This is a genomic window from Grimontia sedimenti, from assembly GCF_011045095.1.
Lineage (GTDB): Bacteria > Pseudomonadota > Gammaproteobacteria > Enterobacterales > Vibrionaceae > Enterovibrio > Enterovibrio sedimenti.
Map to the genome: position 1 here is coordinate 1 of NZ_JAALDL010000006.1, position 115,343 is coordinate 115,343.

At 49.4% G+C, this 115,343-nt stretch carries 98 protein-coding genes, 1 tRNA gene, 2 other RNA genes, 3 pseudogenes and 1 other annotated feature (1 of these 105 running past the window's edge); of the genes and pseudogenes, 46 read left to right on the forward strand and 58 right to left on the reverse strand.

Annotation, left to right across the window (positions count from 1 at the left end; all coding sequences use genetic code 11):
* Positions 1-127: 127 nt before the first annotated feature.
* Both G5S52_RS09730 and G5S52_RS09735 read left to right on the forward strand, forming a co-directional pair.
* Complete coding sequence (locus tag G5S52_RS09730; protein ID WP_165013121.1) at positions 128-604, forward strand: hypothetical protein; 477 nt, start codon at positions 128-130, stop codon at positions 602-604.
* Positions 605-781: 177 nt separating this feature from the next.
* Positions 782-1,042, forward strand: coding sequence for a hypothetical protein (locus G5S52_RS09735; protein ID WP_165013123.1), 261 nt, complete (start codon positions 782-784; stop codon positions 1,040-1,042).
* A gap of 258 nt (positions 1,043-1,300) precedes the next feature.
* Here G5S52_RS09735 and G5S52_RS09740 read toward each other — a convergent pair whose 3' ends face one another.
* The 4 genes from G5S52_RS09740 to G5S52_RS09755 all read right to left on the reverse strand — a co-directional run bounded on the left by G5S52_RS09740 (position 1,301) and on the right by G5S52_RS09755 (position 5,725).
* Complete coding sequence (locus G5S52_RS09740; protein WP_205743847.1) at positions 1,301-1,471, reverse strand: recombinase family protein; 171 nt, start codon at positions 1,469-1,471, stop codon at positions 1,301-1,303.
* Positions 1,472-1,754: 283 nt separating this feature from the next.
* Entirely contained in the window at positions 1,755-2,717 is a 963-nt protein-coding gene (locus tag G5S52_RS09745) for an alpha/beta fold hydrolase (RefSeq protein WP_165013125.1), read from the reverse strand.
* Between the two features lie 225 nt (positions 2,718-2,942).
* Positions 2,943-5,423 carry a phosphoenolpyruvate--protein phosphotransferase gene (ptsP, locus tag G5S52_RS09750; protein ID WP_165013127.1) on the reverse strand — a complete coding sequence of 827 codons (2,481 nt, stop codon included), beginning with the start codon at positions 5,421-5,423 and terminating at the stop codon, positions 2,943-2,945.
* A 5-nt stretch (positions 5,424-5,428) separates the two neighbouring features.
* Entirely contained in the window at positions 5,429-5,725 is a 297-nt protein-coding gene (locus G5S52_RS09755; protein ID WP_165013129.1) for a PTS fructose transporter subunit IIB, read from the reverse strand.
* A 335-nt stretch (positions 5,726-6,060) separates the two neighbouring features.
* On the opposite strand from G5S52_RS09755, the gene G5S52_RS09760 reads away from it, so the two are divergent.
* Positions 6,061-6,753 (forward strand): peptidoglycan recognition protein family protein, encoded by a 693-nt coding sequence (locus G5S52_RS09760; RefSeq protein WP_368737465.1) that lies wholly within the window; start codon positions 6,061-6,063, stop codon positions 6,751-6,753.
* A 39-nt stretch (positions 6,754-6,792) separates the two neighbouring features.
* On the opposite strand, the gene G5S52_RS09765 is transcribed toward G5S52_RS09760, so the two are convergent.
* The 8 genes and pseudogenes from G5S52_RS09765 to G5S52_RS09800 all read right to left on the reverse strand — a co-directional run bounded on the left by G5S52_RS09765 (position 6,793) and on the right by G5S52_RS09800 (position 15,498).
* Positions 6,793-7,410: a CDP-alcohol phosphatidyltransferase family protein gene (locus G5S52_RS09765; RefSeq protein WP_165013131.1), complete on the reverse strand. Its 618-nt coding sequence runs from the start codon at positions 7,408-7,410 to the stop codon at positions 6,793-6,795.
* Positions 7,403-8,065 carry an ATP-binding cassette domain-containing protein gene (locus G5S52_RS09770; RefSeq protein ID WP_165013133.1) on the reverse strand — a complete coding sequence of 221 codons (663 nt, stop codon included), beginning with the start codon at positions 8,063-8,065 and terminating at the stop codon, positions 7,403-7,405. Before G5S52_RS09770 ends, G5S52_RS09765 begins: the two co-directional genes overlap by 8 nt.
* Positions 8,031-9,734, reverse strand: a complete 1,704-nt coding sequence (locus G5S52_RS09775) for an ABC transporter permease (RefSeq protein ID WP_165013439.1) — start codon at positions 9,732-9,734, stop codon at positions 8,031-8,033. The genes G5S52_RS09770 and G5S52_RS09775 overlap by 35 nt, the downstream gene beginning before the upstream one ends.
* 5 nt (positions 9,735-9,739) lie before the next feature.
* Positions 9,740-10,840, reverse strand: a complete 1,101-nt coding sequence (locus tag G5S52_RS09780; protein ID WP_165013135.1) for an ABC transporter substrate-binding protein — start codon at positions 10,838-10,840, stop codon at positions 9,740-9,742.
* 150 nt (positions 10,841-10,990) lie between these two features.
* On the reverse strand, positions 10,991-11,668 hold the full coding sequence (locus tag G5S52_RS09785; protein ID WP_002538533.1) for a TVP38/TMEM64 family protein: 678 nt from the start codon (positions 11,666-11,668) through the stop codon (positions 10,991-10,993).
* A 193-nt stretch (positions 11,669-11,861) separates the two neighbouring features.
* A complete protein-coding gene (locus G5S52_RS09790) occupies positions 11,862-12,632 on the reverse strand; it encodes a heterodisulfide reductase-related iron-sulfur binding cluster (RefSeq protein WP_165013137.1) in 771 nt (256 codons plus the stop codon).
* A pseudogene (locus G5S52_RS09795) lies at positions 12,629-14,424 on the reverse strand (FAD-dependent oxidoreductase). The gene G5S52_RS09790 and the pseudogene G5S52_RS09795 overlap by 4 nt, the downstream one beginning before the upstream one ends.
* Before the next feature lie 84 nt (positions 14,425-14,508).
* Positions 14,509-15,498, reverse strand: a complete 990-nt coding sequence (locus G5S52_RS09800) for a sulfurtransferase (RefSeq protein WP_165013139.1) — start codon at positions 15,496-15,498, stop codon at positions 14,509-14,511.
* 272 nt (positions 15,499-15,770) lie between these two features.
* Here G5S52_RS09800 and G5S52_RS09805 point away from each other — a divergent pair, with 272 nt between their 5' ends.
* On the forward strand, positions 15,771-17,615 hold the full coding sequence (locus G5S52_RS09805) for a sensor histidine kinase (protein WP_368737466.1): 1,845 nt from the start codon (positions 15,771-15,773) through the stop codon (positions 17,613-17,615).
* A complete protein-coding gene (locus G5S52_RS09810; protein WP_165013141.1) occupies positions 17,616-18,221 on the forward strand; it encodes a response regulator transcription factor in 606 nt (201 codons plus the stop codon). It abuts the gene before it with no gap.
* A 93-nt stretch (positions 18,222-18,314) separates the two neighbouring features.
* Here G5S52_RS09810 and nagE read toward each other — a convergent pair whose 3' ends face one another.
* Positions 18,315-19,772: an N-acetylglucosamine-specific PTS transporter subunit IIBC gene (gene nagE, locus G5S52_RS09815; protein ID WP_165013144.1), complete on the reverse strand. Its 1,458-nt coding sequence runs from the start codon at positions 19,770-19,772 to the stop codon at positions 18,315-18,317.
* Between the two features lie 195 nt (positions 19,773-19,967).
* Between nagE and G5S52_RS09820 the strand changes: the two genes are divergently transcribed.
* Both G5S52_RS09820 and G5S52_RS09825 read left to right on the forward strand, forming a co-directional pair.
* On the forward strand, positions 19,968-20,858 hold the full coding sequence (locus tag G5S52_RS09820) for a LysR substrate-binding domain-containing protein (RefSeq protein WP_165013146.1): 891 nt from the start codon (positions 19,968-19,970) through the stop codon (positions 20,856-20,858).
* Positions 20,859-20,979: 121 nt separating this feature from the next.
* Positions 20,980-21,993 (forward strand): alpha/beta hydrolase family protein, encoded by a 1,014-nt coding sequence (locus G5S52_RS09825; protein ID WP_165013148.1) that lies wholly within the window; start codon positions 20,980-20,982, stop codon positions 21,991-21,993.
* 15 nt (positions 21,994-22,008) lie between these two features.
* Here the strand turns inward: G5S52_RS09825 and G5S52_RS09830 are convergent, their stop codons facing one another.
* From G5S52_RS09830 to ppsR, 3 genes are all read right to left on the reverse strand, one after another.
* Complete coding sequence (locus tag G5S52_RS09830) at positions 22,009-23,073, reverse strand: helix-turn-helix domain-containing protein (RefSeq protein WP_165013150.1); 1,065 nt, start codon at positions 23,071-23,073, stop codon at positions 22,009-22,011.
* 50 nt (positions 23,074-23,123) lie between these two features.
* Complete coding sequence (locus tag G5S52_RS09835; protein ID WP_165013152.1) at positions 23,124-24,023, reverse strand: LysR family transcriptional regulator; 900 nt, start codon at positions 24,021-24,023, stop codon at positions 23,124-23,126.
* Between the two features lie 77 nt (positions 24,024-24,100).
* On the reverse strand, positions 24,101-24,934 hold the full coding sequence (gene ppsR / locus G5S52_RS09840; protein ID WP_165013154.1) for a posphoenolpyruvate synthetase regulatory kinase/phosphorylase PpsR: 834 nt from the start codon (positions 24,932-24,934) through the stop codon (positions 24,101-24,103).
* 164 nt (positions 24,935-25,098) lie between these two features.
* On the opposite strand from ppsR, the gene ppsA reads away from it, so the two are divergent.
* The 3 genes from ppsA to G5S52_RS09855 all read left to right on the forward strand — a co-directional run bounded on the left by ppsA (position 25,099) and on the right by G5S52_RS09855 (position 31,188).
* A complete protein-coding gene (ppsA, locus tag G5S52_RS09845; protein WP_165013156.1) occupies positions 25,099-27,474 on the forward strand; it encodes a phosphoenolpyruvate synthase in 2,376 nt (791 codons plus the stop codon).
* A 298-nt stretch (positions 27,475-27,772) separates the two neighbouring features.
* Positions 27,773-29,227: a DUF3360 family protein gene (locus tag G5S52_RS09850; RefSeq protein ID WP_165013158.1), complete on the forward strand. Its 1,455-nt coding sequence runs from the start codon at positions 27,773-27,775 to the stop codon at positions 29,225-29,227.
* A gap of 716 nt (positions 29,228-29,943) precedes the next feature.
* Positions 29,944-31,188 carry an L-lactate MFS transporter gene (locus tag G5S52_RS09855; RefSeq protein ID WP_165013160.1) on the forward strand — a complete coding sequence of 415 codons (1,245 nt, stop codon included), beginning with the start codon at positions 29,944-29,946 and terminating at the stop codon, positions 31,186-31,188.
* A gap of 106 nt (positions 31,189-31,294) precedes the next feature.
* Here G5S52_RS09855 and G5S52_RS09860 read toward each other — a convergent pair whose 3' ends face one another.
* The 3 genes from G5S52_RS09860 to G5S52_RS09870 all read right to left on the reverse strand — a co-directional run bounded on the left by G5S52_RS09860 (position 31,295) and on the right by G5S52_RS09870 (position 37,123).
* Positions 31,295-32,971 carry a methyl-accepting chemotaxis protein gene (locus tag G5S52_RS09860; RefSeq protein ID WP_165013162.1) on the reverse strand — a complete coding sequence of 559 codons (1,677 nt, stop codon included), beginning with the start codon at positions 32,969-32,971 and terminating at the stop codon, positions 31,295-31,297.
* A gap of 936 nt (positions 32,972-33,907) precedes the next feature.
* Positions 33,908-34,915 (reverse strand): UDP-glucose 4-epimerase GalE, encoded by a 1,008-nt coding sequence (gene galE / locus G5S52_RS09865; RefSeq protein WP_165013164.1) that lies wholly within the window; start codon positions 34,913-34,915, stop codon positions 33,908-33,910.
* Between the two features lie 264 nt (positions 34,916-35,179).
* Positions 35,180-37,123 carry an amidohydrolase gene (locus G5S52_RS09870; protein ID WP_165013166.1) on the reverse strand — a complete coding sequence of 648 codons (1,944 nt, stop codon included), beginning with the start codon at positions 37,121-37,123 and terminating at the stop codon, positions 35,180-35,182.
* Positions 37,124-37,257: 134 nt separating this feature from the next.
* Here G5S52_RS09870 and G5S52_RS09875 point away from each other — a divergent pair, with 134 nt between their 5' ends.
* A complete protein-coding gene (locus tag G5S52_RS09875) occupies positions 37,258-38,148 on the forward strand; it encodes a LysR family transcriptional regulator (protein WP_165013168.1) in 891 nt (296 codons plus the stop codon).
* A gap of 54 nt (positions 38,149-38,202) precedes the next feature.
* Here the strand turns inward: G5S52_RS09875 and G5S52_RS09880 are convergent, their stop codons facing one another.
* The 8 genes and pseudogenes from G5S52_RS09880 to G5S52_RS09915 all read right to left on the reverse strand — a co-directional run bounded on the left by G5S52_RS09880 (position 38,203) and on the right by G5S52_RS09915 (position 44,174).
* Complete coding sequence (locus G5S52_RS09880) at positions 38,203-38,673, reverse strand: phosphatase PAP2 family protein (protein WP_165013170.1); 471 nt, start codon at positions 38,671-38,673, stop codon at positions 38,203-38,205.
* A 156-nt stretch (positions 38,674-38,829) separates the two neighbouring features.
* Positions 38,830-38,976, reverse strand: a non-coding RNA gene (locus tag G5S52_RS09885) — RtT sRNA.
* A gap of 44 nt (positions 38,977-39,020) precedes the next feature.
* Positions 39,021-39,167, reverse strand: a non-coding RNA gene (locus G5S52_RS09890) — RtT sRNA.
* Between the two features lie 44 nt (positions 39,168-39,211).
* Positions 39,212-39,301: transfer RNA gene (locus tag G5S52_RS09895), tRNA-OTHER, on the reverse strand.
* Positions 39,302-39,471: 170 nt separating this feature from the next.
* On the reverse strand, positions 39,472-40,224 hold the full coding sequence (gene pstB, locus G5S52_RS09900) for a phosphate ABC transporter ATP-binding protein PstB (protein WP_268895520.1): 753 nt from the start codon (positions 40,222-40,224) through the stop codon (positions 39,472-39,474).
* A 127-nt stretch (positions 40,225-40,351) separates the two neighbouring features.
* Complete coding sequence (gene pstA, locus G5S52_RS09905) at positions 40,352-41,653, reverse strand: phosphate ABC transporter permease PstA (RefSeq protein ID WP_165013174.1); 1,302 nt, start codon at positions 41,651-41,653, stop codon at positions 40,352-40,354.
* Positions 41,646-43,027: pseudogene (gene pstC, locus G5S52_RS09910) on the reverse strand (phosphate ABC transporter permease subunit PstC). Before pstC ends, pstA begins: the two are co-directional and overlap by 8 nt.
* A 106-nt stretch (positions 43,028-43,133) precedes the next feature.
* Positions 43,134-44,174 (reverse strand): PstS family phosphate ABC transporter substrate-binding protein, encoded by a 1,041-nt coding sequence (locus G5S52_RS09915; RefSeq protein WP_062662516.1) that lies wholly within the window; start codon positions 44,172-44,174, stop codon positions 43,134-43,136.
* 371 nt (positions 44,175-44,545) lie between these two features.
* Here G5S52_RS09915 and G5S52_RS09920 point away from each other — a divergent pair, with 371 nt between their 5' ends.
* Positions 44,546-45,028: a hypothetical protein gene (locus G5S52_RS09920; protein WP_165013176.1), complete on the forward strand. Its 483-nt coding sequence runs from the start codon at positions 44,546-44,548 to the stop codon at positions 45,026-45,028.
* 13 nt (positions 45,029-45,041) lie between these two features.
* Here the strand turns inward: G5S52_RS09920 and G5S52_RS09925 are convergent, their stop codons facing one another.
* The 3 genes from G5S52_RS09925 to G5S52_RS09935 all read right to left on the reverse strand — a co-directional run bounded on the left by G5S52_RS09925 (position 45,042) and on the right by G5S52_RS09935 (position 48,894).
* Positions 45,042-46,088, reverse strand: a complete 1,047-nt coding sequence (locus G5S52_RS09925; RefSeq protein ID WP_165013178.1) for a sensor domain-containing diguanylate cyclase — start codon at positions 46,086-46,088, stop codon at positions 45,042-45,044.
* A 120-nt stretch (positions 46,089-46,208) separates the two neighbouring features.
* Positions 46,209-47,315, reverse strand: a complete 1,107-nt coding sequence (locus G5S52_RS09930) for a GGDEF domain-containing protein (RefSeq protein ID WP_165013180.1) — start codon at positions 47,313-47,315, stop codon at positions 46,209-46,211.
* Positions 47,316-47,403: 88 nt separating this feature from the next.
* Positions 47,404-48,894, reverse strand: coding sequence for an FAD-binding domain-containing protein (locus tag G5S52_RS09935; protein ID WP_165013182.1), 1,491 nt, complete (start codon positions 48,892-48,894; stop codon positions 47,404-47,406).
* Positions 48,895-49,076: 182 nt separating this feature from the next.
* On the opposite strand from G5S52_RS09935, the gene G5S52_RS09940 reads away from it, so the two are divergent.
* Both G5S52_RS09940 and G5S52_RS09945 read left to right on the forward strand, forming a co-directional pair.
* Complete coding sequence (locus G5S52_RS09940; RefSeq protein WP_002542658.1) at positions 49,077-49,361, forward strand: 2Fe-2S iron-sulfur cluster-binding protein; 285 nt, start codon at positions 49,077-49,079, stop codon at positions 49,359-49,361.
* Between the two features lie 133 nt (positions 49,362-49,494).
* Entirely contained in the window at positions 49,495-50,196 is a 702-nt protein-coding gene (locus G5S52_RS09945; RefSeq protein WP_165013184.1) for a YoaK family protein, read from the forward strand.
* Here G5S52_RS09945 and G5S52_RS09950 read toward each other — a convergent pair.
* Positions 50,178-51,029 (reverse strand): GGDEF domain-containing protein, encoded by an 852-nt coding sequence (locus G5S52_RS09950; protein ID WP_235956164.1) that lies wholly within the window; start codon positions 51,027-51,029, stop codon positions 50,178-50,180. The two genes, G5S52_RS09945 and G5S52_RS09950, sit on opposite strands and share 19 nt — an antisense overlap.
* Positions 51,030-51,256: 227 nt before the next feature.
* On the opposite strand from G5S52_RS09950, the gene G5S52_RS09955 reads away from it, so the two are divergent.
* Complete coding sequence (locus G5S52_RS09955) at positions 51,257-52,525, forward strand: O-acetylhomoserine aminocarboxypropyltransferase/cysteine synthase family protein (protein WP_165013186.1); 1,269 nt, start codon at positions 51,257-51,259, stop codon at positions 52,523-52,525.
* 71 nt (positions 52,526-52,596) lie between these two features.
* Here G5S52_RS09955 and G5S52_RS09960 read toward each other — a convergent pair whose 3' ends face one another.
* The 3 genes from G5S52_RS09960 to G5S52_RS09970 form a co-directional block, all read right to left on the reverse strand.
* Positions 52,597-53,139, reverse strand: a complete 543-nt coding sequence (locus G5S52_RS09960; RefSeq protein ID WP_165013188.1) for a regulatory protein ToxS — start codon at positions 53,137-53,139, stop codon at positions 52,597-52,599.
* The gene (locus G5S52_RS09965; RefSeq protein ID WP_165013190.1) at positions 53,127-53,885 is read right to left on the reverse strand and encodes a winged helix-turn-helix domain-containing protein; all 759 of its coding nucleotides are present in this window, start codon (positions 53,883-53,885) and stop codon (positions 53,127-53,129) included. The genes G5S52_RS09960 and G5S52_RS09965 overlap by 13 nt, the downstream gene beginning before the upstream one ends.
* A gap of 159 nt (positions 53,886-54,044) precedes the next feature.
* Positions 54,045-55,004 carry an OmpA family protein gene (locus G5S52_RS09970; RefSeq protein ID WP_165013192.1) on the reverse strand — a complete coding sequence of 320 codons (960 nt, stop codon included), beginning with the start codon at positions 55,002-55,004 and terminating at the stop codon, positions 54,045-54,047.
* A 503-nt stretch (positions 55,005-55,507) separates the two neighbouring features.
* Here G5S52_RS09970 and G5S52_RS09975 point away from each other — a divergent pair.
* Positions 55,508-56,017, forward strand: a complete 510-nt coding sequence (locus G5S52_RS09975; RefSeq protein WP_165013194.1) for a VC2046/SO_2500 family protein — start codon at positions 55,508-55,510, stop codon at positions 56,015-56,017.
* A 267-nt stretch (positions 56,018-56,284) separates the two neighbouring features.
* A complete protein-coding gene (locus tag G5S52_RS09980; protein ID WP_002542671.1) occupies positions 56,285-56,971 on the forward strand; it encodes an SDR family NAD(P)-dependent oxidoreductase in 687 nt (228 codons plus the stop codon).
* 173 nt (positions 56,972-57,144) lie between these two features.
* On the opposite strand, the gene adhE is transcribed toward G5S52_RS09980, so the two are convergent.
* A complete protein-coding gene (gene adhE, locus G5S52_RS09985) occupies positions 57,145-59,853 on the reverse strand; it encodes a bifunctional acetaldehyde-CoA/alcohol dehydrogenase (RefSeq protein ID WP_165013196.1) in 2,709 nt (902 codons plus the stop codon).
* Between the two features lie 605 nt (positions 59,854-60,458).
* On the opposite strand from adhE, the gene G5S52_RS09990 reads away from it, so the two are divergent.
* Positions 60,459-61,097 (forward strand): YchE family NAAT transporter, encoded by a 639-nt coding sequence (locus G5S52_RS09990; RefSeq protein ID WP_002542673.1) that lies wholly within the window; start codon positions 60,459-60,461, stop codon positions 61,095-61,097.
* Positions 61,098-61,185: 88 nt separating this feature from the next.
* A complete protein-coding gene (locus tag G5S52_RS09995; protein WP_165013198.1) occupies positions 61,186-62,013 on the forward strand; it encodes an ion transporter in 828 nt (275 codons plus the stop codon).
* Between the two features lie 279 nt (positions 62,014-62,292).
* Here the strand turns inward: G5S52_RS09995 and G5S52_RS10000 are convergent, their stop codons facing one another.
* Positions 62,293-63,246 carry a porin gene (locus tag G5S52_RS10000; RefSeq protein WP_165013200.1) on the reverse strand — a complete coding sequence of 318 codons (954 nt, stop codon included), beginning with the start codon at positions 63,244-63,246 and terminating at the stop codon, positions 62,293-62,295.
* A gap of 382 nt (positions 63,247-63,628) precedes the next feature.
* A complete protein-coding gene (cysS, locus tag G5S52_RS10005; protein WP_165013202.1) occupies positions 63,629-65,011 on the reverse strand; it encodes a cysteine--tRNA ligase in 1,383 nt (460 codons plus the stop codon).
* A gap of 226 nt (positions 65,012-65,237) precedes the next feature.
* On the opposite strand from cysS, the gene G5S52_RS10010 reads away from it, so the two are divergent.
* The 3 genes from G5S52_RS10010 to G5S52_RS10020 all read left to right on the forward strand — a co-directional run bounded on the left by G5S52_RS10010 (position 65,238) and on the right by G5S52_RS10020 (position 67,276).
* Positions 65,238-65,735, forward strand: a complete 498-nt coding sequence (locus G5S52_RS10010; RefSeq protein WP_002542184.1) for a peptidylprolyl isomerase — start codon at positions 65,238-65,240, stop codon at positions 65,733-65,735.
* A gap of 42 nt (positions 65,736-65,777) precedes the next feature.
* Positions 65,778-66,500 carry a UDP-2,3-diacylglucosamine diphosphatase gene (gene lpxH / locus G5S52_RS10015; protein WP_165013204.1) on the forward strand — a complete coding sequence of 241 codons (723 nt, stop codon included), beginning with the start codon at positions 65,778-65,780 and terminating at the stop codon, positions 66,498-66,500.
* Between the two features lie 167 nt (positions 66,501-66,667).
* Positions 66,668-67,276 (forward strand): EAL and HDOD domain-containing protein, encoded by a 609-nt coding sequence (locus tag G5S52_RS10020; protein ID WP_165013206.1) that lies wholly within the window; start codon positions 66,668-66,670, stop codon positions 67,274-67,276.
* A gap of 231 nt (positions 67,277-67,507) precedes the next feature.
* On the opposite strand, the gene G5S52_RS10025 is transcribed toward G5S52_RS10020, so the two are convergent.
* Both G5S52_RS10025 and aptA read right to left on the reverse strand, forming a co-directional pair.
* Positions 67,508-68,992 (reverse strand): CoA-acylating methylmalonate-semialdehyde dehydrogenase, encoded by a 1,485-nt coding sequence (locus G5S52_RS10025; protein ID WP_165013208.1) that lies wholly within the window; start codon positions 68,990-68,992, stop codon positions 67,508-67,510.
* Between the two features lie 20 nt (positions 68,993-69,012).
* Positions 69,013-70,350 (reverse strand): omega-aminotransferase AptA, encoded by a 1,338-nt coding sequence (aptA, locus tag G5S52_RS10030; RefSeq protein WP_165013211.1) that lies wholly within the window; start codon positions 70,348-70,350, stop codon positions 69,013-69,015.
* A 197-nt stretch (positions 70,351-70,547) separates the two neighbouring features.
* Between aptA and G5S52_RS10035 the strand changes: the two genes are divergently transcribed.
* Positions 70,548-72,044 carry an aldehyde dehydrogenase gene (locus G5S52_RS10035; RefSeq protein ID WP_165013213.1) on the forward strand — a complete coding sequence of 499 codons (1,497 nt, stop codon included), beginning with the start codon at positions 70,548-70,550 and terminating at the stop codon, positions 72,042-72,044.
* 73 nt (positions 72,045-72,117) lie between these two features.
* Here G5S52_RS10035 and G5S52_RS10040 read toward each other — a convergent pair whose 3' ends face one another.
* Both G5S52_RS10040 and G5S52_RS10045 read right to left on the reverse strand, forming a co-directional pair.
* A complete protein-coding gene (locus tag G5S52_RS10040; RefSeq protein ID WP_165013215.1) occupies positions 72,118-73,338 on the reverse strand; it encodes a bifunctional alpha/beta hydrolase/OsmC family protein in 1,221 nt (406 codons plus the stop codon).
* Positions 73,339-73,481: 143 nt separating this feature from the next.
* The gene (locus G5S52_RS10045) at positions 73,482-74,786 is read right to left on the reverse strand and encodes an NAD(P)/FAD-dependent oxidoreductase (protein ID WP_165013217.1); all 1,305 of its coding nucleotides are present in this window, start codon (positions 74,784-74,786) and stop codon (positions 73,482-73,484) included.
* 348 nt (positions 74,787-75,134) lie between these two features.
* On the opposite strand from G5S52_RS10045, the gene G5S52_RS10050 reads away from it, so the two are divergent.
* Positions 75,135-75,683 (forward strand): cupin domain-containing protein, encoded by a 549-nt coding sequence (locus tag G5S52_RS10050; RefSeq protein ID WP_062662571.1) that lies wholly within the window; start codon positions 75,135-75,137, stop codon positions 75,681-75,683.
* Positions 75,684-75,727: 44 nt separating this feature from the next.
* Here G5S52_RS10050 and G5S52_RS10055 read toward each other — a convergent pair.
* From G5S52_RS10055 to G5S52_RS10090, 8 genes and pseudogenes are all read right to left on the reverse strand, one after another.
* Positions 75,728-77,067, reverse strand: a pseudogene (locus G5S52_RS10055) (NAD(P)/FAD-dependent oxidoreductase).
* 10 nt (positions 77,068-77,077) lie between these two features.
* Positions 77,078-77,917, reverse strand: a complete 840-nt coding sequence (locus G5S52_RS10060; protein WP_002542171.1) for an ABC transporter permease subunit — start codon at positions 77,915-77,917, stop codon at positions 77,078-77,080.
* A complete protein-coding gene (locus G5S52_RS10065; RefSeq protein WP_002542170.1) occupies positions 77,914-78,771 on the reverse strand; it encodes an ABC transporter permease subunit in 858 nt (285 codons plus the stop codon). Before G5S52_RS10065 ends, G5S52_RS10060 begins: the two co-directional genes overlap by 4 nt.
* 92 nt (positions 78,772-78,863) lie before the next feature.
* The gene (locus G5S52_RS10070) at positions 78,864-79,991 is read right to left on the reverse strand and encodes an ABC transporter ATP-binding protein (RefSeq protein WP_165013219.1); all 1,128 of its coding nucleotides are present in this window, start codon (positions 79,989-79,991) and stop codon (positions 78,864-78,866) included.
* A gap of 73 nt (positions 79,992-80,064) precedes the next feature.
* A complete protein-coding gene (locus G5S52_RS10075; RefSeq protein WP_165013221.1) occupies positions 80,065-81,165 on the reverse strand; it encodes a polyamine ABC transporter substrate-binding protein in 1,101 nt (366 codons plus the stop codon).
* A gap of 155 nt (positions 81,166-81,320) precedes the next feature.
* Positions 81,321-82,709 (reverse strand): aspartate aminotransferase family protein, encoded by a 1,389-nt coding sequence (locus G5S52_RS10080; protein ID WP_165013223.1) that lies wholly within the window; start codon positions 82,707-82,709, stop codon positions 81,321-81,323.
* Between the two features lie 95 nt (positions 82,710-82,804).
* The gene (locus tag G5S52_RS10085) at positions 82,805-84,151 is read right to left on the reverse strand and encodes a glutamine synthetase family protein (RefSeq protein ID WP_062662583.1); all 1,347 of its coding nucleotides are present in this window, start codon (positions 84,149-84,151) and stop codon (positions 82,805-82,807) included.
* Positions 84,138-84,917, reverse strand: a complete 780-nt coding sequence (locus tag G5S52_RS10090; protein ID WP_062662585.1) for a gamma-glutamyl-gamma-aminobutyrate hydrolase family protein — start codon at positions 84,915-84,917, stop codon at positions 84,138-84,140. Before G5S52_RS10090 ends, G5S52_RS10085 begins: the two co-directional genes overlap by 14 nt.
* Positions 84,918-85,230: 313 nt before the next feature.
* Between G5S52_RS10090 and G5S52_RS10095 the strand changes: the two genes are divergently transcribed.
* The 20 genes from G5S52_RS10095 to arsJ all read left to right on the forward strand — a co-directional run bounded on the left by G5S52_RS10095 (position 85,231) and on the right by arsJ (position 104,863).
* Positions 85,231-86,640 (forward strand): glutamine synthetase family protein, encoded by a 1,410-nt coding sequence (locus tag G5S52_RS10095; protein WP_235956166.1) that lies wholly within the window; start codon positions 85,231-85,233, stop codon positions 86,638-86,640.
* A 115-nt stretch (positions 86,641-86,755) separates the two neighbouring features.
* Positions 86,756-87,232 (forward strand): YchJ family metal-binding protein, encoded by a 477-nt coding sequence (locus G5S52_RS10100; RefSeq protein ID WP_165013225.1) that lies wholly within the window; start codon positions 86,756-86,758, stop codon positions 87,230-87,232.
* A gap of 62 nt (positions 87,233-87,294) precedes the next feature.
* Positions 87,295-87,477 (forward strand): hypothetical protein, encoded by a 183-nt coding sequence (locus G5S52_RS10105; protein ID WP_165013227.1) that lies wholly within the window; start codon positions 87,295-87,297, stop codon positions 87,475-87,477.
* A gap of 200 nt (positions 87,478-87,677) precedes the next feature.
* A complete protein-coding gene (locus tag G5S52_RS10110) occupies positions 87,678-88,931 on the forward strand; it encodes a beta-propeller fold lactonase family protein (RefSeq protein ID WP_165013229.1) in 1,254 nt (417 codons plus the stop codon).
* Positions 88,932-89,157: 226 nt separating this feature from the next.
* Positions 89,158-89,297, forward strand: a sequence feature (His leader region).
* A gap of 77 nt (positions 89,298-89,374) precedes the next feature.
* The gene (gene hisG, locus G5S52_RS10115) at positions 89,375-90,271 is read left to right on the forward strand and encodes an ATP phosphoribosyltransferase (RefSeq protein ID WP_002542155.1); all 897 of its coding nucleotides are present in this window, start codon (positions 89,375-89,377) and stop codon (positions 90,269-90,271) included.
* A 3-nt stretch (positions 90,272-90,274) separates the two neighbouring features.
* On the forward strand, positions 90,275-91,570 hold the full coding sequence (gene hisD, locus G5S52_RS10120) for a histidinol dehydrogenase (protein ID WP_165013231.1): 1,296 nt from the start codon (positions 90,275-90,277) through the stop codon (positions 91,568-91,570).
* A 19-nt stretch (positions 91,571-91,589) separates the two neighbouring features.
* Entirely contained in the window at positions 91,590-92,630 is a 1,041-nt protein-coding gene (hisC, locus tag G5S52_RS10125) for a histidinol-phosphate transaminase (protein WP_368737468.1), read from the forward strand.
* A gap of 24 nt (positions 92,631-92,654) precedes the next feature.
* Positions 92,655-93,722 (forward strand): bifunctional histidinol-phosphatase/imidazoleglycerol-phosphate dehydratase HisB, encoded by a 1,068-nt coding sequence (hisB, locus tag G5S52_RS10130; RefSeq protein WP_046305804.1) that lies wholly within the window; start codon positions 92,655-92,657, stop codon positions 93,720-93,722.
* A complete protein-coding gene (hisH, locus tag G5S52_RS10135; protein ID WP_062662602.1) occupies positions 93,722-94,324 on the forward strand; it encodes an imidazole glycerol phosphate synthase subunit HisH in 603 nt (200 codons plus the stop codon). The genes hisB and hisH overlap by 1 nt, the downstream gene beginning before the upstream one ends.
* Positions 94,325-94,330: 6 nt before the next feature.
* Positions 94,331-95,068, forward strand: a complete 738-nt coding sequence (gene hisA, locus G5S52_RS10140; RefSeq protein ID WP_165013235.1) for a 1-(5-phosphoribosyl)-5-[(5-phosphoribosylamino)methylideneamino]imidazole-4-carboxamide isomerase — start codon at positions 94,331-94,333, stop codon at positions 95,066-95,068.
* Positions 95,050-95,823, forward strand: a complete 774-nt coding sequence (gene hisF / locus G5S52_RS10145) for an imidazole glycerol phosphate synthase subunit HisF (protein ID WP_165013237.1) — start codon at positions 95,050-95,052, stop codon at positions 95,821-95,823. The genes hisA and hisF overlap by 19 nt, the downstream gene beginning before the upstream one ends.
* Positions 95,820-96,452, forward strand: coding sequence for a bifunctional phosphoribosyl-AMP cyclohydrolase/phosphoribosyl-ATP diphosphatase HisIE (gene hisIE / locus G5S52_RS10150; protein WP_165013239.1), 633 nt, complete (start codon positions 95,820-95,822; stop codon positions 96,450-96,452). The genes hisF and hisIE overlap by 4 nt, the downstream gene beginning before the upstream one ends.
* A gap of 152 nt (positions 96,453-96,604) precedes the next feature.
* Complete coding sequence (pseB, locus tag G5S52_RS10155; protein ID WP_165013251.1) at positions 96,605-97,600, forward strand: UDP-N-acetylglucosamine 4,6-dehydratase (inverting); 996 nt, start codon at positions 96,605-96,607, stop codon at positions 97,598-97,600.
* Positions 97,597-98,745 carry a UDP-4-amino-4,6-dideoxy-N-acetyl-beta-L-altrosamine transaminase gene (gene pseC, locus G5S52_RS10160; protein WP_165013261.1) on the forward strand — a complete coding sequence of 383 codons (1,149 nt, stop codon included), beginning with the start codon at positions 97,597-97,599 and terminating at the stop codon, positions 98,743-98,745. The genes pseB and pseC overlap by 4 nt, the downstream gene beginning before the upstream one ends.
* A 7-nt stretch (positions 98,746-98,752) precedes the next feature.
* Positions 98,753-99,454, forward strand: a complete 702-nt coding sequence (pseF, locus tag G5S52_RS10165) for a pseudaminic acid cytidylyltransferase (RefSeq protein WP_165013263.1) — start codon at positions 98,753-98,755, stop codon at positions 99,452-99,454.
* Entirely contained in the window at positions 99,451-101,037 is a 1,587-nt protein-coding gene (pseG, locus tag G5S52_RS10170) for a UDP-2,4-diacetamido-2,4,6-trideoxy-beta-L-altropyranose hydrolase (protein ID WP_165013265.1), read from the forward strand. The genes pseF and pseG overlap by 4 nt, the downstream gene beginning before the upstream one ends.
* On the forward strand, positions 101,034-102,086 hold the full coding sequence (gene pseI / locus G5S52_RS10175) for a pseudaminic acid synthase (RefSeq protein WP_165013267.1): 1,053 nt from the start codon (positions 101,034-101,036) through the stop codon (positions 102,084-102,086). The genes pseG and pseI overlap by 4 nt, the downstream gene beginning before the upstream one ends.
* Before the next feature lie 147 nt (positions 102,087-102,233).
* Positions 102,234-102,575: a metalloregulator ArsR/SmtB family transcription factor gene (locus tag G5S52_RS10180; protein ID WP_165013269.1), complete on the forward strand. Its 342-nt coding sequence runs from the start codon at positions 102,234-102,236 to the stop codon at positions 102,573-102,575.
* 12 nt (positions 102,576-102,587) lie between these two features.
* On the forward strand, positions 102,588-103,589 hold the full coding sequence (locus tag G5S52_RS10185) for an ArsJ-associated glyceraldehyde-3-phosphate dehydrogenase (protein ID WP_165013271.1): 1,002 nt from the start codon (positions 102,588-102,590) through the stop codon (positions 103,587-103,589).
* A gap of 53 nt (positions 103,590-103,642) precedes the next feature.
* Positions 103,643-104,863, forward strand: coding sequence for an organoarsenical effux MFS transporter ArsJ (gene arsJ / locus G5S52_RS10190; protein WP_165013273.1), 1,221 nt, complete (start codon positions 103,643-103,645; stop codon positions 104,861-104,863).
* Positions 104,864-104,932: 69 nt separating this feature from the next.
* On the opposite strand, the gene G5S52_RS10195 is transcribed toward arsJ, so the two are convergent.
* The 8 genes from G5S52_RS10195 to G5S52_RS10230 form a co-directional block, all read right to left on the reverse strand.
* On the reverse strand, positions 104,933-105,931 hold the full coding sequence (locus tag G5S52_RS10195; protein ID WP_165013275.1) for a formate dehydrogenase subunit gamma: 999 nt from the start codon (positions 105,929-105,931) through the stop codon (positions 104,933-104,935).
* A gap of 51 nt (positions 105,932-105,982) precedes the next feature.
* Positions 105,983-106,588 (reverse strand): formate dehydrogenase FDH3 subunit beta, encoded by a 606-nt coding sequence (fdh3B, locus tag G5S52_RS10200; RefSeq protein WP_165013277.1) that lies wholly within the window; start codon positions 106,586-106,588, stop codon positions 105,983-105,985.
* A 14-nt stretch (positions 106,589-106,602) separates the two neighbouring features.
* Positions 106,603-109,458, reverse strand: coding sequence for a formate dehydrogenase subunit alpha (locus G5S52_RS10205; protein ID WP_165013279.1), 2,856 nt, complete (start codon positions 109,456-109,458; stop codon positions 106,603-106,605).
* 21 nt (positions 109,459-109,479) lie between these two features.
* Positions 109,480-109,689, reverse strand: coding sequence for a twin-arginine translocation signal domain-containing protein (locus G5S52_RS10210; protein ID WP_062662623.1), 210 nt, complete (start codon positions 109,687-109,689; stop codon positions 109,480-109,482).
* Positions 109,690-109,747: 58 nt separating this feature from the next.
* On the reverse strand, positions 109,748-110,362 hold the full coding sequence (locus G5S52_RS10215; RefSeq protein WP_165013281.1) for a TorD/DmsD family molecular chaperone: 615 nt from the start codon (positions 110,360-110,362) through the stop codon (positions 109,748-109,750).
* Positions 110,363-110,372: 10 nt separating this feature from the next.
* Positions 110,373-112,085 (reverse strand): 4Fe-4S binding protein, encoded by a 1,713-nt coding sequence (locus G5S52_RS10220; protein ID WP_438590718.1) that lies wholly within the window; start codon positions 112,083-112,085, stop codon positions 110,373-110,375.
* Between the two features lie 181 nt (positions 112,086-112,266).
* Complete coding sequence (locus G5S52_RS10225; protein ID WP_165013283.1) at positions 112,267-112,857, reverse strand: DUF3306 domain-containing protein; 591 nt, start codon at positions 112,855-112,857, stop codon at positions 112,267-112,269.
* Positions 112,847-113,299, reverse strand: a complete 453-nt coding sequence (locus G5S52_RS10230) for a DUF3305 domain-containing protein (protein WP_062662628.1) — start codon at positions 113,297-113,299, stop codon at positions 112,847-112,849. The genes G5S52_RS10225 and G5S52_RS10230 overlap by 11 nt, the downstream gene beginning before the upstream one ends.
* 190 nt (positions 113,300-113,489) lie before the next feature.
* On the opposite strand from G5S52_RS10230, the gene G5S52_RS10235 reads away from it, so the two are divergent.
* Positions 113,490-114,320 carry a formate dehydrogenase accessory sulfurtransferase FdhD gene (locus G5S52_RS10235; RefSeq protein ID WP_165013285.1) on the forward strand — a complete coding sequence of 277 codons (831 nt, stop codon included), beginning with the start codon at positions 113,490-113,492 and terminating at the stop codon, positions 114,318-114,320.
* Positions 114,313-115,212 (forward strand): substrate-binding domain-containing protein, encoded by a 900-nt coding sequence (locus G5S52_RS10240; RefSeq protein WP_165013287.1) that lies wholly within the window; start codon positions 114,313-114,315, stop codon positions 115,210-115,212. Before G5S52_RS10235 ends, G5S52_RS10240 begins: the two co-directional genes overlap by 8 nt.
* A gap of 18 nt (positions 115,213-115,230) precedes the next feature.
* On the opposite strand, the gene G5S52_RS10245 is transcribed toward G5S52_RS10240, so the two are convergent.
* Positions 115,231-115,343, reverse strand: partial view of a sensor histidine kinase gene (locus G5S52_RS10245; protein WP_165013289.1) — the end only. It continues 1,924 nt past the right edge of the window; the window shows 113 of its 2,037 coding nt (coding positions 1,925-2,037); its start codon lies beyond the right edge, outside the window; its stop codon occupies positions 115,231-115,233.

Sequence of the window (115,343 nt, forward strand, 5' to 3'; positions counted from 1 at the left end):
TCGCAACGCGTGGCATTTTTGCTATGCGTTGCGTTTAGTGTTTAAGGTGGTATGCGGCGGCATTAGTATTGCGTTTGCTCACACCTTAACAGGGCGTTATATTCAGAACATCGACTAGTAGTGATTAATGAAAGCAAACAGAGAAGTTTACAGAACAGCCCTGGGGTATTTGAAACTTGCTGAATTGGCAGAGGAAATGGCAGTTGAAGTTAATAGCTTTAGGTTTGCTTACAATTCAAACTTGGCTTTTTCAATTGAGTTATTTATCAAATCAATAATGTCATTATCAGAAGATAGGATTGTATTTGAAATCGGAAGTGCTCAGATCACGAAGAAGTTCGCGAGTAGTAGCCTAAGAGGACATGGACTTGGAAGCCTATTCAAACAACTTCCCAAAGATAGGCAATATGAGCTGAGTACATTGTTTTTTAACCATCAATGCAATGTTGCATGTGAGTCCCTTGAGTTGATTTTATCTGGTATCGAGAGCTCTTTTGTTGATAACCGCTATGTGTACGAGAAGGGTGGGATGGTATCTGCTAATGAATCAGATTTACTGCTATGGACAGCGAGGTTTTTCAGGGAGGTTTTGAGTGTAGATTGAATATAACAAGAGCATGAACGAGGGACGTTTACTCGTGGCGCTTTTTTCATAGAAATGCCGTGATTTAGGTGTTTAAATCGGTTTGGGCTAGTAAACGCCCGTTATGCTAACGTTATGAAACAAAGAATCGTCTCTTTTGGACTCTTTTACTAACCCGTTTAACCAAAGGAGTGACGAATGAAAACTTATCAATTCTTGTCAAAAGACGCAGTAGTTATACACCTGGAAGTAGGAACAGAGACCTTCCAAACTGAGCAAGCTCAACTCCTAGAGCAAGGTTTCGAGTTATCAGGGCAAGCACTTGAAGCTGAGTCTTTGCAAGTCGCGTATCGACTGCATCAGGAGACCCATGGTGCAGGTGAAAGTGAGTATCCATTACTCGGCACATTATCAGATGTGCCTCAAGCCATCGCATTGAGAGCAATCCTTGGTGGTTAGCAAGCTTTTGTCATAACAAGGCTATGAACGGGACGCTTTGCCAATGCGGCAGCTTTTCAAAGTGTCCTGAATACGAAGGATTAAAGCAGTTTGGGTGGTTTGGTAAGCGCCCGTTATTGCGACGTTATAAATAGGGGTAGATAAGGCAGATGATAATGAAGAAATGTCCAAAAATCAGCTAACCAATATCCTACACATCTACAATCGGCTAAAGTCGGTCGCTTATGCAACGTCTCATAGGATGAGGCCTTTCTCTCTTTAGCTTTTTACCTTCTGATGCCGTTCGGTGTCGGGTTGCTTGCCTTTGTATTTACCCTTGGCTTTAACAGCTTCTATTCCCTGGCGTTGGTGCTCTCTTCTTGTTTCGTAGTCCTTTCTGACAATGGCAGCCATCAACTCAATCGGCATATTGTCGATAGCATCGAGCACAGATTTGATGATGGGGTCATTGTGGGTGAGGACGTTGTTGACGAGCGCCTGCTAGCTGGTTGGTTGGTACGTCCATGCTGACAATGCGTACGCCTTTTCCCCAATCATGAGCTTGAACTGCAGAACTTGCCAGCTTGGTAATTTGCTTCGGAGTTAAAGTTTGGCTGAGTGCTGCAGGCTATTAGGGCAAGACTGGTTAACATCAACAAGCCAAACTTCATGGTTTTCCGTATCAGAAAGACTGGCACTTATTACGCCAGAACAACGGGCTAATTGAAGAAACTCAAGCAGAGATATCAATCTGTTTGTGTTCATTAACAACCCAGCTCTCAATCATTGAGGCGAACATTTGCGGTTGATCTGCCCATGAAAAGTGACCTGCTTCGGGGAGAATATGTAGTTTACTATTCGGTAGTGCTGCATGGATACGTTCTGCATTACTGACATCAAATAGCACATCTAATTCGCCCCAAAATACTAATGTTGGGATCTGAATTTCACTTAGACGTGCCGCAATGGCTTCTGACTTTGCGTAAAAATCTTTAAACCAATGTATGACTTCAGGCGCCCTACCCGCATAGGCTCTCTTATAATCGTCAATTTCAACGGCGCTGGCTTGATGCCGCACAGCCCCAATCTTGGCGGAATACGCGATCAGTGGACCAGCACCTAGCAGCGCGCTAGTGGCTCGCATGAAACCAAACTTAGCCAGCATACCGATCATAAAACCAAGCTCTACTGGGTTGGGATTACCGATACTGTGGCCTATCACCATACTGGCTAATCTGTGTTCGTGGTCGAGCACATAACTAAGGGCAGAGGCCATTCCTACATCAGGAGCGACAAGATGAATGTCGTTCAGTTCAAGAGCGTCAAAGATTGCAGCAAGGTGATTTCCTTGTGCGCTTGGCGTCATATCATGACGATCACCTTCAGAGCCACCAAAACCCGGTAAATCTATTGCGATGACTCTGAAATTGGCAGTGAGCGATTCCCAAGAACCGGCAAAATTGAGGATACTAGCCGGAAATGGGCTGAGCAGAACAACTGTTGGTGCATCAACGGGGCCTGCTTCTGCCAAGCGAATTTTTCGCCCGGCGATAGTTCGTATTTCCAGCGGTATATTGACAACAGGGTTTTCAAACGATTGCGCTCTCTTTTGAGCTGCTTTCACTTTAGGCCATTCCGGAGAGACCAGCAGCAGTGAGGCAGCATTGAGCTTATCAAACAGATTTAGTTTCTTCATTTCTCATCCTTGAGTAATTTGGTCTGCACCATGAGCCTTGAACGCAGTGTTAGGCACCCATTCTTTATCTCAGTATATTCATCAGACGCTAAAAGTTTACTTGCCGAAACTTCTGATCGTCACATTCTATCTCCTACACTACCCCACCCTATCAACACAAAAAAGCCGCTCGTAGGGAGCGGCGAATAGATACCCGTTTGATTGGGTGTTTGAGTTACTTTGTTTTTATAATGCTAGCTCTGACGTCAGGAAGGCGATCATTTCGTCTTCCGTATTCATCGTTTTCAAGGTGTTTCTGAAATTCTCGTGGATCAGTTTGCGGGCAAGGCCGGAGAAGATGCGCATATGCTGGTCGCCCTGGTTTTTATTCAGGGTCAGCATGATCACGAACTCTACTTCGCCGTCTTCTTCATCGCTCCAACGCACCGGTTTGTTCAGGCGGGCAATGGAAATCGACGAATGAACAATGTTGTCTGACTTGGTATGCGGAATCGCAAAGCCATTACCCAGACCGGTCGTGAAGACTTCTTCACGCGCCCAGATATCAGCTTCCAACTCTCCCACCAAATTGGTGCGGCCTTGAATACCAAGGTTGCCCACTAGCGTTTGAATGGCTTCTTCCTTAGAGTTGAAATCGCAATCCAACAGCACACATTCGGTGGCTAGTAGCGGCTTGTCTTCCTGTGAGCGGCTGAACGCTTCCAGCAAATGCTCCACTTCTTCGATAGTCGCGCAGTTGCAAGCCTGAATGAAAAGCTCACGGCAAAGCTGGGCATCCAGTTGGCTCAATTGCGCCTTGGTGGTCGCAATGCTTGGCGCTGCCATGCTGAGCTCGTCCAATCCAGCACCAACGAGCAGTGGCAACACTTTCTTGTTAGCGCCTAATTCGCCACACAGGCCAACCCATTTGTTGTGCGCGTGTGCACCACTGACGACAGCTTCCAGCAGACGCAGGAACGACGGTGCCAGACTGTTGTAGAGCTTCGCGACGTTGTCGTTGTCACGGTCAACCGCAAGCAGGTATTGGGTCATGTCATTGGAACCAATGCTGAAGAAATCTACTTCCTTACAGAACTGATCCATGATGAAGGCGACAGACGGAATTTCGACCATGATGCCAAGTTCGAACTCACCATAAGCCACACCGTCTTGTTCCATTTGCGCTTTGACTGTGTTGATCTGCGCTTTCACCCAACGGATCTCTTCGATGCTTTGGATCATCGGGATCATCACCTTGGTTTTACCAAAAGGTGCGGCGCGCAAAATGGCACGGATTTGGGTGTGGAACAGGCTGATAAATTGCGGATAGATACGCACGGCGCGATACCCAAGGAACGGATTATGCTCGTGTGGCAGGTTCAGGTATTCGATAGGCTTGTCGCCGCCGATGTCCATAGTGCGGATAATCACTGGCTTGCCTTCTGCCGCTTCCAGTACTGTTTTGTAAGCGTTGAATTGCTCGTCTTCGTCTGGCGCCGTCGCGCGGTCCATAAACAGCATTTCAGTGCGGAACAGGCCGATGCCTTCAGCACCTTTTGCGAAAGCCGGCTCAGCTTCAACGGTACAAGCAATGTTCGCAGCGATTTCAATCTCTTTGCCGTCACGGGTTTTACCGGAGAGATGAGTAAATGCGCCCTCTTTCGCTGCCATTTGCTCGGCGAGCCAGATGGCGCGTTCAAAGTAGGTCGCTACATGCTCAGACGGTGCCAGAGCTACCACACCCAAGCTGCCATCCAGATAAATCAATTCACCTTCCTGCGCAGCACATTCCGCCACTGCCACGCCGGAAACCGCCGGAATATTAAACGCGCGGGCAAGAATAATAGTGTGAGAAGTAGAACCTGCCTGTGTCAGGATAAGACCTTTCAAGTGCTCGCGATCCAGACCCAGGAACTGGCTTGGCGTCAGGTCATTTGCGATAACAATCGAAGGCTCAGTCAGCGTAAATTCCGTCGAGATATTCATCTCAGGATGGGCAGCGACCAGCAATTGAAGTGCGATGTCTTTGATATCCAACACACGCTCTTTGAGGTAGTCAGAGCATGATTGCAACAGGCTTTCGCAAATCACATCTACCGCAAGAATAATCGCCTTAGACAGCGTTTCGCCTTGCTCAACGAACGTCATCACAGAATGGTTCAGCGCTTCGTCTTTCAGAATGCTCAGGTGCGCTTCGATGATCGCTTTTTCCTGACCGGATGCGCTTTCAGCCTGATCCAGAAGTTTCTCTGTCACCAGAGTTTTCGCATGATCAAACGTCATTGCTGATACCGCACTGTCGAACAGTGACAGTTCCACTTCGCTATAACGAATCAGTTTACCCTTGCCAATACCTGCCGACAGACGTTTCGCATTCACCAGTGTCGGGTTATGACGCATCAGCGATTGTGGCAGCGTCACCTCGCCTTCATCCATCACCACCAGCTCTTCGTCGCAGTGCGGGAACTCGTTGTGAAGGTATTTCGCCAGCACGTCGAACGCGGCTTCTGCGTCTTCGCCTTCAATCAGCATGGAGCATGGGTCATTGAGTAGCGTGTCAGTGCCTACTAACGACAGGACGCTTTTTGCTGAACCTTCGTTGTTATTACGCAGGTTTTTCAGGGTAATGGAGCTTTTGAATTGGGCACACACTGCTTCAAGATGATTTGCAGGGCGGGCATGAATGCCGTTTGGCAGCTCACAGGTAAATGCGACTTCTTTTTTCATTTTGTTCACTTAAATTTTTTCAAAAGGGCAATAGGGTGATTGATGGCTTCTTGCACCGAAGTGATGGTGAGCGTTTTTCCCGCATAGCGGTCGCTTTCAGAGGGGGTAATTTCAGTAGCCAACAAGATGTGATCCGCGGAATCAAACTCGCGTTCGGAGATTTTGTTTTCGATGCCCATTGCGCCCTGGGTTTCGACTTTTATTTGAATATTCAGGGTGCGTGCCGCTTCAACCAGTCGGTCGGCAGCCATGTAGCAATGGGCGATACCTGTGTGGCAGGCAGTGATGGCAACAATTTTCATAGCATGGCTTTTTGTTTGATTCGGATGCCCTCATGCTATGCCTTTCACACCCATTCAAATAGATGAAATAACTAACATTTACTGGACAAAAGTCGCATGCGAATCGATGTGTGAAATGCATCACCAAGCCGAAAAGTGCGGCAGCTTCTTGGCCGGTTCTGGAAAAAAGCGACATTGATTCCGTTCTTCTACACTCAGCAATTTTTCGGCTTCAGCTTTAGCAATCGCTCATCAAGTCGCATCTGTGATATTCCTTCCATTGCTAATCGTTACGATACTTGGTGTATAGCGGCGTTACGACGGCCGCATCAGGAAGAAAATAATTCAACAAGGACGTGGCGATAATCAACGACATAGGTATCACCATGGACTTTTCCAAACCCAAGCGCCCTGTCGATAGGGTGTTTTTGCATTGCAGTGCCAGCGATTCAGAGGCACACGACAACATTGAAACCATGCGGAGATGGCATCTTGAAAGAGGATGGCGGGATGTGGGCTATCACTATTTCATCCGAAAGAGTGGCGAGTTGGAGGCTGGCCGCTCATTGGAAGAGGTACCTGCCGCGCAGCAAGGCCACAATACGGGTTCGATAGCGATTTGCCTGCATGGTTTGAAGCAGGAAAAATTCACCAAAGCCCAGTTCGACACCCTTATCGCGCTCTGTCGCGAAATCGACAAAGCCTATGAAAACCAACTCACCTTCCACGGACACTGTGAAGTTTCCGCCAAAACCTGTCCGGCGTTTGACTATAAAACCGTGTTGGGATTAACCGAATCAGGTGACAGAAAAAACGCGCCCGCCAGTGAGCCGCAGCGGGTTGAGCAGCCCATTCTTGAACTCACCGCCAAAGGTGCCGCAGTTGCTCACCTTCAAGCACTACTTAACGAAAAGCTGCAAATAGACCTCACTATTGATGGTCATTTCGGCCAACTCACCAAAGCGGCAGTAATTTCATTTCAGCGAAAGAAAGGACTGGTTGACGACGGCACGGTTGGCCGAAGAACGTGGGAGGAATTGCTGGCTTAAAATGAAATCGCCCAACATGTCGTTGGGCGACTTGCAAACTCAGCGAATTTGCTTGGCAAGTGTCTGGTAGCCGTTATAAATGCGCGAGCCTGTGGTAAACCAGCACATGGCGCCAAACACACAGGCAATCGTCACGAAATGTGCAGGGAATATACACATCAGCATAAAGCAAAGAATCGTCTCTGAACCTTCGGTCAATCCCGTCATGTAATACAGTGATTTGTTGCTGTAAACCGGGTCATCAATCCCCTGCTTGCTCGCCATGATCGCGAAAGCCAGAAAGCTGCTTCCCGTGCCAACGAAAGAGAAAATCAGGAAAGCCCCCGCCACCGCATTCACTTCTGGGTTCGCCAGAATAAAGCCAAATGGCACCAGCGAGTAGAACAGGAAATCGAGGCTGATATCCAAAAAGCCACCAGCGTCAGTAATGCCTTGAATGCGCGCCAACGCGCCATCTAGTCCATCCATCATTCGGTTGATCATGATGAACATCAGCGCCAGTTCGTATTGCTGCATCGCCAGCGCTGGCAAAGCCAGAAATCCGATGCAAAAGCCTGCCAAAGTCACCTGATTGGCAGAAACACCCATCTCATCGACCATCTCAGCAAACATCGCCAGCGGGCGCTTCACCACTTTAATGCCAAAACTATCAAGCATGCTGACGCTCCTGTTGTGTGGCGTGCCAAGGCCAGTTCAGAAGCTGACTGCCTTGAGGAATATCTTCGAGATCATGCGTCACCATCAACGCGGGAATATGGGCTTCTTTCAGCTGCTCAACCACCCAATCGCGGAACTGACTGCGCAAGGTTTTATCCAGTTTGCTGAAGGGTTCATCCAGCAGCGCCACTTTGGGTTTAGCCAGCAACATTCGGGTCAGGCTGACACGGGCACGTTGGCCGCCAGAGATCTGATCTGGAAAAGAATTCGCCAGCTGTGCCAGCGAGATGTTTTTCAACGCCTGCATCGCACGTTCTTTACGTTCCGCACCTTTAACGGCGTCCGGCAAGGCAAACGCCAGATTTTCCCAAACAGATAGGTGTGGAAACAGTAAGTCATCCTGAAACAGAATGCCGACTTCGCGCTTGTGCGCTGCCATGCCATCAAGCTTGATGCCATTCAGTTTGATGCAGCCGGAATATTCGAATTCATCTGACAGGTGACCTGCAACGGTATCCAACAATGTGGATTTACCGCAACCACTTGGTCCCATCAGGCACAGCACTTCGCCCTTTTCTACACACATGTTCAGCGATGAAAACAACACCTCGCCAGAGGATTTACGAATGGCGAGGTTTTCGAGACATAAGCTCATTGTGAAACAACTCTTTGATTGGTTTGCGGCGAAGCGTTAACTGCAAACGGCTTGTCAATATCGCCAGCGAGAAGAACAGGAACGGCAGCAATGCCTGCCAAATAGCGTAAATCGCCGTGACACGACGGTCGAAGCCACTGGAAAGGGCCACCGCTTCCGTGGTCAATGTGGTAATGCGTCCTGCACCCAGCACCAGTGTCGGCAGATACTGCGCCAAACTGACGCTGATACCGATTGCCCAGGCGAAAAGAATCGCAGGCAACAGGATGGGCATCTTCACCTTCAGCCATACGCGGAGTGGCGATTTACCAAGACTCAGCGCCGCGCGGGTTAAACGCTCATCATAGCTGCGCCAAGGGCCATCCAGCGAAAGATAGACATACGGGAAAGCAAAGAACAGATGCGCCCAGCAGACCCAGAAAAAGTGTGCGTCGCCATTCACGTACAGCGTGGCAACCTGCATGCCAAACAGAATGGAAAGCTGCGGTACCAGCATTGGTACAGCAATGATGTAACCCGGTACCTGAATGCGATGACGCAGGCGATATTCGTGCGCCAGTAACGCCATCACCAAAGCCAGCGTGGCGGAAATCAGTGCGATAACGATGCTTTGCTCAATCGAGCCAAGAATGGAATCCCACTCATATTCCCAGAAGCGCAGACTGTATCGGCTCGGCAGTAAATCCGGGAAGCGCCAGCGCTGCGCCACGCTCCAAACCAACATCAGCGGGATCATCGAAATCGAGAGTGTCAGCATCCCCACAAACAGGGTTTTCCCCGGTAACGCGAAACCTGTCCGCCCTGCATATTGCCATTGCTTAAAGCCTTGGGTGACCGCCCATTCAATCAGACGCGCAACACCAATCAGCAAGAGGGAGATCGCCAGCAACACCACAGCGCCTGCCGACGCGCGTGGCAGCAGTGCTAAGTCAGGATCATTGAACCACTGCCACACCAACACCGCAAAGGTTGGCGGGTTGGTCGGGCCGATGATCAATGCCACATCCACCACTGACAAACCATAAGCCATCACTGCCAGCAGCGGAAAACGCAGGTTAGACAGCCACTGCGGGAACACGCACTTCCACCAGGCCTCCGCACGGGAATAGCCCAGTGACGCGGCGACTTTTTCCACCCTGTTCACTTTCACCTGCTGGAGAATAGAAATACTCATCAACAGCAGGAAAGGCACCTCTTTCAATGCCAGCATCAGGATTAAGCCAAGCGCGTGCGGGTCTTTGATCAGCAGCGCGAGATCAGACGCGTTCGGGTCAGCACTGATGCCAACCACATCCAGCAAACGCATTCCCATCCCTGTTGGGGCAAACAGGAAACCAAAACCAATGGCAAACGCCACGTGGGGCACAGCCAGCAACGGAGAAAGGGAAACCTCGACCTTACGCCAGAACTTGGTTCCCCAGGTTGCCTGCAAAATGGCAAATGTTAGCAAACACGCCAGATACGTGCTCGCCAATCCGGAATAGACCGTCATGCCAATCGAGCGCCAAACGCCTTCCCAATCGAACACTTGGGAAAATCCGTTCAGCGAGACGAGCTGCATGTCGAGTGGCGGAATGTAGCCCACAGAAGAGACAGCAACGCCCGCCAACCCAAACAGGGTCGGCAGGACGCAAATAAGAAGAATGAACAGATAGCTCGCGCGTAACATCAAACCTAACTTCCGTAGCGTTGTAGCCACTCTTTTTCGATGGCACTTTGCCAGCTTGGGTGGGTTTCAGGCACTGATTTGAACGGCTTGTGTTCTTTCGCCGAACCAGAAAGGAATTCAGTTTTCAGTACCGATGGATCACCCCAAATATCGATATTGCCTTTGCGTGATTGCGCTTCAGGACACATCAAAAAGTTAATGACCACTAACGCCCCAGCCGTTGAATTGGCGTTCCATGGCACCGCCAGATAATGAATGTTCGACAGCGCGCCGAAGTCCATTGCATAAGCTTTGGTGCTTTCCGCAAGGTTACCCGTGGCATGGGCAGCATAAACCGCGTTTGGGTTGAAAGTGATGCCCAAATCGATTTGACCATCATCCAGCAATTGCAGCGTTTCGGCTGTGCCTGCCGGGAATTGCTTGCCACCACGCCAAGCTACTTTTTGGAACGCATCCAGATAGTCCCAAAGCGGTTTGGTCACAGTTGCATAATCTGTGTCAGAGGCTGACTTTTGCAGACGTGGATCGTTCGATGTCAGCTCAATCAGCAAAGACTTCAAAAAGCTGGTGCCGTGAAATTCCGGTGGTCGTGGGTACGTCAGTCGGTTTGGGTTAGCCTGCGCATATTTAAGCATGTCCGCGTAAGAACGCGGAGGAGACGCAAGTTCTTCCTCGTCATAGATAAACACCAGTTGCCCCATGCCCCATGGCGCTTCCAGCCCGTCTGTCGGCTCAGAAAAATCCACGGTCACAGGCAGTGACTGATCCACGTACTGCCAGCTTGGTAAGTCTTCAACAAACGGACCAAACAGCAGTTGGTTATCTTTGAGGGATTTGAAGTTTTCACCGTTGATCCAGAGCATATCAACGCTGCCACCCTGATCTTTGCCTGCGGCTTTTTCTGCAATCAGGCGCGTGGTGGTTTCGGTAATGTCCGTCACTTTGACGTGATGAAGCGTGACATCGTAACGGCGCTTAAGCTCTTTTTTTGCCCAACCCAGATAACGGTTAATTTCCTGATTACCGCCCCAGGCGTGGAAGTAAACATGTTGTCCGGCAGCCTCGGCTTCAATCTGCTGCCAGTTTTCGGTGTCCGTAGCAGACACTGAGAAAGCGGTGACCGCTAAAAAAGTGCGGTGAAAAGGTTTTTCATACTACTTCGTTTTTATAAATTTTTAGGGCGTTAAAAAGACGAAAATCGCCCCTTACGCGCGGCAAGGGACGATACAATATTCACTTTCAAATCCAGCGCAAGCTTATTTAGACAGTTCCGCCATATCGATGCCTTTTTTCTTCGCGATGTATTTCGGGATCAGAGACATGCCGAACAGCACCAGACCCGCAACCGCGAATTTCACCAGCAACATTGCCGACACGCCGTTAGTCGCGATGTCACCCGCCATGTAAGCGAAGATGAAAGCGCCAGGTGCCATAGTGATCATTGAAACCAGTGCGAAAGTGCTCAGGCTCAGACCAGTCAGGCCGTAAGCGTAGTTTTGCAGGCTGAATGGGAACACAGGAACTAGACGGGTCAGGATCAGGAAGCTGGTACCGTTTTGTGCAACACCATCGTCAATTTTCTTGAAGATTGGGTTAGTACCAAACTTTTTCATGATGGTGCCACGCAGCAGGAAGCGAGCGACAACAAACGCTGCAGACGCACCTACGGTTGCAGCAACCAGTGCCAGAATACCGCCTTGAACCGGGCCAAATACGATACCCGCAACGATGGTGAACGCACTGCCTGGCAGCATGAAGATACAGGCGAAAACGTAAGCAATCAGGAATACCACGTAACCCATTGCGCCGAAGCTTGCGATCCAAGCTTGCAGGCTTTGGATGTCAGTGATGATTTCCAGAATGCCGCTTTGTTTCGCTGCAAACAGAACAGCGGCGATAACCGCAACGATCAGACCGATTTTTAGAAATTTCATGAGTATTTACCCGAAAAATAAAGAATTCTGCTTTTCCCTGAAGAAGGCGTTCGGCCTTGAATGTGCGCTTTTTGTTTGCTTAGGGGCTTACGCATCCTAAAAGCACACCGAACGACTTCTTAAGGCAAGAAACTCGCCGGGCGAAACTGCAGGAGACAACTGCGTATCGCTCAACACCCGGCGGCTTCTTAATTCACACTGACATGCACTTAATCAGGCCAGCTTTTGACTTGTAGCGGTTGAACCAAGCTTTTGCAGGGCTAGCCAGTACGTTCACTGGTGGCGCAGTATCTTGCATCACAACCGGACCAAACATCAGATCCAGAATGTGCCAAGATTTCGCGCCCACACCCATCATGGATGCACGACATGCGGCGCAGTAAACCACTACGTGGTCAGTTTCAAACTCATCAACACGACGCTGAACCACACGGGTTGCCACATCAGGGTTAGCCGGTACAACCATGCCACCGAAGCCACAGCAGCGCGTATTTTCGCGGGTGTGTTCTGGCTCAGCGGTTTTGTAACCCAGCTCGTTCAGGATCCAACGGATGCCGTCTTGCAGTTCTTTCTCGTAGCGGGTTGAGCAAGAGTCGTGAATGGTGAAGACCACGTCGCTGTCTTTTGCTTTGCCCACCAGCTCTTTTGGCAGACCGATCTTTGGCAGCAATTTCCAAAGAGAAACGGGCTTTTGCGTACCACCAGATTTCTTGATCATGCCGTAGCAGCTTTGGCACGCCACGATCACTTCGTCTGCTTGTAGCTTGTCAAAGTCAGCTTGCAACTGGCCGTAACGCTCTTTGAATTTGTCTGCCTGACCAATCGCTGCAGTTGGCTTACCACAACATTTCTGAACCGCACCCATTTCCGGGAACACGTTTTTCAGGTGCTGTGCAATCGCCGCGACACCTTCTGGCGAGTAGGATGGCAGGCTGCATCCTGGCATGAATACTTTATTGGTCATTTTGTGGTTACCGCGCGTTTAGCCATTGTGAAGAATTTCGAGAAGCCCAGCTTCTGGTGCATGTTGATTGCCTTGTGACCTTTCATTGGCGATTCGCCATTGTTCGCATTCACGAAGTCAACACGCGCGCCAAGGAAGATATCCTTCATTGGGTAATCTTTAGGACAAACGATGGTGCACTGGTCACAGGCGTTACAGGAGTAAGCCAGCAGTGGATCCATCTCTTTGTTGTTGACGAAGTCACTGAACAGAGTCTTCGGACAGTCGCCAAAGTCGTTCATCATGATGCACTCGCTCATACACAGTTTGCAGGTACACTGCAGACAGCGGCTTGATTCCTGCTTGATTTGCTCTTGGGTGAAACCAAGGTCAACCTGTGCGAAATCGCGCTTGCGTACTTCAGCATCACGCAGTTCACCGTGCAAACGAGGGACGTCGGTAGTGCCTTTAGGCAATGGAATGTCCAGACGAGACTTGTAGCTGTACTCTGCCTGGAAATCGCGGCCTTCTTCCAGAGGACGATCCGCGAACTGACGCTCGATACTCATGGCTGCTTTACGGCCCAGTGCCATCGCCTCAATCACGATGTTACCGCCAGCCGCGTCACCTGCGACGTAAACACCTTCCATCGACGTTGCCAGCGTGTCTTTGTCGACCACGTAGCGACCGCCACGGGTAGTTTCCAGCGCACCGTCAGTGATGTCTGCCACCAGCTGACCGGTTGCGAATACCACAGTGTCGACTTCGATAGTGCGGGTTTCATCGCTGTAGCTTGGTGCGAAGTTGCCGTTTTCATCGAAGATAGACAGCACGCGACGCAGAGTAATTGAGGTCACTTTACCGTCTTTCTCTTCGATAGAGATTGGACCCCAGCCAGCATTGAAGACCACGCCTTCTTCCAGCGACTCTTCGATTTCAACATGGCTTGCTGGCAGTTTTCCATCGCCTCCAGAGAGCACTGGTAAACTTCATCAGCACCGATACGCCATGATGAACGTGCACAGTCCATCGCTACGTCACCGCCGCCGATCACCATTACTCGTTTGCCTGCGCGGGGGAATGCACGGGTTTCAGAGATTTCTTTCAGATATTCAACCGCAGAGAATACGCCTTCAGACTGGTGACCAGGCAGCGGGATGATAGAACCCACGTGCGCACCGTGTGCCAGAACCACTGCATCGTGTGTATTGCGCAGTTCTTCAAATGTGATGTCTTTTCCGATTTCCACACCGAACTTGGTTTCGATGCCCAGCATATCCAGGTAGCTGTATTCGAAATCGATAACATGGCGTGGCAGACGGTACTCAGGAATACCTACACGCATCATGCCGCCGTACACGTCCATTTTTTCGAAGATCGTGACGTCGTGACCTTTGCGGCGAAGTTCAATCGCCGTCTGTGCACCCGCAGGGCCAGCACCGATGATCGCGATTTTCTTGCCAGTTGGATTCAGAACCGCCAGATCCCAGTTCTCTTTGTTATCCATTTTTTCTGCAACGAAGCGTTTGATACCCGCCACGCTGATGCCCTGACCGTATTCAGTCTGACGACGACATGCCTGCTCACACGGGTGCGCACAGATGCGGCCCAGCGTTTGTGGCAGAAACAGTTTACCGCGGATCACGTCCAGTGCTTCTTGATACTTGCCTTCGCCCGCCAGACGCACGTACTGCTTAACGTCAGTGTGCATTGGACATGCAGTTTGGCATGCTGGGTCTGCATCACCCATGCAGCCGTCTACTACGCGTTGTGCCGCGTCGTAGAGCTTTTGACTAAAAATGACATTGTTCATTGTTGTTATGATTCCGGTATATGTAATTCTTTTGGCAGTACCTACCCAGGCGCAGTGCTCAAGTGCGCCTGAGTAAGTCATTGATTAGCTTTTCTTCGCACCGCTTTGCACTGGAATATCCGCACGATTTTGTTCGTAGTGTGCGTAGCTGTACTCAATCCAAGACCCGTCGTAGTTGTAGACGTCTTGTGCACCCAGAACTTCTTCCAGAACCATCATGGTGTGTGCAGAACGAACGCCTGATTGACAGTAGGCAATCACTTTCTTGCCTTTGATCACGTCGCCGTACAGGGCTTGCAGTTCTTCTGCAGATTTCAGTGTGGTGTCGTCGTTCAGCGCTTTGGTCCAGTTGATGTGAACACTGCCAGGGATCGTGCCCGGGCCAAATGCGCCAGATACTGTGGTGCTGCCATCAAATTCCGCGGTGCCACGGGTATCCAGAATCACCCAGTCAGCGGTGTTTTGCGCTGCCAGAACCATATCCAGTGTTGCCAGTGCTGATTCTTCGCTTTGTGGCGCAGGGGCTTTGTACTGAGATGCAGTCACCGTTGGGTTTGCATTGCCTGTTGGGAAGCCTTCGCCAATCCACGCATTCAGGCCGCCATCCAGGTAGCGCACATCTTCATGACCCAGGTTTTTGATTTGCCAGAACAGGCGGGCTGCATCGTGGTGAGAGTTTGCAGCGTAAACCACAATGGTGGTTTCCGGTGTTGCACCGTAGCTGCTCAGCAGGGATTCCATTTCTTCGACAGAGTTGCGCATGCCTTCAAACTCATACGCGTCTTTTGCTGCAGAGTAATCAGGACGCCACATTGAGAATGAACCTTCGATAGGTGCATCTGGCTTCATTGGGTTCAGCGCGCCGATCACAACCACATCCAGATCGCGATCCATCATCTGCTTCACTTCCTGTGCAGAAACAAACGCTTCTGGGTTCGCGTACTCAGCAAATTTCTGCTCTAACACTTCAGCGCTTACCTGAACCGCCTCTGCACCGAACATGCTGGTGTAGCCGACATAACCTGCTGCCAGAACAGCAGCGACAACGCCGATTGCAACTGTCGATTTTTTCATCGTGAAATTCCCAAGATTATTAAAAATTTTTCTGCCTTCTCAGGGGCAAAAGGAAATCAATAACGGGATGCTGAATGCTCGGCTTTATGATTCGTTTTAAGTGCCAATCTTACTGCCAGCATCGCGTTCAAAATGCGTTGGGTTGACCGCTCCAGGTCAGTAGCACGGATTGTGTGTGAAGGAAGGTTTGCGGGATATTGTGGTTTACCACAATAGTGCGAAATATTTGATCTAAAGCAACATTATTCATAGGGTTTTATAAGGTAAAATGCGTGCCACTATCATTCCCGACGTGTGCCACTCACTTGCCCGGTTACCTACAACGTTTAACCCCATTATTGGGTATTAAAGCGGTTTTCCTTTATATCGTTAGCATGTGCTGCCTTTGTGTTTGTCCTGCACAAGCCGGCGTCCTTCAACATTATGATGTCGGTGTGTTAGCGCTTCGTGGTGATCAGCATGCTGAGCAATCCTGGCAGCCGACACTGGATTGGCTGGAAGAAACTATTCCGAATACCGAGTTCACCCTTCATACCTACGACTTTGAAGAGTTGGATCAGGCATTCGAGCACAATCAGTTGGATTTCCTGCTGACCAGTCCGGGACAGGCCACGCGAATTGCACGGCAATATCCCCTAAACTGGCTCGCCACCCAGAAGACCCCATACAGCAGTAACCTCACCCACTCCATTGCTTCTGTTGCTGTGGTGCGCAGCGACTCGCCTTACCTTGCCCTTCGTGACATTGAATATGCGCGCGTTGGTGCCGTTTCCGAAAAAGCGTTTGGCGGCTTTCTGGCGCTCCGCTATGAAATTGAAAAACGTAATGTGTTTGGCAGTAGCTTCTTTAAGCGGGTGAAATTCTATGGCCCACCAACAGATAACATTTTGCTGAGTGTGATTGACAACGATTTGGATGTCGCTGTGCTGCCCGCCTGTACGCTGGAAAGCATGATTAAGGAAGGACGCATTGAGCGGCATAAAGTGCGTGTGCTTGAAGGCAAGCGTCCGAATGACTCGATCTGTACGGTGACCACCCCGCTCTATCCGAATTGGACCTTTGCCAAAACCGACCGCGCTTCTGACAGCATCGGCAAGTTGGTCACCCAATCACTGCTTTCGATGCATGAGAGTGCTTACGCCGCAGAGGCTGCGGGTAATGTCGGCTGGACGCTGCCAGCAAGCCCGGTCAAAGTCGACCATGTGCTGCATCAACTCGATATGCACCCCTTACAGCGCACCTGGCAGGAAGGATTCCTGAAATGGCTGGATCGTAATCAGGTGCTCGCCTTTGCCACCTTCGTCGTTTTCATGCTGATGAACATCTATCACTTCTGGTTGGAATATCGCTTTAAACGCAGTAAAGATGACCTCAAGAAGACCCTCTACGAACTCAAAGAGAGAAATGAACAACTGGAACATGCCCAGCGCACCATGATTGTCAGCGAGCTTGGCAGCAGCATTGCGCATGAGATTAACCAGCCGCTGTCGACCATCAAAAACTACTCCGAAGGTCTGCAACGTCGCCTTGCGCAGGGCATGACACCAGATGAACTTACCCCTTTCTTGGGCAAGATCCAGCAACAGGTTACTGTAGCGAGCGGTATCATCCAACGCCTGCGCGGCTTGATAAAACAGACACCGACAGACTATGTCACCTGCGATCCGATCTTCTTCATTAAAGAGTCGATATCGCTGATTGAATACGATTTCCAGGCGCAAAAAATAGCGCTAAACCTGATCGTTGAAGGCGAGCCACTCCAAGGCGAATTTGATGTCATTGGCATGCAGCAAGTGATGATCAATCTTCTGAAAAACGCCAAAGATGCCTGTATGGCCAGTCTGGATTACGAAATCTCACCCACCGTCACTATCGAGCTTTTGTATGGCACCCATGAGGTAGTTATCCGCGTTCAGGACAACGGCATTGGCCTTGCAGCAAGCGAAACCGAAGTGAAAAAGCCTTTCTATACCACCAAAGAGGATGGCTTGGGCCTTGGTTTACCTATCTGCCGTGAAGTCGTCGAAGCCCATCGCGGACATTTTATTATTCAGGCTGCACGCCCGGTTGGCTGTGAAGTCACTGTGGTGCTGCCAATCAAACGAGAACAAGAATAAATGAACAAAGGCCCGGTATTTATTGTTGATGATGAAGATGCAGTCCGTGAGTCACTGGTCTTTATGTTGGAAAGCTATGGCTTGGCGCTGAAAGATTTCGCCTCTGGCCCTGCGTTTTTGGAAAGCGTCGATATATCAGAGCCGGGTTGCATCGTGCTGGATAGCCGGATGCCAGAAATGCGTGGTCAGGAGCTACAGCAGATCCTCAACGATGCGCAAAGCCCACTCTCTATCATCTTCCTGACAGGTCACGGCGATGTACCTATGGCGGTTGATGCACTCAAAGACGGTGCGGTCGATTTCTTCCAAAAACCGGTGGACGGTGATCGCTTGGTGGCAGCGATTGAAAAGGCCCTCACCCACTCTTTCCAGCGTGTTGGTCATGTTTGTGTTGAGAAGAAATACAACAGCCTGACTGACCGTGAAAAAGAAGTGCTTAAGGAAGTGCTGAAAGGCCAAACCAACCAACAGATGTCCAAAACCCTGTGTGTCTCGCTGCGCACCATAGAAGTTCACCGCGCAAACATGATGAAGAAGTTTGATGCAAGTAATGTGGCAGATTTAGTTCTGCGGTTAAGTATCTTGATTCAGCAAGGGAAAATCTAGTCCACCACAAAAGGCGAAGTGCAGAATCGCGGGGGAATGCGAAACTGCACTTCAGGGGGAACCTATTGGCATTTAAATGCCGTTTGATTCGTTTTAATTAGAGAGCGCGATTTTCATCTGCTCGGCAACTTTGTCGACTTTGCCCAACCCGACGACCACTTGAAGGCCACCTTTACCGATTGGAATCACACCTGCCGCGCCAAGTTGTTTCAGTTTCTCGCTGTCAGCCAGTCCAGAGTCTTTCACTGTCAGGCGAAGACGGGTGACACAGTTGTCGACTTCCAGGATATTCCCTGCACCGCCAATGGCTGCAATGTAGTCGTTAGTCAGTTGGCCAATTTCTTCCTTCGTTTCTTCTTTTGAAGCACCTTCTCCACGGCCCGGCGTTTTCAGGTTGAACTTCAGAATCGCAAAGCGGAAGGTGAAGTAGTACACCGCAAAGAACACCAGACCTTGAGCAATCAACATGTACCACTGGGTCGCAAGAGGGTTCTGGCTAGACAGTACGAAGTCTACAAAACCTGCTGAGAAACCAAACCCTGCCATCCATTCCATGCTTGCCGCGATGTAGAGCGAGATACCCGTCAGTACAGCGTGAATGAAGTAAAGTGCCGGTGCCAGGAACATGAAGCTGAACTCAAGCGGCTCTGTGATACCTGTGAAGAATGACGCCATGGCTGCTGCAATCATGATAGAGAATGTCGCGCCTTTGTTTTCCGCATCTGCACAGTGGTACATCGCCAGAGCTGCTGCCGGTAGGCCGAACATCATGATTGGGAAGAAGCCCGCTTGATACATACCTGTTTTACCGGGGATCGCCGTGCCGTCAGCAATAGATTGCGCGCCACCCAGGAAGTTAGGGATATCGTTAATGCCGACTACATCAAACCAGAAAACTGGGTACAGCGCGTGGTGCATGCCGATGGTCAGTGTCAGGCGGTTAAAGAAGCCGAATAAGCCCGCACCCACTGCATCCAACGCCACAAGATGGTTACCGAAAACAACCAGTGCGTTGTAAACCATAGGCCAGACATAAAGCAGCACAAACGCAATCGCCATACCTGCAATGGAGGTCAGGATAGGAACCAGACGTTTACCGCTGAAAAACGCCAGTGCTTTTGGCAGTTCAACCGTGTGGTAGCGGTTGTAGATCTCCGCTGAGATAATACCGACCAAAATACCAATGAACTGGTTGTTGATCTTACCGAAGGCATCCGGCACTTCACTGGCTGTTACGCCCATCAATTGGCTTACAGCACCAGGAGAAAGGAGTGTCGTAACGACCATAAAACAGATAAAGCCTGCCATGGCTGCAGCGCCGTTTTTATCTTTACTTAATCCGAACGCGACACCGATGGCGAACAGCACAGCCATGTTGTCGATGATAGCGCCACCGGATTTGATTAACAGCGCCGCCATGACGCTTTCTGAACCCCAACCCACCGGATCAATCCAGTACCCGACGCCCATTAAAATTGCTGCGGCAGGCAGAGTGGCAACGGGTACCATCAATGCCTTACCGACTTTTTGCATATATCCCAAGATATTCATCTAAGCCCCCAAGCTTTATTCAATAAAATTCTTAATCCCCCGCATGATTGTGATGCTGTCGTTATTGGCTTGTTTTCGCTGCTTCACAATCAGTGCTTTAGGCCTATTTGACGATTAAACCCGCTTGCAAACAAACCAATCCGACGCCATCATGAATTAATATTTTTAATGCATAAGAGCGATAACAGAAAAACAATGGCGAACCTTCAATCCCTGCTCGGCAATCTCCATACCTTCAATGTGGCTGCAAGAACCTTGAGCTTTACCGAAGCAGCAAAACTTCTGCACTTAACGCAAGGCGCTGTCAGCCATCGCATCAAGGTTTTGGAGCAGGAACTGGGGTTCAATTTGTTTGTTCGCGGAACACGAAAGCTGACGCTGACAGAGGAAGGGAGACGGTTTCAAGGCACACTGGCGAGCTCACTGAACAGCATTTTCAGTGAAATTGATGATATCCGGCATACGGAACTGAGCGGCGATTTGACCATTGCAACTTCACCCGGAATTGCCTACGAATGGCTTATTCCAAGACTGGCAGATTTCAAAGCCAAGTACCCTAAATTCAATTTGAAGGTGATGACGCAAGAGCTCGAACTGGACTTCGAGACCAACGATATTGATGTGGCGCTTTACTACGGGGCATCAGAAAGAGCCGATGTCTACCGCATTCAAATGTTTGATGAGCGTTATGTGCCTGTCTGCACACCGACATACGCCAAAGAGAACCATCTCTTTGAGGATGGAATGAATTCCCTTTCCCGAGTGAATTTCCTCTACGCAGCCACATCGACAGTCTGGTCTCGATGGGCAAAGCACCACAAAGTGGATATCGACATCGCCAAGCAATGTTGCATTTTCACGCATCAAGACATGGCTGTGTTCAGCGCAAGAAAAGGATTGGGGGTCGCAATGGGTAGATACCGATTCGTCAAAGACGCACTGGAAAGTGGCGAACTGGTTTCTCCTTATCCCGGAATGGAGACCCACAAAACCCATGATCTACTCTGCCCGCTTGGCTCAGAGAAAAGACCCAAGGTGCGGACATTCATTAATTGGGTGACGGGTCAAATTGGCCAACCGAACTAACAAGAGCTCATATATTAGGAATAAAATCACGATCGAGTGCGTCCTCGATCGTGTTCTAGGACGCGTCAACACTGGTCTCCGCACATACTGGCTCCAATTCCATGATTTAAGGAGCCACAAGGTGAAACATATTTATTTACTCGTTATCTTATTAACGTTCGTCCTAAATTCTGCCTTTGCAGCCAATGTGGGGTTTGAGCAATTCTCGCTTGAAGATGACGCATCAAGACCACTGAATGTTTCCATCTGGTACCCAACATTTCAAACGTCACCGAAAACCGTGATTGCCGAAAATCCCGCTTTTGTTGGTACTGAAGTGATCAAAGCAGCAACGCTGGATGCGAAAAAAGCGCCTGTTGTTTTGCTCTCTCATGGCTATCGTGGAAGCTGGCGAAATCTCAATTGGCTGGCGACTGAGCTTGCTAAACGTGGTTACGTGGTGGCCGCGACTGATCACCCCGGTACAACAACTTTTGACCAATCTCCATCTCAAGCCGCGCAATGGTGGCAAAGACCAAGAGATATTTCCCGCTTGCTAAGTTTTCTGCTGACTGACTCAAAGTGGAGTAATGCTTTGGACGCGGATAACATTTCCGCTATCGGCCACTCTTTGGGGGGATGGACGGTGATGCAGTTGGCAGGCGTTGAAATTGATAGAAACGAATTGAAAAAACAATGCCAGCTCATTTTCAATCCAAGAACGTGCGGACTGGCAAAGGAGTTGGGGCTTGATGAGGTTCAGCCAAAGGAGCCCGAAACCAATTCGCTTAAAGATACACGTATCAAACGTGTTGTCAGTTTGGACTTGGGTTTAGCGCGCGGATTTTCTGTTAAGAGTATGACTGAAACGATAACACCGACACTCATTCTCGCTGCAGGCATCGACATAGGCGATTTGCCACAAGCTATGGAGTCAGGCTATTTGGCTGAATATTTACCTTTGTCGACAAGACACTACAAGGTGTATGAGCAAGCCACCCATTTCAGTTTCATGCAGCGTTGTAAGGCAGGTGCTATCGACTTGCTGGAACAGGAATACAAGGGCGATGGCATTATCTGTAAGGATGGATTCGGCACCCAGCGTGAAGCACTGCATGCCGACATGTTGGAGGATATCCTTTGGTTCCTTGAGTAACTACTAACACAGGAATTAAAGGGTGCCGCTTCGGAATTCGCTGGGCGTTTTATCGGTGATTCGCAAAAACTCTCGGTTGAAATTAGATTTAGTCTGAAATCCCGCTGCAAGATAGATCTCAGTAATCGCCAAGTCGCTGTTTTTAAGCAGAGACTTGGCGTGCTCAATCCGATAGCGGTTGATTGCGCGGGAGATATTCTCCCCACAAACCTGATTCACCGATGAAGAGATTTTTCTCCCCGGGATACCCAGTTTCCTAGCCAGCTTATTCAGTGTCAGATCAGGGTCTTTAAACAACTCCCTTTGCGCCATCATCTCATCCAATTTCGCGACAATCGATTGCGCTTCATCATTGTCGTCAGTGGTGGGTTCAGGTTCGTGCTCCACTTCAGAATTTAAGTCATTTAGAGCCAACTCAGCGTCATTCGGCTCAATCACTTCTGTTTCAGGAGCTTGCTCTTGGGAGGGCACACTTCCGTCAACAATCACCACCAGCATACACATGACAGGTATCAGTATTAGATAGCTGAAGGTCAGAATGAAGCCCGTGTGCTCAGCACCAAACGCGACAAAATCATAGGAGATTGCCCCATCAATGACTGCCGAAAACAGTAACAGTGCACCCGCTACTCTTTCGGAATAACTTGTCTGATTTGTGTCGCTGAGCCTTACCTTGTCTGCTGTACTGAAAGAAAGAGACAGTAACCACACACCATAGACTAGGTACAAAATCACCAGCAATACATCTGTTAGCCCCAACCATAGATATGGGTAACTGGCAGAGGACAATGCCACCAGCCCAGGACCAATCCAGTGAACGTTACTGAGCGGCTTGTTCGAGTGTGCTTGAGAGAAACACCACCACGCCACAACAGGAAGGCACGCGCCTAACATGGGCTGAATTGTGCGGAAGAAACTAATATCCGTCGTCCACCTCAAACCCACGACCGCAGTTGCAGCAGCGCACAGGATCAGAAACCAGAAAGCACGTTTTGACTGGTAATATGAGCGATTGAAAATGATCGCCGCACCGAAAATCAACATCAAAGACGCCACAAATGGCAATGGGATAGAGAGCATTTTTGTCCTTTAAATTGAGCTCGTCATAATGAGAAGGATTCGTTCGTCACCTAAAAGTAATGTGCGATTTCCAGATACCGGTTGCGAATATGTTCGATCAACGCCTTCACCTTGGTCGGAGGCTGGCGGGTAAATGGGTACACTGCGTAAATCCCCAACTTCTTGCCTACCTGTTCAGGAAGGATATCAATCAGTCTTCCTTCCAACAGATCGTGATAAACCAAACAGCGCGGCACATAAGCTATGCCATAACCGCCCAGTGCGGCTTTTCGCAGTGCAGTAGCATTGTCCGTGGAAAAACTGCCAGACACTTTGACGATGTAGTTACCTTTACTCGCCTTGAATTCCCAGTCCGACGCCCCCGTGGTTTGATACGCGTATTGTAGGCAGTTGTGGTCGACCAAAGCTTCCGGTGTGGCAGGTTTACCGTGTTGGGCAATGTATTGCGGCGAAGCGCAAACTATCCATTGTGAATCAAGGAAATGGCGGGCAATTAGGCTGGAGTCTTCAAGATATCCCGTGCGGATAACCAGATCGTAGCCACCTTCAATCAAGTCGACGAATTTGTTGTCGAGCGACATATCGACCGTCAGACCAGGGTTTTGATAACAGAATTCCGCCACGGCATCTGCCAATAGCAAATCGCCGGAAATGGTTGGCACCGACATTTTGATATGACCGCTAATGTTTTCGCCAAACCCCGCGACCGAATCGACCGCTTCCTGGGTAGCCTGTTTGACGTTTTTCGCCCCCTGTAAAAGGGCTTTTCCCGCTTCTGTCAGTGTGAGCTTGCGAGTCGTGCGGTAGAGAAGCTGAACCCCTAATTCTTCTTCTAATCGCGCAACACGTTTACTGACAACGGAGTTTGTCAGGCTGTTTTGCTCGGCAGCTTTACTGAAGCTGCCGAGCTCAACCACTTGGGAAAAGAGAATTAAATCATCGGCGCGCACGACATTTACTCACTCTGAGAAACAATTAAGACCATTATTTCTTTTTCTTAGAGAAAGTAAACGACCACGTTCTAGGATCAGAACAACCGACGCTTGAGGCCTGTTTTTTCAAGTACTCGGGTGGAGATTTCTTCAACCGACAATGAGGTGGTGTTGATATAAGGAATCGCTTCCCGACGAAACAAAGATTCAATCGTTGCGATCTCCTGTTCACACTGCTCGCTGCTGGCGTATTCACTGCCTGAAAGCCGGTTCTGACGGATCTGGGTCAGGCGCTCTGGCTCTATCGTCAATCCAAACAACTTGTGACGCTGGAACTCGAATTCCGGCAATAAACGCAGCATTTTCATGTCTTCCGCGATAAACGGATAGTTCACTACGCGAAGGCCGAATTGCATCGCCATGTAGAGACTGGTCGGGGTTTTACCGCTGCGGGAAACACCCAGCAGAATGATGTCGGCTTTATCCAGGTCTTTTAGAGAAATGCCGTCATCGTGCGCCAAGGTGTATTCAATGGCCGAAATGCGGTCAAAGTAGGTGTCGGAATCCTTGCTGACACTACGGGAACGTTGAAGTTTTGGCTTGGGCTCGATTTGTGTGTCTTCTGCCACACGCTGGACGATACTTTCCAACACATCGTAGAAAAATGCTGGCGCCTGAAGCAGTTGATCACGCATTGCAGGAACGACCATGGAGAAGAAAACCAACGGTTTTACCCCATGTTTATCGTGGGATTGTTGGATCTGTTTGACCAAATCCGCCACTTTGTCTTCAGACTCGACAAAAGGGAAGGTTTTCTCGTTTGGGACAAAGGAAAACTGACCCAAAACAACATGCCCTAATGTCTCGCATGTGATGGCTGTCCCGTCCGAGACATAAAAGACGTCTCGGGTTTGAATTTCTGTAGGCATAAACGGTTAATCTGCTCGCAATTTTTTTATAGGATACAAACATAACAATAACAAAACCCAGCAGGCTATTAACGCGCCCACAGCTTTGGAATTTTGTAATGTTTTGAAGCTTGAGCTTGATGTCTGCATACCCAATAAAAACTGCATAGTTTCTGGAGAAAGACATGCAAAAGAACACCCTCTGGTTCGATACCCTGTCCATGGATGATGTTGACAAGGTCGGCGGCAAAAACGCTTCTCTTGGCGAAATGGTTTCCAACCTCGCCAATGTTGGTGTTTCTGTCCCGAATGGGTTTGCGACCACTTCGTTTGCGTTTAACCAGTTCCTTGATTATGAAGGTCTGGATGATCGTATTCACCAAGTGCTCGATGAACTGGATATTGAAGATGTTGAAGCCCTACGCAACGCCGGTTCCCAAATTCGACAATGGGTACTGGATGCCCCCTTCCCTGCTGATTTAGAGCAGGATATCCGAAACAATTACGAAACGCTGGTAGACGGAAATTCGGAGCTTTCCGTTGCTGTGCGTTCATCTGCGACTGCCGAGGATTTGCCGGATGCCTCCTTTGCCGGTCAGCAGGAAACCTTCCTGAACGTTAAAGGCATTGACGCTGTGCTTGAGGCAACCAAGCACGTCTTCGCCTCATTGTTTAATGACCGCGCCATTTCTTACCGTGTGCATCAAGGCTTTGATCACCGTGGTATCTCTCTGTCAGCAGGCATTCAGCGCATGGTGCGTTCAGACAAAGCTTCATCTGGCGTGATGTTTACGCTGGACACCGAATCAGGCTTTGATCAGGTGGTGTTTATCACTTCTTCTTGGGGTCTTGGTGAAATGGTGGTGCAAGGTGCAGTGAATCCTGATGAGTTCTATGTGCACAAGCCACTGCTGGAGGCGGGTCACCCTGCGGTAGTAAAACGTACTTTCGGCTCTAAGCTGATCAAGATGATTTACGCCGACAGTCAGGTAATTGGTAAGCAGGTTGAAATCATCGACACCTCAGCAGAGGAACAAAGCCAGTTCTCGCTGAACGACGATGAAATAGCAGAGCTTGCCAAGCAAGCGATGATCATCGAGAAGCACTACAAGCGTCCAATGGACATTGAGTGGGCCAAAGACGGCATCGATGGCAAGCTGTATATCGTTCAGGCGCGCCCTGAAACGGTTTGCTCGCAGAAGCAAGGCAACGTGATTGAGCGCTACGAGCTGAGCACCAAAGCCGGTGTCTTGGTGGAAGGCCGCGCTATCGGTCAGCGTATCGGCAACGGTAGTGTTCGTATTGTGAAATCACTGGATGAAATGTCACTGGTACAGGACGGCGATGTGCTGGTTACTGACATGACTGACCCTGATTGGGAACCGGTGATGAAGAAAGCCTCTGCGATTGTCACCAACCGCGGCGGCCGTACCTGTCACGCGGCAATTATCGCCCGTGAACTTGGCATTCCAGCCATCGTCGGTTGTGGCGACGCCACCAGCAAACTGAGTGATGGTGCGGAAGTGACTATCTCTTGTGCAGAAGGCGAAACTGGTTACGTTTACGAAGGTAAACTCGACTTTGCGGTCAGTCAAACTGCAGTAGACGAACTGCCAATGCTGCCGACCAAAGTGATGATGAACGTGGGTAACCCTGATCGTGCGTTCGATTTCGCCCAAATTCCGAACGAAGGCGTCGGTCTTGCCCGTCTGGAATTCATCATCAACAAGATGATTGGTATTCACCCGAAAGCACTGCTGAACTTTGACGCACAAAGCGACGAGCTGAAAGCGACTATCAATGAGCGCATTCGCGGTTATAAAGATCCGGTCGATTTCTACGTCAGCAAACTGACCGAAGGGATCGCGACCATTGGTGCCGCTTTCTGGCCGAAGCGCGTCATCGTGCGTATGTCAGACTTCAAATCGAACGAATACAGCAACCTGATTGGTGGCAGCGAGTTCGAACCCCATGAAGAAAATCCAATGTTAGGCTTCCGTGGTGCTTCACGTTACATTTCGCCAGTGTTTGAAGATTGCTTCGAATTGGAAACTCAGGCGATCAAACGCGTGCGTGACGAGATGGGTCTGAAGAACGTTGAAATCATGATCCCATTCGTTCGTACTACAGGTGAAGCGGCAGAAGTGAATGACCTTCTGGCGAAACACAACCTGCGCCGTGGTGAGCAGGGTCTGAAAGTCATCATGATGTGTGAACTGCCATCCAATGCGGTATTGGCAGAAGATTTCCTGAAGTACTTTGATGGCTTCTCCATTGGTTCAAACGACATGACCCAGCTGACGCTGGGCCTTGACCGTGATTCCGGTGATGTCGCGCATCTGTTTGATGAACGTAACCCAGCGGTGAAAGCCATGCTGAAGATGGCGATTGATGCAGCCACCAAAGCAGGTAAATACGTCGGTATCTGTGGGCAGGGGCCTTCGGATCACGATGACTTGGCGCAATGGCTGATGGATCAGGGCATCAGCTCTGTTTCACTCAACCCGGACACCGTGGTTGATACCTGGATGAAACTTGGCAAGGTTGCTAACAAGTCCTGATTCATCGACTGAATGAATGTGAAGTCCCGCAGCGCGAAAATGCTGCGGGATTTTTTATTTTTAAATACAAAGATCTAGAATATTGTGCATTCCAATCTATTTTCTTGCACATTTTTCTCCCACCACCAATCAGATTAATTAGAACACGATGTAATTTGCTGTGTTTTTACGTGAACTCAGACGCGTTTACATCCCGAAAATTGATTAATGGCACAGCTAATATGATGCACATCAATATCACCACTCTCTTCACTCCAAATAATTAACAGCAATTAAGCTTTAACTCATCGGAGTGAATATGAGTCAAGAACAAGGACGTGATTACGCCTCTCAGCGGAAGCAATCCTATGAATTTACTTCCCGCACTGAATACCTCGAACATGAATTAAATATTGCCAATTACAAACGCTGGAAACTCCATCTTCCTTACCGTGATTTTGGTATTGAAATAGAAGACTGGGTGCCAGCTATTGCGGCGACCATTGGCAAAGTCGTGATGGTGACAGCTATGGTTGCCGCCTTCGCTGCGCAGTTCGGTTTATCCCCTGAGTTTGTTGCTGAGAACGTGCGTTTCGAACTCCTTATTGCAGGTCTGCTGTTCGCAATTTTCTTCTCTGCCATGTTTAACCCGCTCACCAATCTTGCAGGTACGCATGGCCCGATGATCCCTCTCATTCCTCTGATTGCTGCGGCAGGTGGTCACCCGCTCGCTCTGGGGATAATGGTAGGCGTGTTTGGTTTAATACTCAGCGCATCCAAAGGCGGCTCCAAGCTTGTGAAGCTCACCGGTGAAGGGGTACGGGGCGGCCTGTTGATTTACCTCGGTGCTGTCGGCCTGATTGGTCAGCTGACGGCATTTGAATCCTGGTCTGCTTCAACTGGACTGAGCCATGTTTCCTTTGTTGTGATTCTCGCGACCATCGTGATTTACGCCTACCTTGCCAAGATTGAAAAACGTTGGCTGGCTATTCCTCTGTGTTCTGCGGTCGCAGGTATCATCGCCTTCACCATGGGCGCGCCTTTTGAGTTCACCACTGAACCTGGCCTGCCAAACATGAGTCCTTTCTACTGGTGGGGCGAAGACACTGGTTGGCAACTAGGCTGGCCAAGCCTTGAGCACTACATTGCGGTGATCCCGTTTGCCGTACTGGCGGTTGCCATGTGGTCACCGGATTTCCTTGGACACCGTGTGTTCCAGGAACTGAATTACCCGAAAACCGCCAAAGGTGCGTTGATGAATGTGGACGACACCATGACGGTTTGTTCAGTACGTCAGATTGTTGGTGCCGGCCTTGGCGGTGGTAACCTCGCCTCTTCTTGGGGCACCTATATGATTCCGGCGGCGATTGCCAAACGCCCTATTCCCGGTGGCGCGCTGTTAACCGGTGTACTGTGTATTGCGGCTGCGGTGATCGGCTACCCGATGGACTTGGCCATGTGGGAACCTGTGCTTCGTGTTGCTTTGCTGGTTGGTGTATTCCTGCCATTGCTGGAAGCGGGCATGCAAATGGTGAAAAATGCCCGTAACTCCCAAAGTGCCGGTATCTGTATGTTTGCGTGTGCGCTGGTGAACCCGGTATTTGGCTGGGCATTGACCATGCTTTTGGATAACACAGGTCTGATTGGCAACAAAGAACGCGCTGCGTCTCTCGGCCGCACAGACCGTCTCGGCATTCCACTCACGGCATTGATTGTCTGTGTGGGCGCGCTCGGTGTTGTAGGAGAGCTCCCTGGGGTTCCTGCCCTGCTGTAAGTGAAAGATGTAATGTAACTTTGCCCAATATCAGTCGGGCGTTTATATACTTTTGCCACCCAATCGGGTGGCTTTTTTTATTTCTGCCACTCAGGAATAAAAGCCGTTGGAAAATATGACACTTTGTATCTAAATGTTTCCCAATCAGAAAGTTAGAGCAATCACTTCGGAATATTCACCTTAAATCACCGAACAGTATAATTATCTTTATATATAATCTCACACAGATAGATCGCCAATAATAACCATATAACCCGTGATATTAATTCACATATGACGATAGAGTAATTTTACTCTTGCATCATTGACTGGTTATTCACTTGTTATCTTTCCATTCAGGTGTTTATTTAGACCTCAAAATTGTTTCAACCCAACTCAAAACCAAACATTGATCGAAGTTATTCATTTGTGGAAATTTGGATTTAGAAGAATCTCCCAATCTAGCCCATACATCCGCCATAAAATGCATATCAAGCCAACCCAACGATAACTCATTGTATTGTAGGCATTTAAATACAACTCCCTTCTGTGTTAGCAAATCTGTACGCCTAAAAATCAATGCATTGATGGCATAAATGAATCAGCTATCTGTGCAGTTTCGTCGAATTCAGAGTTTGTAAGAAAATATGTCGTTCTGCGCGGTTGATGTAAATCAACTGTTGCCAATCATTCAGTCAGTAACGTGTCAGGTATCTTGATTCAATAAGGATATCGATATGAAAAACCGCTGGCTTATCGCCGCTTCTGCCGTGGGTATCCATGGCTCTATCGGCTCAGTGTATGCATGGAGTGTATTTAACCTTCCTCTCGAACAAACCTTTGGCTGGGACAGATCTGCCGTTGCGAGCACCTTCAGTTTAGCTATTTTCTTTTTGGGGCTTTCAGCAGCGATTATGGGTCACTTCGTTGAGAAGCATGGTCCACGCAGAGCCGGTTTACTGGCAGCCACCTTCTGGGGGGCAGGATTGCTGATTGCCGGCTTCGGTACCTCGGTCGGCAACATCTATCTACTCTGGCTCGGTTACGGCGTATTCGGCGGCATCGGGCTTGGGATTGGCTACATCACACCTGTCTCCACGCTGGTGAAATGGTTCCCTGATAGACGCGGCTTTGCCACTGGCCTTGCGATTATGGGCTTCGGGTTTGGTGCCATGATTGGCGGCCCGGTGTTTGGTTACCTGATGGAAAACTTCTCCATCCCTTTCACTTTCTACGCTTCTGGTATCGCCTATATGGCCGTGATGTATCTTTCTGCGTTGTATCTTGAGCGCCCACCTCAAGGTTGGATGCCTGATGGCATGAAAGAAGCCGTCGCTTCCGGCGCACAAAAAATCACACAGGACCTGACCCAGCAAACCGCCAATGAGGCGGCGAAGACGGCACCGTTCTATTGGCTCTGGATCATGATGTTCATCAACATCTCCTGCGGTATTGGTGTGATTTACTCTGCTTCTCCCCTCGCTCAGGAAACCATTGGGCTTTCCCCCACCGAAGCGGCTGCCGTCGTCGGTTTGATGGCTGTTTTTAACGGGATAGGACGTTTAGGTTGGGCAACACTCTCAGACTCCTTGGGACGCGCGAACACTTACATTGCGTTCTTTGTGCTGCAGATTGCGCTGTTTGCAGTATTGCCGAATATCGGCAGTGTGTTGATGTTCCAGGTAGTGCTGTTCACCATCATGACCTGTTACGGCGGCGGCTTTGCAACCTTGCCGGCATTTATTGGTGACTTGTTCGGTACCAAACAACTAGGCGCGATCCACGGCTACATCCTCACGGCTTGGGCTGCTGCCGGTTTGGTTGGTCCGCAAATCGCCGCTTATCTGCGTTCAGTCACTGGCAGTTATGAGCTCACCCTTTATATCTTTGGTGGGGCATTCGTGGTGGCGCTGGGCGTGGCATTTATGATGAAGGCTTACATCACCAAAGCGCGAGGAAGACTGGAAGCGGTAACAGCGTAACTGGCTAAACCGCGACGCACCTAAAAAAAGCCCCCGCTGTGATGCGGGGGACTTTGTTGCCGTGTGGCTTGCTTTCAGACCTTATTGCATTGAAATCTTTTTCGTTTTAAACCTTAAACTGACCCAGTACGTCGTTCTGGTCAGAGACATTTTGTTTTTGTCCCTCAATCACATCGTGCATTTCATTGACTAACTTGGATACCTCGACCGAAATGTCTTTTGTTGCCTGAGCATTACGGTTCACTTCTTCGCACACAATGCTTTGCTCTTCTGCCGCGGAAGCAATTTGATAAATCATGTCGGTGATTTGAGCGACTGCCTGACGGATAGATTGCAGTTCTGTATCCGCATCTTTTGAGTGTTCTAAGGTTTGCCCCACTTCCTGTTGGCTGGACTCCATGACCTCCAGCGCTTTTCTGGCGCCACTTTGTAGGGTTTCGATCATGCTGCCGATCTCTTCAGTCGACTGTTGGGTTTTCTGCGCCAGCTTTCTCACTTCATCCGCCACCACTGCGAACCCACGGCCACTGTCTCCAGCGCGTGCTGCTTCAATTGCCGCATTCAAGGCTAACAGGTTGGTTTGCTCTGCGATGTCTGTAATCACACTAAGCACGGAATCAATACCTAATGCAGAAGTGTTTAGATCAGACACTACTGTTACTGCTTGCTCTACCTGGTTTGACAGTGCCGCGGTAGAACGCGCTGAGCTTTCTACTAATTGGGCACTGCGGTCAACATTAGTACTGGCACTTTGAGCAGATTCAGAAGCCAGCTGGGAGTGATTAGCCACTTCTTTAGCGCTTACCGACATTTGATTGATCGCTGTGGCTAACTGATCGACCTCATTCATTTGCGTTTCAATCTGCGCTCTGGCTTCTGAAGCACTCAATGTTGACGCTTCCATGCCAGAACCCACTTTATCTCCTAATGATTTTGTCTTGGAGATCATGGCCCCCAGTTGCTGCATTAGCGTATTCACACTCATGGCAACATTGCCGATTTCATCTTTACTCGTGACCTCTAAATGCTTGGTCAGATCGCCGTCTCCCTGAGTGAGCTCTTCAATTTTCTGCTGAAGTCCAATAATAGGTCGGAACAGTCGCTGCAAAACAAACACCAACACAGCAATCGATATGAAAAGCAAAGCGACTGACACCCAGAGCATGCGCTGGATTAACGTATCGAGAGACTGATAAGCCGTGTTTTGATCCACACTGACCACGTAGTACCAAGATTTCCCAAACCCAAGTCCTATTTGGTTGTGGTACGCCGTTCTGGTTTTTCCGCTACTTTGGTAGTCAAAGTAGCCATAGCCTGGCGCTAAAAGCTCACCCTGATAGTTGGCGAGTTCTGGAATCGAACTGATTGTCGTTTCACCCGGTTTGCTTTTCTGGCTGGACGACGCGATGACCACACCTCTCTCATCAAACAATGACGCAATACCACTCTCCGGCAAGCCGTTACCTATGTGCTTCCCAATGATATCGAGCGTGAGATCAGCAAGAAGTACGCCTTTTAACGTATTTCCCTCGTAGAAAGGCTCAGCAATACTCACCATCAATTTTTTCGTTGTCGCACCGGTATAAATATCTGTAATGATAGTGCTACGTTTCTCTTTTGCCGCTTTATACCAACCTCGCCCACGAGGATCGTAGGCGTTAGAGTCGTATTTCCCGGAGTTAGAGCTGTACGCGCTGCCGTTTTCATACCCGACGATAATGGCGAAAACCTGGGAAGATTTTTTAATTTGATTTGTGGCTACTAAGATCTGTTCATCAGACAAAGGCTCGGAAAAATAAGGAGCATTTTTTGGAGTGAAACAGACACACGGTTGATCCAACGTTCTACAGCATCGCCCGCAGCATCGACACGAATTGATATACTTTCATCAATGCTTTCAGTCTTTTCTTCACTCAGGAAATAATAGGAAAGGTAACTTGAAATACTTAGCGACAAGGTAAGCAGAACGGCAGATATTGCAATAACTCTTTGTTTGAACCCTAGGTTTTTGAATCTCAACATCACCCCAAATCCCTACTTCTTCAGGCAACATGGCCAATAAAGTCTTTTTTCTTCATGAGATTAAAAGCAGGACCGCAAAACCGCTTTATTCATGCATCTAAGAAAGATTGCCAGACACCGAACTACCTTCTGTGTCATTAGATATAAGCATGACACAATATAAAAACGCAATTCGCCATATTGATAATTATTTTAATATTGATACATATTTTCATTACATAACAATACTTACGGAACAAACATCATTTATTCAAGTGCAAACAATCAGAGGCTTAAGCTGGATTTTTCAGGGATTTGAATGGCAAGGGGTTGATATTTAAAAGCTTAATTTTCTAATGACAAATAACCCGAATGAAAGTCACAAAATAGGGGTATACGCAAACAACCTGAAGATGCCGGATTCAGCGAGATTGACCGGCGTTGTGATCGCGGCGTTCCTTTGCAGGTGTTGCCATCTCCATCAAAAAGGAACAACAAAGAGCACGGCGCTAGTCAACTCGCCCGAAGGGAGGGCCTCAATGCGCCCACATCTTCGTTAAATTCCACGGAAATAGAACGACTATTCCTCGCGAAATTTGCCTCGAATTGAACGCATTGATGACCTCTGAATGTGAGCATCTTCAGGTCGTTTGGGTATATATAAAAAAGCCCGCTGATTTAAGCGGGCTTTATCGTTTATCTCTTGGTTACAGTCAGTTTAATAGCCGTTCGGGTTCTTTGACTGCCAGCGCCAGGTATCTTCTACCATGTCATTTAGGGTATGAGTCGCTTTCCAGCCCAGATCTTGCTGCGCTTTGGCAGGGTCTGCCCAACACTCTGCAATATCACCTGGGCGACGCGGTGCGATTTGGTAAGCAATTTCTTTACCGCATGCTTCACCGAACGCTGCAACCATTTCCAACACGCTCTTACCGTCGCCGGTTCCAAGGTTGTAGATGTGTAGGCCCGATTTCTTGCCGACTTTATCAAGCGCAGCAAGGTGACCTTCCGCCAAGTCAACAACGTGGATGTAGTCACGTACACCACTGCCGTCACGGGTTGGGTAATCATCACCAAACACAGACAGGAATTCACGGCGACCAACGGCTACTTGTGAAATAAAAGGCATCAGGTTGTTTGGAATACCCTGTGGGTCTTCACCCATCTCGCCAGATTTGTGCGAGCCGACAGGGTTGAAATAGCGAAGCAGGGTAATGCTCCAATCTGGGTTCGCTTTCTGGAAGTCAGTCAGACACTCTTCCACCATCAGCTTACTGCGGCCATAAGGGTTGGTTGCTGACGTTGGGAAATCTTCACGGATTGGTACAGAAGCCGGGTCACCATAAACGGTTGCCGACGAGCTGAAGATCAGCGAGTGAACGCCTGCATCACGCATCGCATCCACCAGCACCAGAGTACCATTAACATTGTTGTCGTAGTATTCCAGCGGCTTCTCAACCGACTCACCCACCGCTTTCAAGCCAGCAAAGTGGATGACTGCATCAATGTTTTCTTTTTCAAACACTGAGGCCAGAAACGCTTTGTCGCGGATATCACCCTGATAAAAAGTCGGCTTTTTGCCCGTCAGTTTTTCAATGCGTTCAAGCACCGCAAGTTTACTGTTGTGAAGGTTGTCGAGAAGGATAGGATTTAGGCCTGCTTCAATCATCTGAACACAGGTGTGACTGCCAATGTAGCCAACGCCGCCAGTTACGAGTACGTTCATGTCAAATCTCAATTGGGTTGTGATTTTAGATTCCGTGTCTACGTTCAATTCAAGCACGGATTTGTTATGGCGACCACTATACCTGAGCATGTCAGAAGTGCCAGTTACATACATCGAATCGCATAAAAACCACAGTGTTAGGCGCAAATTCGAATAACTGGCTCGAATTTGAAAAGGTAATTTTGTCGTTTTACAGGATTTCTCTCTGGTGGTTTTACAACAAAAAGCCGCTGATATAGCAGCGGCTTCAGACTTGAAATAAACCTACCTTACAGATTCATTCATTGCTTGCTGGAATATCAGTGCACTTTCACACACTTCACCATCTGCATGGTTGTGACCCAAGTGCTCGCTGCTTGAAGGAATCCGGCTCAGCAATCTCAACACATTCTGATTGTTTTCAGTCGCTTTTAAACCTGCGTTCGCAACCTCAATGTTGGCCGTATGCCCTCGATACACCGTCGCCGCTACGTTGATATCTCTAATTTCCTTAGGATCGACTTTGTAAGGACTTTCATCAAGTACAGTAAAGTCAGCATATTTGCCGATGTCTAAGCTACCTACATCACCTTCCAAACGCGCCGTGTATGCCGCATCAATCGTGATGGCACGCATAGCTTCATCAACAGTGATTCGCTCTTCTGGCCCCATCACCGTTTCGCCAGACAAACCAATGCGATTGACGGCTGCCCAAACAAGAGCAAGTGGCTGAGCCGGTGCCATTGGCGCATCGGAATGCATGGATAACTTTCCTCCGGCATCAATAAATGAGCGCCCTCTCGCCATAACCTCCGCCCTTTCTTTACCTACACCTTCTTCGCTATACCGCTCAGCAAGAAGATGGGTGTAGTAAGGATTCACACTGAAGTTTGAACCAGTTGCTACCGCACGAGGAATATCTTCCTTATCAGTGATACCCAAATGGTGGAAACTGGTTCTATGGTCATCACGAGGCTTTTCTTTACTGAGCTTTTCTACAATATTGATCGCAGATTCAAAGCCCATATCTCCATTCGCATGCACGACAATCGTGTAATCGTCATTCCAATAAGGTCGCATACTGGCCTCTAGATCTTCTGGCGTTTGAAGCCACTCTCCCTCATGGCCATCAAGGTAGCCATCTTTCAGTTGCATCAACTGGCTAAACATCGCGCCATCAGAAAACAACTTCACGAATTTTGGCATCCATTGGATTTGTTCTACAGATTCAAACTGATGCAACTGCGCTTCGGCAATCTCTTTTCCTTTTTCAGGATCACCTTCAGCCATCATGTACGTCACATTACCTGCTGGCATCAACCAATAATCCATTGGGAAATGATCATCAAGGAGAATACTCACCATCTGATCATACAAAGCTGGTGTCACAATCACACCAGGGTCAACGGCAGTCGTAATTCCACCAGAATGAACGTAATCACGAGTTCGCTCCATTCCCGTCGCAAAACGACCGGTCTCCATGACAAACTTCATCAAATCAGGAAGAATACGCTTCATGCCATTTTCAAAGGCATGTCCCCGCTCCCAGTCGAGTTGGTCACCACCGGGGCCATCAAACTGCCAGTCTTTTTCTTCCCATCCCAAGTAGCTTAGTGCTGCATCATTAAGGAACAGTTCATGGGCACTTCGATGCCAAACAATGATTGGTCGAGTTTCAGAGACTTCATTGAGCAACGCTTTGCTCATTTCACGGCCATGGAAATAGTTATGGTAACCCCAGGTGATCAAAGGCTCACCCTCTTCCATGCCCGTTTCGATTTCACGTAGACGCTCAAAATATGCCGCATTGCCTTGGACACCTTTCACTTCGCCCCAAGGCAAATTCCAGTCACCTGGAGTAATAAAATCGAAGCCCAGGAAAAAGCCACTCATCCAAAGATGGATATGGGGTTCAACAAACCCAGGGGTAATGACTTTATCTTTAAATTGCTCATCAACTGTTAGATCAGGGTGAGACTCATATTTCTTGAGCAGTACAGCTTGCTCACCAAGGTCCAGTATTTTTCCATTCTGAACGGCAATCGCCGTAACATTCTCACGAACATCTTCAGACATGGTAATGATGTCATCCGACAAAAAAATCGTCACCGGACTTTCCAGCACGGAAGCGGATAGTGAAGCTTGTTCAGGGCCTGTGTCATATTGAGAACAACCTGCTACTGCGGTAATCAAGGCTGACAACAGAGAAACTTTGAGCACCTTTTTCATATCAATACCTTTTGTGAAGAAGTTCGCTATGCATGGTCAACTGCATTTCAATAGTTCCACTTTACCGATAAGCTACCAACATAAATAACGCATTATGCGGGGTATGTCCCAACATTACTCAAGCAGGAGAGCCTATGTTTTCGTATGAACATCTAGCAGCATTTTGTGCAACCGTAGAGGAAGGCAGCTACAGCAAAGCAGCACGAAAACTGGGAAAAGACAGAACCACGGTACGCGAGCAGATAAAAGCACTTGAAGACAGCTATGCCATTGTACTTTTTGATATTCAGGGAAAGTCTGCCGTGGTCACTGAAGCAGGCCAGGCAATCTATAAGCAGTCGCAGCTTTTAGTGAGAAATAGTGAGCGTTTAAACACTCGCTTATTGAAAAGCTATCTTGAGCCAATCACACAACTAGATATTTACCATGATGTGCTAGTACCGGCGCCACTTATCCTTCACATAGAAGCGTTTATGGATAAACACTATCCTGATGTGAAACTTAATTGGCTACACAGGAATCGGGATGATGCTTTAAAAGCCGTTTCTGAAGGAAGTCACCAACTCGCACTGATGCAATACAAACTGACCAGCCAGTCTCCTTACTCTTTGGGTTACGTCAATCTAGGCAGTGATGACCTGAATGTATATTGCAATCCCAATCATCCACTGACTGGTTTGGCAAAAGTCACCATTGGTGACTTACAACTAGAAAAGCAATATCTGAGCGAGAACTTAATAGTCAGTGCACCTGAGCTGTTTTCCGTTTCCACAAATGTGAGAGTCGTCAGCAATAACGATATTCTGTTGGAGTTGGTGAAAAACGATGGATGGACGGTGATTCCCCAAAGCCTTGCAGAGCCTTTGGTGAAGCAGAAACAACTCATAAAACTCCCACTGGATGAGCTAGCTTCCAGCTTGAATGTGGGGATTTCCTTCTTCTATCCCGACGCAATGGAAAACACTCCAGAGCTCCAAACATTGCTCTCTTCGATCAAAGCTTTCGCTGCCAAATATTACCAATAGACAGAGACTAAAAAGCCCGCACTTGAGCGCGGGCTTCTCACTATGCTTATCGGCTTACATCCATTTAATGGCAATCACTGCCGCGGCAACACCGACACCTAACCCCGTCACAACATCACGCCAGTGATGCTTGAATGCTCTTACCCTGCCAAGACCAACACACGCCGCGACGCCGTATGAAAGCAGACCGATAAACCAACCGTAACAAAGCATGAGAGCGGTGGAAGCGGCGACGGCATTTGCAGTGTGATTAGATGGGAAGCTGTCGTTACCGCTGAGATCAGGTCGTTTCGCATTGATGAAGAACTTACCTAAAAGACCTATTCCAGAAGCACCTGCAATGATCAGTAGTGCTTGTTGCAACGCTTGCCACTCGCCATGAATGACTGGGAAACCCAATGCAGTGGCGACCAAACCATAAGCGCCGACATCACTGACTGACTGCCAATTAGTAGAAGAAGAGATCTGGGCAATGAAAAAGACCCAAATGGAAGCGAGGAAGATCAGGGGATAAACAGTACTCATTGCGCGTCGGTTTAATCTCATCAAAGGACTAACGATGAATTGAGTATCTCAAAATCCTTAATACGATCGGGGAGAAGAATGTAACGAAACGTGAAGAGGAAATTGGCTTATTCCAAATACGAAAAAGCCCGCTCAGTGAGCGGGCTTAATCTAATGTGGCGGAGAGATAGGGATTTATGCGGTCGCTTCGCGCCCTTCCCTTCGGGCCGTTGCCTTTTCGGCTTCGCCGGGCAACGTTGTCTCGCTTCGCTCGGCTGAACCCATAGGGTCTAGGGTTTTGCACCCCATCTCTTGCGAGGGTTAAAAATGCAAAAAGGCCGCTGATAATTCAGCGGCCTTTTCTAATTTGGCGGAGAGATAGGGATTTACTCGGTCGCAAGCTCCCTTGCCCTTCGGGCCGTTGCCTATTCGGCTTCGCCGGGCAACGTTGTCTCGCTTCGCTCGGCTGAACCCATAGGGTCTAGGGTTCTGCACCCCATCTCTTGCGAGGGTTAAAAATGCAAAAAGGCCGCTGATAATTCAGCGGCCTTTTCTAATTTGGCGGAGAGATAGGGATTTGAACCCTAGATACGCTATTAACGTATGCCGGTTTCAAGACCGGTGCTTTCAACCACTCAGCCATCTCTCCGTAAGTGCGGCGAATATTACAAAGCCCTCGCGAGCTTGTAAAGCCCGAATTTGGTCAAATGCGTTCGTTTGAGCAGGGTTTAGACACATTGCACACGCAAGCACCAATACAGAACACTAAACAAACAAGGCGAGCCGAAGCTCGCCTTGTTAGCATGAAGCTAGCGTCTATTAACCGAAACGGCCACTGATGTAGTCTCGGGTCAGCTTGTGCTCTGGTTCTTCGAACACACGCGCTGTTTCGTTTACTTCTACCAAGTCACCCAAGTGGAAGTATGCGGTACGGTCAGAAACACGCTTCGCCTGTGACATAGAGTGCGTCACCATCACGATGCTGAAGTTTTCTTTCAGTTCACTGATCAGCTCTTCGATGATACCCGTTGCAATCGGGTCAAGCGCGGAACATGGCTCATCCATCAGGATAACTTCTGGTGCAATCGCAATGGTACGCGCAATACACAGACGCTGTTGCTGACCACCTGAAAGACCGGTTGCAGGCTGATCAAGGCGGTCTGCCACTTCAGCCCAAAGACCTGCACGGCGCAGCGATTCTTCAATCACGCCATCCAGTTCATCTTTTCCATCCACCAAGCCATGAATACGGGGACCATAAGCCACGTTGTCATAAATAGATTTCGGGAACGGGTTCGGGCGCTGGAATACCATGCCCACCTGTGAACGCAGCTCAACAATTTCCTGCTCTTTGGCATAGATGTTATGACCATCCAGCAGGATTTCACCTTTCACTTCACAACCCGGTACGGTGTCGTTCATACGGTTCAGACAGCGGAGGAAAGTAGATTTACCACAACCTGAAGGGCCAATCATCGCCAGTACTTGTTTCTCACCAATGTCCAGATTGATGTTACGAATTGCTGATTTCGCGCCGCCTTCGTAGCTCACGCTGACATCGCGTGCTGTCATACGTGGAGCCGTGACAAATGGCAGACCACAGGTCTCTTTAGGGGCTGCAGTTTTTTCAGCCGCCATTTCTTCATGTACTTGATTCATTTCACCTGTGTGAGTAATTACGGTTGTCATATCCATACTCCTACCATCTGCGCTCAAGGCGCTTACGCATGATAACGGCACATGCATTCATCAGTGCCAAGAACGCCAGCAATACCATGATTGCGCCTGAGGTGTTCTCAACAAAACCTTTTTCCGGGTTTTCAGCCCAGAGATAAATTTGTACTGGCAGCGCTGTGGCTGCATCCAGCGGACCAGAAGGAACGTCAACAATGAACGCCACCATACCGATCATCAGAAGCGGGGCAGTTTCACCCAGTGCCTGTGCCATACCGATAATGGTACCGGTCAGCATGCCTGGCATCGCCAGTGGCAGAACATGGTGAAGCACCATCTGCATTTTCGATGCGCCCACACCCAATGCAGCGTCACGCACCGAAGGTGGCACCGCTTTGATTGCTGCGCGGCTGGAAATAATAATGGTTGGCAGCGTCATCAGTGTCAGCACCAAACCACCCACCACCGGTGCCGAACGCGGCAAGTCAGCCACATTCAGGAACACCGCCAGACCCAGCAGACCGAACACGATAGATGGAACAGCCGCCAAGTTATTGATGTTGATTTCAATCAGTTCAGTCGCGCGGTTACGTGGCGCAAACTCTTCCAGGTAAATCGCTGCGGCCACACCAATTGGGAAGCTCAGCACCAAAGTGACCAGCAAGGTGTAGAAGGAACCTACCGTTGCGCCCCAAATGCCAGCCAGCTCCGGATCACGGCTATCACCATTGGTAAAGAACTTGGTGTTAAACACGGTGCGAACGCGGTCTTCTTTTTTCAGTTCGTCATACCATTCGATTTGAAGATTCTTGAACTGACGGCCATCTTCCGGCGTGCTCGCCTTGATGTTGCCTTTGTTGTATTGGTTAAAGTTATCGCCCGCTTGCGCCCAGTAAGTGATGGTCTGTCCAATCAAAGATGGGTCAGCCATTACCTTGTCACGCAGGTCATATTCCGCGCCATTAGAAATGAAGCTGTATAGCGCACGGCGTTGTTTTCGGCCGTCGACAGCTATCTCTTCACGAAGGGACTGACGAAGCACTTTGCGGAAGCTCGCACCCATCAGCACTTTAGGATCGGTTTCATCACCATCAATGCCGAGCGCTTCGGGAGAAAGATCTACCTGAAGCTCGATTTCCGTGGTGAAAAACGCGGTGTAACCTTCGGAAAAAATGGTGGTCATCAAGACAATCAGAAACGCAAACGCCATCGAAATCGAAGCAATACCGTAGAAGCGGAAACGCTTCTCTTTGGCACGGCGACGGGCCACGCCCGCTTTAACACGCTCGCGTTTGGTCTCTGCCAGTTTTAGTAATTTATCAGTCATACTGCTCTCGATATTTCTTCACGATTCGAAGTGCAACAAAGTTAAGCGCCAGTGTTACAACGAACAATGTCAGGCCCAGTGCGAACGCAGCCAGCGTTTTAGGGCTGTCAAACTCTTGGTCTCCCACCAGCAAGGTCACGATTTGCACGGTGACGGTGGTGACAGAATCCAGCGGGTTAGCGGTGAGGTTTGCCGACAAACCTGCTGCCATCACCACGATCATGGTTTCACCAATTGCACGCGAAACGGCAAGCAGCAAGCCACCCACGATGCCCGGCAATGCTGCAGGCAGCACGACTTTGCGGATCGTTTCTGAACGCGTTGCACCCAAGCCCAAAGAACCGTCGCGCAGGGACTGCGGCACTGCGGTAATCACGTCATCAGACAGTGATGAAACAAAAGGAATGATCATCACGCCCATTACTGCACCTGCTGCCAACGCACTTTCCGAGGAAACATTGCTCAGTCCAATCGATTCGGCCACATCGCGGATAAAAGGCGCTGCCGTCAGCGCAGCAAAGAAGCCATAAACCACGGTTGGGATACCCGCGAGGATTTCCAGAACAGGTTTAACGATATTGCGCACGCGTGGTGAGGCATATTCGGCCAGATAAATCGCACTCATCAAACCGATGGGCGCTGCGATACACATGGCGATAAAGGAAATCATTAAAGTGCCGGTAAACAGCGGAATCGCACCAAATGCGCCGCTTGCACCTTGTTGGTCTGCGCGCAGGGCAATCTGCGGTGACCATTCCGTCCCGAACAGGAACTCAGTGACAGGGATAATCTGGAAGAAGCGGATCGCTTCAAACAACACCGACAGAACAATACCTGCCGTGGTCAGGATCGCCAGTGTTGAACAGAACATCAGGAATATTTGCAGGCATTTTTCCACATAGTGGCGCGCCTTAAGTTTTGGGCGAACCATTCGCCAGCCAGCTGCTAGACCAACCAATGAGATAGTCAGTACCGCGACCCATCTAAGCGTCAGTCCGATGCTTTGCAGGTGCTGATAATGCTCTGATGCCGCTAGCAAGGCAGGGTCTTCGGTCTTCAGAACGCCATTCGCGATGTGCACGATTTGGCTGTAAAGCAGTGTCATGCTTTCGTGCGCCTGAATCGTAGCGGATGGAAGCTGAGCCATAACCAGAGAATGAACCATGCTGGGTTCAATGGCCTGCCAGATCAGAAGAAGAATCACCGCTGGTACCGCTGCTAAAATCGCAGCAAAGGAACCATAGTAAGTTGGCCGGGAGTGGAGCTTGTTCAAGCCACCTTCAATGGTAGCCACTTCCCGGGAACGTTTTTGGCGAGTACAAAAGCGCTTATCGCAAACAGCGCTACAATCACCATCAATGTGGACGTCTGCATCCCTATTCCTTAAATCCTTTTTACTCAAACCGTGTTTCAAATCGATTTGGGTAAATACAGCAAAAGGTGGCGCACCTGATAAAGTGCACCACCTCGGGTTGGTAACTTACAGGTTTGGCTTAAGCTCAACCGCGTCGTTACGAACCAGTTTCCAATCGCGAGCTGACAGAGGAATCAGACCACGGTCAGTCAGGTAACCTTCGTCACCAATCGCATCTTCAGAAGTGAAAGCAGTAACGTACGCTTTCAGGCCTGGAATCACTTCTGCGTGTGCGTTTTTCACGTAGAAGTACAGTGAACGAGATACTGGGTAAGAACCGTCGCCGATTGCATCAAACGTTGGTACTACACCACCGATTTTCGCGCCCTGAACTTTGTCAGAGTTTTGCTCAAGGAAGCTGTAACCGAAGATACCGAATGCGTTAGGGTTCGCGTCCAGTTTCTGTACGATCAGGTTGTCGTTCTCACCCGCTTCGATGAACGCGCCATCTTCACGAATACCGTGACAAACTGCTTTGTACTTCTTCTTGTCTTGCTTCTTCATCGCTTTCAGTTCTGGGTACTGCTTACAGCCACCTTCCATTGCCAGCTCTACGAATGCATCGCGGGTACCAGACGTTGGTGGTGGGCCCAGAACTTCAATTTTGGTTGCTGGAAGAGAAGGGTTTACGTCTTTCCAGGTTTTGTTCGGGTTTTCGATCAGGTTGCCGTTCGCATCAGGAACAACTTTAGCCAGTGCAGTGAAAAGGTCTTTCAGAGTGATATCGAACTGCTCAGACTTTTTAGAGTTAGCGAAAGCAATGCCGTCGTAACCTACTTTGATTTCAGTGATATCTTTAACACCATTCTTCGCACACAGCTCGATTTCAGAGCTTTTGATTTTGCGCGATGCGTTGGTGATGTCTGGCGTGTTTTCGCCCACACCTGCACAGAACAGTTTCAGACCGCCGCCCGAACCGGTAGATTCGATTTTCGGTACTGAGAATTCTGAAGTACGACCGAAGCGCTCCGCAACAACGGTAGCAAATGGGTACACTGTTGAAGAACCAACAATGCTAATGTAGTCACGAGTCGCAGCAGCAGCGTTGTTAGCAGCGAATGCTGACAGGCATACTGTCGATGCCGCAATCAGAGCCTTAAGTTTCACATCAACCTCCAAGTCGATAGTTTTTTGAGTTTAACTGTCAGTGTTGTAACTGACTGTTTTTCGATTTCGGTTCAAAAACTGAAGACAAAATTAGAGATTGCTTGTGACACTAACCTTAATGAAATGTGAACATTTGATTACAACCTGAAATGTCACATAAATGAAACATCATCAAAACCAATCATTCATCCCACTGACATATTCCCGCCCTAGCTTATTCATCCACGTGCGCGCCTTCCCCCTCCGCACCTGTCTTTTCTTGCTGTATCGACATCGCATTATTTGCGGCTTTTCGCTTGCTGGCTGGCTAGCGCACAGAATAGAAACACCCAAAGCAACGCAGTGGCTAATAAATAAAAGAGAGTAAAGAAATGGCTCAATCAGCCTCAGTCGGCTTGCATGCCGCCGAAAGCTTCGATTCATCGACGCTTTCTGATCATGATGTTCGCTTGAAACACAAACCATCCGTCCTGTTTCTTTGTGACGGTAAAGAGGGCTACTCCCTTGTAGCAGAGGCGATTCTGTCACATAAGGCTGACAGCCACTTTGACAGCTTCAGTGCCTATACGAGTAACACTTGTGATGTCGCCACGGCCTGTCAGGCTTTAAGGCAATACAACATTGCCTGTTCAGATAAGCATTTCCGCCCTATCGAAGCCTACAGCCGCAATAATGTGGATTATTTGATTGCGTTAAATCCCGCTTCGGTTCAATCAGGCAAACCTCTGCCGAAGTATGAAAAGTTTATTCCGTGGGATATTACTGAGGGCGGGGAGTCGAGCGACCGACAGAAAGCGATAAAGTACATCAACGACCAGATAAACTATTTTCTGTCTGTCTACCTGTATCGTTGATTTGCTCGTTTCTTTAGGCGGGCTCTTGAAGGAGAGTATCGCTGTCGATAGATTCAAAGCGGTTTCGGCCGCTACTTTTCGCTTGATAAAGCATGCGGTCAGCGCGGGAAACTAAGTTGGCAATCACGCGCTCCGGGTTAACCCGTTCTTTTCCATCAAACGCGAAGTAGCAGATCCCCATACTAGCCGTAACGGGTTTGCTACCTGCTTCAATCGCGTTAAGACTTAATTGGATGCGTTTGCACACACGCTCTACTTGCTCGACATCAACATCTTCCAACCAAAGCAAAAACTCTTCGCCGCCATACCGACCCACAAAATCATAGTTTCTGAGTACGGTTTTGAGCGCATTACCAACCCCTTCCAATACCTTGTCACCAAACTGATGGCCAAAGGTATCGTTAATCTGTTTGAAGTGGTCGAGGTCCAACAACACCATCGCCCCTTTTGAAGCCTTACGACTGAGATTGTTGATTCGCGAATCGATGTGTTCAAAAAGATGGCGTCGGTTTGGTAGCCCGGTCAGTGGGTCTGAGCGAACCAGTGCTTCCAATTTCGCATTGAGGTTTTCCAGTTCTTCTTGTTGAAGTTTGCGCGCAAATTCCACTTCTAGCCAGCTCGCCATGAGGCACAAAGAGTCGATATCAATTTCACGGAATTTACGGGGGTAAGGTTCTGGACTGGTGAAGTTCAATGTACCCTGCACTTTGTTGTTCACTCTGATAGGGATGCCGATGTAAGACTCCAAACCAAACTCTTTATATGCAGGATGATTTCCCAGTAACTCTGTTTCACCTACGTTTTCAATGGCAATCGGGCCGTCAGCTTCGAGTGTTACCCAGCAATAGGAAAGATCATAAGAAAAGGAGTCACCTGCATTAAGCGGAACACTCTCAGGACAAACCACGTTACGAACCAGATACGTATTCCCGTCAATCAGCGACAAAATACCAATATCCAGATTGAACCGCTCCAAGCCCATTCTGATAAGCTCATGGATTTGATGGTCCAATCCCTTCTCGTAATCGTTGGTGATCTGATAGATCCGGCGGATCACCATTCGCTTTCAGACATTCCCAAAATACACATCCCCTGCGTAGATACTCAACTTAAAGCATATACCGTGGGTTATGTGTTAACCACCTGAATTATCGAATATTGAAGGATAAAGCATAGTGAATCACAGCGATGTTATGGTCACCGGACGCCTAGACGCTGACATGGCACAGTTACGTCCGTTTACCTTCGCTTCCGTCAGCGCATTGTGAGCAAGGTTGATCAACTTGTCCACGGCGCGGTCATAGGGGATTTGTTTTTCACTGTCGCTCCGGAAAGCACAATAACCGATGCTGATGGTCACCGGTTTATTGTCAATTGAGCACTGCGCGACACCTTCCGACATCCGCTCGCACACTTTTACCACTTCCGATTGCAAGGTGTCCGGCAACCAAACCAGGAACTGCTCACCGCTGTATCTTGCCACGTAATCGTAGTTTCGAACGGCCTGACGCAACGCAGTCGCGGCGCCTTTTAATATCCTATCGCCTTCTTCATGCCCGTGTTTTTCATTGATCGCGTGGAAATTATCGATATCAACCAATGCAATCGCGCCTTCCCCATCTCGCCTTATCAGCTGATTCAGCTCTCTATTTAGATAATCAAACAGCGCCCCGCGGCTTGGCAGTTCTGTCAGGAGATCCACCTGCTGCAAGTTTTCGAGACGCTCACTGAGTTGACGGTAAGATTCACGCGCTCCGTTAAGCTCCGCGCGGTATTCCTCATTCTCCAGTTTGATTTCCAAAATTCCTGCTAATAACGTCAAGATGCCTTCGTTATCCGGGTTTGCGCTGCCGTCGGCATCTGCCACTACACTCAGTGTTCCCCACACTGCACCGCCAAAACGGATCGCCACTCCCCAATAGGCCTCTGGCAGTCGATTAACGCCGGGATGACCTGAGAGCTTTTCATTCTTTCTGGTGTCTGGAGCCATGAGAGGCGTTTCCATACCCGCGGTCACACTGCAAAACGTACTACCTAAGGCCACCACATCTCCTGCTTTTTTCGAGACCACATTGCCATTCGAATAGCATTCCACGACTTCCAATTCGAGATTGTCGATACGGGAAAAGCAGGCGCAATCTGCGTCAAATTGCCACGTAGCGATTTGCAGCAACTCCCTGACCCACTCAGAAAAATCGAGATCTTTTCGTCGAGTCAGATGTTGAATACGCCCAACGATATTGGTAGGAACAACGGACATTTCAGTTTCGGAAGCGTGAGATGACATGGCAGTACCTTGTTCAATTGCCTTATAAAAACAAATAGCACAGCAAACGATATACGCTCATTTCTTTGACAAGTGTTTCGATATGAAATCACTCCGGTCGCACATGCACGGCAAGTATCCGCTTGCTCTCTTTTTTCACCTCCGCACGTTTTTTCCAGCTCCATAATCTGTCTCGAGCTGCTTTTGATGCGCCATCAAGCTCGATACATGGCTCTGGATAATCCCCTGCTTCACCGATTCGGATGCCGTACATTTGCTGTTCCAGCGGCGTTAACAACCAAGGCTCGAACACTAAAGGCGGGGGGAGTTTCTTCAACTCGGGCAACCAGCGGTGAATAAATGAGGCCTCAGGGTCGTGCTCCTGTGACTGTTTGGTCGGGTTGTAAATCCGAATGGTATTCGTGCCTGTCACGCTTGCCTGCATTTGAAACTGGGCGTAATGAATGCCGGGCTCAAAGTCCAAAAAGAGACTCGCCAGATGTTTTACACCCCAACGCCAGTCAATATTGAGGTGATGGCAAAGGAAACTGACCAGCATAGAGCGCATACGAAAATTGATGTAGCCCGTGGCATGAAGGCAGCGCATACAGGCATCCACCAGCGGATAGCCTGTCGTTCCTTGCATCCAACACGCTAAATCCTTGATGACGTCTACATCTTTTCTATAGGGAAACGCTTCATAGCCACGGTTAACATGGCGAAACTCCATCTCGCATTCACTCTCAAATTTTTGAATGAAATGGCAGTGCCAGTGAAACCGTGATGACAGCGCGCTCAATGACCGTCGCCATCCCGGTTCATTCCAATGTTGTAATAAAGTCTGGTAGACCTCCCGCACACTGATGTTTCCCCACGCGAGATACGGCGAGAGTCGGGAGCAATGGTTGCGACTTTCTGCAGGCTTGGAGATTTTGAACGCGTACGACTTCCCCCGCCCCTCGTAGAAACTGTTTAGCGTTTTCCACGCCAAGGTGGGACCGCCCGTCTGCATCCCCCGTTGTTTACTTTGCCAGGTTGCTGGTGGCACAAATTCTGGCAGGTGGGCAGATTGGACGTTAATAAACGCAGCGGCTTCAAGATTCGGTGTGACGACAGGAGCGCGCATAATTTTGTCCCACGCTTTGTCCCATCCTTCACGGCTGATTGCCCCACGTTTTACCGCGCCGGTTTGATATTCCTGCCAGTCTATCGCTTGTTCTTCACACCACTTCGCTACCTCTTTGTCCCGGGTGAACGTCTTCATTAACCCCGTTTCCTCGTGGGAATAGAGGGTTTTAATCTTGAACTGGGTATGAAGAGATGAAAACGCCTCAATACATCCGCTCCGTACCACCAGCACTTTGCCGCCAAAAGGCGCAAGTTGTTGGTTCAGATCCTCCAGCGATTGCCATACAAACCGCCAATGGCGTTCTGAGTAATGTTCATCCTCAAGCAGTATCGGTTCATATATATAGAGAAGCAGGACAGGTAAACCCGATGCTATCGCCGCCTGTAATGGCGCATGGTCAGTCAGACGCAAATCGCGTTTGAACCAGACTAGACTGATAGCATCTCGGTTTTGGGTTGGTGATGAAGGCATCAAGTCATCAGGGTTAAGGGTTTCGTCTTTTTACGCACTCCAACACACGTTCGATCTGCTCTTATGGCGAGAAACGCCGATGAATTCGAAATATCAAGGTGTTGAATCTACGCTTTTATTAGGGTCTGTTGACCTTAGAACTTACAAACTGATTTGAAATGACGGCTTTTCGGAGACTGACTATGCCTAAAGTGACGTTCGGCAAAACCGGAAACAGTGTTGAGCTTTCTAGCGGCAGTTCGCTGATTGACTTGGAAGATACAGGTGAAAGTGAAGTGCCTTTTGGCTGTCGCTCTGCGGCTTGCGGCACCTGCTTGATTGATGTCGAGTCTGGCATGAATAATCTCGCCCCCCGCACCGAGGAAGAGCAAGATCTTCTTCATGACCTCGATATGGATGGCGACAAGCGCCGACTAGCATGCCAATGCGTCATTTATGGTGATATCACCATCACCCCACTGAACTGAAACTCTCCGCCCAAAGAAAAATGTGCATGTGTGTTTGATCTAAGCCGCATGCACGCGGTTCGAATGAGGTAGAATTCCACCCGTCTCTGGGCTTGCTGCCCGAATAGCACTCCATTTCAATGAAGGTTCTCGCGTGATATCCAAACTGCCCAAATGGGTCGAGTACGGCGCTTTTGTTCTTGCGCTGACAGCCGGTTATGTCAATGGCATTGGTTTGCTCGGTTTTGAGCATCAAGCCATCTCGCATTTATCGGGAACGGCGACATTGATTGGTACGGATATCATCAACAGTCATCCGGTGAAACTCGTACATTTGCTTTGCATTCTTGCGGGCTTTTTCGGTGGCGCCCTGCTCTCTGGCTTGATCCTGAAAGACGGCACCTTATCGCTGGGGCGTCGCTATGATTTTCTTCTGCTTGTAGAAGCAGCATTGCTGCTCGGTGCTATTTACCCAATGAGCCAGAACACGGTGTATGGTTTGTACTTCGCCGCTGCAGCTTGTGGCATCCAGAATGGCTTGGTCACCAGTTACAGTGGTGCAATTGTGCGTACCACACACATCACGGGGATCATCACTGATTTGGGATTGATGTTTGGGGCATGGCTGAGAGGACAGCCTCTCAATCAACGCAAACTGGTTTTGTTTATCGTAATTGCGGTTGGGTTTATCTTTGGCGGCACTCTAAGTGCCATTCTGTTTCCCATATTGCAAGAAAAAGCCTTTGTACTTCCTGCCCTGGTCTGCGTCATGTTGGCCTTTATCTATCGCATTCATATGAGAAGAGCGAGGATTCACCTTAAATCTATCGCTCCCAATCAGCAGGCGCGAGATTGACGGCGAAATTTGGCTTTATACATTTCACCGTCTGCACGGTTTAGTAGTTCATCGATATTGGCATCGGCTTTCACGTTTACAAATCCGATGCTGACATCCACACCATAATCAGTAATGCCAGTGCAAAGTGAAGCCGACAACGCACCCAGGTCATGCTCATTTTTACTGAATGCCACAAACTCATCCCCGCCAACACGAAACGCGGCCTGCGACCCAAATGTCGATGACAAGTTTTGACCAAAGATTTTCAGCACTTTATCGCCGATTTTATGGCCGTGGGTATCGTTACACTGTTTGAATTTATCAAGATCAAAGTAGTAAAGGCGATGGGTGATCAACCCAAGTTTGGAGAACCGCTCAAAGCAGGCACGACGGTTACCTAACTGCGTAAGCTCATCCAAGCGGGCATCTTTGTACAGCTTGGCCCGCAGTGATTTATTCGCTGCCGCTTCACCATTGAGCTGCGCGATCATTTTTTCACCGGCGACGGTCTGCTTTAGGAAGCCATAAGAAATCAACACCATGCCCATAATGGTTAGGCTGGTATCAAGATAAAGCACCTTGAACTTTTCACTACTGACCACTTCATCAAGCACATCAAAGAGATTGCCTAAGCCGTAGACCAGCCAGCCGATCCACAACCAAGTTGCCATGCGCATGCTTTTATAGCGAAAACATTCGAATGCCACGGACAGGCCAATGCCTAAGCCAATGATTTCCTCATAAATGCCGGCATCTTCTTTGATGGCAATGGTGTCGACAAACACCATTAATGTGGCGAGGATCATCCAAATAACCAAATGGTACAGCCAACGTGTTGAAATTCGATTCAAACCGCCCTCCTGGTTACTTTTTGATCGATTTGGGCGATTTTAAAAGAAACTGGATGCAAACTCCCATTCGAATTCATTGATTCGAGAAGTGACTCGTAACCGTCAGCTAACACTATTGACAGTTTTATCATTTAAAAATCGGGAAAATCTTGAACACGTACAAGTAAACTAAGATGGCTTTATGCCATAGTGAGCCTTTTCGGCTAAATCACGCACAAGGACGCAGTATGAAAGACGAAACTCTCTCCATCCACGCTGGCTACCAGACGGATCCAACAACAAAATCGGTCGCCACGCCGATCTACCAAACCGTCGCCTATGAGTTTGACAGCGCACAGCACGGTGCTGATCTGTTCAACCTTGAGGTACCCGGCAACATCTATACCCGAATCATGAATCCAACCAATGACGTACTGGAACAGCGTATGGCTGCGTTGGAAGGTGGTCTGGCATCACTGGTTGTGAGTGCGGGCAGTGCAGCGATCAACTATGCGATCCTGACACTGGCTGAGTCTGGCGACAATATTGTCTCCACGCCACAGCTTTATGGAGGCACTTATACCCTTTTCGCGCACATGCTGCCGAGACAAGGCATTGAAGTGAAATTCGCCAAAGACGACAGTCCTGAATCTCTGGCTGAACTTATCGATGACAACACCAAAGCGGTTTACTGTGAAAGTATCGGTAACCCGGCGGGTAACATTGTCGATCTTGGCCGAGTGGCAGAACTGGCTCACGCGAAAGGCGTACCAGTTATCGTGGATAACACAGTAGCAACGCCAGTGCTTTGCAAGCCTATCGAACACGGCGCAGATATCGTGGTGCACTCTCTGACCAAATACATTGGCGGTCACGGCACCACTCTCGGTGGTGTGATTGTTGATTCCGGCAAATTCCCTTGGGCACAACACAAAGAACGTTTCCCGGTGTTTAACCAGCCAGAGCCTTCCTATCACGGTGTGGTGTATACCGAGGCGTTTGGTGAAGCTGCCTTTATTGGCCGCGCACGTACCGTACCGCTGCGCAACACAGGTTCCGCGCTGTCGCCTATGAATGCCTTTATGCTGATGCAAGGTTTGGAAACCCTGCCACTTCGCATGGAGCGTCACGTAGAGAATGCGCTGAAAGTCGCGGAATACCTGAAAGGTCACGAGAAAGTGAGTTGGGTCAGCTATGCCGGTCTCCCAGAATCTGAGCACCATGAACTGGCGCAGAAGTACATGGATGGCAAACCTTCGGCAATTCTGTCTTTCGGTCTGAAAGATGGCTACGACGCAGGTGTTCGTTTCTACGATGCGCTGGGTCTGTTCAAGCGTTTGGTGAACATTGGTGATGCGAAGTCTCTGGCATGTCACCCTGCTTCAACCACTCACCGCCAGCTGAGCGTGGAAGAGCAAGCGCAAGCAGGCGTTTCGCCGGAAATGATCCGTCTATCAGTCGGTATCGAACATATCGACGATATCATTGCGGATTTGGAGCAAGCGCTGAACGCGTAAACCCAATTCACGCCAAAAAAGCCCGCTATACGTCCGTATCGCGGGCTTTTTATTTTTCAGACACTCTGCAGTTAGGGTTTCTCATGGCGACTGAACAGCACAGGAGCATTATTGATGCTGTTCAGCATGAAGGTGTTGTCATCCAGCCAGTGGATATCCTGGCTTTGGTTGAAGGTTTGATGGATAACATTCTTCACAATCTCTAAGCCATAGGCTTCGAATGTGCTGTTTTCTACTGGCTCCCATTCATCCATAAAGGTCGTTTTCAGAATCAGTCTGTCACCATCAATCAACCACTCGCCGTTGTTCAACAAGTAATAGGTTTCACTGTTACCGTCTTTCACCGCGGTGTAGGAAAATTGGAAACTTGCTGAATAGGTGTTGTCACTGTTAAACACCACATTTCCAGACCAGTTTGCATCGATGTTGCCTTTCACCCCTTCCAGCACAACCCGCTCGCCATCGTTGTTAAGGAAGTAATGTGATTCAAAAGCCCATTTGTCTCTGGTCAGTGCGCGCTTGGTGCCAAAAACAGATTCAATCACAGCTGAAAAACCTAAAAAGGAAATCAGGAAAACAATGAAGTAAGACAGCCACTTCTTCACAGCTTGCATTGGTTTTCCTCCAACGACAGCGAAGAATTCAGACCAATGCGGAAAGCATGACCGAGAGACTGCTCATGGAAAATGAGCAAGGAGATGGAGTCGGCATGATTTGCAGCAACCAGCACTTGGGAAACAGGTCGATTCTCCTGTTCCACAATCACATTCACACACCTTTCGATGACTGGAACCAGTTTGGAATTGATTTGGTTTCCCGCAATTTTATAAATGGGAATGGAGAGAGAGGAAGATTCAATGGCTTCCATTTTGGAAGCTTGGGGCTTTTCGACGGTCACCCAAGCTGCGACAAACGCCAGCAAAACGGCAATCAGATAAGGAATCCACCCCATTGGCACACGCTGACTTTTTTCTGCCTCGGGCTCAGAAGGCGTTGCCAGCTTGCTCGGGTTCGCCTCCAAGACCAGCAGATAGCCCATCTTGGGAATGGTTTTGATCACCATCTGATCTTTCGCGTTGTCATTAAATGCTTTGCGTAAAAGTGAAATGCTTTGATTGACGCTGCTTTCATCCACCACCAGCCCCCGCGGCTCCCAAACATCCGCCAGAATTTGCTGGCGCGATACTATCTCTCCTTTCTCTTTGATCAAGAGTTGAAGCAACAGTGATTCATTGAGCGATAACTCAGTCACTTCACCTGTATCTTCATTGGTCAGGGTATGGAGTCGGGTGTCTAAGAGGAAGGTATCCCCAATACGGTAGTAGGCAGACACCTGCTCTGGGTTAGATTCGTTACTCACACGCTTCCCGGTTTACTCAATGATATGGCAACAAAATTAGCTAATGGGACAAACCTAAGACTGTCCAATTTCGATACAAAAGCACAATGGCCCGGTAAAACGGAAAAAGGCATGTCACTCCAGACATGCCTGATTTCTTTGGGTATCGTCCCGCAGCCTTTAAAGCAGAGTGATCTCTACCGAGCGCTCCAGCAATGCATCTGATTGAGAAATTGGCGATTGGTCTGCCACTGAAAGAACAACAATACGGTCAGATTCCACGCCTTTGCTCACCAAGTAGTCTGCAACCGCATCGGCGCGGGCAGCAGAAACACGTTGGTTTGTCGCATCAGAACCACTGGTATCGGTGCGGCCAATCAGCTCAGCTTGCAGATGAGGGTTCGCCAGCATGGCATGCGCGACTTCATTCAGGTTAAACGCACCGTATTCGTTAATATCAGAGCTGCCTACTTGGAAAGGAAGCACGTAGTGAGCGCGTGAAGGCACTTCTTCAACCACTTCTAAGGTTTTTACCACTTCCTCTGTCACCAACATTGGTGTTTCTGGCTGGCCAAACTTGTAGCTCATGCCCCAGTAGACTTGGTGAAGGTCTGTCTTACCACCATTGGCTTTTTCAACGTCAGCATAAATGTCGTAACCAACTTGGGTGCTTACTGCGTGGGTCAGTTGATATTCAAGTCCGACACCCGCCGCAACCACTGCGTTTTCTTTTTTGAATACGTCGCCATCTGTGTTGTCAGCAAAAATGTAAGCACCACCCACTTTACCGAACATAGACAGGTTCTCAGTCACGTTCAGGTCACCTTTTACACCCATTTCTGCGATGTGAAGATCCGCATTTGCGCCTTCATTCAGACCAAAGTCATTCATGTAGCCATAGCCACCATACACACTGAAATGGTTACCAAAGTCATAACCTGCTTCCAGTTTGAGTGCATGCGCATCATGTTCAGAACCTGACGGCATTTCTGATTCTTCAATCAGGCCCATACCCGTACCGGCACCGATATAAAAACCTTCGCCAGTGGCTTGTTGAACATCTGCCTCTGCAGCAAATGCCTGTGGTGCAATACCAAACATGCTGATGAGGATAGCGGAAGAAATGAATGTCTTTTTCATGATGGTTACCTTTATTGGTTATTCGTTTTCAAAGGCAAATCCCTGCCAACGTCACTGCTTTTTAATACCCGCTGGCTAATGCGGATATCGTCCGTTGCAAACACAAATCCACCTTGTCGGTGGAGGAAGGAGAAGACCAATAAACGGTTGTGATTCGTTGTAATGAGAGCTAATCAGGAGGGTTAAATAGGCATAAAAAGATATGAATAACATTCAATAAACCCTTCAAGACATTGTTTTAACGAGGTTTAAATGTGAACGCCATTAAACCGGGTTTTGCTGGATTTATCGGTAATCGAAAGGGTTTTTCCTGGGATAGCAAAGTGCAAAATGTATCGATTCGGGCAAAAGGTCATTTTTTTTTGCCAGTCAATCTCGCTGAATCCTGCATCTTCAGGTTGTTTGGGTATACATGTTGAACGGAAAGATTTTTCCCTTTTTTTATTAAAGTATTACGTCGCAATACCGATACATAGGGGGTAAGAAGTCAAAGTCAGGTTCACATGCATATTCACGCGCTCGACAAAGCCCAACTCATTTCAGATATACAGCTCGGGGGAAATCTCAACCATGCTGTGTGTCAGGGCCGTCGTTCGGATTTTGCATTGATGTTGGCGTTGCTTTCTGGAGACGCTACCGAAACCACACCACTCAATCCCCCTTATCCAGAAAAGGTGACAGAAGCGCAGCTTCGAAAAGCGTTTGATCTTCCTGAACCTACCCGTCTGGTTGCTGAAGAAAGAGACTATGAACTCTGCGGTTCTCAGGCTGATGCCTTTCACAAAGCGGGTTTGGTCAGCGCAAAGCTGAATGACTGTGTAAGCCCTTCAGCATTACATTTTCCTGCTATTGGAACACACAATTTAGGGGAAGATGTTTATCATAATTTGTCAGGACATCAACGAAGACAATTAGATAGCGAAAATGGCAAGACTGCCGCACTGGATCCGGTAAATTTATATAATCAATTGGTGACAGCAAAGCGCTTCAATGAAATGCATATTCAAGCGTAATCTATTGATTTTATTACCACTAGAACGTTCCAATACCATACTCATCACACCAATTCAACTTCTTCCATTCGAAAAAATCAAACTGTGATCACTTACTAAAAAATCATTTTGCACACAGTTTGCACAACCTTTTTTGAACAAATTCACACCACTTTCGTCGATCATGGTCCAAGATTGTTATCCGCCTCTTAAAAAGCTGGGTATAAGTTGTTAGTCATCGTCGTATAACAATGAAGTGTGTCGGAAATATAATAGAAAGGTAAGACAATGGATATCGCTAAATCCGTCATTGTGATTACAGCTGCTGGGACTCCAACAGGTCGCGCTATGGCTGAACATTTTTGCAGGCTCAACGCCCGCGTTGCTCTCGTGGATACTGACGCAAGCCAACTTCAGGCTACTTACGATTCTTGTGTGAATGTTGGTGGTGTGTGTTTCTCATTCTTCCTTGCTAATCGCAGTGTGGAAAACATTTCCTACCTGTTTGAAGAGGTCAATCGTGAGATGGGAGCTGTGGATGTACTTATCAACTACTGGCAAGGCGGATCGCTGCCAAATTTGCTCGCCAGTCAGGAAGCTGCCAACGATGTAGTTAAAGATACCATTGCTGACGTTGCCTCTAACCTGTACCTGTTTGGACGTGGCGCAGCTTTTAATATGCTTAACAAAGGCCGCAAGGGCGTGATAGTGAATATCCCTGGCGTCCTTTCTTCCGGCAACAGTGCCCCAACGTTTGACAGCTCTAACGCTGTGATTAAAGGCCTGACCCGCAGCTGGGCACAAGAACTGGAACACGCGAACATTCGAGTAGGCGGCGTATTGCCAAGGCTACGCCAAAGTGATGAAGGTAACGTTCACTACCACCCTGCAGTGAACTACGACATGATTGATGGTGCCGCTTACATCGTCGAAAACGACAGTTTCACCGGCCGTATCTTAGAAGCAGCGAGTTAAACGGCTGGTGAAGTTTGCCGTAGCCGCTTCTATGCCCTGTTAAATTGAAGTGACAGCACATCAGGCGATTGGATAGGTCCCGTCGTCAGGGAGTTGTCACCTCAAAAGGGTATTGCCACTGCCAATAAAAAAGCCCGCTTACGCGGGCTTTCTCTTTATTTCTGAATCAGAAATTATGCTTTAGCAGCTTCTTTCTTTGCTTTCGCAGCTGGTTTAGCGGCTGCAGCGTTACGGTCTTCACTTTTCTTAATAACCGTAGTGCCTTCGAAAGTCTCACCTTCTACGAATGCTTTACCGTAGTAAGATGCCAGCAGAACTTCTTTCAGCTCAGTGATCAGAGGGTAGCGTGGGTTCGCACCAGTACATTGGTCATCGAACGCTTCAACTGCCAGCTCGTCAATCTTCGCCAGGAAGTCAGCTTCCTTCACACCCGCTTCCTGAATAGACATTGGGATATCCAGGTTGCCTTTCAGCTCGTCCAACCATGCCAGAAGACGTTGGATCTTCTGAGCCGTGCGGTCGCCCGCTTGAGTCAGACCCAGGTGGTCAGCCACTTCTGCGTAACGACGACGTGCTTGTGGACGGTCGTACTGAGAGAACGCAGTTTGCTTAGTTGGGTTGTCGTTTGCGTTGTAACGAACAACGTTAGAAATCAGCAGTGCGTTCGCCAGGCCGTGTGGCAGGTGGAACTCAGCACCGATTTTGTGCGCCATTGAGTGACATACACCCAGGAAGGCGTTCGCAAACGCGATACCAGCGATAGTTGCTGCGTTGTGCACTTTCTCACGAGCGATTGGGTCGTTTGCACCGTTCGCGTAGCTAGAAGGCAGGTATTCTTTCAGCATCTTCAGTGCTTGCAGAGCCTGACCGTCAGAGTATTCGTTCGCCAGAACAGATACGTAAGCTTCCAGTGCGTGAGTGACTGCGTCGTAACCACCGAATGCGGTCAGCGACTTAGGCATGTTCATCACCAGGTTCGCATCTACGATAGCCATTTGAGGCGTCAGCTCGTAGTCAGCCAGTGGGTATTTCGCACCGGTCTTGTCGTCAGTTACAACCGCGAATGGCGTCACTTCTGAACCTGTACCTGAAGTGGTAGTGATACATACCAGTTCCGCTTTCTTACCCATTTTAGGGAACTTGTAGATACGCTTACGGATGTCCATAAAGCGCATTGCCAGTTCTTCGAAATGCGTTTCTGGGTGCTCGTACATTACCCACATGATTTTCGCAGCATCCATTGGTGAACCACCGCCCAGTGCGATAATCACGTCTGGCTGGAAGCTTTGCATTGCTGCAGCACCTTTTTCTACTACAGTCAGCGTTGGGTCAGCTTCTACTTCGAAGAAGGTCTGTACTTCCATGCCTTGCGCTTTCAGCAGGGCAACAACTTCGTCTGAGTAACCGTTGTTGAACAGGAAGCGGTCAGTTACAACCATTGCGCGTTTCTTACCTTCCAGATCACCCAGTGCGATTGGCAGGCTGCCACGACGGAAGTAGATAGATTTCGGTAGTTTGTGCCACAGCATGTTTTCAGCTCGCTTCGCTACAGTTTTCTTGTTGATAAGGTGCTTAGGACCAACGTTCTCAGAGATTGAGTTACCACCCCAAGAACCACAACCCAGAGTCAGTGATGGTGCAACGTTGAAGTTGTACAGGTCACCGATACCACCGTGAGTGGTTGGGATGTTCACAAGAATACGTGCGGTTTTCAGCTTGTCGCCGAAGTATTTGATGCGCTCTTGGTTGACGTCTTGGTTGGTGTACAGGCCAGAGGTGTGGCCGATACCGCCGATTTCAACCATGGTGACTGCTTGAGCTACTGCGTCTTCAAAATCCGTTGCACGGAACAGACCCAGTGTTGGAGACAGTTTTTCGTGAGCAAATGCGTCATCAACAGACACTTTGTCCAGACCTTCACCTACCAGTACTTTGGTATCAGCTGGAACGGTTACGCCTGCCATTTCAGCAATCGCTGCAGCTGGCTGACCAACGATGTTTGCGTTCAGAGCGCCATCAATCAGCAGTACTTTACGTACTTTGTCTGCTTCATCTTTGCTCAGTACATAACCTTTGTGAGAAGCAAAACGCTCTTTCACTTCGTCGTATACAGCGTCAACAACGATCGCTGCCTGCTCAGAAGCACACACTACACCGTTATCGAAAGTCTTAGACATCAGGATAGAAGCAACTGCACGCTTGATGTCAGCTGTTTCGTCGATGACAACAGGAACGTTACCTGCACCTACGCCGATAGCTGGTTTACCAGAAGAGTAAGCCGCTTTAACCATGCCTGGGCCACCCGTTGCCAGGATCAGGTTGATGTCATCGTGCTTCATCAGCGCGTTAGACAGCTCTACTGAAGGCTGGTCAATCCAACCGATGATGTCTTTTGGTGCGCCCGCTGCCACTGCTGCGTCCAGAACCAGTTTAGCTGCATCATTAGTAGAGTTTTTCGCACGTGGGTGTGGCGAGAAGATAATACCGTTACGGGTCTTCAGAGAAATCAGAGATTTGAAGATCGCGGTAGAAGTCGGGTTGGTAGTTGGAACGATACCACAGATGATACCTACTGGCTCAGCGATAGTGAAAGTACCGAACTCGTCGTTCTCTTCCAAGATGCCGCAGGTTTTTTCATCTTTGTATTTGTTGTAGATGAATTCAGAAGCGAAGTGGTTTTTGATGACTTTGTCTTCGACAATACCCATGCCAGATTCCGCAACAGCTTGTTGAGCCAGAGGAATACGGGCGTTGTTAGCAGCCAAAGACGCAGCACGGAAGATTTTGTCTACTTGCTCTTGAGAGAAAGTTGCAAACTCTTTCTGCGCTTTCTTTACACGCTCAACCATTGCGTTGAGTTCGGCTACGTTAGTTACAGGCATAGTTGTCTCCTACATACCTAAAGATTGAAAATTATTTAGTAACTACATGCTCGTTTAGTTAGAGGCCTAAGCGTCACACTTCCTCAGTGAGCCTTGGCAAGCATTTAGTAAATAACTTTCAAAACTGATTATAGATTTTCACAAAAGCAGAAAATTGATCGGGATCATGTGTAGTAAACTTTCACAAAGATTTTCATCATCCGGTCAATAATCAATCAAATCACGCTATAATCGACGTTTTGAAAGCCTAAAACCACAAAAAAACTACGCGAATGTAACACATGCGTTTTGTGTCTCATACACCTGTATAACTTCTTTTTCGTATGTTGTCCCAGTTAGATTTTCAGATGTGACCGCTATCACATGCATAGATTGACAACTTAGCGTACCGAGAAGTTTCCAGCTCTTACATACCCGTTATATTTAGTACACTTATTGCTCATAGAGCCCGAAATACCTGACTTCCGAACCAGGAAAAAATATTTCTCGTTGACGCTGCCGCTGTGGATTGGCATTTCATCTTTCGACGTTATACTAGCGCCCAAGATTGGCACTTTTGCGATCCACATCTAATCCTTCCGTTTCTCAGATTCGAGTGTTTGGGAATGAATAGCATCGAACTTGTAATATTTTTTCAATTTTTCATTGGTTTGTTTGCCGCCGTGAACCCGTTGGGCATCATGCCTATCTTTGTTTCTTTAACTGCCCATCAGGATCCAGTTGAACGGAACAAGACTGCATATACGGCAAGTCTAGCCGTGGCTGCCATTCTGGTTGTCTCATTATTGGCGGGTCAGTTACTGCTGGATTTCTTCAGCATATCCCTGGACTCTTTCCGTGTAGCGGGTGGCCTGCTGCTGGTTAGCATTGCCTTCACCATGATGAGCGGTAAGCTGGGTGAAGATAAACAAAATAAACAGGAACAATCAGAGTCAGTTAGCCGCGAACAGATTGGTGTTGTGCCACTGGCGATGCCACTTCTGGCCGGCCCTGGCGCTATCAGTTCGACCATTGTTTATGCCAGCCGTTATCCAGGCTCTGTTGATACTTTTGGTCTTATCGCCAGTATTTGTATTTTTGCTGCGGGTATCTGGGGCTTACTGCGACTGGCACCAACCATCGTGAAGTTTCTGGGCCAGACTGGCATCAACGTCATCACCCGTATTATGGGTTTGATTCTGGCAGCTCTTGGTATTGAATTTATTGCCAATGGTCTTCGTGCCTTGTTCCCTGGCCTAAGCTAAACATTCCTTGTTTTATAGCCCGCTCATCTCCCGAGCGGGTTTCTCCTGCTAAACTTTTCATATCTAAATACTTTCCAGAGTACTTGGCATGAGCAGGAATGCTGTTCAGGAGACCCTTTACACCACCATTTTCGGCACTGAAACACGTGCTGGGAAAACCTTTGACATCATACTAATCATCATCATCCTCGCGTCTATTGCGGTATTGATGCTCGAGTCTGTCGGGGACATGCAAGCCAGGTATGGGGATTGGTTCTTCACTATCGAATGGGGATTCACACTCTTCTTTACTGTGGAGTATGCACTGCGTCTATACTGCTCCCCTGCCCCCAAGGCGTATGCAAAGAGCTTTTACGGCATCGTCGATTTGCTTGCCATTCTCCCAACCTATATTGCCATGCTCTTCCCAGGCGCAAATTATCTGATGGCAGTCCGATTGCTCCGGGTACTGCGTATATTCCGGGTTCTGAAATTGATGCGCTATCTGGAAGAATCAAACGTCTTATTGGCTGCGCTTAAATCTTCTGGCAGGAAAATCTTTATCTTCTTCTATGCTGTGATGGTGTTGGTGACCATCTTTGGATCATTGATGTTTGTTATTGAGGGTCCTGAGCATGGTTTTACCAGCATTCCTTACAGCATTTACTGGGCCATAGTGACCATGACGACGGTCGGATACGGCGATTTAGTGCCACAAACGGACATTGGCAAAGCATTGGCCTCGATAACCATGCTGATGGGTTACTCCATCATTGCGGTTCCCACTGGCATTATCACCGCTCAAATGGGGCAACATATGACGACACAAAGACAAACGACGCTTTGCCCCAATTGTTCTAAACCAGGGCACGAAAAGGACGCTGTTTTTTGTAAGTTTTGTGGTAGCGAACTAGCACAAAAAGAGAAAGAAACGTAAACCAAACCTTGATACCCAAACAGCCTGAATCTTCGGATTGTTTGGGTATATTCAACTCGGGTTAAGGTAGAAAGGATATTATCGTTACTAAGCCATCCAGAATGTGGTATCTCAACGCAATGAGCCATTTTTTGGTCGTACCAAAAGCTTGCATGATTTCCATTTTGTCCTTTTAGAAAATCATTCGCTTATCTCCCCTCTTGAGCTTCAAGCTTCCGGGAAGGCTTAATAACCAAAAAGCGGAGCCATTTGGCTCCGCTTTTTAGTTTCATTCACCCACTAGAACTTATATCGGACACCGGCTTGCAGCTGGTCATCGTTTGGCTTGCCATCCAAGCGGTTAAATTCATAACCCGCATAGCCAACAAAATTGTCAGTAACGTTGTACACACCTTCAATTGCGTTGTAGTCGACATCATGGGAAGCATTATCTGAATCGCGATAGTTGAAGACATACCGGAAGACATAGTCATTGACGTTATACGCCAGAGCAATCTCGTAGCCGTCTATATCAACGTTATCAACTTCACCGGCAACATAGAGAGCACCAATGTAGAAATCGTTGAAGGTATAAGATAGAGCTACGTCATATTGATCGACCTCGACACTGGCTAAACCAGTCCCAGTTCTCTGATCACCTGAAACATAACCGGCACCGATATCTAGGCCAATGGGGCTCTTGTAATAGACAGAGCCACCTGCAGAATCATTGTCCTTTTCGTCTGCAGCCACATAATTCAATGTCACTGTGACGCCCACTGGCGTTTCTACCATATAAACAAAGTTGTTTTCTAACTTGTCTTGGTTACCAACAACGATATCTGCCGCACTGCCACCAAAGGTTTCCATGATATCGGTAAAGTCAGTCAATATGACTTGAGAGGAATCTTGCTTACCGTATGAGAAAGCGCCAAAGTTGGTGTCAAAGCCAGCGTACATATAGCGGTTTTCGATATCGAAGCTGTCTGACGTCATTTCCGCTTCATAGAAGCCAAAAACACTAACACTGTCATTGACGCTGGTTTCTCCAGCAAAATGTAGCCTTGCACGGCTGATATCTTTAAACGAACTATCTCCCGCGTTAACCTCATTCGCATCGGAAACATTAAATCTCGGCTCGATTCGACCACCAATATCAAGTGCTGACTCATCACTGGAATAAACCGTGTATGCGTATGCATTAAAGCCCACTGCCGCGCCGATTATCGACGCTGTAATCATCGTTTTTTTCATTTCAATCATCCCTGCGGCTTTACAGCCGCTTGAGTTCCATCAAAACAACTGCACGTAATCGCGCCTACAACGATTAGAAAAATAATTACGACAAGCGCCTAAACATCATGCCTAGAATCGCTCAAAGCCAGTAAAAATGGGCTCCCATAAGTGAGATTATGAAAACAAACTCAATGAATAAGCGCTCTTATAGAAGTGTCGATGATGAATAGGAGGATTTAGGTGTCTTCATGCAAACAATTTGAGGAATAATTTTTTAATATACCCAAACAACCTGAAGATGCCGGATTCAGCGAGTTTGGGTATAGAGACAATGCATAAGGGAAGGAAGGAAATAAAAAACGGAGCAAGAAGCTCCGTTTTTTATTCTAAGCAATATGGCTTATTTACGACGCCAAGTAGTACCTGCTGCACCGTCTTCCAGAACGATACCCATAGCAGTCAATGCATCACGCGCTGCGTCTGCTGCCGCCCAATCTTTGCTTGCACGCGCATCATTACGTGCTTTGATCAGAGCTTCGATTTCCGCCACTTCATCATCGCCACCTGCATTGCCTTGCAGGAACGCTTCTGGGTCTTGCTCCAGCAAACCAAGCACTTCTGCCAGTTCACGCATGCGCGCTGCCAGTTTCGAGGCCGCTTCCACATCTTCCGCTTTCAGGCGGTTGATTTCACGCGCCATATCGAACAGCACTGAATACGCTTCTGGCGTGTTGAAGTCATCGTCCATCGCTGCTTTGAAGCGCTCGATGAAGTCTTCACCGCCTTCTGCCGTCACAGACAGATCAAGACCACGCAGTGAAGTGTAAAGACGCTCCATTGACGCACGTGCTTGCTTAAGGTTTTCTTCGCTATAGTTCAGCTGGCTACGGTAATGACCAGACATCAGGAAGTAACGCACAGTTTCCGCATCGTAGTGAGCGAGCACATCACGGATAGTGAAGAAGTTACCCAGTGATTTGGACATCTTCTCACGGTCAACCATCACCATACCGCTGTGCATCCAGGTATTTACGTACTGGGTGTCATGTGCACAGCAAGATTGCGCGATTTCATTCTCGTGGTGCGGGAACGTCAGATCTGAACCGCCGCCATGGATATCAAAATGATTACCCAGAATGGCAGAGTTCATTGCAGAACATTCAATGTGCCAGCCCGGGCGGCCTGGGCCCCATGGCGATTCCCAAGTCGGTTCACCCGGCTTGGACATTTTCCACAGTACGAAGTCCAACGGGCTTTTCTTCGCTTCTTCCACATCAACACGTGCACCTGCCTGAAGCTGGTCCAGATCCTGACGTGACAGCTTGCCGTATTCGTCAAACTTCGCCACTTCGAACAGCACGTCGCCGTTAGAAGCAACATAAGCGAAACCGCGCTCAATCAAACGCTCCACCAGCGCAATGATTTCATCGATGTACTGAGTGGCGCGCGGTTCAATATCTGGACGCTTCATGTTCAGCGCATCAAAGTCAGCATACATTTCACCGATCAGACGCTCAGTCAGTGAATCACAGCTTTCTCCGTTTTCAGCGGCTCGCTTGATGATCTTGTCATCGATGTCTGTGATGTTACGAACGAACTTCAGGTCATAGCCCAGAAAGCGCAGGTAACGCGAGACAACATCGAACGAAACGAAGGTGCGGCCATGGCCGATGTGACACAAATCGTAAATGGTAACCCCACACACATACATGCCAACCTTGCCAGGATGGATAGGTTTGAATTCTTCTTTTTTCTTGGTGAGGGAGTTGTAAATCTTCAACATGGTAGTCGGGTTACCCATTACAAATATTAAATGATAAGAGGAATGGCATATTACACCTTTTCCGCCGAGTTTAGGCAAGGGTGAACAGAGGCGCGCGTACAATTAAAGCATGCAGGCGCTATGCTGAGTCATAAGGCTGATTTTTCTGGTGTGATCAGTTGAATGTCACGACCACTAGGATAGAATCAAACGTTCAAAGCTAAACGCGAATTTATAGGAACAAATCATGGTTACGCTTCATACCAACTTTGGTGACATCAAAATCCAACTGAACAGCGAAAAAGCGCCAGTGACTGCAGAAAACTTCCTGCAATACTGCCGTGACGGTTTTTACAACGGCACTCTGTTCCACCGCGTCATCGACGGTTTCATGATTCAAGGCGGCGGCATGGCTTCTGGCATGCAAGAAAAAGAAACCAACGCACCGATTAAAAACGAAGCTAACAACGGCCTGAGCAACAAAGTAGGTACCATTGCAATGGCACGTACTATGGAACCGCATTCAGCGAGCTCTCAGTTCTTCATCAACGTTAACAACAACACCTTCCTGGATTTCAAATCTGAAACGCCAGACGGTTGGGGTTACTGTGTATTCGGTGAAGTGGTTGAAGGTATGGACGTGGTTAACAAGATCAAAGACGTTGCTACCGGTAACTGGGGTTACGTTCACCAGGACGTGCCTGTAGAAGAAGTGCTGATCGAAAGCGTGACTATCGAAGAATAAGGCACTGAGGGGCAGCAATGACTTGCTGCCCTTATATTATCTATGACCGTATTATTTATCTCTGATCTCCATCTCAGCCCTACCCATCCTGAAATTACCCAGTGCTTTTTGCGCTTTCTGAAAGAGGACGCCCCAAAGGCAAGTGCACTTTATGTGTTGGGCGACCTGTTTGAGTCCTGGATTGGTGACGACGACGGAACCCCGCTTCAAATTGAAGTGGCAGATGCTTTTAAAGCACTCAGCGATCTGGGTATCCCCATCTATTTCATTCATGGAAACCGCGATTTTTTGGTCGGCAAACGGTTTGCAAAAGCGTCGGGCATGACTCTGCTGCCTGAACACCATGTGATCGATTTATTCGGTAAGCCCACGCTCATCATGCATGGCGACACATTGTGTATTCAGGATGAAGGGTATCAGCGCTACCGTAAAAAAGTGCACAACCCGCTAATCCAGTGGCTGTTCTTTAGATTGCCGCTTTTCGTCAGGCGCCGTATCGGCGAAAAAATTCGCGCTGGTAGCACCAAAAGCAACATGGAAAAGTCGCAAGACATCATGGATGTCGACCAATCTGAAGTGCTGCGTGTGATGAAAGACAGTGGCGTGACGCAACTCATTCATGGTCACACCCACAGACCGGATATTCATGACATTCGCATTGGAAATGATCCGGCTCAACGAATCGTACTCGGTGATTGGTACACTCAAGGCTCTGTTTTGGTCTGTACCGAAGAAGGCTGCACGCTGCAAACCCGCGCGTTTTAAATACTCGATGAAAATCACGACGAGCTGACCGAACGGTCAAGATGAGAAAAGCATGAGTTTTCTCATTAATTTTCTTCGCGAAATATCAGCCATTATTAGCACTCTCGAATATGAGACCTGTTATACAATTGATTTCGTAATCCTCTTTAAGGAAACGTTGGCATTCTATGCGTTCAAACATTGCACGGCAGGCGATCTATAACTCAGAGCAAAAAGTCATTGCTTATGAGTTGTTGTTTCGCGAAGGCTGCTGTGATTCTTTTCCTTGTATCGAATCTGACTTCGCCACTGACAGTGTGCTGAATGATTTATTCTGCGAGACAACCGGCGGCGTCACGCGTGTTTCTGATGGTCTCCCCTGCTTCGTTAACTTCTGTTACGACAGCCTTATTCAAGGCAAAGCACTTAACTATCCAGCAGAAGAATTGGTTATTGAGGTGCTTGAAGATTGTGTGGCGGATGCTGAGCTTTACAAAGCACTGGAAGACCTAAGGTCCCACGGCTATCAAATCGCGTTTGACGATTTTATTCCGTCGTCTGACTGGCTCCCTTTCCTTCGATTAGCGGATTACGTGAAAATCGATTTCCGGGCACAGACCCTGACTCAGATTTCCCAGTTTGTCAGCAAGTATCGAAAGCGTTTTGACTTTAAACTACTGGCTGAAAAGATAGAGACTGACGAGGAATATCACGCAGCGCTTGAAATGGGCTTCGACCTGTTTCAGGGCTATCAACTGAGTAAACCTGAGCGCATTTTCTTTTCAAACGTCGCTTAACGTTCAATCATACCAATCACAGTAGGTAGCTGATCAGAAATAGCGCAGGAAAAATGCTCGAGAACAAGGCGGAAAATTTCGATAAGTAGTTATTCTACAATCAAATTTTTCAACGCAGTTATCGAGCATTTTAACAAGCTAGGATGAGCAAATATTTACTACGATTGGTATAAGCACTCCACATGAAAAAAGGAACCGTTCGGTTCCTTTTTTCTTTCAGGCAAATTGCCATTATTTCATCGTTGGCATAATAAAATCGGCGTTCGCCCTGAGCCCGGTTGGCCATCGCGCAGTGATCGCCTTGCGTCTAGTGTAGAAACGCACACCATCAGGACCGTGCACATGCAGTGAACCAAACAGTGAACGCTTCCAACCGCCAAAGCTGTGGAATGCCATTGGCACAGGGATGGGCACATTTACACCAACCATACCTACCTGAATTTCATGACAGAACTGACGCGCAGCATCACCATTTTGAGTGAAGATTGCCGTACCGTTACCAAACTCATGTTCATTAATCAGTTTCACCGCCGTCGCATAATCCGGTACGCGAACGACAGATAACACAGGCCCAAAAATTTCGTCGCGATAGATAGTCATCTCTGGTGTGACATTATCGAACAAGCAACCACCCAGGAAATAGCCATCTCCACCTTCAGCCTGAACGCCGCGGCCATCAACGAGGAGGTTCGCTCCTTCTTCCACACCTTTCGCCACATAGCCTTCCACTTTGCTCAGGTGTTCTTTCGTCACCAAAGGCCCCATTTCCATGCCTTCAATCACACCATTACCGACACGTAGTTCTTTCACTTTTGGCGTCAGTTTTTCAATCAGGGCATCCGCCACGTTGCCTACCGCAACCGCCACAGAAATTGCCATACAACGCTCACCGGCAGAACCATAAGCTGCACCCATCAACGCCGCAACCGCTTGATCCAGATCCGCATCCGGCATCACCACCATGTGGTTTTTCGCGCCGCCCAATGCCTGAACACGCTTACCATGCGCCGATGCCGTGCTGTAGATGTATTCAGCAATCGGAGTTGAACCCACAAAGCTGACCGCCTGCACATCTGGGTGAGTCAACAAGACATCTACGGCTTCTTTGTCGCCATTGACCACATTGAATACGCCATCTGGCAAACCCGCTTCAGTCAGCAGCTCTGCGATACGCAGCGTTGAACTTGGATCTTTTTCCGACGGCTTCATCACGAAGGTGTTACCACAGGCAATCGCAATCGGGAACATCCACATCGGCACCATCACCGGGAAGTTAAACGGCGAAATACCTGCCACCACACCCAAAGGTTGATTGAGTGACCAGGCATCAATGCCCGAGCCAATTTGCTCTGTCATTTCACCTTTCAACAAATGTGGAATACCGCAGGCAAATTCCACCACTTCCAGACCACGGGTCAGTTCACCTTTAGCATCTTCCAGCACCTTGCCGTGTTCTTTGGTGATAAGCGCAGCGAGCTCGTCGATGTTTTCTTCCACCAACGCCTTGAACTTAAACATCACACGGGCACGGCGAAGTGGCGACATTTCGGACCATGCAGGAAAAGCGGCTTTGGCAGAAGCAATTGCAGCTTCCGTTTCGGCAACTGATGCCAAAGAGACTTCGCCACTTTGCTCGCCGGTCGCAGGGTTAAACAGCGCTTGCTTGCGCTCGCTTTCGGCTGTGTATTTGCCATCAATGTAGTGCGTTACAGACATATCCTTATATCCCCTTAAAGTTAAATCGCTTGCTTGATGGCGCGTTCCAGCGTGCTGACCATCTGATCGATTTGTTTCGATTCCATAATAAGTGGCGGCGACATGGCGATGATGTCGCCCGAAGCGCGCACTAACACACCGTCGTAGAAACAGCGTGTAAAGATGTCATAACCGCGTTTACCGACTCCCTCACTGCTCGGCGCAAACTGAATGCCGGCAATCAAGCCTGTGTTTCGAACATCAATCACATTCGGCAAATTATCGAGCGAATGCAGTGCCTCTTCCCATTCAGTTTCCAGTTGCCTTGCGCGCTCGAACAGATTCTCGTCACGGTAAATATCGAGCGTTGCCAGCGCTGCTGCCGCCGCGACTGGGTGACCAGAATAGGTATAGCCGTGGAAAAGCTCGATCGTGTCTTCCGGCGCGGCGTTCATGCAGGCATCGTAAATACGGTCACTTACCAGAACAGCACCCATAGGGATCGCGCCATTGGTCAAGGCTTTCGCGGTAGTCATAATGTCCGGCGTGACATCCCAGCGCTGCGACGCAAAGGCATCACCCACACGGCCGAAGCCCGTGATCACTTCATCGAAGATCAACAGAATGTCGTGTTTGGCCGTGATTTCACGAAGACGTTTTAGATAACCTTTTGGCGGAAGAATAACCCCACCCGAGCCTGACATTGGCTCAACCATCACCGCTGCGATATTTTCAGCGCCGTGCAGGGCAATCAGCTGTTCCAGCACCTCGGCACGCTCTATACCATGATCAGGCAACCCTTTGGAAAACGCGTTTCGCTCGATGTCCAAAGTATGTGGAAGATGGGCAACACTCGGCAGCAACTGACTGTTAAACGCTTTGCGGTTATTCACCATACCGCCCACAGAAATACCGCCAAAACCTGTGCCGTGATAGCCCTGCTCGCGACCAATGAACATGGTGCGGTTGGCATGACCACGGGCCCGCTGATAGGCCAGTGCAATTTTCAACGCCGTATCGGCAGATTCAGAACCAGAGTTGGTGAAGAACACGCGGTTCAAATCGGCAGGTGCCAATTCTGCTAAACGTTCAGCGAGTTCAAATGGAAGAGGATGCCCCATCTGGAAGGTTGGCGCGTAGTCCAGCTCCTTAATTTGCTTGCTCACCGCGTCAGTGATTTGCTGACGGCTATGACCCGCGTTGCAGCACCACAATCCGGCCGTCGAATCCAGCACTGAATTCCCCTCAACGTCGGTGTAATACATGCCTTCTGCTTTTGCGAGTAAACGTGGCGTGGTTTTGTACTGACGGTTTGCGGTGAAAGGCATCCAGAAGTTGTCCAGACGTGCTCCTTCACTCTGTGGTTTGTTCACTGCCATAGTCAGGGTTCCTTGCTTGCTTCCGTTGTTAACAAGATGTTGCCTAGCGGCCAATATTTGCAATACTATGTCAAATATAACGAACAGTAAACGTGTTTTGTTCAATATCTAAAGAACAAATTGCACTAATTGTAAAATATTTTGAAATGGTGCACAGTGACCATATTCATCGCACATAACAGGGAAAAGGGGCTGCTATGACTTCGCACAAGTCTCGTCAAGACTGGGATGCACTCGCACAATCTATAACAATCAAAGGACAAGCATTTATCAATGGAGAATACCGTGATGCGGTCTCCGGAGAGACTTTTGCCTGCATCAGTCCAGTTGATGGTCGTGTGCTGGCCGATGTTGCCAGTTGCGATCTTGCTGACGCCAACCTCGCTGTCAGCAATGCCCGTGTAACGTTTGAGTCTGGTGTATGGGCTCACCTTCCTCCTGCCGAACGTAAGAAAATCGTGATCCGTTTTGCGGAATTAATTGAAGAAAACGGCGACGAACTGGCGCTCCTTGAAACGCTGGATATGGGCAAACCTATCCGCTATTCCAAAGCGGTTGATGTGAACGGCGCCGCCCGTGCTATTCGTTGGTCGGGTGAAGCCGTCGACAAGATTTACGACGAACTCGCCCCCACACCACACAATGAAATCGGTATGGTTACCCGCGAGCCAGTGGGCGTTGTTGCCGCTATCGTGCCTTGGAACTTCCCTATGCTGATGGCCTGTTGGAAGCTTGGCCCAGCCCTCGCCTCCGGTAACTCTGTTGTCCTCAAACCCTCAGAGAAATCTCCACTCACTGCCATCCGTCTTGGCGAACTTGCCATTGAGGCAGGTATGCCAAAAGGTGTGCTGAATGTACTCCCTGGCTTTGGGCACACAGTGGGCAAAGCGCTAGCGCTGCACATGGATGTCGATACTCTGGTGTTCACCGGCTCAACCAAAATCGCCAAACAACTGATGATTTATGCAGGCGAATCAAACATGAAGCGTGTCTGGCTGGAGGCTGGGGGTAAGAGCCCGAATATCGTCTTTGCTGATGCGCCAGATTTAGATGCTGCTGCCTCTGCTGCAGCCTCCGCCATTGCGTTCAACCAGGGCGAAGTCTGTACTGCAGGTTCACGCCTGTTGGTGGAAGCGTCTATCAAAGATGTCTTTATCGAGAAGGTCGTCGAAAACCTGAAAGGCTGGCAACCAGGACACCCGCTCGACCCGGACACTCAGGTCGGTGCTGTCGTTGACCAGCAGCAGTTGGATACCGTGCTTACCTATATTGATAAAGGCGCTCAAGACGGCGCCAAGATGGTATGTGGCGGCAGCCGTGTCATGGCAGAAACCGGCGGTTTATATGTCGAACCCACAGTGTTCGATAATGTGAACAATGATATGGCGATTGCCCGTGAAGAGATTTTCGGCCCTGTGCTGTCCGTGATCACCTTCGACACCCCAGAGCAGGCGATCGCGATTGCCAACGATACCGACTACGGTCTTGCCTCTGCGGTATGGACATCTGACATCGGCAAAGCACACAAAACCGCAAAAGCGTTGCGCACCGGCATGGTGTGGATTAACCATTATGATGGTGGCGACATGACAGCGCCATTTGGTGGCTACAAGCAATCAGGCAATGGACGTGATAAATCACTTCATGCGTTCGAGAAATACACAGAAGTGAAAGCCACCTGGATTGCGCTTTGATCTGACTAACACCTTTACTCGCACAAAAAAGACCGGCTCGATGAGCCGGTCTTTTGCATTCACTGAAGCAGTCTTATTTATCTTTCAGTTCGGTAGTGATAACGATTTTGCCTTCCAGCGTTTTGTGTACCGGACACTTATCGGCAATTTCCAATAAGCGCTGACGCTCGTCATCAGTTAAGTCACCAAACAGTTCGATTTCACGGGACATGACCTCAACCTTCGCGTTGTTTTCATCACAGTGCTCGCAATCCTCACCGTGCTGACGACTGTGCGACAGGGTCACTTTTACATCATCCAACGGCAGCTTTTTACGATTCGCATACATACGCAGCGTCATGGAAGTACACGCACCCAATCCAGCCAGCACATGTTCGTAAGGATCTGGTCCTAGATTATCGCCGCTGTAATCGACAGGTTCATCGGCAAACCACTGGTGATGGTCTGTTTGGATGGTACGGGTAAACTGTTTGTTATGCTCATGCACCAGCACCTCACCACGTTTCACGCCTTCTTCTGCCTCTTTGATCGGTGCTGCCCTGTCGATGTAGCGGTGTGACCAAGCCGCGATAAGCTCGGCCACATATTGCGCATCGTCTTTATTGGTAAGCAGGTGATCGGCAGAATCCAGCGTCACAAAGCTCTTAGGGTGCTTGGCGCGGGTGTAGATTTTCTCGGCTTCTTTAATAAGCACGATGTTATCAATTGGGGAATGCATCACCAGCAGCGGTACACGCAGGTTTTCGATATCGTCATTATCGGCGCGGATATCATCGAGGAACTGTTTCTTAATAGTGAAAGGACGACCTGCCAAAGAAAGTTCTGCTTCACCTTCGGCCTCAATTTGTTCCACATGCGCAGCAAACTGTTTTGACACATGTTCAGCATCTGCTGGCGCGCCAATGGTCGCCACCGCTGACACTTCTGGAATGCGATGTGCTGCTGACAACACTGCACGACCACCCAGACTATGACCAATCAGCAGCAGTGGCGCTTCATAGTTATCTCGCAGGAAATCTGCCGCTGCGACCAAATCATCAACGTTGGAAGAAAAGTTGGTATTGGCAAAATCACCGTCACTGCCGCCCAGCCCCGTGAAGTCAAAACGAAAGACCGCAAAGCCGATGTTCACTAAAGCACGTGAAATACGGGAAGCCGCCGCCACATCTTTTCCGCAGGTAAAGCAATGTGCAAACAAGGCATAGCCTCTCGCGTTTTGCTCTGGCGTCTCTAACATTCCGGCAAGTTCAAGCCCGTTGCTTTGAAAAGTTACCTTGCTTCTTTTTGCTGCCATTTCCGCCTCCCGGTTGTTTAATTCGCGTCATTTAGCTCACGCTAACACTCATAGACATGACCGGAACAGATCGCAAAAGATAACAAAGCGCCTCAGCCTTAAGCTTGAGACGCTTTGATGGGGTTTCGTATGAAATGAAAGGCTTAAGATAAAGCTTCTTTCAATCGATGATAAGTCATCCCGATAGCTAACAAAGGCGAACGCAGCAGAGGTCCACCAGGGAATGTCATATGTTTGACCTTGGCGAACACATCGAAACGCTCTGCGGTGCCTGAGATCGCTTCTGCGATGACTTTGCCTGCCATGTGCGTGGCATTCACACCATGACCGGAATACGCCTGTGCATAGAAGATATTCGGGGCATCCGGCAACCGGCCAATTTGTGGGAGACGATTAGCACCAATGCCAATCATGCCCCCCCATTCGAAATCGATACCCACGCCTTTCAGCTGCGGGAAAACCCGCTCAAGATTTGGCAACAGGGCTGCGGTGATGTCTTTGGGATCTTTTCCGGAATAGGTACATAGCCCACCAAACAGTAAGCGGTTGTCACCGGAGAGATGATAGTAATCAAGGGCGATGCTGAGATCGGCAAACGCCATGTTCTTCGGAATGGTGCTGGCGACCTGTTCGTCAGTGAGCGGTTCAGTGGCGATGATGTAACTGCCTGCTGGAAGCACCTTCCCACCTATATAAGGCTCCAGTTTGTGGCCGATATACGCGTTACCTGCCAGCAGCAGGTAATTGCAAGTTACTTGCCCTTGTGCCGTTTTCACGATGGGCTTTTGGCCCTTGATGATTTCCATGGCGGCACTGTCTTCGAAAAGCTGGACGCCAAGACCCACAGCGGCAGCCGCTTCACCTGTCACCAAGTTCAGAGGATGTAAATGACCACTGCCCATATCCAGCATGCCGCCAATGTAACGGTCAGACCCAATCACTTCTTCAAGATCTGCTTTTTCGAGCATGCGGATTTCATGAGGATATTGATTCGCGCTCAGATCATCAAAATCTTCCTGAAGCTCTTTCATGTGAGAGGGTTTCATTGCCAGATCGCAATATCCCATCGCGAGATCACAATCGATGCTGAACTCATCTACACGATCTTTGACGATCTGCACTGCTTCCAAACCCATCTGACTGATGGCGGCGACACCGTCTTTACCTATTTGATTAGTGAACTGCTCGATGCCATGGCCAATACCACGGATCAATTCGCCACCATTGCGGCCTGACGCCCCCCATCCAATCTTGTTCGCTTCCAGCACAGCCACGGAATAACCACGTTGAGCCAGCTCAATCGCACTATTTATGCCGCTGAATCCACCACCGACAATACACACATCCACACTGATTGATTCCGTCAAAGCAGGATAACGCTCGGGATATTTCGCAGTAGCTGCGTAATAAGAAGAAGTATGGGGAAGATTCGATGGTGTATGCGCCATGCCTTACATCCTTTGTAAAATATAATTAACAAAGACTATCGTATTTACATCGTTGTAGTGAAGCAAAAAATATACGCTTTACTTGCTATTCAATATCGGTTCATCACTGCTCTCCAAGAATAAGACAAGCTTTATTTGAGCTGACTCATCTGCTTTCATCAAAGAAAGACAATGATCAACAAGACGCATTGTTCGCCATGTATTGTTGATTAATATTTTTTACATAATGACGATAACATCACAAAACGCTTGATTACTGTCCCAGTGAAAGTAGGATTGCTCGTTCAAAATCTATTACAGTGATTGGGCACGCTTAAAAAACCCAATTAAAGCAGGGAGAGTCGAACATTGGACATTGGTGCAAACCTTAAAGCCGTTAGAAAAAGTCGCGGACTATCGCAACGCGAACTCGCTAAACGCGCAGGCGTAACCAACAGTACCATCTCGATGATTGAGAAAAACAGTGTCAGCCCATCGGTCAGCTCACTGAAAAAAGTCTTGTCCGGCATCCCTATGTCATTGGTCGAGTTCTTTTCAGCTGACATCGGTCAAACGGAATCTGCACCTGTCGTCTATCGTCAGCAAGATCTGCTCGAAATTGGCGACGAGTCTGTTTCTATGAAGCTCATTGGTAAAGAGTTCCCGAATCGCGCCATCTCGGTGCTTTCTGAAACCTATCCGCCAGGCGGGCATTCCGGTGAAGAAATGCTTCAGCATGAAGGTGAAGAAGCCGGCCTGGTGGTTGAAGGTAAACTCGAACTCACCGTCGGAGACGATATTTTCGTTCTGGAAGTGGGCGACAGCTATTACTTTGACAGTAATCGTCCACACCGTTTTGCCAACCCTTTCGATGCGACTTGCCGTCTGTTCAGCGCAACTACGCCCGCTAACTTCTAAGCAAGTCTAATTCCAGAAAACGCCCGACGACGGGCGTTTTCTTTCTAGATGCCAAATTTGTCCCGAACTGTGTAATACCAGGCTCCCAGTGCCGAAATGGTACGCTGAGAAGATGTCCACCGGGGAAAGGCAAGTGCGGCAAATCAGCAAACGCATCAAATCGCTCTGCCTGCCCCTTCAGCACTTCTGACATCAACCTTCCCGCTAAGTGGGTGTAAGTGACACCATGACCACTGCAGCCCTGTGAGTAATAAATATTGCTGCCAATACGCCCTACTTGCGGCAAACGGGACAAAGTCATTAGGAAATTACCCGTCCAACGGTAATCAATGTTCACACCGCTAAGCTGCGGAAAAGTCTTTAGCATTTTGGGTCGGATAATCGCATCTATGTCTGCTGGGTCACGCGCACCATAAACCACACCACCTCCATATATCAGCCGTTTGTCACCAGACAGCCGGAAGTAATCAAGAAGATAGTTACAGTCCTCCACGCAGTAATCCTGCGGCAGTAAACTTTGCGCCTGCTGATCGGTCAATGGTTCAGTGGCAATCACCTGTGTTCCACAGGGCATTGATTTCGCGCGAAGCTCTGGCATCAGGTTACCGAGGTAAGCATTGCCTGCTACGATGACGAAAGAAGCGGTAACAGAGCCTTGCTCCGTCACCACCTTCGCCGGCTCACCACGGTCAATGTTCACAACTGGCGAGTGCTCGTAGATTTTTCCACCCAAGCTTTCCACCGCGGCTGCTTCACCCAAGGCAAGGTTCAAGGGGTGAATGTGACCGCCTGATTTATCCAGCAGGCCACCAACATATCGCTCCGTATCGACAACCGAACGGATATCGCTTTCGCTGAGCATTTCCAGTTGGGTGTTGCCGTACTTTTCCCACAGCGCTTTTTGGCTTTCCAGTTCATGCATCTGCTTGGCATTGAGTGCGGCAAACACGCCGCCGTCCTTTAGATCGCACTGGATGTTATATTTCTCTACGCGCTCACGAATGATTTTCCCGCCTTCAAAGGCCATCTCGCCAAACAGACCAATCTTTTCTTTACCGACGGTTTTCTCAATCACATCAATATCGCGACTGAAGCTATTAACTATCTGGCCACCGTTGCGGCCTGATGCCCCCCAGCCAACTTTGGCGGCTTCCAGCACCACAACCTTGAAACCGGCTTCAAGTAAATGCAGTGCGGATGAAAGCCCCGTATAACCGGCACCAACAATGCAGATATCTGTAGTGATATCTTCATTCAGCACTTCGCGCAGCGCTGAAGTGTTGGCAGAAGCGGCGTAATACGAAGGCGCATGTGCCTGACTGGCTTCCTGTCTGGTGTGTTGAGACTGATTTTGTTGGTTCTGAATCGAACTGACTTGTTCCATGATGACAATCCTATTCCTGAAGCTCTTGGTTAAGGCGCTTCATGTCTTCAAGCGATTTTTGCTCTGCGCGACGTGCCACGTACCAGGACAAAAACGCAAACAACGACACAACCAAAATGATGATGGTGGCAAGTGCATTGATTTTCGGTGAAACCCCAAGCCTGACAGAAGAAAAGACCACCATAGGCAACGTGGTAGAGCCTGGCCCAGAGACGAAGCTCGCGATAACCAGATCATCAAGGGAAAGACTGAAGCTCAGAAGCCATCCCGCCACCAGCGCAGGGGCAATCATGGGTACCGTGATAACGAAGAAGACTTTAAACGGTGTCGCACCTAAATCCATACCTGCCTCTTCAATCGAGAAATCCAGTTCCCTGAGTCTTGAAGAGACCACCACTGCGACATATGCAGCACAGAAAGTAGAGTGCGCAATCCACACCGTGGTCATACCGCGCTCTGCTGGCCAGCCAAACAGCTCACCCATCTGCACAAACAGAAGCAGCAAGGACAAACCGATAATGACATCTGGCATAACAAGCGGTGCGGTGATCATATTGGAGAGTGTTAACCGTCCCCATGAACGTCGAAACCGCGTCATCACAAAGGCTGCCAGCGTACCGATAATCACCGCCATGGTAGAGCTATAGAACGCAATCCGGAGGCTGGTCCAAACCGCCTGCAGGATTTGCTCGTCTTTGAAAAGCTCGGCATACCATTTGGGTGAGAACCCACCCCAGACGGTGACCAGCTTAGAAGCATTAAAAGAGTAAATCACCAGGATCAGCATGGGCAGGTAAAGGAAAACCAAACCTACCCAAAGCATGACCGTCGAAAATTGCCAGCGTTTCATCGGTCAGCCTCCATGTCCTTGGACTGATAATGGTGGAATAGCGTGATTGGGATGATAAGCAAAAGCAGCATCACAATCGCCAATGCTGAGGCAACGGGCCAGTCACGGTTATTGAAGAACTCTTGCCACAACACTTTACCTATCATCAGGGTTTCAGGGCCGCCCAGAAGTTCAGGGATCACTACTTCACCCACCACGGGAATGAACACCAGCATAGAGCCTGCGATAATGCCGCCTTTCGACAGCGGTAAGGTCACTTTCCAGAAGGTGTTGAAGTTGCGTGAACCCAGGTCTGCCGCGGCTTCCAACAAGCTGCCATCCAGCTTCACCAGATTGGCGTATAGCGGAAGCACCATAAATGGCAGGTAGGTATACACAATGCCGATATACACTGCGGTGTTGGTGTTCAAGATCTGAATCGGATCGGATATCACGCCCAGCCACATCAGGGTATTGTTGATGATCCCTGTGTTACTGAGTAGACCCATCCAGGCATACACACGGATCAAAAATGAGGTCCATGATGGCAACATGATCAGCAGCAAAAGCACCGTTTGCATTCTCGCTGGCGCGCGGGCAATCGCATACGCCATGGGGTAACCCAAAAGCAAACAGCCTAGCGTTGATACAAAGGCGATTTTTACCGAGCTCAGATAGGCAAGGTAATAGAGATCGTCATCCAGAATCCGCAAATAGTTCTCGAGATTCAGGGTGATTTCGATGACTTCATCAACATAAGCAACGATGGCTTCATAGGGAGGAATGGCCAACGCAGCCATCGAAAAACTGATTTTAAATACGATAAGAAATGGCACAGCAAAAAAGAGCAGCAGCCAAAGGTATGGAATACCCATGGTGATGTGCCGTCCCTTGGGAAACAGCATCTTATTTTTGTGCGGCGCTTTGCTTGGTGCTGGCGATTTGGTCTGGGAATTCGTCAAGGTCGTCATACGCGCAATACCACACCACCGGTGGCCTCCCAACTGATGAAGACTTCGTCGTCCCAGGTTGGACGGTCTTGATGGCGTGAAACATTAGCCATGCTGCACATCACCACTTTGTTGCTTGGTAACTTCACGTAGTACATGGATGTGCCGCCAAGATAAGCAATGTCATGAACGGTGCCTTTAGACCAGTTGTATTCACCGTCCGGTTGCTCTCGGCTAATAAAAGCTTTTTCAGGGCGAACTGCCAGCCAGACTTTTCTGTCTTCCACATTGGTTGCCACACCGTGACCCACGTAGATTTGTTGCGCTGTGTCGCTGGACGAAATGACACAGTGATCGGTTTCATCCACCACGATCTCGCCTTCAAACAGGTTCACCGAACCAATGAATTCGGCAATCATGCAGCTGTTTGGTGACTCGTAAATATCTGTAGGTGTGCCAGTTTGGGCAATCCAGCCTTCATGCATGATGGCAATGCGCCCTGCCATGGTCATGGCTTCTTCCTGATCGTGTGTCACCATCACACAGGTCACGCCAACACGCTCAAGTATATCTACCACTTCCAGCTGCATCTGGTTACGGAGCTTCTTATCCAATGCGCCCATTGGCTCATCAAGCAGTAAGAGTTTCGGGCGTTTCGCCAAAGATCGAGCCAGCGCTACACGCTGACGCTGACCACCTGACAATTGGTGCGGCTTACGCTTGGCGTATTGCTCCATGTGCACCAGTTTCAGCATCTCTTTAACCCGATCCTGAATTTCGGCTTTCTTGAGCTTGTCCTGCTTGAGGCCAAACGCAATATTCTGTTCAACCGTCATATGCGGAAACAAAGCGTAGGACTGGAACATCATGTTGATGGGCCTGTCATAGGGTGCCATATCGGTGATGTCTTCCCCATCGAGATAGATGCGTCCGCTCGATGGGGTTTCAAAACCTGCCAACATGCGAAGTAAGGTCGATTTCCCAGAGCCAGAGCCTCCAAGCAAGGAGAAAATCTCGCCTTTCTCGATCGTCAAGGAAACATCATCCACCGCACGGACATCCCCGAACAGCTTGCTGACACGATCAATTTTCAACAACTCCGGCTTAATCGCGCCGTTGCCATTTCCATTTGGGTTACTGGTCACTGTTTCATCCTCCCTGCGACTACCCGAAACACACAAAAACAGGGAGCTGAATCCTCAGCTCCCTTGCAAGCCATTACTGGCCCGTTTTCATGCGTGTCCAGGTGCGGTTGGACGTGCGACTGATTTTCAGCGGAAGCACTTCTGAGACAAAGAGCTTGTCCATCACTTCCTGGGGCGGATAAATAGAAGGGTTGTTCAGAACTTCCGGGTCAACCAGCTTGTTAGAGGCCGGATTTGGGTTCGCGTAGGCTACGTAATCTGTGATTGGCGCGATCACTTCTGGACGCATGATGTAGTTCATAAAGGCATGGGCGTTTTTGGCATTTTTCGCATCTGCCGGTATCGCCATCATGTCGAACCAAAGCTGTGCGCCTTTGCTTGGAATCGAGTAGTCAATCACCTGACCATTGCCCGCTTCTTCCGCACGATAAGCCGCCTGGAAGATGTCACCGGAGAAGCCGTAAGCCAGACAAATATCGCCGTTCGCTAAATCGGTAATGTAGCGTGAAGAATGGAAGTAGGTCACGTAAGGGCGGATTTTCGCCAGCGCTTCACCTGCTTCCTTGTAATCGCCTTTCTTGGTGGAATTAGGATCTTTGCCGATGTATTGCAGTACCTGAGGCATCACCTCATCGGCAGAATCTACGACTGCAATGCCGCAATCTTTAAGCTTTGCGGCATATTTAGGGTCTAGCAGCAGATCCAGCTTGTTTTCTGGGATGTCGTCGCCCAAACGTTCTTTTACTTTATCGACGTTGTAGCCAATGCCATTCGTGCCCCACATGTAGGGAATCGCATATTGGTTACCCGGGTCAGCCATTTCCAAGCGCTTCATCAGTTTCGGGTCCAGGTTACCACTGTTGGTCAAAAGACTCTTATCCAGGGGCTGGAAAGCACCCGCTTTGATTTGTTTGGCGAGGAAGTTATTCGAAGGGACAACTAAATCATAACCTGAGTTACCCGACAGCAGCTTGGCTTCCAGCACGTCATTGCTGTCGTAAACATCATAGGTGACCTTGATGCCAGTCTCTTTCTCGAAGTTTTCTATCGTGTCTTCCGCGATATAGTCACTCCAATTGTAAATTCGAAGGATTTCTTCAGCCTGTAGCCCGGTTGAAACCATCAATCCTGCCAACACAACGGCAGAAATTTTGTTGCGGATTACCATCTTCATGTTTTCTCCTTTTGGCTCGAATCCCATCGAGCGCGTTACTACATTCCAATGTCCAAACCAGAGCCGAACTTTTGCTCTTTAGCTCTAGTTTTGATGGTTTGCCGGCACCAGAATCTATTGACCTTTGCTGCCGACAGAATTCAATACTTGTTGGGCTAAAGCACACCCTTATCCTTGAGTTCCTGCAGCGTTAAATCCAATGCCAGTTTGGCTTTGTGGATCAGTTCGTCCACTTCTGCGTGGGTGATTACTAACGGCGGACTGATAATCATGGTGTCGCCACAGGCACGCATCACAAGACCATTTTCTACGCTGATATCACGGCATACTTCGCCAATACCAACTTCCTCATCGAAGCGTTTTCGGGTTGCTTTGTCTTGCACCAGCTCAATCGCCGCTACCAACCCTACCCCTCGCGCTTCACCCACCAAGGGGTGCTCAGCCAGCGTTTGCCATTGGGATTGCAGGTAAGGCCCAATATCTTCCTTTACATACTGAACCAAATTTTTCTCTTTCATCACTTTGAGATTTTCCAAAGCAACCGCTGCTGCTACCGGATGACCGGAATAGGTATAGCCATGGTTAAAATCACCGCCTTTTTCTTCAAAAGCGTTTGCAACGCGGTCGCTGACAATAACGCCACCCATAGGGATGTAACCGGAAGTCATGCCCTTCGCTATTGGCATAAAGTCCGGTTTGATATCGAACGTCTGGCTGCCGAACCATTCACCGGTACGGCCAAAACCACATATAACCTCATCCGCAATCATCAGGATGTCGTACTTCGCCAGAATACGATTGATTTCCGGCCAATACGTCGACGGTGGAATGACAACGCCGCCCGCCCCTTGAACAGGTTCAGCGATAAAGGCCGCGACCTTGTCTTCGCCAATTTCCAGAATCGCTTTTTCCAGTTCCTGTGCGGCTTTCACACCAAACTCTTCCGGCGTCAAATCTCCACCTTCTCCAAACCAATAAGGCTGGGGAATGTGGTGAATGCCAGGAATGGGAAGGCCACCCTGTTTGTGCATGGCTTTCATGCCACCCAGGCTTGCCCCTGCAACCGTGGAGCCGTGGTAACCGTTGTGACGACCAATGATAGTGAACTTTTCAGGCTGACCTTTCAGTGTCCAATAGTGGCGAACCATACGCAGAACCGTGTCGTTGGATTCAGAGCCTGAGCCGGTAAAGAACACTTGATTCATATGATCCGGTGCGAGCTCAGCAATCTCTTTTGCCAACTCGACCACGGGCGGATGGGCGCACTGGAAGAAACTGTTGTAATAAGGCAGTTCCAGCATTTGCTTGTGGGCTGCGTCAGCAAGACGTTTCTCGCCATAACCAATGTTGGTGCACCATAGTCCAGCCATACCATCAAGGATGCGGTTGCCGTCACTGTCCCAAATATATACACCCTGCGCGCGAACAATCATGCGCGCTCCCTTTTCCCTCAGCGTTTTATGGTCGCTGAATGGGTGAAGATAATGGGCGTTGTCCAAAGCCTGCAGCGTTTGGGTATCTGGGTGATGTACGACGTGTGTCATTCTGACCTCCACATCCTTGAAGTTTGAAATACTGGCAACCTTTTTGGTTGTCTCCCTTGTAAAACAATGAGTAAACGAATCAGATTGGCTTCACATTAAACAGTCAATAACAGGAACTCCCGCTCCCAGGAACTGATCACGCGTTTGAAGTTTTCTTGCTCTTTACGTTTCACGGCGATGTATCCACGGGCGAAGGACTCACCAAGGTACTCCGCTACCTCATCGCAGTTTTCCATCATCTCCAGTGCTGCTTCGAGTGTGTAAGGCAGTATCGGACTTCGGATTTCATAACCGCGGCCCTGTGCTGGCGGCGTCGGTTTCAGATCGCGAACCATACCGATATAGCCGCACAAAAGACTCGCGGCGATAGCAAGATAACTATTGGCATCTGCGCCTGGCAGTCGGTTTTCTACTCGGCGCGCCTGTGGTGAACAGCTCGGCACACGAAGACCACAGGTACGGTTTTCTTCACCCCATTCCACATTTACAGGTGCTGAGGTATCTGGCAGGAATCGGCGAAATGAATTCACGTTCGGGGCAAACATTGGCAGCATTTCAGGAATGAACTGCTGAAGGCCAGCGATATGTCCGTAAAACAAAGAAGAACTAGTGCCATCTTCATTGGTAAAGACGTTCTTACCTGTTTTAGCGTCAACGATGCTTTGGTGAAGATGCATCGCACTTCCCGGCTCATCAGTAATGGGCTTAGACATAAAGGTCGCCACCACCTGATGCTTGAGCGCGGCTTCACGTAGCGTGCGCTTGAACAGGAACACCTGATCTGCCAGCACCAAAGGATCGCCATGACGGAAGTTGATTTCCATCTGAGCGACGCCTTCTTCGTGGATCAAGGTATCAATGGCGAGCCCTTGCGTTTCACACCATTCGTACATGTCTTCAAACAGCGGATCGAATTCGTTGGCAGCATCAATAGAAAAGGACTGACGCCCAGTTTCCATGCGACCAGAACGGCCAATCGGCGGCTCAAGCGGTAAGTCAGGATCTTCACACCGAGCAGTCAGATAAAACTCCATTTCCGGTGCGACAACGGGCTTCCAGTTTTTCTCTTCGTAGAGCTTCAGCACTTTTTTCAATACATTGCGTGGTGTCAGCTCAATGGGGTTACCCATCTTGTCGAAGGTGTCGTGAATGATCTGCGCGGTTTTCTCGACAGTCCATGGGAGGAGGTAGACGGCGTCTTCGTCAGGCTTACAGATAAAATCGATATCTGCTTCATCAAGCAGTGCGTAGTAGATATCATCATCTACATAGTCACCCGTCACAGTTTGCAACAAAACACTCTCTGGAAGGCGCATTTCACCTTCATTAATGAACTTATCGACTGGCGCAATCTTCCCTCGCGCGATGCCTGACAAGTCGCTGACAACGCACTCAACTTCCGTAATCTCGTTTTCTTTCAACCACTTCTTAAGCTTGTCCATATTCTTTCTCACGCTGATTCGCCCTTATTCGGCAGGCTTCCCCAAACATATCGAAGATAGCTGAATAAAAAGGATTTTTCGTGACCTTCCACTCAGGATGCCACTGAACACCTAAGGCGAAATTTTTTGCATCGATGACAGAGACAGCCTCTATCAGTCCGTCCGGGGCGTATGCTTCTGGTCGCAGTCCTTTGCCTAGTCTGTCGATGCCCTGGGTATGGACAGAGTTCACGTCAGCAGAAGTGCGACCCCAAGCCTCGTAGAGAAGCCCCCCAGGTTCGATGTTAATGGTGTGAGAAATACCGTATTGGATATCAACGGAAGCCGTTTTGTCTTCGCGGTGTTCGATATATCCGCCCACCTCATGAAGTTTTTGATGCAGGGAGCCCCCCATCACAACGTTGAGTTCCTGAAAACCACGGCATATAGCAAGTACAGGCACACCCAATTCAATGGCAAGAGCGAGCAGTGGCAGAGTAGTCGCGTCACGCGCAGGGTCGTGCTCAGTGCCTTCTTCGCTCGCTGCTCCCTGATAATGGTGTGGTTCAATGTTTGATGGAGAGCCAGTAAACAAAATGCCGTCCAGTGATGTCAGCATGCGCTTCATCGGTAAGTCTTGGCCTAATGCAGGAATGACCATTGGGCATGCGCCCATGGCGTCGGAGACGCTTCTGACGTACTTATCGCCAACAATATGGAAAGGATGCAGACCCAGCTGAGAGGTACACCCTGTCACGCCAATCATTGGGATAGTTGAATACTCCATATATTCCTCTGCATTTCCGGCCGAGTCTCAAAGCAAATCACTGCTTACTATCAGTATGCTATGCGTTCGTTTTTTTTCACGCTACACGTTAAAAATAAATTACGCAAGTGACGCACACAACAATTTCTATCTATTTATTCATCATTTTCTTAACATCGATAACCTTATGTTCTTACGAGGCTTATCGTATTGATTTGCTGTAAAAACTGAGGTTTTGTGAAGTGGAGCGCTGTTGACATAATCAATCCTTTACTATTCACTCAGAACTACACAACGAGGTGATTGATATAATTTACACTCAGGTAGGTGTTTCATGCGATATCAAACAGACAGGAAAATGTTTACACCTGAAGATGCACAGTTACCGGATGCGAACGAGGCTATTGAATTCCTTGAGCAGAATCCGGATATAGAGTTTGTTGATTTGCTCTTACTCGACATGAACGGCATCGTGCGTGGCAAGCGTGTAGAAAAGGACAAACTACAGAAAGCCTACGAGCAGGGGATTGCTCTGCCAATTTCCATTTACGGCATGAATATCAAAGGCACTCCTGTTGAAGAAACTGGATTAGGGCTTGAAATCGGTGAGTCTGATGCAATTTGTTACCCGGTAGCAGGCTCACTTAGCCGCCAACCTTGGCAAAAAAGGCCCATCGCCCAGTTGATGCTGGAAATGTATGAAGACAAGGAAACGCCACTTTTCGCCGATCCGCGGATGATCTTACGTCGCATCGTTCGGCAATTTAAAGCACGTGGACTGACACCCGTTTCGGCGTATGAGCTTGAGTTCTACCTGATTGACAGCAAAGCACCCGGTAACGCTCCTCTTCCTCCTGTTTCACCGATCACGGGCAAACGACCTGAAAACACCCAGGTTTATTCGCTCGATGAACTGGATGAGTACGCAGAGCTTCTTACCCAAATCATCGAAGCCGCCCGCGAACAAGGCTTGCCCGCAGATACCATTGTTGCGGAGTCTGCACCTGGCCAGTTTGAAATTAACCTCAAGCACACGGATGATGCGCTTGCCGCCTGTGATCATTCCATCCTGCTCAAGCGTGTCATTAAGCAAGTCGCCCATGACCATGACCTCGATACCACCTTTATGGCCAAACCCTACGCCGATCAAGCAGGTAATGGCATGCACCTTCATATCAGTCTTCTGGATGACGATGGCAACAACGTTTTCGAGCCAGAAGCTGAAGGTGAGATGACAGATATGCTTCGTTACGCGCTGGGAGGGATGCTAACGCTGATGCCACAGTACTTGGCAATCATGTGTCCAAACATCAACTCTTATCGACGTTTTGCACCAGATTTTTACGTGCCGAATGCCGCAACTTGGGGTATCGAAAATCGCACCACTGCCCTTCGTATTCCGGGGGATGTACCCGCTGCGACGCGCATCGAACACCGCGTAGCAGGTACAGATGCCAACCCTTACCTGATGATGGCAGCTTTGCTGGCATCCATCATGTATGGCATCGACAACAAAATTGAACCTTCAGAGCCTGTGGTTGGTAATGCTTACGACTTGGATAACGAGCCACTGCCAACCAACCTTCGGGATGCATTGCGTGAACTTTCTTCCTCTGATGCAATGCGACAGTTCCTCGGTACGGACTTTGTAGATGTGTTCGTCACCTGCAAAGAAAAAGAACTTGAAGAGTTTGAGCAGCACGTTACTGCGCTCGAATACGATTGGTACTTGCACGCCTTCTGATTCCTCGCCTTTCCCCAGACCGTTTTTATCACGGTCTGGGTCGGCACTTCACCTTGACTCACTTCACGCTCACTTGGACAATACCGCCGTTATTTATTCAACGCGGTTTCTAGCTATGACGACAGCGCTTTGCCCTTGTGGCAGCCAAAAACCTTACAGCGAATGCTGTGAGCCAATTCATCAAAACCACGCCAATGCAGATCACCCAGAAAAGCTGATGCGTTCTCGCTACTCGGCTCATGTGAAAGGTCTGGTTGATTATGTGGTGAAAACTTACCACCCATCTTGCGGCGCGGAGCAACATCGCGATGCGATTGCGGACTCTATCAACAGTGAGTGGTTGATGTTGGAAGTGCTATCAAGCTCAGTTGATCAATGTGGCAAACAAGGCTTCGTTGAATTCAAAGCCCATTACAAAGACGCTGATAAACAATATTGCCTGCACGAGAAATCTCGCTTCGTCACCGAAGAAAAAGGTGGCGAAACACTTTGGTATTACATCGACGGTGAATACCCGAAGGCTGAGAAAGTTGGGCGTAATGATCCCTGCCCATGTGGTAGCGGAAAAAAACACAAGAAGTGCTGCGGTTAAAAAACCATCAAGCTTTCAAGCACTGAGCCGATATAAAAGGGGAACAATCAAGGAGCAGTAACATGACCTGGTTCCCCAACATCTCTGACTATTCACCGCCAAAAGTCGGTAACGTCGTCAAACAGGACAAAACCAAACAGCAAGAAAAACGCGCTGAGGAAGAAGACCGTCATGACGACGAACAAGAAAAGACCACAGAAGAAAACAAAAAGAAAAATGACGGCTTGCTCGACATTTACGTTTGAAGCATTAACCTAAATACCCTGTCACTGTCGGCTTTTCTCCCCGCTCGGCTTCCTGCCTGTCACTTCCAATGCACTGCAATCGGTTTGGGCGACTCACAACCCGCTCAATGCGAATCAAATACGGTAAATCAGATTTAACTTATAAAAATACCTCCTAGGATGAAGTTTCGGCTGGTTCATCTCTAAATAGGATGTTTTATATGAAACAGAAGTTATCTCTTATCGCGACACTATTTATCTCCACCTATGCAACACTTTCAGCTGCAACCGATATCTATGTCGTTACCAATAAAGCTGACGGTAACACGATCGCCCATTTCAAAGATGACAAAGGAACCTTTGCAATGGTTGCTGAGTATTCTTCCGGCGGCACAGGAACAGGCGATTTGGAAATCCCTGCTCTTGAGAAAAATCCAGACCACCCGTTAGCTAATGGCGATGACCCGCTTATCTCAGCCAATGCCATTCGCGCTTCTGCAGACGGCGACCTCATTGTCTCGGTCAATCCCGGTGACGCCACCATCGCGCTGTCTGAAAGGCAAAAAGGTGGAAAGCTCGCATTGGTGAACACGGCGAAAGCATCTGATCTGTTCCCTATCTCTGTCGACATTTCCGGTGATTTAGTCGTTGCAGCGAGCGTGGGTGACAACAATGGCTCAGGTTCCATTGCGCTTTACCAAATCAAAGGTGGGAAGCTGATGATGGTGGCTGACAGCCGACGCGATCTAAAAGCGCGCCCCTCCACGATCAGTTTCTCAACCAATGGTGAGTTTGTTTACGTCAATGAGCTGGTCACAGGAAAAGTGAAGGTTTTCGGTATTGAAAACGACAACCTGACTGAGTCCCCAATTTCCAGCATCGACAGTCCACGTGCTGAGGCATCCCGCTTTCAGGCCATTCCAGTTGGGTTTGATGTGCGTGGTGACAACAATAAAGATGTCATCCTGATGTCGGAAGCACGCTTCCTGACACCAGATTTCAAGCTCCGAGAGGGTAATGGCGAAGTGGTACAAAGCCCGCTTTATAGCTGGCAAACGGGCTCACTCTCAACTTACACCGTAGATAAAAAAGGCCAGATTGCGGCCGTATCACAGGACGTGCTCACCGGAAGCAATGTAGAAGGCGATGAAATTGCCAACTGTTGGGTAGCCCTCTCTCCAGACGGCAATACGCTGTGGGCTGCGAATGCACTTTCTAGCTCAATCAGTTCGTTTTCGGTCAGCAAAAAAGGCGATGTCACGTTAAAAAATGACGTTGCGTATAAAGACAGTTCAGAGACTGCATTTTACAGTGATATGACAGTGAGCCACGATGGTAAACACCTCTATCAATTAGTCGGTAACCAAGGCGCGATTTTGGTTTTCGACATCAAGTCCAATGGCGACCTGACACTGAACCAACAAGTTGGCGGAATGCCAGAACTTGGCACCTACGGCATGCTCGCGCTTGATTAGGGGTTTCCCACTAAACGCCCGGCAAATCAGCTGGGCGTTTTCATTTCAATTTCCATCAATTTCAAGCATTCCCTCCAATAAGCACAGCTAAGGTTGTTTTTAAGTCGTTTTTAATCGAAATAATGTGTTGCAATCTTTATCGATTTTGTTAGTGTTGATGCCAAGCAAACGTTAAATCGTTACAGCACTTAGAGAAGAAAAATATGCAAAAATCGCTCATGACCATTCATCACCATCATCATCCTGACTAGTCTTTCGGGAGATGTGGTTTCGACTGGAAGACAAGGAGTAAGGTTCTTCCACCGGTCATCAAAGCGAACACAAGATTCAGACCCCCGGAAGCGAACCTTCCGGGGGTTTTTACTTTTAGGATTCAAAAAATTGCGATGACACTTTAAGGAAACGGGAAGTCGTCATAGCGAAAAAGATACAGGGAATAGATCATGCAAACAGAACGTCTAAGAATTGCCATTCAGAAAAAAGGCCGCCTTGCGAAAGAGTGTCACGAACTGCTCAAGCGCTGCGGTGTAAAAATTAACTTTTCCGGCGACCGTCTGATCGTTCACGCCGAGAATATGCCAATCGATTTGTTGCTGGTACGTGACGATGATATCCCAGGCCTCATCATGGATGGTGTGGTTGATTTGGGTGTTATCGGCGAAAACGAACTCGAAGAAGTGCGTTTAGAGCGCGTTGCACTGGGCGAGCCAAACGAGTATGTGAAGCTTCGTCGTCTCGACTTTGGCGGCTGCCGCCTGTCTGTGGCTATCGATAAAGACAAAACTTATAACGGTCCACAGGATTTAGCTGGCAAACGTATTGCCACGACTTATCCAAATATCCTCAAAGATTACCTCGACAAACAAGACGTTAAATTCAGCACCTGTATGTTGAACGGCTCTGTTGAAGTCGCGCCGCGCGCCGGTCTTGCGGATGCTATCTGTGATTTGGTTTCTACAGGTGCAACGCTTGAAGCAAACGGCCTGAAAGAAGCAGAAGTTATTTTCCGCTCTAAAGCGGTACTTATTCAGCGTATGGGTGAGTTCGATGCAGACAAAACTGCACTGATTGAACGCCTGCTGACCCGCATCAAAGGCGTGATCCAAGCAAAAGAATCAAAATACATCATGCTTCACGCGCCAAGCGAAACCTTGGAGCAAGTGGTTGAATTGCTGCCAGGCGCTGAAGACCCAACCATCCTGCCTCTTGCACATGACAAACAACGTGTTGCTGTTCACTTGGTTAGTACCGAGAACCTGTTCTGGGAAACCATGGAAAAACTGAAGGCCTTGGGTGCGAGCTCCATTCTGGTGCTGCCAATCGAGAAGATGATGGAGTAAGCCATGAAAACAGTGGTTTGGAAATCCCTCAGTGATACACAGCAGGCGAAAGCGCTTGAGCGCCCTGCTATCTCTGAAAGTGCATCAATCACTGAAGCCGTTGAAGGCGTGATCAAACAAGTCCGTACTGGCGGTGATGCTGCGCTGAAAGCGCTGACAGAGAAATTCGACAAAGTGGTGCCTGAGAATATTCAGGTTTCACAAAACGAAATCGATGCGGCGGAAGCTCGTCTGGGTGAGGAAATCAAAACAGCACTCAAACAGGCTTACGACAACATCGCCTGCTTCCACAAAGCGCAAAAAGCAGAGCCACTGACGGTAGAAACTATGCCGGGTGTAGTGTGTGAGCTGGTAACCCGCCCGATCAACCGCGTTGGTCTTTACATTCCCGGTGGCAGCGCGCCGCTGCCATCAACCGTATTGATGCTGGGTGTGCCTTCACAAATTGCCGGTTGTCGTAAAGTGGTGCTTTGTTCTCCACCACCAATCGCTGATGAAATTCTTTACGTTGCCAAGCTTTGTGGCATCGATGAAGTTTACAACCTCGGTGGCGCACAAGCCGTTGCAGCCATGGCTTACGGCACAGAAACAGTGAGCAAGGTTGATAAGATTTTTGGCCCGGGTAACGCCTTCGTGACCGAAGCTAAGCGTCAGGTCAGCAATGATCACCAAGGTGCCGCGATTGATATGCCGGCTGGCCCTTCTGAAGTGTTGGTGATTGCAGATGAAGATGCCGATGCAGATTTCGTTGCTGCAGATTTGCTGAGTCAGGCTGAACATGGCCCAGATTCTCAGGTTGTGCTTGTCACTCCATCGCCTGTGCTGGCAGAGAAAGTGGCTGATGCCGTCAAAGCCCAGCTCAAGGTATTGAGCCGCGCTGAGATCGCTAGCCAGGCACTGGGTTCTAGCATCATCATCATTGCAGACAGCCTGACCCAGTGTGTCGCGATTTCAAACAACTACGGCCCTGAGCACTTGATTGTCCAAACCAAGAACCCACGTGAATTGCTGCCACTGCTGGATAACGCAGGCTCGATTTTCCTGGGGGCATGGTCACCGGAATCTGTTGGCGATTACGCATCTGGCACCAACCACGTGCTGCCAACTTACGGCTATACGCGCACCTACTCGAGCCTTGGCCTTGCTGATTTCAGCAAGCGCATGACAGTGCAAGAGTTGTCATCTGATGGCTTGCAAGCCTTGGCACCTACTGTCGTTGCGATGGCCAATGCTGAAGGTCTGGATGCGCACAGAAACGCCGTGACCCTTCGTGTTGAAAAACTCAATAACAAAAAATAATAAAGGGGAAGCAATGGACATTGAAAAATTAGCCCGTAAGGACGTTCAGGCACTGACCCCTTACATGTCCGCCCGCCGATTGGGCGGCTCTGGTGATGTTTGGCTGAATGCTAACGAATCACCATTTAACAACGAATACACCATCAACGGTGCTGGCCTGAACCGCTACAGCACCTGTCAGCCTGAAGAACTGATCCGTGCTTACGCAGACTACGCAGGTGTTCGCCCAGAGCAGGTCCTGACCTCTCGTGGCGCAGATGAAAGCATCGAACTGCTGATCCGTACTTTCTGTGAAACCGGTGAAGACAGCATTCTGTTCTGCCCACCGACTTACGGTATGTATGCAATCAGCGCAGAAACAACCGGCGTTGCCCGCAAGACAGTGCCACTGACCGATGAATGGCAATTAAACCTGCCTGAAATCGAAAAGAACCTTGATAGTGTCAAACTGGTGTTTGTGTGTAGCCCAAACAACCCGACCGGTAACCTGATTAACCGTGACGACATTGAAGCGCTGTTGGAAATGACGGCTGGCCGCGCGCTGGTGGTCATGGACGAAGCCTACATCGACTTCTGTCCAGAAGCCTCAACTGTGGACCTGCTGGTACGCTACCCGAACCTTGCGATTCTCCGTACTCTGTCAAAAGCCTTCGCATTAGCGGGCTTGCGTTGTGGCTTCACGCTGGCGAATCAGCAGATCATTCAATTGATGACCAAAGTGATTGCGCCCTACCCAGTGCCAGTGCCGGTCACTGAAATCGCTGTACAGGCCTTAAGCGAAGCAGGTCTTGCCCGCATGAAGTATCAGGTGCTGGACTTGAATGCCAACCGTGCCTATCTGCAAGCAGGCCTTGCGATGCTACCGGATGTGGAAGTGTTTGATGGCTACGGCAACTACCTGCTGGTGAAATTCCCAGACGCTGACCTTCTGTTCTCAGCCCTTTGGGACAACGGCATTATCTTGCGCCGTTCGCCAATTAAAGGATGCATCCGAATCAGCGTGGGCAACCGCGAAGAGTGTGAAAAGACCCTGACCTTTATCCGCCAGCAACTGGCATAAAGAGCGCAACAAAAGGAATTTGTAGTGAAAGAAAAAATCCTCTTTATCGACCGTGATGGCACGCTGATTGTTGAGCCACCTGTAGATTTTCAGGTCGACCGCCTCGACAAACTCAAGCTTGAGCCATTCGTGATCCCTGCCCTGCTGGCGCTGCAAGACGCTGGCTATAAGCTGGTGATGGTGACCAACCAGGATGGTCTGGGTACTGACAGCTACCCACAGGAAGATTTCGACGCTCCACACAACATGATGATGGAGATTTTCGAATCTCAAGGCGTGAAATTTGCTGACGTTTTGATTTGCCCACACTTCGACCACGAAGATTGTAGCTGCCGCAAGCCAAAGCTTGGATTGGTTAAAGACTACCTCCAGCAAGGCCGAGTGGATTTCAAAACCTCTGCCGTGATTGGCGACCGTCAGACCGACCTGCAGCTTGCTGAAAACATGGCAATCCGCGGTATTCAATACAACCCGGAAACCATGGGCTGGCAGCAAATCCTGAAGGATTTGACCACCAACCCTCGCGTGGCAACGGTTGTTCGTACCACCAAAGAAACGGACATCCGAATCACGGTAAACCTCGATGAAACTGGCGGTAATAAAATCAGCACTGGCCTTGGTTTCTTCGACCACATGCTGGATCAAATCGCGACCCACGGTGGCTTCCGTATGGAAGTGGCGGTTGATGGCGACCTGCACATCGACGATCACCACACGGTAGAAGACACGGCGCTGGCGCTGGGTCAGGCGTTGAAAGAAGCGCTGGGTGACAAACGCGGTATTGGCCGTTTCGGTTTCAGTCTGCCAATGGATGAGTGTCTGGCGCAATGTGCTCTGGATTTGTCTGGCCGCCCTTACCTCAAGTTCGAAGCAACGTTCTCTCAGGACAAGGTTGGCGATCTTTCAACTGAAATGGTCGAGCACTTCTTCCGCTCACTGACTGACACCATGGCGTGTACCCTACACCTGTCATCAGACGGCGACAATACACACCACATCGTGGAGAGCCTGTTTAAAGCCTATGGCCGCACATTGCGTCAGGCGATTCGCGTAGAAGGTAACGAGCTGCCAAGCAGCAAAGGGGTGCTGTAATGAGCGATGCAAAGATTGTCATCATCGACACGGGCTGCGCAAACGTCAGCTCTGTGCGTTTTGCGATTGAGCGCCTCGGTTACGATGTCACGATCAGCCGCGACCCAGACGTTGTGCTGGCAGCAGACAAACTCTTTCTGCCGGGTGTAGGCACCGCGTCCGAGGCGATGAAAAACCTGGAAGAGCGTGACCTGATTTCGCTGGTACGCGAAGTCAAACAGCCTCTTCTCGGCATTTGCCTTGGTATGCAGCTTCTGGGTAAATCCTCACAGGAAGGCAAAGAGCAGGTGAACTGCCTAGGCCACGTTGATGCCGACACCAGCTTGATGGAAACCGGCGAGTTGCCACTTCCCCACATGGGTTGGAACACGGTCACCCCAGTGAACAATCACCCGCTGTTTAAAGACATTCCAGAAAACAGCTACTTCTATTTTGTTCACAGCTACGCCATGCCAGTCGGTGATTACACCATTGGTCAGTGCGACTACGGCAAGCCGTTTACCGCAGCGGTGCAAAGTGGCAACTATTACGGTGTGCAATTCCACCCTGAGCGCTCAAGCAAAGCTGGTGCGCAACTGATTAAGAACTTTTTGGAGATGTAATTAAGGATGATTATTCCCGCTTTGGATTTAATCGATGGGCAGGTCGTCCGTCTCTATCAGGGTGACTACGGACAAGTTACCGAATACAAAGTTGACCCAAGTGAACAGTTCGCGATTTACCACAACGCAGGCGCAAACTGGCTGCACTTGGTAGATCTTACGGGTGCAAAAGATACTTCTGCCCGTCAGCTGCCATTGATTGAAAAGCTGATTGCCAGCACACCAGCCAACATCCAAATTGGCGGTGGCGTCCGCAAAGAAAGCGACGTGGTAGAGCTGCTACGTGCCGGCGCAAAACGTGTTGTCATCGGCTCTACTGCTGTTAAGCAACCTGAGCTGGTTAAAGGCTGGATGGAAAAATATGGCGCAGAGCAAATCGTGCTGGCGCTGGACATCAACATTGATGACAAGGGCAACCGCATGGTCGCGGTTTCCGGTTGGCAGGAAGATTCTGGCGTGACCATCGAAGCGCTGCTGGATGACTTTCTGACCGTTGGTCTCAAGCACGTGCTGTGTACTGATATCTCCCGTGACGGCACCTTGGCAGGTTCCAACGTCGATCTATATAAAGACTTGTGTGCGGCGTACCCACAGGTTCAGTTCCAGTCTTCCGGCGGTATCGGTTCTCTGGCTGACATCGAAGCGCTGAAAGGCACAGGTGTCGCAGGCGTTATCGTTGGCCGTGCATTGCTGGACGGCAAGTTCACTGCAGAGGAGTCATTCGCATGCTGGCAAGAAGGATAATCCCATGTCTTGATGTTCGCGATGGTCAGGTGGTGAAAGGCGTTCAGTTCCGTAACCACGAAATCATCGGCGACATCGTCCCGCTGGCCGCGCGTTACGCAGCAGAAGGCGCAGACGAACTGGTGTTTTACGATATCACGGCCTCCAGTGATGGCCGTGTGGTCGACAAAAGCTGGGTCGCCCGAGTCGCAGAAGTCATCGACATTCCATTCTGTGTCGCTGGCGGCATAAAAACCGCAGAGGACGCCAAACGTATTCTGGAATTCGGTGCAGACAAAATCTCCATCAATTCCCCTGCACTGGCTAACCCAGAACTCATCACTGAACTTGCGGAGAAATATGGCGTGCAGTGTATCGTGGTCGGTATCGATTCCTACTATGACAAAGACACAGGCAAGTATCAGGTTTATCAGTTCACAGGTGACGAAACCCGCACCAAAGCGACCCAATGGGAAACCCGCGACTGGGTGCAGGAAGTCCAAAAACGTGGTGCTGGTGAAATCGTGCTGAACATGATGAACCAGGATGGCGTGCGCAACGGCTACGACCTTGAGCAATTGAACATGGTTCGCGAAGTGTGCCACGTCCCACTGATCGCTTCGGGCGGCGCTGGTGAAATGGTGCACTTTGCCGAAGCTTACAAAAAAGCGAATGTTGACGGTGCGTTGGCAGCGTCTGTATTCCACAAGCAGATCATCAACATTGGTGAACTGAAACAATACTTAAAACAACAAGACGTGGAGATCCGCTTATGAGCCAGACACAATCAAACGCGGCGCTCGCTGAAAGCATCGACTGGGAAAAAGTCGACGGCTTGGTACCTGCCATTGTTCAAAACTCACAGAGCGGACAGGTTCTGATGATGGGTTACATGAATCAGGACGCGCTGGCCAAAACGCTCGATACCGAGCAAGTGACCTTTTTCTCACGTACCAAGGAGCGTCTTTGGACCAAAGGCGAAACCTCTGGTAACGTGCTGCGTCTCAAGCACATCGCTGTGGACTGCGATAAAGACACCCTGCTGGTGCAAGCCGACCCCATCGGCCCAACCTGTCACCTTGGCACCGAAACCTGCTGGGGAGAAGACGACGCAAACAAACCTGCTCTGGTGTTTCTTCATCAATTGGAGCAGGTGTTGGCTTCCCGTCGAGGATCCGATCCTTCAACGTCTTATACGGCGTCCTTGTATGCCAAGGGCACCAAGCGCATTTCGCAGAAAGTGGGCGAAGAAGGCGTCGAAGTCGCGCTTGCAGCGACGTCGGGCGATAAGGAGGAACTGATCAACGAGTCTGCAGACCTGATGTACCACTTGCTGGTGCTGCTGCAAGACCAAGGCTTCTCGCTCGAAGACGTAGCAAATAAGCTGAAGGAACGTCACAAGTAAGCTTCTAAGCAAACCGCAGAAAAAGGCAATTTCGAAAGAGATTGTCTTTTTTTTCGTCATCCAATCACGGTGTAGGCAATTTTCTCCCACCGAAATTGGCGCTATCAGTTAAAATTTCAATCAGATACTGAGACGAATGCTTAAGGATTGAAATGTTTAACGGCAAGTCGATTTTGATCACCGGTGGTACCGGATCATTTGGAAAGAAATACACCAAGACCATCCTTGCGCGTTACAAGCCTAAGCGACTCATCATTCTCTCGCGCGATGAATTAAAGCAATTCGAAATGCAGCAAGAGTTTAATGACCCTTGCATGCGCTACTTTATCGGCGATGTACGCGACGCTGGCCGCATGATGGAAGCGATGAATGGTGTTGATTACGTCATTCATGCAGCCGCGCTCAAGCAGGTGCCTGCTGCTGAATACAACCCTATGGAATGCATCAAGACCAACGTCCATGGTGCAGAAAATATCATCCGTGCAGCCATCGCTAACAAGGTTGAAAAAGTTATCGCCCTTTCCACTGACAAAGCCGCCAGCCCAAATAACCTCTACGGCGCTACCAAACTTTGTTCAGACAAACTCTTCGTAGCAGCGAACAACATGACCGGTGGCGGACAAACCCGTTTTGCCGTTGTTCGTTACGGTAATGTGGTGGGCTCCCGTGGTTCTGTGGTGCCGTTTTTCAAAAAGCTGGTTGAAGAAGGTGCAGATTCGCTGCCAATTACCCACCCTGAGATGACCCGTTTTTGGATCACCTTGCAGCAGGGCGTCGACTTTGTTCTGAAGAACTTCGAGCGCATGCAAGGCGGCGAAATCTTTGTCCCGAAAATCCCATCTGTCCGCTTGATGGACTTAGCGACCGCTTACGGTAATGGTTTGCCGGTGAAAGAGATTGGTATTCGTCCCGGCGAGAAAATGCATGAAATCATGTGCCCAAGTGATGACTCTCATCTGACGCTGGAATTTGCTGACCACTATGTGATGCGCCCAACGATCAAATTCTATGCGGCTGATTACGACTATTCGGTGAATCCTCTCGGCGAAAAAGGCGAACCTGTTGCGGCTGGTTTTGAATACCATTCAGGCAGCAACCCGGATTTTCTGAACGTCGAGCAGATCCTGGAATTTGAGCAACAAGCATGATCCCTTACGGAAAACAAAACATTAGCCAAGACGATATCGATGCCGTCGTTGACGCTTTAACGTCTGACTTCATCACTCAAGGGCCGCGCGTTACTCAGTTCGAAAACGCTGTCGCCCAGAAAGTCGGAGCTAAACACGCCATCGCCGTGAACAGTGCAACTTCCGCGCTGCATATCGCTTGCTTGGCACTGGAGCTTGGCAAAGGTCAGCGTCTATGGACGTCTCCCAACACCTTTGTGGCGTCAGCAAACTGCGGTTTGTATTGTGGCGCAGATGTCGACTTTGTCGATATCGACCCAGCCACCTACAACCTTTGTCCAAAGCGTTTGGCGGACAAACTGGAACACGCAAAGCTGACGGACACCCTGCCGCATATTGTGGTCGTCGTACATATGTGTGGCCAAAGCTGCGATATGGAAGCTATCCACCAGCTTTCTGAGCAATATGGTTTCCGCATCATCGAAGACGCCTCTCACGCCATCGGCGGCAAGTATCAGGATCAGTATGTTGGTAATTGCCAATACAGCGATATCACCGTTTTCAGCTTTCACCCGGTAAAAATCATCACCACCGCAGAAGGTGGTATGGCGCTGACCAACAATCCAGCGCTCGCCAAAGTGATGGAAAATCTTCGCAGCCACGGTGTTACGCGGGATTTAGAATCTTTAGTCGACAGCAACCAAGGCGCTTGGTACTACGAGCAGCAATCACTGGGTTTCAACTACCGCATGACGGATCTGCAAGCCGCACTGGGAACTTCTCAGCTGGCGAGACTGGATACATTTGTAGAGCGCCGACAAGTACTCGCAGATCGCTACACTGAAAAGCTGTCGGCACTGCCGCTGACCACACCAACATTGCTTCCCGCCAGTAAATCGGCATGGCATTTGTATGTCATCCAGTTAGCGGAACCTGATTACCGCCGCCGCGTGTTTGATGAACTTCGCGCGAAAGGCATCGGTGTACACGTGCATTACATTCCGGTTCACACCCAACCGTATTACCGCGAGTTGGGATTTGAGTGGGGACAATTCCCTGCTGCAGAAAATTATTATCAAGCTGCGCTCAGCCTGCCTCTTTACTTTGATATGACGGAAGAAGAGCAGGACATCGTGATTCAGGCACTGGCTGACGCGCTGCGCTGAGGACGAAATGAAAGTCTGTATTATTCCTGCCCGTGGCGGCAGCAAACGTATTCCGGGAAAAAACCTCAAAACCTTCATTGGCAAGCCAATCATTGCCTATGCCATTGATGTCGGCAAAAAGTCTGGCCTGTTTGACCGCATCATTGTCTCGACAGACAGCGAAGATATTGCCGGTGTCGCCAAAGAGCATGGCGCAGAAGTGCCTTTCCTTCGTCCTGCTGATATCGCCAATGACCACGCCACAACGTTGGATGTGATCAAACATGCCATCGAATGGCTTCAGGAGAACGATAGCCGTGCATTGGGCTCGGTCTGCTGTCTTTATGCCACCGTGCCGTTTACCCGCGCGAAGGATCTGGAAGAGGGTCTGGCGCTATTGGAAAAAGAACAGACTCAATACACTTTCGCCGCCACACGCTTTTCATTCCCCATTCAGCGGAGTATCCGAATGAATGGCGAAGGCAATGTGGAAATGTTCTGGCCTGAGCATTTCTCTACCCGCTCACAGGATTTAGAAACTGCATATCACGATGCGGGGATGTTTTACTGGGGCAAGCCGGACGCATTCCTTTCCGGCAAACCGATTTTCGCGCCACACTCCAAAGCCGTTCAGATCCCTCATTTCCGCGTTCAGGATATCGATGAGCCCGACGATTGGATCCGCGCTGAAATGCTCTATCAAATCCTTGAACAACGGGGAGAGCTATGAAGGTTGCCATTCGTGTCGATGCCTCCAGCCAGATTGGTACCGGACATATCATGCGCTGTCTGGTATTGGCAAAAAAGCTGATCGAGCGCGGCCATGAGGTAGTGCTTCTTAGCCGCCCTCTGACGGGCAACCTTATCGATTACAGCAAAGCTCAAGGTGTCGACGTAATTTCCCTGAAAACCATTCAGGAAACCTTCTTACCCGATGCCGGTGATTACAAACACTGGCTTGGCGTGACACAGGAGGCTGATGCAAAGGAATGCTTGGCAGCACTGAAAGGGTTTCAGCCAGACTGGATTGCCATGGATCATTATGCGCTCGACCATGAGTGGCAAGACCTGATGCGTACATCGGGTGCCAGAATCTTTACCATCGACGATCTGGCTAACCGCGAACACAAGTGTGATGTGCTCTTGGACCACAACCCGTGGCCGGATTTCGAAAACCGCTATCATCCAGTTGTGTCAAAGGAATGCACTCAACTTCTGGGACCAAAGTTTGGCCTGCTGCGTCCGCGCTTTTCCGAGCTTCGCCAACAGCCTCCAGCGATAAAGAATGTAGTACTGGCTTTTTTCAGTGGCACAGACCCAAGTGGCGAATGCATCAAGCTTTTAAACGCCAGCAGACACTTTGATTCACTCCCTTTCCGGCTGCATGTTGTGCACGGGCTGGCGAACCCAAGGAAAGACGAAATTGCGTCACTGCCTTTACCGGAGTTCGTGACGCTTTCTGAAAACCTTCCCGACTACGAAGCTGAACTTGCCGCCTGCCGATATGCTTTTGGCGGTGCCGGTGTCAGCGCGATTGAACGCGCCAGCCTCGGTGTGCCAGGAACCCTTGTTTCCGTGGCAGAAAACCAACGTCAAATGGCCGAACACCTTGGTGCCAGCGGCCTGTATCGTTACCTTGGTGTCAGCGATAAAACCACCGAGCACGATTACGCCAATGAGCTGAAATGGCTAGCGGAACATTGGAAAACTTTGCCTTATCGCTTGGAGAAATCAGATATCGATGGCAATGGTGCGCAGCGTGTAGTCGAAGTCATGGAAAGATTGTGTCCGCCAGAGACGAATAATCAGATGACATTCCGCCCCATGACGAGCGAAGACTTACCCATGGTACGGGGTTGGCGAAATGACCCTGGCGTTCGCGAGATGATGTTTACCCAACATGAAATCAGTGCTGAGGAGCATGAGCGTTGGTTTGCCAAAGCTTCAACTGACGCCACCAAACAGTTTTTTATTGCACACTCTGAGGGAACGCCGGTTGGCATGGTCTCTTTCACCGAGATTGAAAGGAAATCCAACACCGCAGAATGGGGGTTTTATAAATCCCCTGAAGCGCCCTCAGGCACTGGCTTTACGCTGTTATCGGAAGCATTGCATCTAGGCTTTGATAAGTTGGGGCTTGAAGGTATTCGCAGCCGGGTGCTTTGCAGCAATCCAAAAGTCCTTTACCTTCACCACAAGCTTGGCTTTTCAAAGGAAAAGGACACTCAAACCCTAATCACAGCAGAGGAAGACAAAGATTATTTTGCTTTCTTCCTTTCACGTGAAGACTGGAACGGTAACACAGCATCATGACCCCGTTTATTACCATCGATGGCCGTAAAATTGGCCCAGACCACAAGCCTTACATCATCGCTGAAATGTCAGCGAACCATAACGGTTCCATCGAACGTGCTTTCCAGACCATTGAAATGGCCAAACGCGCTGGCGCTGATGCGATTAAGATGCAGAGCTACACCGCTGACACTATCACCCTGAATTGCGATTCTGACGAATTCCAAATCAAAGGCGGACTCTGGGATGGTCGCACTCTTTATGACCTTTACCAAGAAGCCCACACGCCCTTTGAATGGCACAAGCCGCTATTTGATAAAGCACGCGACGTTGGCATTACACTGTTCAGTACGCCGTTTGATTTTACAGCGGTAGACTTGCTGGAAGATCTCAATGCGCCCGCTTACAAGATAGCGTCGTTTGAAGCGGTCGATTTACCGCTGATCCGTTATGTGGCGCAAACCGGAAAACCGATGATCATATCCACAGGCATGGCTAACGGTGATGAAATTGCCGAAGCGGTAGCGACTGCCCGTGACAATGGTTGTGGGCAATTGGTGCTTCTTCATTGCATCAGCGCCTACCCTGCCCCAGCTTCCCAAAGCCATCTGCGTACCATTCCCGATCTCGCGGAGAAGTTCGGTGTGATAGGTGGTCTATCCGACCACACATTGGGTACCACAGTGTCTGTTGCTGCTGTTGCGCTCGGCGCGTCCGTGATTGAAAAACACGTCACTCTGAGCCGCAATGACCCAGGCCCAGACTCTACCTTTTCTCTGGAGCCTGATGAATTGGCATCGCTCTGTCGGGACACAGAAACGGCTTGGCAAGCATTGGGACAAGCAGGTTATCAACTTAAGGAGGCGGAGAAAGGCAATGTGCAATTCCGCCGTTCGCTCTATGTTGCTCAAGACATCAAGAAAGGTGAAACCCTCAATCCAGACAACGTAAGAAGCGTGCGTCCGGGGTTTGGTTTAGCGCCCAAGCATTATGATGCTGTCATGGGACGAATCGCGCTCTCAGATATTCCCGCGGGTACGGCCCTTAATTGGGAACTCATTTCCAAATAACCACCTCTAGATGAGCAACAGTGCCCCAGAGGCTCTGTTGCTTAGCTCACCCTTCTAATATGAAGCTTTCATGACATACCCTTTTCTATTGTTGACTCCTGCTTTGATGAAATTAATATATGGATATTCGCATATGGAGATATTCAAATGTTACCTCATCAGTTTTTCAAACTGCTCGCAGATGAAACCCGCGTGAGATGTTTATTGCTCATCGCGCGGGAAGAAAAAATCTGCGTGGGCGAGCTAACGGAAGCACTCAACGAGGGCCAGCCAAAGATCTCCCGACACTTGGCACAACTTCGCTCAAGTGGCGTGATTTTGGATACCCGCCAAGGTCAGTGGGTGTTTTACCGTCTGTCTGACCAACTTCCCGGTTGGATGCGCAAACAAATTCAAGGGCTGGTCGATTCGAACTGCCTTAAACAAGAATACCAGCAAGATATCCAGCGTCTCTCGGAGATGAAATCTCGCCCAGAGTGCTGTGTTTAGAGGAAAATTGAGATGTCTATTAAAGTAGGAATTAATGGTTTTGGCCGTATCGGCCGTCTGGCACTTCGCGCCGCATTCGACTGGCCTGAACTTGAGTTTGTTCAAATCAACGATGTCGCTGGCGATACAGCAACTCTGGCTCACCTTCTGGAGTTCGACTCTGTTCAGGGTCGCTGGCATCACGAAGTCACCAACGATGGCGATGCCATGCTGATCAATGGCAAAACCATCCGCACGACACAGCAAAAGAACATCAGTGATATCGACTGGTCATGCTGTGACGTTGTTATCGAAGCAACGGGTGTACACCGTAAATCCGAGTTTCTGAATCAATACCTGGAGCAAGGCGTTAAACGCGTTGTTGTCTCTGCACCCGTGAAAGAAGATGGCGTTGCCAACATTGTTGTGGGCGTCAATGACAACATCTTCGACCCAGAAATCCACCGTATCGTGACTGCGGCATCGTGCACCACCAACTGTATCGCTCCTGTAGTGAAAGTGATTCACGAGAAACTGGGTATCGAACAATCTGCTTTCACGACGATTCACGATCTCACCAACACCCAAACCATTCTGGATGCACCGCATAAAGACCTTCGTCGTGCGCGCGCCTGTGGCATGAGTTTGATCCCAACCACTACAGGTTCTGCGAAAGCTATCGTTGAAATCTTCCCTGAGCTGGACGGTAAAATTAACGGCCACGCAGTCCGTGTTCCGCTGGCGAATGCCTCTCTGACTGACATCATCTTCGATGTGAAGCGCGACACTACCGCAGAAGAAGTGAATGCCCTGCTGAAAGAAGCGTCTGAAGGCGAGCTGAAAGGTATTCTTGGCTTTGAAGAGCGTCCACTGGTGTCTATCGATTACAAAGGCGACCAGCGTTCTACCATCGTTGATGCCCTCTCTACTATGGTTGTTGGCAAGCGCATGGTGAAAGTCTACGCCTGGTATGACAACGAAATGGGCTACGCTACGCGCACCGCAGAGTTGGTTCGCAAAGTAGGTCTAGCGTAAACACAGAAAAACATCAAGAGCTGCAAACGCAGCTCTTTTTTGGGCGAGTTGTTATGCTGTCTCAATTAAATTCCCACGTTCGTCAGTACATGCTGGTGACATTCAATTATTGGAATTTCACCATCACTGACGGTGCCCTGCGCATGTTGGTGGTGCTTTATTTTTATGACCTGGGTTACTCCAGTCTGGAAATCGCTTCACTCTTTCTTTTCTATGAATTCTTTGGTGTGGTGACCAACCTGGTTGGCGGCTGGCTCGGTGCAAGGTTGGGTCTCAACCGAACTATGAACATTGGTCTCGGCATGCAAATTGTCGCGCTCGCCATGCTGGCAGTCCCGACAGCTTGGCTCAGTATTCCTTGGGTAATGGCAGCGCAAGCCATGTCCGGTATTGCCAAAGACCTCAATAAAATGAGCGCCAAGAGCTCAATCAAAACGCTGGTTCCTGAAGATGCACAGGGCGCACTCTACAAGTGGATTGCGATTCTCACAGGATCTAAGAACGCATTGAAAGGTGCCGGTTTCTTCTTAGGTGGCGCACTGCTTTCCCTGATTGGCTTCCAGTATGCCGTTGCCGCGATGGCGGGTGTGTTGCTGTTGGTATTTATCGGCAGTCTGCTGTTCCTGAAGTCGGACATGGGCAAAGCGAAAACCAAGCCTAAGTTTTCAGAGATTTTCTCGAAATCCAGCAGTGTAAATATTCTGTCTGCGGCACGTATGTTCCTGTTTGGTGCCCGTGATGTGTGGTTTGTGATTGCCCTTCCCATCTATCTCGGCACCACTTTTGGCTGGGATCACAGTGCCGTCGGCGCATTTCTAGCGACTTGGGTGATTGGCTATGGCTTTATTCAGGGGATTGCTCCGAAGATCACAGGCAAAGCTTCTGGTAAAACGCCGGATGGCAAAGCCGCGATTTATTGGGCGCTGTTGCTTTCTGTCGTCACCGGGATCATCGCCGTCAGCGTTCAACAACAGTGGTATCCAGAAACCGTTATCATTCTTGGCTTGATGGTGTTCGGTGCTGTTTTTGCTGTGAACTCTTCACTGCACTCTTATCTGATTGTTAGTTATGCAAAAGGTGACGGCGTTTCGCTGGATGTGGGTTTCTATTACATGGCGAACGCGATGGGACGCTTGATTGGTACCATTCTCTCAGGGTGGGTTTTCCAGGTCTGGGGGTTTGCAGCATGTCTCTGGGTGTCTTTCGCTTTCCTCGCAACAACCACAGTGATTTCGTTTTGGCTGCCTACGGCCAAAAACGAGTCTATCATCTAGGGGCTGTTGACCTTTGCAATAAGCACAAAAAAGCCCGCGTTTGCGGGCTTTCGTCTACTTGCCAAACCGTCAGGTACTTTGTTGCTCTTTCGCTTCTGTCGTTTGAGCATTGCTTTGGCCTTGCACTTCGTCCAGCCAAAGTTTGTGGTGTTGCTTCGCCCAACTCTCATCTACATAGCCTGTTGCCATGCCCTCAAGCGCACCTTCAGTACCTACTGTACCGATGTAGATGTGCCCTAATGCAGCAGCGAACAAACCCAAAGAAGCGATACCGTGTAGCAGGTTTGCAATCTGCATATCCTCGCGGGTTTGACCAAAGAGTGGGAAATCCATCACCAGACCAGTAATACAGACCACCACACCAACGGTTGCCAGCAGCCAAAACCAGATCTTCTCGCCACCATTGCAAAAACCTGCATCCGGGTGTTTACCGTTTGGCAAGATACCACCGCCCTGCTTGAACCATTCAATATCGACTTTGTTGATGAAATTGTTCTTCATCCACTTCACCAACATACAAAGCAGTCCGAGCACAAACAGCGGACCCAGATAGTTATGCGACACTTTAGCCGCATAGATGATGCTACCCCAAACTGCTTCAGGCGCCACAGGTTTAATAAAGTGCTTACCGTAGAGCAAGAGCACGCCACTGAACCCCAAGATCAGGAAGTTGATGGCGGTAAACCAATGCATGGCGCGCTCAAACGGTGTCCAGCGCATCACCTTTTTGCCAGTGCGCTTGTGCGATAACTCTATGCGCCCAGCCCACAGGTAAAACAACAACAAGCTGGCTGCTGATACACTAAGGAAAATCAGACCAAGCGGACTGATCCACTCATTACGGATTTGACGCCAGCGTTCGCCATTTACATTGATAAGCTGACCCGCCTCTGCACCCGGTGCCGTGGTATAGCCCGAGTCACCGGCACGGAGTTCTTTCCAAAATTCAGCACCAGCCAACTGCACCATTTCTTTCTGGGGATCCGCCTTTGAGCCTTCTTCAGCGAAGCCAAACGGGGACCAGACACTTGCTATCACCATTAGCATGGCGAGCAATGTTCTAAACATATTTCTCCTCCCGATACTGCGGAGCAAATGCCCCGCAGTCTCTCATGCTAATCAGCTTTTGGTGGCATCGTAGGCGAGGTCGTCGCCGTTCGTCCAACCTGCGCCTTTCGCACCGCGCTCTACCACGCGCTGGCGGAAGATGGCAGACACTTTTTCCGCATCACCGGCAAGCAGTGCCTTGGTAGAACAAAGCTCCGCACAAAGTGGAAGCTTACCTTCAGCAATACGGTTCGCGCCGTACTTCTCGCGCTCTGCCGCAGAACCATCAGGCTCGGGACCACCTGCACAGAAAGTACATTTGTCCATTTTACCGCGTTCGCCAAATGCGGAGGTTTTCGGGAACTGAGGCGCACCGAACGGACAGGCAAACAGGCAGTACCCACAACCGATACAGGTATCTTTGTTATGCAGGACAATGCCATCTTCCGTTCTGTAGAAACAGTCTGCAGGGCAAACTGCCATACAAGGTGCGTCCGTACAGTGCATACAGGCAACAGAGATGGAATTCTCACCCGGCTCACCGTCGTTCAAAGTGACCACTCGGCGACGCTGGGTCCCCCAGGTTACCGCGTCGTCGTTTGCGTTCTTACACGCCGTGACACAGCCGTTACACTCAATGCAGCGTTTGGTGTCACATAGAAATTTCATATTAGCCATAACGTCTGCTCCTTTTACGCTGCGCTGATCTTACAAAGGGTGACTTTGGTTTCCTGCATCAGGGTAACCGGGTCATAACCATAGGTTGTCGCGGTATTCGCCGCCTCACCTACCACGTAAGGGTCAGCACCATCAGGATATTTAGGACGCAGATCTTTGCCTTCGAACTTACCGCCGAAGTGGAATGGCATAAATGCCATGCCCTCTTTCACACGACGCGTGACCATGGCTTTCACTTTCACGCGGCCTTTTTCTGCACCTTCAACCCAGACGTCTTCGCCATCTTTAATATTCAGGTTGTTTGCATCAACCGGATTCACTTCCACAAACATTTCCTGTTGAAGCTCGGCGAGCCAAGGGTTAGAGCGTGTCTCTTCACCACCACCTTCGTATTCCACCAATCGGCCGGAAGTCAGAATGATGGGGTACTCGCCGGAAACATCTTGATCCTGAATGGATTTATACAGCGTTGGCAGACGGTAGATATCGGCTTTGTCATCCCAAGTCGGATAGTCAGCCACCAGATCGCGGCGTGGCGTGTAAAGCGGCTCACGGTGCAGTGGCACACGGTCAGGGAAAGTCCAGACAATCGCACGGGCTTTCGCGTTGCCAAATGGCATACAGCCATGGGCTATCGCCACACGCTGGATACCGCCAGACAAGTCGGTCTTCCAGTTTTTACCTTCAGCAGCCGCTTTCTCTTCTGCGGTCAGATCGTCCCACCATCCAAGCTGCTTAAGCATCTTGTCGGTGAACTCTGGATAGCCGTCTTCCAGCTCACAGCCTTTCGAGTAGCTATCAACGGCCAGCAGGCTTTCGCCTTCAAACTCGACACCAAAGCGCGCGCGGAAGTTACCGCCACCTTTCGCCACTTCTTTCGACGTGTCGTAAAGAATATGGGTGCCTGGGTGCTTCATTTCCGGAGTGCCCCAACAAGGCCAAGGCAGACCATAGGTTTCACCGTTAACAGGACCACCTTCTGCTTCCAGCGAGGTTTTATGGAAGGTATGCCAGTTTTGCTGGTGCGCTTTAATGCGCTCTGGGCTTTGGCCTGTGTAGCCAATCGTCCACATGCCCCGGTTGAATTCACGGGTAATGTCTTCAACGTTTGGCTCGTCGTTCTGGACCGCGATGTTTTTGAACAGCTGATCAGAGAAACCGAGTTTCTTCGACAGCAAGTACATGATGGTGTGGTCAGGCTTGGAATCGAACAGCGGCTCAATCACCTGATCTCGCCATTGCAGTGAACGGTTGGATGCAGTCACCGAACCGTAGGTTTCAAACTGTGTGGTCGATGGCAGAAGGTAGATACCATCTTTACGATCGTTCATGACTGCCGCAACCGTTGGGTATGGGTCGACAATGACCATCATATCCAGCTGTTCCATGGCTTTTTTCATTTCTGGGCCACGGGTTTGGGAGTTTACGGCGTGCCCCCAGTAGAACATGGCGCGAATATTTTCTTTCTGCGCCATTTTCTCTGGGTCTTCCAAGACACCATCCACCCAGCGGGAAACCGGAATGCCATTGGTATTCATCGGTTTTGAACCGTTGTAGGAGTTTGGATCAAAGCGACCCTGCACCCACTCTAGATCCACATCCCAGACTTTTGACCAGTGTTTCCACGCGCCGTCTGAAAGGCCGTAGTAACCCGGCAGCGTGTGCGAAAGTACGCCGAGGTCGGTCGCACCCTGCACGTTGTCGTGGCCGCGGAAAATGTTCGCACCACCACCGGATCTGCCGATGTTGCCGAGTGCCAGTTCCAGTACACAGTATGCGCGGGTGTTGTTGTTACCTGTGGTGTGCTGGGTACCACCCATACACCAGACAACAGAACCCGGACGGTTCTCAGACAGAATTTTTGCCGCTTTATACATGTCATCACGGTTGATGCCAGCGACGCGTTCCACCTCTTCCGGTGGCCATTTCGCGACTTCTTCGCGAATTTCATCCATTCCGAATACACGTTGACGGATGAACTCTTTGTCTTCCCAGCCATTATCGAAGATATGCCACAGCAGACCCCAGATAAACGCGATATCTGTGCCTGGGCGCAGTGATACAAAGTGGTCGCCTTTCGCGGCAGTGCGGGTACGACGTGGGTCGGCCACCACAATCTTACAGCCGTTTTTCTCTTTCGCGATGAGGATATGCTGCATCGCGACTGGGTGCGCTTCGGCAGGGTTAGAGCCAACAAAAAGGATCGACTTACAGTTGTGCATGTCGTTAAAGGAGTTGGTCATCGCACCGTAACCCCAGGTATTCGCTACCCCTGCCACTGTGGTGGAATGACAAATACGCGCCTGATGGTCGACGTTGTTGGTGCCCCACAGCGATGCCATTTTGCGGAATAGGTAAGCCTGCTCGTTGCTGTGCTTGGCTGACCCCAGGAAGTAAACCGAATCCGGGCCTGCTTGCTTGCGAATTTCCAGGCACTTATCGCCAATCTCATTGATGGCAGTATCCCAACTGATTTTCTGCCATTTGCCATCAACCAGCTTCATTGGGTATTTCAAACGGCGTTCACCGTGGCCATGTTCACGAAGGGCTGCACCTTTCGCACAGTGGCCACCCGCATTAAATGGGTGGTCGAAGGCGGGTTCCTGGCCTACCCAAACACCATCCTGCACTTCGGCATACACACCACAACCCACTGAGCAATGCGAACAGATGGTACGCTTTTGTTCTACCGGTTTATTCGGGTCGACATCTTTTGCTTCGGCTTTTTTCATCATGCCCGGTGCAAACATGCCAGCAGCGGCAATACCACCCGCCGTTGCCAGCGTGGAATTGCGCATAAAGGTACGGCGGGAGACACCCAGCTGCTTTTCATCCTTGCTGACGGCGTCAGAGCGTTTCGTCAATTTCATCGTCTTACTCCATCTGCTGGGTTAGAGGGAATCGTAGTAATCGCGGATGTGTTGCGTTTCGCGATAGCCCGAGGTTTCTTCCTGCTCCGGTGTCTTCACCGTGACTTCAGCTTGCGCAGCTCCGCTGACGGTTGAAGCAGCAGCACCAGCCGCTGCAGCCACACCCAGTCCCTTAAGGAACTGACGGCGCGAACCATCTGGCTTTCCGGTTTCTTTCTTGTTTTCTGACATCACATTGCTCCTTGTACTTTTTGTCAGCGCTTTGTGCCCGCTTTCCTGCTGTGCGGTATTACCAAGGGCGCTGGGTAAAGCTTATTTTCTCTATCGTTAGAAACTGCTTGGCGAGCTCAGCCACTGCGGTATAAAACACAGCAGCTTCTGCGCGTTTGGTGTCGTCACACAGGCCTTCAAACCAAGGCGCGATGTGGCGGTTGAAAAACGTTTTCTGTTCCGGAACATCACCTTCTTCCACCAGCATGGCCATGACTTCCAGTAAAGCGGCGATGTGGTCTTCAGGTTCTTTGGTGTCCTGTTGGCGTTCAAAACCCAGACGGCGAAGATCCTGACGCAGCGACACCAGTGGCAACTCCATCAGTGAGCCAGTGAGATACCAGGAACCGAAAGGCATCACCTCTCCACGACCTACTCCGATAAACAGAAGCTGGTATTCATCTGCAGCCTGAATCGGCGTCGTTTTGCTGGCGGAAAGTTTCAGGACAGACCAAGCTGCTGCCATGCCGGGAGATTGCTCATCTCCTTCCACTTCCAACGTGGCCAGCCAGTTGAGCGCATCCTGATCGGGCGCTTGCCTGAAAAGATGAGCCAGCAAGTTGTAGATGTTCTGGCGAATCTGGTTTTCTTCGTTCGTGACGTCTTCAATGTTGATAGTCTCTTGCATAGCCATATCCGCCTCCTTACACCTTCATCTGCTTGTCCGGGTTATCCATCATGTCAGCGACAATGTCGCGAACCCGGCAGTCTTCACACATGGAGAGGCGCTTGATGGCGTCTTCCTGGAAATGGCTGTGGTTTTGCAGTTTTTCGATCAACATATTGATCATGGAAGCGGGTGCGAAAGGTTTACCGCAGCTGATACACTCCGCGGCTTCTTCCTCATAAACGGTTTCACGCTGCTGACGCGATTCTGTCTCCCAGTTAAAGCGAGGCTCCAGTGTGATGACAGATTCAGGGCAGCTGGACTCACAAAGGCCACACTGCACACAATCCTGCTCTCGGAAGGTCATGCCTGGGCGAGAACCAATGGAAGAAAGCGCCTCAGTCGGACATACCGCCACACACCCCATACAAAGGGTGCAATCATCGGTGTTGACATTAACGCGACCGTAAGGCGCGCCTTGAGGCACAGGTGTGGTTGTCAGGTTTTGGGTAGATTGCGCAGCCAGAAGATCCAACGCTGTGCTCAGTTTCTCGCGCTTGGTGCCAGTGAGCTTCTCTGTATGAGAGAGCAGCGCATTAGAGTATTGAGTGAGTGAAGAAAGTGAGTCGACAGCTTTCAGCGCAATGCGGTCTGGTTCGATGTTGAGGTCACTAAGGAAGGAAGCAGATACCGCAAGTTCCTGCTCCAGCACATGACGTGTTTTAGCGTGAAGGTTTGGCGCCATGGCCAGTATCACCTGAGAAGCACCGTAAACCAATGCGCTCAGCCAGGTGTCCAAACCGACAGAGGCCAGCTCTTCCAGTCGGACTGGAATGGTATTGTTCGGCAGCACTGATATGGCATCAACCAAAGCGTCTTCATCCGCTTCGGCGTAGAAAAGGATTGCTGGAACCTCACCACCTTGTTGACGGTAACCTTGAATCAGGTCGAAGACAAAATGCTGGGTATTTTCCGGATCAGGTAAGGCGTAGCTGATGGCTTCTGTAGGACACGCCGTTGCACATGAGCCCATCCCCTGACACAAGTAGGGATTGATGGTGATGGTTTGATTCATTGAACTTAGTGCGTCGGCAGGACAGGCATCGATGCAACGGGTGCAGCCTTCAAGGCCACGGGATGCATGAGCACAACGCTCATTGTCCAAACGGAAGAATTTAGGCTTGTCGAAGGTTCCTACCGTTTCAGATATCGCCGCTAACGCTTCTTCTGCAGACACCAAGCCACGCCCGACAGCGTGATATCCCAGAGGAGGCAATTGGGCTGCATGGATACCGTTTTCAGTGAGGTCGACGATCAGGTCAAAATGCTCACGCCCGAACGCAATTTTCGCCAGATTTTGCGGCGCTGCGTTTCGCTTCAAGGTGACTTGAAAAGCCCCTAAGAAACCTTCGATGCTCACGTCGCTGCCGTAGAACAATGCAAGACCCTCTGAAGGGTTCGATAATGTCGCGCCCGCTTCATTGCAAAGAAGCACAACGCGATCACGGATATCATCTGCGATTAATTGACTGAAAGTAGACATTGCTTCAGCCGTTCCCACAACGAGAGCAAGCCCACAGCTTTCAAAGCTCACCGTAGGCGGGATAAGGTTTCCTAACGTGACTGTGCTTTTCAGAGCATGCAGTCTGGCCAATCCGTTGGTATCTGTTTGTTTTTCTAGATACTGATTGAGTGTTGTTGTGATATTTTCCGTCGACATATTCTCAATTGCTGTTGTCTGTGTAGCCATAAACACCTGCGTCCCTAGCCGGCAAACGGCGTTAATCTGCTTCAATGCGAGAGTTCTTCAAGGCTGGCTTTATACCGTTTAGCGTTGCTGAACAGGGGTTTAGCTACGACTTCAAGTAAGACACTTCTGTTACAGCAAGTAGCGAACCAGCTTTGAAGGAAGAAAAATGACCTAAACGGAGTCAGGATCCGTCCAAATTCTTATCCACACTTTCTATTGGGACATTTTGTCCCTCAGAATGAGACAAATTGTCCCCTAATTCCTCATGGGTACTTTTTGTCTCACCTTCTGGTAATTCCTTGAGACTGTCCTCATTAACCGGTTGATCGCTTGGGGTTTCCTGAGCCAACGCTTCGTCTTCCGGCTTCTCCTCGGTTGCTTCTTCCAGCTTTTCCTTGGTCCACTTTCTCAAGGATTCAGCCACTTCCGCACTGAGGTTGGCAGTTTTGGAGTAATCGAGGTCATAGTCGTTCATGCCATCAAGCACGTTGTAAGCATCACTGTGGAATAGCTTGCGAAGCGCCGCTTTCTTCACCTGTGAGGACACACCTTTCGCCAGGAATGCTGCAGCGGAATCCCCTTCTTTCAAGCGCTCAACGTCGTCCATGGACGGTGGAGGAAGCTCTGATTCTTCAGGCTCAGCCGTAGCCTCGGAGGCCACCAGCCCGGCATCGTCCTCAACCCACTCAGTCTCTGGCGGCTTCTCATCTTCGGCGCTGTTTTGTTCCTGCTTTCGCTTGGACCAACGGTGCAAAAAGGAATCAGTTGCCACTCGCCCTCCCCGCGCCTTTGCGCTTCTTCTTTCGTACTTCGAGCAGCTCGCCATGACGACCAATAAAGGCTTCCATCCAGGCTTGAACAGGTAATGGCATAGGCACAGACTGCACCAGATAATCGCCATCCATAAAGCTGGCTGCGTTGGTCTGCGATGCTGTAACTTTCAGGGGTTTTAGGGATTCATCGTCTTCGACTTCGAAGATAAAAAAGAGGTGGGGATCACGGGAACTGAGGTTAAACCGATAGTCCGTGCGTTCGTCTTTAAATAGCTCTAAAGGCAAGGAAATCTGTTCCCCTGAACACTCTTCCTCCGTACGGGGCAGGTTCAGGTTCGCGATAGACCAGCGCTTAGTTTTCCAGCGACCGACATCAACCTCTGTGGCTTCCAGGTCAAATTGCATTAGCCAGTATTGAGGGTCTTTTATTATTTTCGTCACACATCACTCCTTGAGGTTCCAGGCTTCAAAAACGCTACCGCAGGCACGGAGAAGTCTGGTTTTCTAACCCCATGAAGCAAAACACATACCAGCGACCGGATTGCTCTGCTGGCTTGGAACGGGAATTGCTAACTTTGCTGATGATGTTCAGTTTTCGTGTCTCTTACACACCCAAAAGGAAGCCGGGTAAATGACCCAACCAAAAATTATTCAAACCCAGACCGACATTCCTCAAACCATTGATGTGACAGTGTTCGATGAGTATGGCGAACCCATGACCAAGCAAATTGCCTGCGAACGCGCCTTGACGGTTTATCTCAACTGGAAGGAAATCGTGACCCTGATGACCTTGGGTGCCCGCCCGGACATGCTGGTATTGGGGTATTTGAAAAACCAAGGGTTGATTAACGATGCCGACGCGCTGGATTCAGTCATCATCGATTGGGAAACCCAATCCGCTGCTGTGGTTACCGCAGAGCAAAACGACGATATCGGTGAGACGCTTTCCAAGAAAACCGTCACATCGGGATGCGGTCAGGGCACCATGTTTGGCAACGTGATGAAAAAGCTCGAAGACCTAAAACTGCCCGAGCACCGCATTACCCAATCTTCCCTGTATGGCCTGCTGGAAGCGCTCACTCACCATAATGACACCTACAAAGCGGCAGGCGCTGTTCACGGTTGTGCGGTATGTAAAGGCACAGAAATTCTCTCTTTCGTCGAAGATATTGGCCGTCACAATGCAGTTGATACCCTGACAGGCGAGATGTGGTTGAAGGGAGAAACTGGCGAAGATAAAGTCTTCTACACCACAGGGCGGTTGACGTCAGAGATGGTGATTAAAGTGGCGCAAATGGGGATTCCTGTATTGCTCTCTCGCTCGGGCGTGACACAGATGGGTTATGACCTTGCAAAACAACTTGGCATTACCATGATTGCCCGCGCTAAAGGCCATCGTTTTCAAGTATTCAATGGCGCAGAGAACATCGCCTTCGATGTAAAATGTGGATCAGATGAGTGAATTTCCGGAGTTCATGAATGCCCGTCAGGTTGCAGAGTATCTAGACCTGAACGAGAAGAAGGTCTACAGCCTGGCCAATGATGGCGTGCTTCCGGCCACCAAGGTCACAGGCAAATGGCTTTTTCCAAAAAGCTTGCTTGACCGATGGCTGCTGGAATCCAGCCACAATGGCGTATTCAGTGACAGACTTTTGATTGCAGGCTCTGACGACCCTTTGTTGCAACACATTGTGAGCAAAATGGCGAACGCATTGGGAAGCACGGCATTGGTAGGCTACACCGCCACAGGCACCAAACAGGGATTGTCGATGCTGGAAAAAGGCCACGTCGATATCTGCGCGATTCATTGGGGAAATGCCGAGGAAGCCAAGCTCCGCCACCCTGCACTTATCCAACAATATGCCGGACACAAAAACTGGGTGTTACTCCATGCTTTCGAGCGCCAACAAGGTCTGATTGTTCGCCCTGAACTCGCCGAGCAATTGAACGACCCGCACCATTTCACAGGAAAAGAATGGCGCTGGGCTGGTCGTCAAGGCGGCGCTGGCAGTGCTCGGGCGATGGAAGAATGGCTATTCAGAAACGGTATTACCACCAACATGCTCAATACGGTCACTGTATGTCTGAATGAGCGGGAATTAGGGTCTGCGATTGCACGGGGGGCGGCTGACATTGGATTTGGTAGCCAAAGTGCCGCGGGAGAATTTGGCCTTGCTTTTCATCCCATTGCTAATGAAGCCTTTGAATTGGTCATCCCGAAAAACATCTATTTCCGCTCTTTGGTTCAGCAGCTAATGCAACATCTGGATGACGAGGAGATCGTCAAACAAAGTGAGCAGTTCGGCGGTTACAACCTTCAACATGCTGGCAAGCAAATGTGGGCGGCTGGCTAAGCGCCCACATATTTACCCTTACTCCATCACCTGCAGCGAAGTGATTTCATCATCGGTCTGGATTTTCTCACGCAGATAAAGCGTGAACGTAGTGCCTTCGCCAAGCTCAGATTCCACCTTAATCTCGCCGC

Coding starts and splice junctions, on each gene's coding strand:
- pseB (WP_165013251.1), top strand. CDS start 96,605: ATGTTTAACGGCAAGTCGATTTTGATCACCGGTGGTACCGGATCATTT.
- G5S52_RS09870 (WP_165013166.1), bottom strand. CDS start 37,123: ATGAAAAAGGTGCTCAAAGTTTCTCTGTTGTCAGCCTTGATTACCGCA.
- G5S52_RS10205 (WP_165013279.1), bottom strand. CDS start 109,458: ATGAAATTGACGAAACGCTCTGACGCCGTCAGCAAGGATGAAAAGCAG.
- G5S52_RS09980 (WP_002542671.1), top strand. CDS start 56,285: ATGGATATCGCTAAATCCGTCATTGTGATTACAGCTGCTGGGACTCCA.
- G5S52_RS09990 (WP_002542673.1), top strand. CDS start 60,459: ATGAATAGCATCGAACTTGTAATATTTTTTCAATTTTTCATTGGTTTG.
- G5S52_RS09960 (WP_165013188.1), bottom strand. CDS start 53,139: ATGCAAGCTGTGAAGAAGTGGCTGTCTTACTTCATTGTTTTCCTGATT.
- G5S52_RS09810 (WP_165013141.1), top strand. CDS start 17,616: ATGAACAAAGGCCCGGTATTTATTGTTGATGATGAAGATGCAGTCCGT.
- pstA (WP_165013174.1), bottom strand. CDS start 41,653: ATGACTGATAAATTACTAAAACTGGCAGAGACCAAACGCGAGCGTGTT.
- G5S52_RS10110 (WP_165013229.1), top strand. CDS start 87,678: ATGAAACAGAAGTTATCTCTTATCGCGACACTATTTATCTCCACCTAT.
- G5S52_RS09855 (WP_165013160.1), top strand. CDS start 29,944: ATGAAAAACCGCTGGCTTATCGCCGCTTCTGCCGTGGGTATCCATGGC.
- hisH (WP_062662602.1), top strand. CDS start 93,722: ATGAGCGATGCAAAGATTGTCATCATCGACACGGGCTGCGCAAACGTC.
- G5S52_RS10185 (WP_165013271.1), top strand. CDS start 102,588: ATGTCTATTAAAGTAGGAATTAATGGTTTTGGCCGTATCGGCCGTCTG.
- G5S52_RS10065 (WP_002542170.1), bottom strand. CDS start 78,771: ATGGGTATTCCATACCTTTGGCTGCTGCTCTTTTTTGCTGTGCCATTT.
- G5S52_RS10000 (WP_165013200.1), bottom strand. CDS start 63,246: ATGAAAAAAACGATGATTACAGCGTCGATAATCGGCGCGGCAGTGGGC.
- G5S52_RS09785 (WP_002538533.1), bottom strand. CDS start 11,668: ATGAAATTTCTAAAAATCGGTCTGATCGTTGCGGTTATCGCCGCTGTT.
- hisG (WP_002542155.1), top strand. CDS start 89,375: ATGCAAACAGAACGTCTAAGAATTGCCATTCAGAAAAAAGGCCGCCTT.
- G5S52_RS09940 (WP_002542658.1), top strand. CDS start 49,077: ATGCCTAAAGTGACGTTCGGCAAAACCGGAAACAGTGTTGAGCTTTCT.
- G5S52_RS09935 (WP_165013182.1), bottom strand. CDS start 48,894: ATGCCTTCATCACCAACCCAAAACCGAGATGCTATCAGTCTAGTCTGG.
- G5S52_RS09875 (WP_165013168.1), top strand. CDS start 37,258: ATGTTTTCGTATGAACATCTAGCAGCATTTTGTGCAACCGTAGAGGAA.
- G5S52_RS09765 (WP_165013131.1), bottom strand. CDS start 7,410: ATGCTTGATAGTTTTGGCATTAAAGTGGTGAAGCGCCCGCTGGCGATG.
- adhE (WP_165013196.1), bottom strand. CDS start 59,853: ATGCCTGTAACTAACGTAGCCGAACTCAACGCAATGGTTGAGCGTGTA.
- pseG (WP_165013265.1), top strand. CDS start 99,451: ATGAAGGTTGCCATTCGTGTCGATGCCTCCAGCCAGATTGGTACCGGA.
- G5S52_RS09830 (WP_165013150.1), bottom strand. CDS start 23,073: ATGCTCTCTATCCCATTGCCATTTGTGGCGTCTTTGATGTTGATTTTC.
- G5S52_RS09975 (WP_165013194.1), top strand. CDS start 55,508: ATGCATATTCACGCGCTCGACAAAGCCCAACTCATTTCAGATATACAG.
- G5S52_RS09820 (WP_165013146.1), top strand. CDS start 19,968: ATGGCGAACCTTCAATCCCTGCTCGGCAATCTCCATACCTTCAATGTG.
- G5S52_RS09930 (WP_165013180.1), bottom strand. CDS start 47,315: ATGTCATCTCACGCTTCCGAAACTGAAATGTCCGTTGTTCCTACCAAT.
- G5S52_RS10215 (WP_165013281.1), bottom strand. CDS start 110,362: ATGGCTATGCAAGAGACTATCAACATTGAAGACGTCACGAACGAAGAA.
- G5S52_RS10095 (WP_235956166.1), top strand. CDS start 85,231: ATGCGATATCAAACAGACAGGAAAATGTTTACACCTGAAGATGCACAG.
- G5S52_RS10040 (WP_165013215.1), bottom strand. CDS start 73,338: ATGGCAGCAAAAAGAAGCAAGGTAACTTTTCAAAGCAACGGGCTTGAA.
- nagE (WP_165013144.1), bottom strand. CDS start 19,772: ATGAATATCTTGGGATATATGCAAAAAGTCGGTAAGGCATTGATGGTA.
- G5S52_RS10020 (WP_165013206.1), top strand. CDS start 66,668: ATGCGTTCAAACATTGCACGGCAGGCGATCTATAACTCAGAGCAAAAA.
- G5S52_RS10235 (WP_165013285.1), top strand. CDS start 113,490: ATGACCCAACCAAAAATTATTCAAACCCAGACCGACATTCCTCAAACC.
- G5S52_RS10025 (WP_165013208.1), bottom strand. CDS start 68,992: ATGTCTGTAACGCACTACATTGATGGCAAATACACAGCCGAAAGCGAG.
- aptA (WP_165013211.1), bottom strand. CDS start 70,350: ATGGCAGTGAACAAACCACAGAGTGAAGGAGCACGTCTGGACAACTTC.
- G5S52_RS10195 (WP_165013275.1), bottom strand. CDS start 105,931: ATGTTTAGAACATTGCTCGCCATGCTAATGGTGATAGCAAGTGTCTGG.
- G5S52_RS09735 (WP_165013123.1), top strand. CDS start 782: ATGAAAACTTATCAATTCTTGTCAAAAGACGCAGTAGTTATACACCTG.
- G5S52_RS10045 (WP_165013217.1), bottom strand. CDS start 74,786: ATGGCGCATACACCATCGAATCTTCCCCATACTTCTTCTTATTACGCA.
- G5S52_RS10220 (WP_438590718.1), bottom strand. CDS start 112,085: ATGGCTACACAGACAACAGCAATTGAGAATATGTCGACGGAAAATATC.
- lpxH (WP_165013204.1), top strand. CDS start 65,778: ATGACCGTATTATTTATCTCTGATCTCCATCTCAGCCCTACCCATCCT.
- G5S52_RS10100 (WP_165013225.1), top strand. CDS start 86,756: ATGACGACAGCGCTTTGCCCTTGTGGCAGCCAAAAACCTTACAGCGAA.
- G5S52_RS09770 (WP_165013133.1), bottom strand. CDS start 8,065: ATGAGCTTATGTCTCGAAAACCTCGCCATTCGTAAATCCTCTGGCGAG.
- G5S52_RS10085 (WP_062662583.1), bottom strand. CDS start 84,151: ATGGACAAGCTTAAGAAGTGGTTGAAAGAAAACGAGATTACGGAAGTT.
- G5S52_RS10010 (WP_002542184.1), top strand. CDS start 65,238: ATGGTTACGCTTCATACCAACTTTGGTGACATCAAAATCCAACTGAAC.
- G5S52_RS10105 (WP_165013227.1), top strand. CDS start 87,295: ATGACCTGGTTCCCCAACATCTCTGACTATTCACCGCCAAAAGTCGGT.
- hisIE (WP_165013239.1), top strand. CDS start 95,820: ATGAGCCAGACACAATCAAACGCGGCGCTCGCTGAAAGCATCGACTGG.
- G5S52_RS09755 (WP_165013129.1), bottom strand. CDS start 5,725: ATGAAAATTGTTGCCATCACTGCCTGCCACACAGGTATCGCCCATTGC.
- pstB (WP_268895520.1), bottom strand. CDS start 40,224: ATGACAGCACGCGATGTCAGCGTGAGCTACGAAGGCGGCGCGAAATCA.
- pseI (WP_165013267.1), top strand. CDS start 101,034: ATGACCCCGTTTATTACCATCGATGGCCGTAAAATTGGCCCAGACCAC.
- hisD (WP_165013231.1), top strand. CDS start 90,275: ATGAAAACAGTGGTTTGGAAATCCCTCAGTGATACACAGCAGGCGAAA.
- fdh3B (WP_165013277.1), bottom strand. CDS start 106,588: ATGGCTAATATGAAATTTCTATGTGACACCAAACGCTGCATTGAGTGT.
- arsJ (WP_165013273.1), top strand. CDS start 103,643: ATGCTGTCTCAATTAAATTCCCACGTTCGTCAGTACATGCTGGTGACA.
- G5S52_RS10240 (WP_165013287.1), top strand. CDS start 114,313: ATGAGTGAATTTCCGGAGTTCATGAATGCCCGTCAGGTTGCAGAGTAT.
- galE (WP_165013164.1), bottom strand. CDS start 34,915: ATGAACGTACTCGTAACTGGCGGCGTTGGCTACATTGGCAGTCACACC.
- G5S52_RS10060 (WP_002542171.1), bottom strand. CDS start 77,917: ATGAAACGCTGGCAATTTTCGACGGTCATGCTTTGGGTAGGTTTGGTT.
- ptsP (WP_165013127.1), bottom strand. CDS start 5,423: ATGAAAAAAGAAGTCGCATTTACCTGTGAGCTGCCAAACGGCATTCAT.
- G5S52_RS09955 (WP_165013186.1), top strand. CDS start 51,257: ATGAAAGACGAAACTCTCTCCATCCACGCTGGCTACCAGACGGATCCA.
- ppsA (WP_165013156.1), top strand. CDS start 25,099: ATGCAAAAGAACACCCTCTGGTTCGATACCCTGTCCATGGATGATGTT.
- hisF (WP_165013237.1), top strand. CDS start 95,050: ATGCTGGCAAGAAGGATAATCCCATGTCTTGATGTTCGCGATGGTCAG.
- G5S52_RS09995 (WP_165013198.1), top strand. CDS start 61,186: ATGAGCAGGAATGCTGTTCAGGAGACCCTTTACACCACCATTTTCGGC.
- G5S52_RS10090 (WP_062662585.1), bottom strand. CDS start 84,917: ATGGAGTATTCAACTATCCCAATGATTGGCGTGACAGGGTGTACCTCT.
- G5S52_RS09775 (WP_165013439.1), bottom strand. CDS start 9,734: ATGTTACGCGCGAGCTATCTGTTCATTCTTCTTATTTGCGTCCTGCCG.
- G5S52_RS09790 (WP_165013137.1), bottom strand. CDS start 12,632: ATGACCAATAAAGTATTCATGCCAGGATGCAGCCTGCCATCCTACTCG.
- G5S52_RS10075 (WP_165013221.1), bottom strand. CDS start 81,165: ATGAAGATGGTAATCCGCAACAAAATTTCTGCCGTTGTGTTGGCAGGA.
- G5S52_RS09880 (WP_165013170.1), bottom strand. CDS start 38,673: ATGAGTACTGTTTATCCCCTGATCTTCCTCGCTTCCATTTGGGTCTTT.
- G5S52_RS09745 (WP_165013125.1), bottom strand. CDS start 2,717: ATGAAGAAACTAAATCTGTTTGATAAGCTCAATGCTGCCTCACTGCTG.
- hisA (WP_165013235.1), top strand. CDS start 94,331: ATGATTATTCCCGCTTTGGATTTAATCGATGGGCAGGTCGTCCGTCTC.
- G5S52_RS10180 (WP_165013269.1), top strand. CDS start 102,234: ATGTTACCTCATCAGTTTTTCAAACTGCTCGCAGATGAAACCCGCGTG.
- cysS (WP_165013202.1), bottom strand. CDS start 65,011: ATGTTGAAGATTTACAACTCCCTCACCAAGAAAAAAGAAGAATTCAAA.
- G5S52_RS09970 (WP_165013192.1), bottom strand. CDS start 55,004: ATGAAAAAGACATTCATTTCTTCCGCTATCCTCATCAGCATGTTTGGT.
- pseF (WP_165013263.1), top strand. CDS start 98,753: ATGAAAGTCTGTATTATTCCTGCCCGTGGCGGCAGCAAACGTATTCCG.
- G5S52_RS09800 (WP_165013139.1), bottom strand. CDS start 15,498: ATGAAAAAATCGACAGTTGCAATCGGCGTTGTCGCTGCTGTTCTGGCA.
- G5S52_RS10080 (WP_165013223.1), bottom strand. CDS start 82,709: ATGACACACGTCGTACATCACCCAGATACCCAAACGCTGCAGGCTTTG.
- G5S52_RS10210 (WP_062662623.1), bottom strand. CDS start 109,689: ATGTCAGAAAACAAGAAAGAAACCGGAAAGCCAGATGGTTCGCGCCGT.
- pseC (WP_165013261.1), top strand. CDS start 97,597: ATGATCCCTTACGGAAAACAAAACATTAGCCAAGACGATATCGATGCC.
- G5S52_RS10035 (WP_165013213.1), top strand. CDS start 70,548: ATGACTTCGCACAAGTCTCGTCAAGACTGGGATGCACTCGCACAATCT.
- G5S52_RS09920 (WP_165013176.1), top strand. CDS start 44,546: ATGGCTCAATCAGCCTCAGTCGGCTTGCATGCCGCCGAAAGCTTCGAT.
- G5S52_RS09850 (WP_165013158.1), top strand. CDS start 27,773: ATGAGTCAAGAACAAGGACGTGATTACGCCTCTCAGCGGAAGCAATCC.
- ppsR (WP_165013154.1), bottom strand. CDS start 24,934: ATGCCTACAGAAATTCAAACCCGAGACGTCTTTTATGTCTCGGACGGG.
- G5S52_RS09925 (WP_165013178.1), bottom strand. CDS start 46,088: ATGGTGATCCGCCGGATCTATCAGATCACCAACGATTACGAGAAGGGA.
- G5S52_RS09730 (WP_165013121.1), top strand. CDS start 128: ATGAAAGCAAACAGAGAAGTTTACAGAACAGCCCTGGGGTATTTGAAA.